This is a genomic window from Arthrobacter sp. lap29 (assembly GCF_032458965.1).
Taxonomy (GTDB): domain Bacteria; phylum Actinomycetota; class Actinomycetes; order Actinomycetales; family Micrococcaceae; genus Specibacter; species Specibacter psychrochitiniphilus.
Window position 1 is genome coordinate 345,372 of sequence record NZ_JAUCEK010000003.1, and the last position, 115,343, is coordinate 460,714.

A 115,343-nucleotide genomic window follows, 5' to 3' on the forward strand; every position below is an offset into this window, starting at 1 on the left:
CCCACCTCGGTGGCAGGGTTGTGAGGATCGCCCACCACAATGTTCCGGGCGCGGGCAGCAAACTTCTCACAGAACTCGTCATAAATGGGCCGCTCCACCAAGATCCGCGAACCTGCCGTGCAGCGCTCGCCGTTGAGGGAGAACACACCGAAAAGGGCGGAATCGATCGCGGCGTCCAGGTCTGCATCGGCAAAGACCACGCACGGGCTTTTGCCGCCCAATTCCATGGAGAGCCCCTTCAGATTTGTGGCTGCGTTGCGGAAGATGGTCTGACCCGTGGTGGTCTCGCCGGTGAAGGAGATCAGTGGCACGCCAGGGTGTTTCACCAGCGCGTCCCCAGCCTCCTCGCCCAGACCGTTGACCAGGTTGAACACGCTCTGAGGCAGGCCCGCCTCCTCGAAGATACCGGCCCACAACGACGCTGACAGAGGCGTGAATTCGGCGGGTTTGAGCACCACCGTGCAGCCAGCGGCAAGCGCGGGCGCCAGCTTCCAGGATTCCAGCATGAACGGCGTATTCCAGGGCGTGATGAGCCCGGCAACCCCCACCGGTTTACGGTTGACGTAGTTGAGTTGCGCACCGGGGACCTTCATGGCATCGTCCAACTGGGCCACCACCAGATCCGCGAAGAAGCGGAAGTTTTCCGCCGCGCGCCGGGCCTGGCCGCGAGCCTGGGTGATGGGCAGACCGGTGTCGAAGGTTTCCAGCTCGGCCAGCCGGTCCTCGCGGTCCTCGATGGCGTCTGCCACCTTGTTCAGGATCCGGGCCCGCTCCCGGGCCTTCATATGCGGCCACGGTCCCTCACGGAAGGCACGCGTTGCGGCTGTCACGGCCAGCGCAATATCAGCTTTCTGTCCGGCGGCGGCGGTGGCGTAGTTTGCGTTGGTCACCGGATCCAGCACATGGAATCTCTCCCCGCCCACCGAGTCCACGGATTGGCCGTCAATGTAGTGCCGGATGTGGGCGGGCAGGCCGTCCGGGATGAAATGGCCGCTCATCCTAGGCCGCCTTTCTGCTCGCTGTGGCTGGACTCCCACTCCGTGAACGTGGCCCGCCACGTGGCGTTCATGGGGAACAGGCCTTGAATGCCGTGGCCCTGAGCCACCATTTCGGCAATGAACTTCTCTTCATATTCCTGGGCGATGGCAGCGTCCGCTACCTCTTGCGCCAACGACGCCGGGATTACCAGCACGCCGGTGTCATCGCCTACAATGATGTCCCCCGGCTGGACGGTGGCCCCGCCGCAGGAGATGGTCAGGTCCGTGTCCCACGGGACGTGGCGGCGGCCCAGGACGGCCGGGTGGGTGCCGTGATGAAAGACGGGAATGTTCAGGGCGGCGATCTCGGTGAGGTCCCGGACTCCGCCATCGGTCACTATGGCCGCCGCGCCCCGGACCTGGGCGCGCAGGGCCAGAAGATCCCCCAGTGTCCCCGCGGTGGGGTCCCCGCGGGCCTCCATGACCAGGATCTCCCCGTCATTGAGCGAGTCAATGGCGCGTTTTTGGGCGTTGAAGCCGCCGCCGTGAGCTGCGAATAAGTCCTCGCGAAAGGGCACAAAGCGTAAGGTTCGGGCCGTTCCTGCGATCCTCAGCCCGGCTTTGGTGCAGGACAAGCCCTCAATATGGATGTTGTTAAAGCCGCGTTTGCGCAGTTGTGAGCTGAGGGTGGCTGTGCCAACACTTGTCAGTTTCTGCTGAAGTTCAGCACTGAGAGCTGTGGAAGGGGAAGTGGAAGCCAGCCCGGCGGCTTCAGCAGAACCCCACGCGTCCACCCTGTCAGCGTCGCTGATGCGTGGGACCGCGCCATAGCCGGCCCACTCCCCGGAGCCCTGCACCACTGACGTGCGCAGCCGGCCGGTAGATAAGCCGGTAGATGGACCCGTTCCGGGGGAGTCGAGCTGAACCTCAAGGACATCTCCGGGTACGGCCACAGAGGATCCGGCAGGGGTTCCTGTGAGGATGACATCCCCGGGTTCCAGGGTCATGAGCCGGGATAAATCGGCCACGATCTGGCTGAAAGAGAAGAGCAGGCCAGCGGTGGTGTCATCCTGGACCAGTTCCCCATTAAGCCACGTGCGCAGCCGCAGGGCATGGGGATCGAGCCCGGCGGCGGGAATGAGGCCCGGACCCAGCGGTGTGAAACCATCGCCGGACTTGGACCGGACGTTGGAGCCCTTGTCCGCATATTTGAGGTCATACACGCCAAGATCGTTCGCGGCGGTGACGTGCCCAATGTGGGACCAGGCTTCTGCGGGGCTGACCCGCCGTGCTGCCTTGGCGATGACGAGCGCGATTTCGCCCTCGAAGGCGAGTAATTCACAGCCCACCGGCCGCTCCACCACCGAACCGCTGAGGCTCAGTGAGGAAGGGGCCTTGAGGAAATACGACGGATGTGAGGGGATCCGCCCGCGCTGTTCTGCCCGGGACTTGTAGGCAAGGTGGACGGCGATAACCTTGCGGACCGTGCTGAGCAGCTCTGCCGAGACCTGTTCCACGAAACACCCCAATTACAAAAAAGCCGTTGACTGGTGCCTGATTTGTGCGCCCCGTACGGGCCGCGACTGTGCAACTTGGGCGGTGTCTGTCCACTGAGGCGCAGCAGGTGCCATCCACTCCCTAGCTTCCGCCGCAACAGGGGCTTTCGTCAACCATGGGGCACTGAACCTGCGGCTCTGGCCCTCGCCCTTGGCCATGGTCTCTGACCCTGCGGCTCTGGCCATGGTGCCCTTTCAGGGCTGGTGCACCGCGGCAACCGCTAGGCAAGTGCCAAGGCCCCAGTGCTAGGCTCCAAGCAGAAATGCGGCTGGAGGAATGATGCGCATACCCAAAATGACCGATTGGTGGGACAGGCTCTTCGTCATCGGCATCATCATCAAGGGCTTGGACGGTGTCCTGGAACTGCTCGGTGGCGTGCTCCTGCTCTTCATAGCCCCGGCCAAAATCCAGGAGATTGCCGTCCTGGTCACCCAGCCGGAACTGACAGAAGACCCGGATAATTTTATTGCCAACCACATCCTGCGGGGCGCCTCCGGGCTCAGCGACCATGTGGTCCTCTTTGCCGCTTTCTACCTGCTGGCTCATGGCATAGTAAAGGTGGTCCTTGTGGCCGCATTACTCATGGATAAGTTGTGGGCGTACCCCTGGATGATCGCCGTCCTTGGCCTGTTCATCCTCTACCAGCTCTATCAGCTGAGCGTGCAGCCCTCGGCCGGGCTCATCATCTTGACAGTGTTTGACGCACTCATTGTGCTGCTCACCTGGCATGAATACCGAAGGCACCGACGACGTGCCAGCAAGGAAATAGGCACATGAAAATACTCGTAGTAGGGGCCGGTGCAACTGGGGGATACTTCGGCGCTGCGTTGGCCCGTGCCGGCCGGGATGTGAGCTTTTTAGTCCGCGAAAAACGTGCACAATTCCTGCAGGAACGCGGCTTGCGCATTGTGGACGCGGAAGGTGAAACCCGTAGTGCGCCCCGTATCCTCACGGCAGGGACGCTTGATGAGATATTCGACGTGGTCCTGGTCACCGTTAAAGGTCCCGGCCTGGAACAAGCCATGGTGGACATGACCCCGGCCGTGGGGCCGGACACTCTCATTGTGCCGTTCCTAAACGGTATGGGGCACATGGAGGTGCTGGCCACCGCGTTTGGTGCCGACGCCGTGATCGGTTCCGTGGTGCATTTGGTCTCCACCATTAACGCCGACGGCGACATTGCGATCCTCAACCCGCTAGCGCGCTGGAGCATTGGTGACCAAGACGGTCCCCTGGAAGGCGCCGTGTCAGCACGGGTGCAGGCGCTGCTGGCCGAGATTTCCGTGCCTGGCTTCGAAGCCGTGGCTGTGCCGAATGGGCTGGCCATCATGTGGCACAAATGGGTTTTTATTGTGGCTGCCGGGGTCACCACTTGCCTCATGCGCGGACCGGTGGGGTCCATTGCCGCGGTGCCGGGAGGGCCGGAGTTTGTGGCGGCGGTACTGGCGCAGACCGCTGCGGTCTCTGCCGCAGCAGGCTACCCGGTGCCACAAGCGCAGCAGGCGGGTGACCTCGCGTTCCTTACCGAGCCTGGCTCAACGTTCACCTCGTCGCTGTACCGGGATGTGACGGCCGGGCTGGCGCATGAGGGCGAGCAGATAGTGGGCGACTTCGCTCGCCGGGCCGCCGGGTTGGGTGTGCCAGTGCCGCTGATCGATCTGGCGCTCCTGCAGTTGCGCGTCAACGAGGCCAGCCGCAGCTAAAGCACCTCGCCCGGCCGGTGCCCCGTCCGGGCGAGGTGCCGGCCGCCGTCGTACTCTGGGTCAGAGATCCTCTGCTCCCGGACCTACTGCCTGGATGGGGAAATCGTCCTTGAGCATGTCAAAAACGTCGGGACGCCAGGCCGGTGGCACCTCAATGAACTCGCCAACGGTGACAAGGCCCTCCTCAGCCCAGTGGGCGATGTTTTGGGCAATGGCCAACAAGTCCGGATGAACAGAATCCGGCTCCTCCAAGGCTTGGATGAGCAGGGCCGCTTCGGGAGGGGCGCCGGATGCGGCTTGGGTCAGCCAATCCGCCATTTCCAGATGCCAATCCTCATAAATGCCCTCCTCTGAACCTTCCAGGGTGGCCGTATAAATCAGATGGCCCATCAAATCCCGCATATGCAACACCATCTCGGGATCATTGCTGTGCAACAGCTGCGTGGAGGTGGGGGAGATACGGCTCTCACGCACGCTCACCAGCCCCGCCACATCCAGCAATTGCCAATAAAGTGCCAGCCGTGCGGCGCCGTGATCGGCCGGGGTGGTGAACGCGGCGGCCGCGGCGAGGGCGCCTACGCCTGTATGGATCAAGGTGGCAGCGGCGCCTTCCTGATCCAGCACGGTGCCGTGTTCCGTGAGGTCCTTGCCCTCGCCAATCCACTCAAGCAGGGCCAGAACATTCTTCCAGAGTGGGGAATTGGCAGCTGTTGTTGCAGCCGCCTCTTCACTGACCGTGGGGAGGTAGATTTCGGCGAACTCGTAGTCCTCAACGGGCAGGCTTTCATCATCCAACGCGTCATCGGGGTCAGCCCCGGGAACTGCCGTCTGCGCCAGCTCTTCAAAATTGGTCATCAGATCCTCATGCGTTCCCGTCCAAAGCTCGGCCTCGGCCAGGTAGGCGATGTAATCATGGACGCCGTTGCGCAGGGTCATCACACCCAGCGGGTTCGCGTGGCCGGTGACTTCCAGAACTTCCCGCAGCGCTGCGGGCACCAGATTGGTGGGATCCGGATGCGGTTCAAGGATGCGGTACATGTCAAAGAAATCATCCAGGATGGCAAGGCTGAGATCGATTGACTTATTGGGACGGCTCTCGGCTTCCAACCAGGCAACATAGCCCGACGACAGTGCCACCATGGCCCGATCCAGCCGGGCCTCGGCCGAGGGCCGTTGCGTTGACCGGGCAGCGGAGTCGGCCGAGGCCTTGGCCGGATTGCCGAAACGGGACTTCTTGGCGTTCTTGGACTTATTGGCCACAGGGTTCCTTGCAGACAGCGGGATGAGGTTCCTTAACCGTAGTCGCCTTGGCCTGGCTGCCGCACCCGTGCAGCCGCGCAAGCCCACTCCGCCCCGGCGCACACCCGCGCCCCACCCCCGTGCGCGGAAGAGGTCAGAGTGCCCCGAAACGCGGGACGAGCCGTGGAGGGCGCGGGGGCTAGTTACTGAACTCGGTCAGGACCACCTTGCCGCTGCCGTGCCCGGACATACTGGCTTCAAAGGCGCGGGCAGCTTCCTGCATGGGAAAAGTTTGCGCCACATCTACGCTCAGCGATCCGTCCTCAACCAGCAGGCTCAGGCGCACTAGTTCCTCCGTGCCGGGGCGGACCCAGACGTAGTGCCCGCCGTGGGAGCTCACGCTCGCATCTGCAATTGAGGCGTGCCGGCCGTTCTCCTTCAATAACGCCAAAGTATCCTCGAGGACGCCGCCAATAAAGTCAGCCACGGCGTCTACACCCTCCGGCGCTTCGGCGCGCACGCGCTCCACTAGCCCGGAACCGTATTCCACCGCGATGGCGCCAAGTTCACGGAGGCGGGCATGGTTTTTTACGGAGCCCGTGGCGATGACGCGCACGCCCTCCTGGGCTGCTAGCTGGATGGCGGTGCGCCCAACACTGCCGGAACCGTTGTGGATCAACAGCGTCTGGCCCGCAGTCACGCCTAGCGTATCTAGAGTCCGCTGAGCTGTCAGGCCGGTCAAGGGGAGGGCTGCGGCCTGTTCCCAAGAAAGGTTTGCAGGCTTGTGTGCCACGATCGCGGCTGGAAGTGCCACAAGTTCGGCGAAGGTCCCGCCCTGAATGGTATCCCGGCGGCCATAGGAAAATACCTCATCTCCCACTGAGAACTCCGGCGTATCGAAGCCCACTGCCTCCACAATTCCGGCAACGTCCCAGCCTGGAACCACGGGAAAATTCACATCCATCAGGGAATCGAGGTGGCCGCCCATAATTTTCCAGTCCACCGGATTCACCCCTGCCGCTTTGACACGGATCAGCACAGCCCCGGGGGACACTTTAGGAATGGGCAACGGCGCCTGTTGCAAAACCTCCGGGCCGCCGTATTGCTGGTAAGTCATGGCCTTCATAGATGAATTCATGGAAGCGTGTTCCTCTCCTTGAGACCCAAAGCGACTCGTGGTTTTATTCCTGCGCATTATTCAAACACATGCGCACTAGGAAATGCCGAGAAAGGAGCTCACACTTCGCCGCTCCCAGCGCTGCGATGTGGCTGCATTCAGGGCGGCTTCTACCCAGCGGCCCATGCCTGAGTACGCCTGATCCCGGATCTCGGTGGGGGATAAGAAAACGTCATGGAAGGCGCCTTGGATCCTGTGCAATGTGACGCTGGATCCCAAATCCAGGGCGCGTTTGGCCACCACATCCACATTCAAGACAACATCTGAGGACAACGCGCTGGAAGACCATTTGGGTTGCAAATAGCTCTTGTCTGAGAGCATGACCAGCACCGGGACCGTCAGGCCCAGCCCACGAGCTACCTGCGCCTGCCCTTGAAAGACAGCATTTAAGAACGATGCCGTCACAGGGAAGCCACGATCCGGGCGCCAGGCGGACTCGTACTCCCACTCACCGTCGTACTTCTTTGACACGGCCCGCGTATAGAAACCGGGGTCAATAGGCGGCAGCGGAACCATGGGCCGGAACCTGGTGCGCGCCTGGATGAGCGGTGCCACCATGGCGCGCCCCACCTCACTGGCCTGGAATTCCAGCCAAGGACTGTTAAGCACGAGGGCGGATGCCGCACCCGGGTGCCGCGCGGCCCACAAGCTCAGTGTGAGCCCGCCTGTTGAATGGCCCAGCAAAACCAGGGGGCGTTGGCCCGTGAATTCGGGGGCTTTTTCGACGCGTTCGCGCCCTGCAAGCGCGTCGAAGGCGGCGCTGAGACGGTGCCGGGTTTCCTCTAGGAAGTCCAGCTCGAAGGACTTCTCATCCGGGGCAGGCTCAGGGGAGGGGAAAGGAACCGCCGCTTCGGGGACCACGCTGCGTCCCATGGCCAACAGCGCGGCCGCAATGTCGGCGTCGTACTCGGTGAGGGAAGAGACCTGCCCCGGCGCCAGGCCCGGGCGCAGGCTGCGGCCGTAATGATGTAAGTCAAGGGCATAAAAATTGGCGCCGGCGCGGTGCCAGAACTCGGCCAGCTCGTGCTGAAAAAAGTAGTCCGACCAGCCGTGGACGTACAGGACATCGGCACCGGTCAGCGCGGACGGCTCCCACAGTGGTGCGGGGCCAACGTAGCGAACCAGTGTGGCGGGGGAACCTGCGGGAAGGTCCAGGGTGAGCTGTTCAAAGGTGGGGCCAAGGACGTCCTGCTGCCATGTGCTCATAGCTTGATGCTAGCCGTAGCGGCCGTGAAGAGGGGACGGGTGTGTGATGTTTATTGCGATGTTTTCCCGCGGTGAGTGTGCCTATGCTGGAGGTGCACGCGGGTGGCCCGGATGGAGCCGCCAGCACCTGAAATATTGTGGTTGGAAAGGGTGAAGACATGGGATCTTGGCAGGACACTTTTGCGGACTGGGCACAGGCGTGGGCTGCGAGCCAGGACCTGGCCGCCACAGTTGAGGGTTCCACAGTACTTTTCGGCAACCAGCACGTCATGGTGTGGCCCGGGCAGGATATTGAAGCTCAAATCACGGTGCTGACGCAGGGCTCGGAGCTGGTCTTGATCACCGAGGATGCCGCCGAAACCACTACCTATGCCCTGTCCAAAGGACTTGTGGCCACCTCGCGGGCGGTGCTGCTGCAGGCGCAGACGGACAACCTTGACTTGGCGCCGCACTTGCCTGCCGAAGCCAATCTTGCGGAGGCGCCCATGGAGAACTACGACCTTGTTGAGCTAGCGGTCTTTGACCACCCTGTGGGCCGTGGCCGGTTGAGCACGGCAGATGAACTTGCCGTGGTGGCTGAGCTCAGTGTTGATGCGGGCTATGAGGATCAGCTTCCCGTGTTTGAGAACGCCATTGTTGCGGGGCTGGGCGATGAAGCCTTCGCCCATGGGGCAGACACTCTGTATCTGGTGGCAGGTGAGGAACAAGCGCAACGATTTGCCGCCGTCGACGGGTGGAACCGTGTGGCGCAGATCCTGAGCTTCAGGAAGTAACGGCAGCCCGGGTGGGCAGGGGATTGCTGCCGTGGCAGAATAGGGGGTGGCCCGGGTGCAGACGGGCCCAGTGATAATACAGCCGGCCGCCCCTGACGGGTGTGGCATGAGCAAACCACTTAAACAAAAGAAATTTGAGACTCAACATGTCCCCGCTGCAAAGCAATGCTTCGGCAACCCCTGACTCGGCAACCCCGACCAAAAACTCCCCCAAAACCACGCCTACGTTCGCCGCCATCGGAAGCCCCTATTTTGGGATTCTCCTGGCGTGCATGGCCGTCATTGTGATCCTTTCCAATATTGGCGCCTCCAAGGGCGTGCAATTTGGCCCCATCATCACCGACGGCGGCTTCTTCCTGTTCCCCTTCGCCTACATTTTGGGTGATGTGATCAGCGAAATTTACGGTTTCAAGGTCAACCGCAAGGCCATCCTGACCACGTTTGCACTCTCCATTTTCGCGTCCCTTTCCTACTGGGTCATGATTGCGCTGCCCGGGTTCACTGACGACTTTGGACTGGCTAAGCAGCAGGCCCTGCAGGACGCGCTGGGGCCGGTGCCGCAAATTGTGCTGGCCAGCCTGCTCGCATTTTTGGCCGGGCAGAGTGTCAATTCCGCGATCATGGTCCGGCTCAAGGCCCACCACGGTGAACGCAAGCTGTGGGTGCGGCTCATGGGCTCCAGCGGTGCCGGGGAATTCCTGGACACCCTGATTTTCTGTGCCATTGCCGCCCCTGTGATTGGCGTTGTGGGTTTTGGCATGTTCGTCAACTACGTGCTGGTGGGCTTTGTGTACAAAGTGGGTGTGCAGTACGCGCTGATCCCCGTCACCGCGGTGGTGATCCGCTGGTTCAAACGCAACGAGCCCTCCTATGTGGAGGCCGCGCCGGCAACATAGTTACTGCCCGCAGCTTCGGCTGGAGCCCAGTGTGGATTCGGACGGCGCTTGCGGAAAAAGACGGCCGTCTACCACTGTCTTTTTCCGCGAACACCAGCCGAACCCGTTTTGAACATACGACGGCGGCACCTGGGTGAGTTTTTTGACTCTCCCGGGTGCCGCCGTCGTACTTTTTTGCGCCGCTATGCCTGCCGTTTGGGGTAATAGCGGCGCAGGGTTTCGGCCTTGAACGCGAAGAAGGTGCCATCCTCGATGGCGAGGCGGGCATCGTCCACCATTTTCACCACGAAGCGCTCGTTGTGGATGGAGACGAGCGTGGAGGAGACCATTTCCTTGGCCTTGAACAGGTGGTGGATGTAGGCGCGCGTGTAGTTTTCGCAGGTGTAGCAATCGCACTCATCGGAGAGAGGCGTGAAATCGCGTTTGTACTTGGCTCCGGAGAGGTTGAAGCGCCCGTCCGGGGTGTAGAACGCGGAGGTGCGGGCCACACGGGTGGGCGAGACGCAGTCAAAGGTGTCAGCCCCGTTCTCGATGGCGGTGAAAATGTCATCGGGTTCCGAGATCCCCAGCAGGTGGCGCGGCTTGTCCTCCGGCAGCTCCTCGGAGCACCAGCGCACAATGGTGCCCAGATTTTCCTTCTCCAACGCACCGCCAATTCCGAAACCGTCAAAGTTCATTTCTCCCAGATCGTGGGAGGCCTTGCGGCGCAGGTCCTCATACTGGGCGCCCTGGATTACGCCAAACAGGGCCTGGTACGGCTTGCCCGTGCGCTCCTCCGTGAGGCGGAAGTGCTCCTCGATACAGCGCAGCGCCCACAACCGGGTGCGTTCAAGGGACATCTCCTGGTAGCCGCGGGAGTTCAGTAAGGTGGTCAGCTCATCGAAGGCAAACATGATGTCTGCCCCGATCTGGTGCTGGACCTGCATGGAAACTTCGGGGGTGAAACGGTGCATGTCCCCGTTGAGGTGGGACTTGAACCAGACACCGTCATCGTCAATGTGCGCCAGACGTTCCTTGCCCACGGCCACGGAGTCGTCGGCGCCGGCGTGCGGGGAGGCCGCCACGGCATCCATGTTGATGACCTTCTTGAACCCAGAGCCTAGGGACATGACCTGGAATCCGCCGCTGTCGGTGAACGTGGGCCCAGACCAGTTCATGAATTTACCGAGGCCGCCGGCGGCATCTAGGATGTCCGCGCCGGGCTGCAGGTACAGGTGGTAGGCGTTGGAGAGCAACGCCTGCGCACCCAATTCCGCCATGGTTTCCGGCAGTACCGCCTTCACGGTGGCCTTGGTGCCCACAGCGATGAACGCCGGGGTCTTGATGGCGCCGTGCGGGGTGGTGATGACGCCGGTACGGCCCTGGAACGGCCCGCCGTTTTTCTCAATCGCCGCTGCGTTGGGTGCGCACGTCTCGTTCAGCCGGGTGGTGACGGTAAAACCGAATTCGCTTTGCGAGGCAGGTGCGCCGGGCGCCGGTGGTTCACAGGGCGCTTCGGAGGGTGCGTGTGCGGGCGCAAGCAGGTCAGTGAGTGTTTCAGGGGAAGGCATTTCTCCATTTTGCCAGTCTTTGCCGGCCAGCGGTCACGAAGGTGTCCAACGCAACCGCCCCACCCCTTTGAACGCTCACGCAGTTGCCGCAGAGAGTCGAGGAGGTGACGGGTGTTATTCGTCAGGGAAGTGGGTTTCCATGAAGGCGTCCCACTGGGTGCCGATAGCGTCGAAAGCTGCGGCGCCCAGGCCATAGGTGGAGGCGATGATCTGGGCGCCGGGGTGTTCGCGCAGACCTTCCAAGGGTTTCTGCTGGGCAAGAATAAGCAGCCCGTCTCCATGCTGTGCATAATTGGCCACCGTCAACCCCACTTGGGATTCACTGCGATACCAAACTTTGCCGGATAGTGAAGCCCCCGTGTTCAACGTCAACTCGTAGGGTTCCCCCGGATCGGGTAGCCACCCGGTATCGATGCCCAGGGCGTCCCACAAGTTGGTGTGCGCCGAACTGGTCCCATCAACATAGATGGTGCGCCTTGCAGTTTTTGGGTGACGTTCAAGAGCAAACTTCAATTGCTGGATAAACATGGTCCAACCAGAAGTAATATCCTCGTTGTACTTGGCCCATTCACCTGTGGCCACACCACGAGTCAGCGTCAATAAGGTGCCGTCTGGCCGCGGCTGCAAGGTGAAAAAATCGCCCATTTCCAAGTTCAAGCGCAGATGGTCAGCGCTTTCGCTCACATTGGCGTGATAGACCTGTTGGATTTCCGCATCCAGGCCGTCCATGTCCCAACCGTGCCATTGGGCAAGTTTGGCTGGTTCACGGAGCATGAGCCAAACCTGCTCGGCATCGGCGTTGATCAGGACGGAAAGCTGAGTGGTCACCATGGAAGGTAATCTACGCTCGATAGTTCAAACGGGCCAGAGCTGCCGGCGGCGGGTTGCCGAGCCTCGGCTTAGCGGCCCAAGCCGGCGTAGGAGATTGCTTGGCGCACCAACGCCCCGCGGCCGCCCACGAATTCAGCCTGGACACCGGGGCTGAGAACCTCCTCCGGTGTCATCCACGTCAGCTCGAGGGCGTCCTGGCGCGGCTCACAGTCGCCCGTCACCGGGATGACATAAACCATGGCAACCGCGTGCTGGCGCTCGTCCGTGAATCCCGTTTGGGAGGGAGAGGGCAGGTACTCGGCCACCGTGAACGGGACGGGACTGACAGGTAGCTGTGGCATTGCGAGTGGGCCCAGATCCTTCTCAATATGGCGGATGAGGGCGGCCCGGATGGTTTCGCGGTACAGCACCCTTCCCGAGACCAGGGTTCGCACCATGGAACCTTGCTCATCAGCTTGCAGCAGCAGCCCCACCTCGTTGACGTATCCCAGCGGGTCCAGCCTCACTGGAACCGCTTCGACATAGACCATGGGAAGCCGGTTGCGAGCCTCATAGAGGTCCTCGTTGGATAACCAGCCGGGATAAGGATCAGGGGTACGCACGCTCATATCTAAGTTCTACCTTATCCACGTCCTGCGCGCTTCTTTTCCGCACTGAAATCTAGGAAGAGTTCGCTGCCGGCACCAAAAGTGAGTATCCCGGAGCCGTGCTTTAGCTCAAGCTCGACGCCGGACACCTCACCCTGCGCCGTGGCCACAAAACCGCCGTTTTTGGCCCGGTACAGGGCACCGCCATCCGGGAGATCCCGGACAAACTTGGCGCCAATGTTGGCCAGAACCTTGTTGGCGGCAGCAGTGTCCGGGGTGCGCCAGATGGCGGTGACAGCCAGGGCCGTGTCCGGGTGGGGCAGGCGGAGGTCTTCGGATTCGGCCAGTGAAAAACTGAAACCGTCGGGCGCGGTGACCTTAGCCCCGGGGCCGTTGTCTGTGTCAGCAAGCTCCGCGTGCGAGCCATCGGCCAGAGTGCGCCGAACAAAAATAGTGGCGTCGCGCAGCTCAAAGGCAAGCTCCGTGCGGCTGGCCTGCGGAGACTCGCGAATCACCCGGATCTTGCCGTTGCCGGAATCAAAGTCGGCGCTGTCCCTGCCGATCTCCAGAGTGTCCAGGCCCAGCTCACGCAGTTGTGTGACGGTGGCATCGAAGTGGGGGGTCAAAATAAGGGGGCGCACGCGCAGCATGGTTTCTCCTGGTGGCGGGTGGATGGTTCCAATAATAGTGTTGAGTCATGGCCGAACTTCCTGAATTGCTGCTCCCCGACGCCATCTCATGGCGGGCCTGGTTGAGCGAGAACCACACCAACTCTCCCGGGGTTCGGCTGGTGCTGCATAAGAAGGGCGGCGCCGTCACTGAGCTCGATTATGCGGGTGCCCTTGATGAGGCGCTGTGTTTTGGCTGGATTGACGGGGTGGTGGGCAAACGTGACGAGCACTCCTTTGTTCGCCGTTTTACCCCGCGCACCAAGGCCAGTAAATGGTCCAAGATCAACGTGGGCCACTTTGAACGGCTCTGTGAGCAGGGGCGTATGTGCTCTGCAGGAGTTGCCGCCGCCAATGCTGCCAAGGCGGACGGCCGCTGGGAGGCTGCATACTCCGGGCAGGCCAGTGCCGAGGTTCCGCACGATTTTGCCGCCGCGATCGCAGCCAACCCGGCGGCCCAGGCCATGTTCGAGGTCCTGAGCGCTACCAACCGCTATGCCTTTCTCTACCGGCTGGCCAATGTGAAAACGCAAGCCGCCCGAGAGGCAAACATGCTTCGTTTTGTGGGGATGCTGGCAGCGGGGCAGACGCCGTACCCGCAAAAGCGCCGGCCGCTCTAGGCGTACGTGAAAGGTCAGTGGCGCCCCGACGTTTAGAGTGCGGCTGCGGCTGAAAAGATACTCCAGCGCTGGATGGCGGCTGAGAGTTGATCCGGCTCGTGATTCAGGAGTTGTTCCGCGGTCTGAACAATGAGGTTCGACGCCGTTTCCCGGGTTTGGGCACAAAGCCTTCCGTCCCGCGCGGCCACGGCCAGATAACGGCACAGGATGCCGGTGAACAGGCTTCCATCGCCGCCTGGTTCGAGGCGCAGCCCGTGCCCGGGGGTGCTGAGCTGGGCTTTGATGGCGGTGACGAGGCCGGCTGCTTGATCGAGCTGGCCCGGCCCTCCGAGCCTCAGAAGGGCGGCAAGGATAGGGCCCTGGTTGTACGTGTAGATGTTTCTTTCCACGCTGCGCCCGGTAGCGGTGGGGTGGACGCCGTCCATGTACAGTCCCGAGTCCAGGTCAAAGAGTTCGGTGCGCAGCCAAGCGGTCACCGCTGCGGCAGTGCGGAGCTCGCCAATCCGGGCAAAATGTAGAGCCGCCGGGCCGTTGACGGGAGTGTTTTTGTAGTCGCGTTTCCGCGACCAGTACAAGCCTCCGCCCAGCACCTGATCATGGGCGGCGTGCAACTGCCGGGTCAGCACCCGCGTGGCAAACCGAGCCAGCGCCACGGGTTTAGCGTTCAGCCGCAGGGATAATTCGTTGAGCCGGGAGGCTGCCAAGGCCAGCCACGCCATGTCGTCATAGAAATGGTTGGGGAAGCGGCCGAAGTTTCGGATGAGGATGCCGCGCAAGAGGGCCTGACCTTGCCGCAGCCAGCGCCGGGCTGCTGGGCGTGCGCCGTTGGACAGGGCCAGGAACCCGGCGTCCAGGATGGCGTCAAGGTAGTGGGCCTGCCACCAGTAATGCCATTCGGACCACGGCACCGTCGATGGTGGGCGGGCGTTGGGCCCTGCTGCAAGGGAACCGATCCAGGTCCCCGGCAGGCGCATCAGCGGATGGCCAAAACGGGCGTTGACGTTTTGTGCGGCAGTGGCGGCCAGCGCAGCCCAATCCCGGGAGGGGTGTGGTGACTTCGCCGTGTTCGGGAAAGGGCCTGTCATGGACCCAAGCGTACTGTCCTAGCCGTGGTGTGAAAGGCACGCCCCAGCATCCAGAAATTTTGGTTAGTATGCATTAACGCAAAGTCGTTGTGGCCTGGTGACGGGTGGCAGCACCTCAATGAGGAGGAATTATGGAAATCTCTGACAATGGCACGGTTGCGCTCATCACCGGTGGTGCCTCCGGGCTGGGTGCAGCAACGGCGAGGCGGCTGCACGCGGCCGGTGCCGCCGTCGTACTGGTTGATTTGCCAGGTTCGCACGGTGCCGAGCTTGCCGCGGAACTCGGGGAGCGGGCTGTCTTTGCCCCAGCTGATGTGTGCGATGAGGCCCAGGTGCGTGCCGCGGTCCAGGCTGCCGCCGAGCTGGGGACGCTGCGAATCGCTGTCAATTGTGCAGGCGTTGCCACTCCCGGGAAGGTGCTGGGGCGTGAGGGTGTGCTGCCGTTGGAGGCATTCAGCCGCGTGGTCCAGATCAATTTGGTGGGTACTTTCAATGTGGTCCGGCTGTGTGCCGAGGCCATGGCCGCTGCCGAGCCGCTCGCGGGGGAATTCGGTCCCGAGCGCGGGGTTATTGTGAACACAGCCTCCGTGGCTGCCTTTGACGGGCAGATCGGCCAGCCCGCTTATGCGGCCTCGAAGGGTGCCGTGGCGGCCATGACCTTGCCACTAGCCCGTGAACTGGCGCGTTCGCTGATCCGGGTAGTCACCATTGCGCCGGGCATCTTTGAAACGCCCATGCTGGCAGGTTTGCCGCAAGCGGCGCAAGATTCCCTGGGGGCGCAGGTTCCGCACCCCTCACGGCTGGGCAAGCCCGCTGAATATGCGGCGCTTGTGGAACACATTCTCGCGAATGCCATGATTAACGGCGAAACCATCAGACTCGACGGCGCCATCCGGATGGCACCCAAATGAGTTTGCCTGAGAGGGAGTTGCCGTCCGCGGACTTCTACGACTTCGAGGCGCTGCTCAGTGCACAGGAACAGGCCAAGCTGGCACAGTTGCGGGCCTTTCTGGCGCAGGAGGTGGCCCCGCACGCCGTCGGCTGGTGGAATGATGCGCAGTTCCCGGCCCACATCCTGCCCAAGATTGCTGCCCTGGATCTGGCCGCCCCGGACCGCCGCCGGTATAGCCACTTGTTCACGGGGCTGGTAGTGGCTGAAATGACGCGGGTAGATACGTCCCTAGCCACGTTTTTTCTGGTCCACCACGACCTTTTTGTGCAGGCTCTCATTGACTTTGGCTCGCAGGAGCAGCAGGAGCGGATGCTCGCCGATGCGGTGGCGCTGCGCAGCACGGGCGCCTTTGCCCTGACCGAACCTGATCACGGCAGCGATGTTGCCGGCGGGATGGTCACCACGGCCCGTCGTGTGATGGGCGACGACGGCGGAACCCACTGGGTGATCAACGGTGCCAAACGCTGGATTGGCAACGGGACGTTTTGCGAGCGGATGTTGCTGTGGGCGCGGGATGCCGAGACAGGGGAGGTACGGGGTTTCTTCCTGGATGCCACTCTTTCCGGGGTGCAGCGGAGCAAGATTGAAAACAAAATTGCGCTGCGGACAGTCCAAAACGCGCACATCACACTCATAGACGTGCAAGTCCCGGAGCGGGACCGGATTGCCCAGGTCAATTCCTTCGCGGACATCAACAAGTTGCTGCTCAGCTCGCGGATCTCCGTGGCATGGCAGGCAGTGGGGCAACAGCTCGCGGCCTTTGATATTGCCCGGGCCTATGCTCTTGAGCGCCAGCAATTTGGCCGTCCCCTTGCCGCGTTCCAGCTGATTCAATCGCAGTTGGTGACCATGCTGGGCAATGCCACCTCTTCGTTGGCCATGATGGTACGCATTGCGGGGTTGCAAGACGCGTCAGAGAGCGCCGGCTCTGGTGACTCCGGGGGTCCAACCATGGCCCAGGTGGCCCTGGCCAAGGCTCACACCACGTCTGCGATGCACGAAACCGTATCGCTGGGGCGGTCCATTCTGGGCGGCAACGGAATTGTCAGTGACTATTCAATGGCGAAGGTCTTTGCCGATGCCGAAGCCATTTATACCTATGAGGGATCCCACGAAATCAACACACTCATTGCCGGACGGGCCATTACGGGGATTTCGGCGATCGTTTAGGGCGGTGCCCTTGTTTAGCGCCCTTGTGTGGCGCAGTGCCCTCGTTTAGCGCAGGATTTCTATTTCCTCGGGTCGCGCTCGCCGGCTTCTATGGCCACGGCCAGCGTGTTGTTTGCAACGGGTTGCGGGCAGGTACCGAAGTCACTGAAGGCGCTGGGGTAGTTGATGGCGCGGTTGAAATCCAGCACAACGGAGCCGTCCGGGCGCGGCCTGGACAGTTCAATCTTGCGCCACGGCGCGGTGGAGATGTTGTTGCTGGCGTCATGGAATGTGATCACAAGAGAACCCAAGGCGCCTGCTTCAGCGTCCAACCGGTACTGCGTGCCCGCCAGTTCAAAGGACACTTCACCAACAAATTCGGCGGAGCCGGGCACCTCCGGGTTTGCCGTGGCGATGGCCTCCGCGCGCGGTGCAGCAAAGCGGGTAAACGCCCCCGTCACCACGAGATTCGGGTTGTAGTCAAAAACGGGCACCCCAGCAAAATGGGTGAAGGTGGGTGAGAGCGCGTCACGGGTACGGATCATGTAGCGGTTGGCCCGCATGCCCAGCTCAACCACCACCGAACCATAGGAAACCCAGAGCAGTGACTCTTCATCCACGAGCAAAGCGGTGACGGTGCCATTCACCGGTTCGCCGCTTTTCACCAGCGTCAGGTGATCCTCTGCAGCGGCGGTCAGTGACGCCGCAGTGCCGTCAGAACTCCACAGTCCGGGTATGCCGGGCAAAACGGACGCGGTGGTGGGGAGCCAGTGGAAGGAGGTCAGGGTCAGCCAGCCGTGGGCGTCGGCCAACGAGGTGTCCCGCCCGGAACGGAAGCGCTCCCAACGCTGGGTGAGACGGCTGAGCTCGGCGGTGGGGGTACTCATGATGCTCCTTTGAATGCGCTAAAAACCTCTACCCGTTGCAACGGCGGGGTGCATGCGCGTATTCCGGGCGCGGCGGGCACCCAGTGGTCCGGGCACCAGAGCCGCTGGCACCTAACGCCGTGGGTGCCCGGCGGTAGTGGAAGAATAGGTTCATGGCTTCAAACGCAGAATTCAATAAGGACATGGCACGGTTTCCGCTCGGCACCTGGGCCGTAGTGGATTCCGAGCGCACGGAACTTGTCTTCACCCGGCATTACGCAGCATCCCCGGACGCGGTGTGGGCCATGCTGACTGATCCCGAAAAAACCCAAATGTGGTGGGCCAAGGTGCGTGGTCACGCTAAGACGGGATCCTCCTTTGACCTGAAATGGCTCAACGTCAAAGATGTTGGACAAGGCATTGAAACTGACTGGTGGAACGGGCGCGTGGTGGAAGCCGAGGCGCCAGCGCTCCTTGAAATCTCCAACTCGATGCACGGCCGGATTCGTATTGAACTGGTCCCCGTGCCCGGCGGTACGGTGTTGACGTTCCGTAATGTTGTTGCGCTGCCGGAAGAGGTTGTGTTGATGTCGATGGCCGGTTGGCACGTGCATCTGGACCACCTCAATGAGGCCCTTGAGGGCAAAAGCGTTGACTGGCAGCACTGGTGGGACGACTTTTACCCTTGCTGGGAAAGCGCCCACGCCAGCTACGCCGCACGGTAGCCGAACGGTAGCCAGCCACGCCGGCTAGCCGGTGGCCAGCCGTAAAAATTCAGCCACAATTTGAGACTGATTGGCACCCGTCACACAAGGCCCAGTAGGATCCAAAAGGCCCTGCCTTGGGCCGCCACCGTATTCAGCGCCGCATACGAGCACCCCAGATTCATAGACCGTAAGGACGCTGACTCATGAGCTCAGACATGCACGCTAGCCCTCAGGGCACCTCCCAGAACCCGGAGCAGGACACTGATCTGCGCCGAGATGTACGCCGTGTCAGCACGCTCCTGGGTGAATCCCTGGTCCGTCAGCACGGGCCCGAGCTGCTCGCCATGGTGGAGCAAGTCCGTCTGCTCACCAAGGAGTCCAAGGAAGCCGCCCGCGGCGATTCCGGCACAGGGCCTTGGAGCGCGAATGACGTCGCAGAGCAGGTCCGCGAGGTCCTCGCCTCCCTGCCACTGGGGCAGGCAACCGATTTGGTTCGCGCCTTTGCGTTCTATTTTCACCTGGCCAATGCCGCCGAGCAAGTACACCGCGTGCGCAGCCTGCGAACACGTGCTGAAAAGGATGGCTGGCTGGCCAAGGCTGTCACCGAGATCGCTGAACAAGCCGGTACGGATGCTTTGCAGAAGGTGGTCAATGAACTCGATGTGAGGCCAATCTTCACCGCCCACCCCACTGAGGCGTCACGGCGTTCGGTGCTGGATAAGATCCGCAAACTCTCCGATATCCTGGCCACTCCCTCCGAGGAAGGCACGTCCGCGCGTACCCGCCAGGACCGCAAACTTGCCGAAATCATTGATCAGATGTGGCAGACCGATGAGCTGCGCAAGGTTCGCCCCACCCCCATGGATGAGGCACGCAACGCTATTTACTACCTGCGCAACATCCTCACCGACGCCATGCCGGAGGTGCTGACCGAGCTCAGCGACCTCCTCGGCGAGCACGGTGTTTCTTTACCTGCCGATGCGGCTCCGCTACGCTTTGGCTCCTGGATTGGTGGGGACCGCGATGGCAACCCCAACGTCACCTCGGAGGTCACCCGTGAGGTGCTGATCCTGCAGAACCAGAACGCCGTGAAGATTGCCACGGCGCTCATTGATGAACTGCTCAGCGTCCTCTCCAACTCCAGTGCCCTGTGCGGTGCGGATAAGGCGTTGACGGATTCCATCGCAGCCGATCTGGCGAACCTGCCCGGGTTCGATGCCCGCGTGCTGGAATTGAACGCGGATGAGCCGTACCGTCTGAAGCTGACGTGCATCAAGGCCAAGCTGTTCAACACCCAAAAGCGCGTGGCAGCGGACGCGTATCACGAGCCCGGCCGGGACTACAGCGCCACCTCCGAGCTCATCGCCGATCTTGAACTGCTGGAGACCTCACTGCGCAACAATTCGGCAGCGCTGGTTGCCGACGGCGCCCTCGCCTCGGTGCGCCGGGCCATCTCCTCTTTCGGCCTGCACCTGGCCACCTTGGACATCCGCGAGCACGCGGATTACCACCATGACGCCGTCGGCCAGCTCATTGACCGGGTTGGTGAGCTGGGCAAACCCTACGCAGAACTCGAGCGTGCCGAGCGGATGTCCGTGCTGAGCGCCGAATTGGCCAGCCACCGCCCGCTGTCCGGTCACCCCATTAAGCTCGACGGCGCAGCGAACGGCACGTACGACGTTTTCCGTGTGGTGCGGCGTGCCTTGCGCACCTACGGCCCGGATGTTGTGGAAACGTACATCATCTCCATGACTCGCGGCGCCGATGACGTTTTGGCAGCTGCCGTGCTGGCCCGCGAGGCCGGTCTGGTCCAGCTCACGGGTGAGAACCGCTACGCGAAGATCGGCTTTGCCCCGCTGCTGGAAACCGTGGACGAGCTGCGCGCCTCGGCGGAGATTGTGGACCAGTTGCTCTCGGATCCTGCCTACCGTGAATTGGTGCGGCTGCGCGGAGACGTGCAGGAAATCATGCTCGGATACTCGGACTCCAACAAGGAATCCGGTGTGCTCACCTCGCAGTGGGAAATCCACAAGACCCAGCGCAAGCTCCGCGATGTTGCCCTCAAGCATGGTGTCAACGTGCGCATGTTCCACGGCCGTGGCGGCTCCGTGGGCCGTGGCGGTGGCCCCACGTATGATGCCATCATGGCCCAGCCCAACGGTGTCTTGGAAGGCGCCATCAAGTTCACCGAACAGGGCGAGGTCATCTCGGATAAGTACTCCCTGCCGGAACTGGCCCGTGAAAACTTGGAGCTCTCGCTCGCCGCTGTCATGCAAGGATCTGCTCTGCATCAGGCCCCGCGCCACTCCGAGGACGATCTGGGCCGCTTTGGGGCGATCATGGAAATCATCTCTGATGCGGCCTTTGGCAGCTACCGGACACTGATCGAGCACCAGGATCTGCCGGCCTACTTCCTGGCCTCCACCCCCGTGGAACAGCTGGGCTCGTTGAACATTGGTTCACGCCCGTCCAAGCGCCCCGACTCGGGTTCTGGCCTGGGTGGGCTGCGCGCCATCCCGTGGGTGTTCGGCTGGACCCAGTCACGCCAGATCGTGCCCGGTTGGTTCGGTGTGGGCTCCGGCCTTCGCGCGGCACGTGAGGCCGGCCGCGGAGCCGAGCTCAAGGAAATGCTGGATCACTGGCACTTCTTCTCCTCCACCATTTCCAACGTGGAGATGACGTTGGCCAAGACGGATATGGATATTGCCGCGCACTATGTTCGCACCCTGGTCCCTGCCGAGTTGCAGCACCTGTTCGCCACAATTCGCGCCGAGTTTGACCTGACGGTTGCCGAAATTCAGCTGCTGACAGGAGAAAGCGAGCTGCTGGATAACCAGCCGCTGCTCAAGCGCTCCCTGGAAGTCCGGGATCAGTACTTGGACCCGATCTCCTACCTTCAGGTGGAGTTGCTGCGCCGCGTCCGGGAAGCGGACATCACGGCGAGCGAGGTGGATGAGCGCCTGCAACGAGCCATGCTGATCACCATCAATGGTGTTGCCGCCGGCTTGCGCAACACCGGATAAGCACCGGCTTCGGCTTCTCGTGCTGAAAATTGCGCCCGCCTCCCAAATATGCGCCCGCTTTACCTGGCGCATATTTGGGAGGCGGGCGCAATTTTGTGTGTGGCCCACCGCCGATAGGCTGGAGTAATGCCTTCCTTCCGCGCCACCCTTCAGATCAACGGGCTGCGTCCTGGCCACGCCCCCGAGGAAGTCATGGACATGGCCGTTGCCGCTGTCGGTGCCGCCCATGTAGTGGAGGCAAATCAGCTAGATATTGTGGCCGGAACCCCGCGCATCACCGTGCGTTTCATGGTGGAGGCCAGCGAGCACGACGCCGAGAACCAGTTTGCGCGCAATGCTGCGGTATCCATGGCGCACGGTGTGAATACCGTGGCCAGCTCGGGTGCGCTGCGCACCTACCGCCGCCAAACCGGGAAGTGGCTCGCAATCTGAGCAGCCCCATTTGACCGGTCATTGGAGCCGCCCCATACTTGTGATTAAGATCACATAAAATTCACCGTGAGGATGTAAGCGTTCGCTACGCCTTACTTGTAGGCGCCACGATGGCACCGAGCTTGAAAAATATGCTTGCAAAAATATCGACACGATGAATTTCGGGAGTGATTATTTTGACTACTGCGCCTCAAAGCAAGAACCAGCCTGCAGCCAACGCCGCTGCAAAGCCCGTAGCGTCAAGTACTTTTGATGCGGCACGGCAGACAGCAACAAGCCGCGGAACCACTACAGTGGCGGACGGTGTGGTGGCCAAGGTGGCAGGCATTGCAGCCCAGGATATCCCCGGTGTGTACGCACTCGGCGGCGGTGCGGCCCGCGCTTTGGGTAGTATTCGCGAAGCCGTCGGTCAGAAGGACCTCACTCAGGGTGTCAGCGTTGAAGTGGGTCAGACCCAGGTGGCAGTGGACGTCACGTTGGTGGTGGAGTACCCGCACCCTCTCCAGCAAGTGGCCGACGATGTCCGCAACGCCATTTACGCGGCCGTTGAAGATGTTGTTGGCATGGAGGTAACGGAGGTCAATGTCTCCATCACCGATATCCACATTGCCACCGAGGATGACGATGAGCGGCCCAGCAGGCGGGCTGACAATGACGAGCAGCGCGTTCGCACCGAGCAGAGCGGCCAGCGCGAAGCCCGCGTCTCATGAGTGCCACCGCTATCGGGGCAGTAGTCGGGGCTGTGCTGGCACTTACCGCCGTGGCCTTCGGATTCTGGGCCATGCTTCTGGTAGCCCTGTGCATGGCGGTTGGAGCGGTCATCGGGCTAAGCGTGGAGGGCCGGCTGGATTTCAGGGGAGTCATTGACGCCCTCAGAGGCAAGCGCACTTCCTCATGAATACCGGTCTCATGGATACCGGCCCGCTGGGGATTGAACAGCAGCCAAGTTTTCGAAGCCGGCCACCGATGTGCGCCGGGTACACCAACATTTCGTCCGGCACCTTGGATCAGCTGATAGCAGCCATTGCCGCCGATGCTTTCAAGGTGCCCTTGCAAGAGGTACGGGCCTCGCTCCATGATGAGCAAGGACAAGTAGGAGTTCGCCTGGTTGTGCCCCTCAGGGTCCGGGCGGCTAAGGAAAACTCTACTGCTGTTTTTTCCACGCTCGACGGCGGCACCGTCTTTGAGTGGGCGGCCGCGGCAAGGAAGGCGGTTGCTGCGCGTTTTGCGCTGTTAGCTGGATCAACAGTTGCGCGCGTAGATGTTCGCTTCACGGGAATTCATGAGGCCACGAGCAGGACCGCGGGGAGGGTCCAATGAGAGCCACAACAGCAAAGGGCCCCCAGCAGAGCAACTTGCCGAACAACCAGCAGCACAACCGGGCCATCAATCGCATGAATGTCCGTGAAACCCGCTCGAGCAGGGCTGCTCTATCCGTCACAGTGGCTGCCGTGTTGCTCGTGGTAACCCTGTGGCTGGGCGTGGAACTGGTGCTTGCGGCAACTGGCCAGTCACCCTTGCTGATAGCCCCAGCGAAACTGGCCCAGGGATCACTTTCACTGACAGCCGATGCTGCCCCTGGGGCGTTGATCGGAGCAGCGGCACTCCTGGCTCTTCTAGGGTTAACACTGTTGCTCGCGGCGATCCTTCCAGGGAACAAGTTGCGGCATATTGTGCAGAATCAGCGTTCCGCCGTGGTGGTTGACAGTGAAGTGCTGGCGGCCGCGGTCTCCAGAGCCGCACGGACAGCTGCGCGCCTGGCTCCTGAACAAGTCACCAGCCGCATTGGAAAAAAGCGCGTTCTGGTAGTCCTTCACCCCGGCTCAGGCAAAGCTGTGGACTTAGCACTTGTTCGCGAAGCCGTGGAAGGTGAAGTGGCCAGTTACAGTCTGCGTAAGACCCTGGCCTTGCATGTCACCACGGGAACGCAAACGGTGGCGTCATGAATAGCGCCCAGCGCAGGCTGAACCGCACAGTGCTGGCGCTGCTCGCCGTGGTAGTCCTCGGGCTAGCTGTCACAGCGGCGCTGGCCGGTACTGCCCAAACCGGCACCGCCCAAGTCAGCGCCACCCAGCTCTGGGCTCGCATTCAAGAAAACCTGGCGGCCGCCCCGATCCCCGGGACCAACACCAGCTGGTGGAGCGTGGCGGTGCTGGCTCTGCTCGTGCTGCTGGCAGTGTTACTCGTGTGGTGGATTATTGCCCAAGGGAGGGGCCGTAGCTCTTACGTGGCCCGCCAAGCCAGCGGCGCCGGAGACACCACTGTGGACACGGCGGTTGCCGGGCAGCTCATCAAGGATGCTTTAGCGAATAACACTGCGACGCTCTCCTGTTCCGTGACATCGTGGCGGGCACGGGGTGTGGTTGGCGGGGTGGCGCTCAAGATTAGTGTCCAGGCGCGAAGAGGTGCCTCACCCGCTGACTTAACGGCCGAAGTTGAACACCTGGTCCGTGGTCTAGATGCGCTTCTTGGCTCACAAATCCCTGTGCTGGTGCATATCCGCGCTGGTACACGCACAAAGTTTGGACGTGCCGGAAGGGTGCTGTGAGGTGGCAGGACGGGTATCGCCTACCATCAAGACGTGGCTGCTCTTTATGGGTGCCGTCACCACACCAAATATCCCTGATCCAGCCGCGAACCTCGAAAGGCCCTAGCAGGTGGAACAACAGCAGGATCTCCCGCACAAGCTCGCGGATGCCTCCGATGCCCTCTTGGCGGAGCGGGCCGGCGACGGTGATGTTGCCTCGTTTGACATGCTCGCACGCCGTTACGGTCCGCTCATGCGCGCCTATGCCCGGCGCTTGGTGCGCTCGTATGACGAGGCCGACGACGTTGTGCAGGATGCGCTGTTCACGGCCTGGAGGGACATTGCCGCTTTGCAGGACGGAAGCGCTGTGAAGTCCTGGCTCATGCGCATAGTCTCCCGCCGCGCAGTGGACACCGGCCGCCGTCGTAAGACGCACAGCAACTTAGAGGACCAGTCTGAAACCGCTGACCGGGAGCCAACGCCGGAGCAACTAGCTGTGGCCGGGTCCGCGCGGCGGGCATTGGAAAAAGCACTGACGCGGCTGCCTGAAGAGCAACGAAGATGCTGGGTACTGAAGGAATACGGAGGGCTTTCCTACACGGAGATCGCCGAGGAGCTGGGCATCAGCATTACCAGTGTGCGGGGCCGGCTAGCTAGGTCCCGGATAACGCTAGTTCAGGAAATGGAGGAATGGCGATGAACCCCACGAACGGTTGCAGCCTGCACATCGCGGACCTCAGTGACTACCTAGACACTGGCACCTCACCTGACGCGGCTCACATAGAGAACTGTCCGCAGTGCCACGCGCGTCTCGCCGGGCTGCGCAGCCTCAGCGCCGCAGCTCATGAACTCATGGACGACGACGTTGCTTCCGCCACATCCGATGCCAGCTGGCTGGACGGCATCTTGGCCAGTCTGCGCCTGGAAACCAGGGCTGGACGCCCCATCCCGTTACAAGGTGGTCCCGATGATGAACTCACGGAAACGGAAGGTGCTGTCATTGCGCTGGTCCGTTCAGTGGGGGATTCTTTGGGAGGAGTACTCATAGGCCGCTGCCGTTTGGAGGGGGAGGTCAGTGTCCCCGGGGCGCCCGTGGAGGTGCGGATCCATGTTTCCGCCCGCTATGGCTACCCGCTGCCAACACTGGCACAACAATTGCGGGAAGCAGTGTGGGCGCAATTGTTGGTGCACACGGAGCTGAACGTGATGGCTGTGCACGTGGCATTTACAGATTTGCGCCCGCCGTTGGATGAGGCTTTTGCCCAGGAGAGCGAAGACTTCGGAGAGAGCGAACGCTCCGGAGGCCCGGCCGGCTTGGGGGAGGATTCGGAATGAGCATGGAAGAGGAAATTCGCCAGTTGGTGCTGTCCATGGACGGGGTTGCCACCGTCTACGCGGCCGATCCGCTGTGGCTGACAACCGTGAAACGCCTGGGCTTACTGTTGGAGCAAGGCACTGCGGAGCTGGCTCACTTTGTGGTGTGCTCGGGCGGTATTGAAGAATTCCCCCTGGTTGACACAACTGCCACCGGGGACGGAGCTGGCGCCCTGACCATCAGAACACGGATTGGTACCGACGGTTCGCTGCCAGCACCTGCCACGGCGCGTGCGGTGGCGGATGCGATTCGTGTCTTTGCCACGGAAAATTATCCGTTCCTGAGCGTCAAGGCGATCGTAGAAGTTTCCACGATCGGCGTTTGAGCAGTTTCATTGGGCGCGGGCGTCCGGACCTGCCAGCGTGCTCTCCGTATGCGCAGCGGTGGCTGCCAACTAGGCGCCACAGTGACAGCTGCGTCTAGTTGTGGTCTGGGAACTGTGCCAGTTCCAGCTTCGAGAAGTACTTCACCGCTTCACGGGTCAGCGGGTCCTGGAATGAAATGCTGTGGGCCAGCAATTGCAACGGCTTGCTGTAGTCATCGGGGGCTTGTTCGTGAAGGACCGGATAAAACGGATCATTGAGAATTCCCAGGCCCTGCGAGGCAAGATGCACCCGCAATTGGTGGGTTTTACCCGTGTGTGGCGCCAGATCGTAGAGTCCTAGGGTCTGCCCGGACGCATCGACCCGGGTGTCCATGAGCTCAATCCGGGTCTCCGCATTCGGCTCGCCTTCGACCTCCTGGGCCAGCAAATACGTGCGCGATTTGATCATGCGGCTGCGTACTACCAGAGGAAACTTCAGGTCATCACGGACCGGTGCCACGGCCCTATAGGTCTTTTCGATGCGCCGTTTTTCAAAGAGTGTCTGATATTTGCCGCGAGTTTCCGGGTTCGCTGAGAACAGCAACACCCCGGCTGTCATGCGGTCCAAACGGTGAATAGGCACCAGCTCCGGTAGGTCCAGCAGCACGCGCAGCCGTACCAGGGCTGATTCCTGCACGTACATGCCGCCAGGCGTAGTGGGTAGGAAGTGCGGCTTGTCCACAACCACCAGATGCTCGTCCTGGTGGAGTATGGATAGTTCCACGGGCAGCCGCTTCTCCACGGGCAGCTCGCGGTAGTACCAAATGAACATGTGCTCGTTCAGCGCCGTGGTGGGTGTGACGATCTCCCCGTCGAGGGCCTTCACCTCGCCACGTTCAAAACGCTCCACAATTCCCGCCGGGTCCACATGACTAAACCTATCCAGCACATACTCCATGGCCGTTGCCCAGGGGCCTTCAACGGGGATGCGCATGCGGGTGGCATTGACGCCATTGCGCACGGGAAGGGGAGATTTCATCACCTTTCAAGGGTACCGAGGGTTACGCACTGACCCGACCATGCCCGTGGATGGATAGTTCTCACCATCCCGAATAGGCTGCTTTATTGGTAGCGTGAGCACCTCAGAGCACGGTGGGAGGAGCCCTATGTCGGGGAAGATGCTGGGAGCGGACCCCGAACAGTTGCGGCTGTTCGCCAAGGACATGACGGCTGCCGGAAACAATCTGCGGCATACCGCGATGACCTTGACGCACGTTATTTCCGCGGCCCAATGGTATGGACCGGATGCGGATAATTTTCGCAGGACTTGGTCAGGGCACAAAAGATCCATAGCCCAGATAGTCAACGGCATGAATGATGCTTCAGCCAGCTTGCAGCGCAATGCACAAGAGCAGGAAAACGCCAGTTCGGCCAATTCCTTGGGCACCCACGGTTCGGGCGGCCTTCCCAATACCGGCCCGCCCAATGCCGGTCCCACCGCGGCGGAGGTGAGCGCTGCAGCCCAGGAGCTCACTGACAAGCTCAACGCCATGACGGCGCAGGAACGGATCAGCTACCTCCAAGGCGATGATTTCAAACGGTGGGCCGCGGAAAACTCGGCGGCAGCCAAACAGGCCATGGATGACGCCGTTGCTCAGCGCCTGATTCTGGAAAAGTCACCGGAGTACAAGAGTTTCCTGAATGACTATTGGAACAATCTGGCGATGGAAAGGATGGGCATAGACCCATCGCAGTGGGACACGTCCAAGGGAACGGCACACAACTGGGAGACCATCAAGAAGGTCTACGACTTCTACGGTCAACAATTTCTGGCCAACCCAGATCTGCAGTGGGCAGGCATGGCGAACATGATTGGCCCCTCCTTCGCAGGAGGTTTCAAGGACATGGACATGGTGCGCACCATCGCCCAAGAGGTTCTCAAAGGCCCCATCGATAAGATTCCCTTTGACCAGTTGCAGTGGCTGCGAGACGTCGCGGCCATGCCGGATGACGAAGTTAAGTTCTATGAAGTTGCCATGCTGGATATGAACAAGGAAATCTTCCTCGATCAGGCCCGCCAGCACATGGCTTATGAGCATGGCGGGCTCACAGAAATTGATCGGCTCAACGCCTCCGGTGCCATCAGCAGGGAAACAGCCCAGGCCTGGCATGACATCGACTCCGGGGATCCGGAACGCATCAAGCACGGCAATACTGTGCTGTTGGATCGGGAACAGAACCAAATCATCAAGGACGACTACGACTTCATGCGTCAACGGCCAGTAACCGGGGAGGCCGTGACCTATCTGGTCACGCTCGTGGGCGAGCCTTCCATCCCTGGAGCCAAGAGCTTTCCGGAGGTTTTCCCCTATATTTTCAGCGTTGAATCGCCCGGCCCCAAGGACGTCCCTGGCACCCACTGGGATAACCCGCTTCAATTCCGCACTGAAGTAACCACGGGCCTGCCGGACGGTAACATTGCCAATCAAGAACAACGCTGGGCCTTGATCACCAAGGACACGCTGCCTCAGTATCAGGAGTTGTTGGCCAACGATCCTGCGAGAGCACGCGAGATCATCAGCACAGACTTTAACCAAAGGGTGGAACAATCCCGGCCGAGCCACAACATTGCACCGATCGTCAAAAGAATTTTGGACGGATTTCGGGTGGAGGTCCACCAACGATGACTCAACCAGCGATGACCCAACAAGCGATGACCCAACAAGGTGTGCCCAACCGTTCCAACACCACCCGTACCGCGCCCCGCTCCACCCTCTGGCTCCTCATGGCGGCGCTCGCATGCTTCGCCTTGACCGGATGCGGATTTACTCTGGGCGGCCCGTCCACCAACACACAGGAGGCTCCCATGCCGACCACCGAATTTTCTTTGCTGAATGAGCAGGGAGTTGCTCAGATCAAAGAAAGCAAGTCAATCCGCCTCGACTTCCGCACGGGCGCCTTGATCAAGCACGAGGTCGGCCTGCCGGACTCGGCGTATGGTCCCGAGTTGGTTGCCCCGCGGGGACAGAAATTTCTTCTGAGCATTGTAGGCAGTGAGGGTACGGTGACGGCGGAGACGGACCACGTCCGCTTCACCACCACCGACACCATGCCCACCTTGGACATCATTTACTACTTTTTGACCGCTGACACGGGCGAAGAGTACTTCGCGCTGGTTCGTGAGGGCGTGGAGAAATATGGGATTGACCGGGCAGATGCCGAGAACTGGATTGACAGTGTCAGGGCCCGCCCCGATGAAAAGCACGAGTATGTGCTCACGCCTGGGTTCTCTCCGGGGTTCGGTGTCACCTATGATCTTCGCTATGACGGCAGCAAAGCGACACAGGTCATTATTGTCTCGGTGTCCGCCAGCTAACCAGCTAAGTAGCCGCACCGCATCACCAAGGAAATGGGCGTGACATGGCGAAATCGCAGGACACCACTTTGTGGGCTTTGGTGCACGCGGAGAGGGCAGCGCTGGCAGAGGATTTAGCGCTCCTTTCGCCGGAGCAATGGCACCAGCCAAGCCTGTGTGAAACGTGGGATGTTCAGCATGTGCTGGCGCATCTGAGCGCTGCGGCCAGCACTGGCCAGTGGGCGTGGATTTCCAGCATGCTCGGCGCCCGGTTTCGGCCCGCTGTGCACAATCAGCGGCGGTTGGCGAAGCACCTAGGTGTCACTCCGTCGGAAACCCTGGAGAACTTTCGGGCCGTTATCAACAGCACCGTGGCGCCGAGCTCGGACACGGCCGCCTACCTCGGTGAGGTTGTGGTGCATGCCCAGGATATTCGCCGTCCGCTGGGACTGGCTCGGACTCCGTCATTAGCAGCGTTGACCCCGGTTGCGGAATTTTACGCGAGCCGTAATTTCGCCGTGCCTAGCCGCAGTAACGCCGCCGGGCTGCAACTGCGGGCGGAGGATGGGCCCTTCACTGCAGGGGCAGGAGCTCTTGTCACAGGCCCCACACTGGCTCTGGTGATGGTCATGGCCGGGCGCACCGCGTACCTGAGCGAGCTGAACGGCCCGGGCGTGGGCGTTCTTCGCGAACGCCTGGAACAAAAACGCAGCTAAGAATCAGCTCCGCGCCCTGGCAGGCTTGAAAAAGTCCAAACGGACGTCAATTCATTTTCAATCTGGCTGGCAGCGCGGGCACCAGTAAATGTCCCGGGCAGCACGCACCGGGAAGTCCGGATCTGCCAAGGTGGCGTACCGGATGGTGGCCCCGCACCTTTTGCACGGCTTTCCCGCCAAACCGTAGACCCACGCCGCTGCCTCACCGCGTGCCGGCCCGCCCGTGGTGGAACGGCCCGAGCGGTCCTTATTAGCTTCAAGCAGCCGCTTGGCAAGGTCCACCATGCGCGGCAAATTAGGCACTTCGCTCACAGGCCGCGCCGGATGAACGCCACCTAGAAAACACAGATCATTGCGGTAAACATTGCCAATCCCCGCAAGATTTCGCTGATCCAGCAACGCCAGCCCCACGGCCCTCTCCGGCCGGTCCAACAGGTTGTGCAAGGCCAATCCGGCATCCCAGTCAGCTCCTAGAAGGTCTGGACCGAGGTGTCCAACAGCCTCGCTGACCAATGCTTCCGGCAGCACTTCCAACGTGCCCAAGGAGAACCCCACCGCCGTGGCCTGCGCCGTGGTGAGGACAGCCCGGGCCGTGAAGGCTGGCCGCCGCCACCGCGCAGCCCGGCCAGTGGCGCTAACAGGGTAAATATCCCAGTGACCTTCCATGGATAGATGGGAATGGATCACTAGTCCGGCCACATACATGAGCAGGTGTTTGCCACGCGATTGCACAGAGGTGAGCGTTGACCCTGCGAGGTCCAAGGTTGCATACGCGGGCACCCTGAAGTCACTTGACGTAAGTACTTGTCCCTCCAGTACTTTCCGTAGATCCCGCGCCTGCCGCCAGACGGTATCTCCCTCAGGCACGGATCCGTACCCCCTTGGGCGAGCCGTACGCGCCGGAGGCCAATAGTGCCGCGGCCAGGGGGGTGCCCAGAACATCGAGCCCGTTGACCTTTTCAATGGCCATTTTATCGATGGCTCCTCGCCTGACCACCTGAACCAGTGCGGCCGCGGCGAGGGCAAGGCCTGGCTCCCTGTCACTGAAGCACAACAGCGTCCGCCCGCCGCGCTCCACATACAGAACCAAAACGCCGTCGACCATGACCACCAGAGCGCCAGCCTTGCGCCCCGGCCGGTGCCCGGAATCCAGCGGCGGCCACGGAAGTGCGGCACCATAGGGGTTTGCCGGATCGGTGGCTGCCAGGGCAAGAGCCTGCGGTGGACGCGGATTTGTGGTTGCGTCCTCGCTGAAGCTGCGCAGCCTATCCACCGTGGCAGAGACGGCGAATTGTGCTGCGCCCAAGTGCTCGATGAAGTAGCCGCGCCGGCACTTGCCGCCTTCCTCCAGCCGTGCCAACACCTTGTACATGAGCCCGAATCCGCCCGGGATTCCCTGGTTCACGACGGAGCCGCGCGTCACCACGCCGTACCTGTCCAGGAACAGCTCGGCGAGTGCGTGGCTGCGCAAGGTGGTCTGGGCACTGTCCATCTGGACGCTCGCCCCCACTTCAGTGCCAGTGCCAACGCCGGGTAAAAGGCTCCAACGCCCTGCAGATAAGGGCGGCGCCCCGCGCGGGGTGCCCCCGGCCAGGCCGGGCCGAGCATACCGTCCGGCCCGGCCTGGTCTTAGCCGGGATGGCGGTGGCTTCTGCTTATGCGCTGTGTGCCCGCCCGCGAGCAGGGCACGGACCGGGGCAAAGGTGTCATTGCTGATGCGTCCGGACCAGAACAAGTCCCACAGTGCGGCGGTCAGCTCGGAATCGGAGGCCACCAGATCCGGCCCGTTGGCGCTCATTTCCCGCAGCTGGTGGAAGAAGTAGGCGCCACCGTTGGACAACGCCGTCAAGAGCGCAGACTGGAAGTCCGTGGGCTCCAAATCGGCAGGTGGGGCCAGCGTCAGTTCAGCGGACTCGGCCACGTGAAGGCTCAGCCAGCCGTCATTGGAACCTATGGAACCGGCGCCGGAGACCAGAACTTCCCCGGTTGCGCTGAGCTGATCGAGCATCGCGGGGGAATAGTCGGCTACCCGGGCGGCCAGCACAAGGGGTTCCCATGCCGACGCCGGAATCGGTACCCCCGCCAACTGGTCCACTACCGTCAGAACCCCGTCTAAACCACGCAGGGCGGGGGTGCCGGAAGCTGCTGTGACATGCTGCCATGTAGGCAGGAACCTGGCAAATGCTGCAGCATTGACCGGCTCCACCTCGGCCCGCAATGCGGCGAGCGAGCGGCTGCGCAACTGCCGCAATACAGCAACGTCGCACCACTCAGTGCCACCCTCCGGATACGCGGTGCCACCCTCCGGATACGCAGTGCTGGACTCTGGACGGGTCAGTTCGGCAGGGCGGAACTCACCTTCCGTAACCCTCCTATCCGCTGCCAGCCGGGCCAGCCCGGAACGGACGATCGCAACACCTAATCCCAGCCTCGTTGCAGCTTCCGCCGTGGTGAACGGGCCGTGGGTGCGGGCATAACGGCCCAGCAGATCCCCCAGAGGATCCGCCACAGGTTCAATGAACGCCAGCGGAACGCCCATGGGCAGCGGGATGCCGAGGGCATCACGGAGCCGCGCAGCATCTTCAACGGCAGCGAAGCGCTCCTGCCCAGCCATGTTGATGCGCAGCGCCCGGGTTGCTACGACAAGCGCCTCCGCGTAACTGCTCGCCATGGCGGCATGGGCAGCAGCGGTTGCCAGCTCAGAAGTACCGGCTAGCCCAGAAGAACTGGCCAGCTCAGAAGTACTGGCCGGGGCAGGCGCACTGGGTGGGGCGGCGGCGGAGGGTGGGTTCCCGGCGTCGTGCAGGTCCTGGCTGGGCTCCAACACAGCTGGCGTTTCCGGAAGAAGCCGGGCAGCAATCTCGGCCACAGTGAGCGGGCCCAGCAGACGCAACAAATCCGCAACCCCCTCAAGGCCACGGACGCGGCGGTCTTGATCGGGGCCGGCGCCCGCGAGCCGCTGCAAGGCGGATTCAGTGCGGGTAATGACGGTGGGGTCCAGGAGCTCACGCAGTTCGGCTCGGCCCAGCAATTCATCGAGCAGGGCAGGGTCCAGGGAGAGGGCGGCGGCGCGGCGTTCGGCCAGCGGGGAATCGCCCTCGTACAGGAAACTGGCCACATAGCCGAACAGTAGGGACCGGGCAAAGGGCGAGGGCTGGCTTGTGGTGGTTTCCACGATCCGCAGTTCACGCCGTTCAATGGCCGCGGCAATGCCCTTCAGCGCGGGCAGGTCATAAACGTCCTGCAGGCATTCGCGCACTGTCTCCAGCACGATCGGGAACTGCGGGTACTTCCGGGCCACATCCAGCAGCTGGGCTGAACGCTGCCGCTGCTGCCACAGGGGCGAACGCTTACCGGGATTCTGCCGGGGCAACAGCAGTGCGCGGGCCGCACATTCACGGAAACGGCTGGCAAAAAGGGCGGAACCACCCACCTCGGCCGTCACAATGGCGTCTAATTCCTCGGGGTCAAAAAGGAACAGCTCCGCACCGGGCGGCTCATCATCCATAAGGGGAACGCGCAGCACAATGCCGTCATCGGAGGCCATGGCCGAGCCGTCCAAGCCGTAGCGTTCGTGCAGCCGGGCCGCCACTGCCAGAGCCCAGGGGGCATGGACGGGCATGCCGAAGGGGCTGTGCAGGACCACGCGCCAATCGCCCAGCTCATCATGGAAGCGCTCCACCATGAGCGTTTTGTCATCGGGCACCGCGGAGGTTGCCGCCTTTTGTTCCTCCAGATAGCCAAGCAGGTTGTTGGCCGCCCACTCATCCAGGCCCGTCGCTTCGCAACGTGCCAGCGCCTTTTTGCGTGGGGCGGCACTGACCTCGCGGATGAAGGCGCCTAGTGCCCGGCCCAGTTCCACAGGCCGGCCCAGCGAATCGCCCTTCCAGAAGGGCAGCTTGCCGGGCTGGCCAAAGGCGGGGGAGACAAGTACCCGGTCAAAGGTGATGTCTTCGATCTTCCAGCTCGTGGCACCGAGCGCGAACACATCACCCACCCGGGATTCGTAAACCATCTCTTCGTCGAGCTCGCCCACTCTCCGCCCACCCTTGTTGGCGGAGCCAGCGGCCCCCGGCTCCTCCGAACCGATAATGAACACGCCGAACAGGCCCCTGTCCGGGATGGTGCCGCCGGAAGTGACGGCCAGCCGCTGGGCGCCGGGGCGGCCAGTGATGGTGCCGGCGGTTCTGTCCCAAATGATGCGCGGGCGCAGCTCTGCAAATTCATCGGAGGGGTACCGCCCGGCCAGCAGGTCAAGTGTGGCGTCGAAGGCTGAACGGGGCAAGGCGGCAAAGGGCGCGCTGCGCCGCACCGTCTCAAACCAGATCTCAACATCCACCGACTCCAACGCCGTGGCCGCGACCGTTTGCTGCGCCAGGATATCCAGAGGGTTGGCGGGGATGGACAACGGTTCAATTTCCCCTGCAAGCATCCGCTCTACGGTGACGGCCGAATGCAGCAAGTCCGCTCGGTGCTTGGGGAACAGCAGTCCCTGCGAAATCTCGCCCACCTGATGCCCGGCGCGTCCTACCCGCTGCAGCCCGCTGGCTACCGACGGCGGGGATTCAACCTGGATGACCAAATCCACAGCCCCCATATCAATCCCCAACTCCAGGCTGGAGGTGGCCACCACTGCCCGCAGCCGCCCCGATTTCAGATCGTCCTCGATCAGGGCTCGTTGCTCTTTGGAGACCGAACCGTGGTGGGCTTTGGCGAGCACATTCGGTGCCCCTGCCACGGACCCGGCCTGTGCCATCATCTCGGCGGGCAGCCTGGCCGGGGACTCCGCAGTCCGCCAGGGGTCCGCGGGGGAAAGGCCGGCGGCAGACCCGTCACCACCCGGCGCGGCGCCACCTGACGCGGCGCCACCCAGCGTGGCAAGCTCGCAGCGCTCCACATAAATCTCATTGAGCCGGCCCGTCAGGCGCTCGGCTAGGCGGCGGGAATTGGCAAAGACGATGGTGGATTTCTTTGCCAGGACGGCGTCCACAATTTTCTCTTCCACATGCGGCCAAATGGAGGCGTTGGGTGCCAGACCGGAGGCGGGCCCGAGATCGTGGCCCGCGGTAAGCGCCGGCAACTCGGTCATATCGGCAACCGGGACCGTGACGGCCAAGTTCCAGGTCTTGGTGCTGGCCGGGGCAACGATGGTCACGGGGGCCTGACCTCCCAAGAAGCGGGCCACAGTGGAATGCGGCTCGACAGTGGCGGAGAGACCAATGCGCTGGGCGGGTTTTTGCAACAGAGCATCCAGGCGCTCCATGGACACTGCCAAGTGGGCTCCGCGCTTGCTGCCAGCCACGGCATGGACCTCATCGATGATGACGGTGTGGACATCACGGAGAGTTTCTCGCGCCTTCGAGGTCAGCATGAGATAGAGCGATTCCGGGGTGGTGATCAGGATGTCCGGCGGATGGCTGAGGAGGCGGCGGCGCTCGCTGGTGGGAGTGTCGCCGGAGCGCACGCCAACGCTGATGTGGGGCGCTTCCAGACCCAGCCGCGCGGCAGTTTGCGTAATGCCGATTAGCGGTGCACGCAAGTTTCTTTCCACGTCCACGCCCAAGGCCTTCAGGGGAGAAATATACAGGACGCTGGTGCCGCGGGGGCCCTGCGTATTGTCCGCGTCCCGGCCACCTGCAGCACCGGTGCCCGCACCCAGCTTGCCAGTGCTCAGAGAGTCCAGGGCCCACAAAAAGGCGGCCAGCGTCTTTCCGGAACCAGTGGGCGCCACCACGAGAGTGTGCGCTCCTCCGGATATCGCATCCCAGGCCCCGGCCTGTGCCGGAGTGGGTGAGCTGAACGCGCCCAAAAACCATTCGCGGGTTGGTTCTGCGAATTGATTCATGACCGGCTTTTGGCTTCTTACATCCACGGCTCCATCATGCCGCATGGCACCGACATATTGCGCCAAAGGATGAGGGAAAGGATATTCCTAGGCAAAATTTTGGCGGGGAGCGCACTTGTGGTGCGGCAGTGTCGGTGCCGCGCGGTAATCTATCGGTAGGAGCGGCAATGGGTGCCGATGCCGGTCCGTCATTACAAACGTGCCAGCTGATGCTCCACTTGAGAGAACCTAGGAGGTCAGGGACAATGAAGGTACGCCATATTGGCAACAATTGGTTCCCCTTGCTGGGTATGGCACTGCTCTTTTTGCTCTCCGGAGCCATCAGCATGGTCACCGATAAAGGCAACGGGGCCGACGCCGGATTCTTCGCCGTGGGAATGCTTGTTGTTGGCGCAGTGAGCGCTCTGTGGCTGTGGAAGCACCCGTCCTGGTGGATTGCTCCGCGCAACCACTATTTGTACTTGGCAGGTGGCACTGCACTAGCCGTTGCCGTAAGTATGTTGCTGCCATTTTTGAATGGCACAGGTCCCTGGCTGGTGCTAGGTGCCGCACTTGCCGTGTACGGCTACTTTGAACGGTTCAGGCTGCTCATGACAGTGGGCGCAGGGGTGGCTTTGGCGGGCTTGCTGACAGCGGTGATCCATGCAGAGATTATCGGTGGCGCGCTGCACCTGGTGAGCACCGCCATTTTGGCAGTCGGGGCCAACAGGCTGCACATCTTGCGCCATGGAAGACGCCGGGAATCGGCCGACAGCGAGCCCGACTTCATCGGGTCCTTCGAAGAATTCGACCCCAACGAGGCCCTGCGTCCGTAGCTGCGTGCTATTGCGTGAACGCGCCGATGCTCAGCAATTTGATGTCTTCATTGCTGCACGCCGTCAAAGTGCGGGAGATGGCAAGGCTGTCCGTGGCGCTGGGCGGATACACCAGAATTGACTCTGCCTGCACTCGCTGGCAGTTCTGATAATTGCCAGCCTGGGTGTAGCGCAGGGTGGCGCCGGCGCTGTCTCCCGGAGCCAGTGTGATGGGCCCCTTCGATGGCGCCTGCGGGTCACGTTCTGCTGGTGCCCCGATTGGGGTGGTACTGCCAGCTGCCACCATGGAAACTCCCGGGTAACCGTCCAAAATACATGGTGCCGCTGACGAGTTTGTGAGGACCAGGGTCATGTAAATGTGCCCAGCTGCGCCTCCGCCGCTGTCATCCAGGGCGCCACTCAAAGAGGACGCGGGACACAGCGGTACACCTTGGTCTGTGGGCGTGATGGGGGCAGCGCTTGTAGGCGATACCGCGGACGACGGCGCCTGCCCAGCTGTGGGGGATGGTGTACCTGCGCTGGGGCTGGCCGTGGTGGCTGTGGTGGCAGCGCTGCTGGGGCGCGGTGAGGCTGTGGAGTCCCCGGAACTCTGCGCTCCACACGCAGCCAGTGAACTGCCTAGAAGGATCATGGAAGCTGCCGTGAGCAGCTTTCCCCACGAGTACTGCTGGACGGGGGTGCGTTGTGGGGAAGTCATGCCCCTACTTTTCCGCGCGAAGGTTAATGAGTCAACTGGCCCCGCCGTGTGCGGTTTGATCGGGGCTGGCACATTTTCTCCATCCGGAGTGTCAGCGCAGCCGTGACAAAGCAAAAAATGCTTCTCACGGCTGCGCTCACTTACCTTGGCAGATGGTGATAGTTTGCGGCAGCCCGCCAGTCATCTGGGTGGGGTGGCCAGCGGGGTGCCAGGCGGAGTTATTTCGTTACGCCTTTTTGCTGGTGCGCAAAAATGCCAAGCCGCCCAGAACAAGTCCGGCCAGCCCCGCACCCAAGCCGAGCCAAGCGGGCCAGGCGGTACCGGCGTCGCTCTTCTGAACGGACGCGGCAGCCCCGGGGGCGGCGTCAGCGGCAGGGGCGCCGTGCCCGTCGCCCTCCGCCACAGCCGCGGTGACGGTCAGCTCGGGGGCAGGGGCGTCCACGGAGTCATGGTCCGCACCGGCGGCCGGAATTTCCTTCCAATCGGTTTGTCCCACCTCGCACTTTTGCAGTGTGGGGAAGTGCAGGGTGGTTCCCACCGCATCAGGCAACTGCACGGACAAGGTGAAGGTGTCCCGCTCATGGTCAACCAGCGGGGTTTTAGCTGTGTAGGTGATGGAAGCCATGCGTTCACTGATCTTGCTGCCATTGGCCAAGGTGCGCGGAGTGTCCAACTTCTCGCTGGTGGTGCTGATGGTCCAGTTCGGGTTGACAGTGGGGGTGGCGGAGTTCAACTCATCGGGCAAGGTGATGGTCAGCGCGGTGGTTGGCGAGCCATCGCAGCCATGGCCCACCGAAAAAGTGACCAGTGAATAGGATCCGGCCGCGGTTTCTGTGGGAGTGGCGCTCACGTGGGCAGACGCGCTGCCCAGGCCCAACAGCATCAAGGTGCTGGTGGCGCCAACGGCGAGGGTGATTTTGAGAGTGCGTGAAAAACGCATGATGAAAGCCTTTCGAATGGGCGGGTGCGCAAAAAATTACGGGGTAATGGCACCCCGCGACGAGTTCGAAGGGTGCTAGGCGAAAATTGCTACTCCGGCAGGTGGACCACGGCGGGTGTTGGCACGCAGATTGCGCCACGGCAGGCGGGGCAACGGGCGTGGCATGATGGCTGGCCGGCTTGGTTTTGCCGGAATTTTAAGCACAACAGCGGCGCTGCGGTACAGTGGGCGCAGCCAGCCCGCGAGTGCCCAGAGAGCGTTCTCACCATAGGCGAGCAGGCCGGCCGCGGCGAGCGTGGCAGCGATGTGGGCCGCCCACATCCACGGTGACATTTGCACTGTGTGGCTAAGGTTCTCAATCCCAGAGCTTGCCAGCGGGACGGAAGAGGCCATCATGGCGGAGGCGTGTTCCTCAGCGGACATGCCGTGGTGGCTCATGGCCGGCGCTCCGGGGACAACACCTGCACGGGCGCCATGGGAGAGCGTTTCAAAGCTCTGATGCAGAACCAGTTGGCTGCTCGCCAGCAAGGCCACCATGGTGGCGGGCGAGATTTGGAATTTGGTGGCGATCGTGGAGCACAAAATATGTAGTGCCATGATGGCGACCATGATCGCTGGAGCGGGGAGTGTGCCGCCGCCCAAGAGGTGCGCCCCTGCTGCCAAACCGAGGATGGTGGTAGCTACCGCCGTGGTTCGGAGCAGTCTGAAGGGAGCGTGAGGCACCTTGCTCCTTTCCATCGGTTGACCACTGAAGTTTAGCGAGGGGAAGTGATCAGGGTAAAGTCGGGCCGCAAACGTGTACGCCATCTGACGTTGCCACGCCGGGGCGGGACAGTTCAGGGCGGGAATTTTCCGCCCGCGAGGCTGTTGCTTCGGGGGCCGTGGAAGGGGGAACCATCGGAAAGGGCGGAACAGGGGGAACAGTGGGTACTGGAGGAATAGGGGAGGAGCCGGGCAGGCGGACGGTGAACGTGGTGCGCCCAGGGGTGCTGGCCATGGATACGGTGCCGTCATGGGCGAGCGCCATTGCCCGCACAATACTCAGCCCCAAACCGGTACTGCCAGATGTTGCGGTGCGGGCCTGATCGGCGCGGGAAAACCTGTCAAAAATGATTTTTTGGAACTCGGGGTCAATACCGGGACCATTGTCAGAAACTTCCAAAAGGGCCGAGCCGTCGGTAGCTTGGGACAAGGCGATATGCACCTCTGTTCCTGCGGGTGTGTGCTTGGCAGCATTGGAGAGAAGGTTCAGAAGTATCTGGCGCATAGTGGTGGCCTCGCAGGCCACGTTCACCGGTTGGTCCGGAACAGAAAAGCTCCAGTGGTGCCCAGGAGTGGCCACCTGAATATCGCGGACGGTCTCCAGAGTCAGCGGCCCTAAATCTACGGACACTGCAGGTATTTGTTGTCCGGGGTTCCTTGGCCCGCCCGCTGAGCGGGCCTCGTCCAGCCGGGCAAGTGTCAGTAAATCTTCCACAAGCCGGCTCATTCGCACTGACTGAACCTGCACGCGGTCCAAGGAGATTTGTCCGTCGGGGCTCAGTTGCTCGGTCATGGACAGCAGTTCGGCGTAGCCGCGGATCGCTGTCAGGGGCGTGCGTAATTCATGGCTGGCGTCGGCCACAAAACGGCGCAACTTAGTCTCACTGTGTTGACGTGCCTGTAAGGCGTGGGACACGTTGTCCAACATGGCATTGAAGGCGTACCCCACATTGCCTACTTCTGTCCCAGGACTAGCCGCCGCGGCCGGGACCCGGGCACTTAGGGCGACCTCTCCGGCGTCGAGCCTGAGCGTAGAGACTTGGGTTGCGGTGTCCGAAAGCTGCGCCAGGGGGCGCATGTTGCGCCGGATGATGGTTGTCCCGGCCCACCCCAGCGCCAGCAGCCCTGCCAAAGAGACCAGCACAATGGAGAGCACCAGGGCGGAGAGGGTTTGTTCGGTGGCGGCGAGTGGCAACCCGGTAATGAGGACGTCGCCATTGGGAACAGCTTCAGCTTGCAAAAGGTATCCGCCGATGGAGAGTTTCTTGGTGCGCTGCTCGCCGTTGGGGGAGAGCTGGGCCAGAATGTCAGCATCTGCGGTGGTTAATTGTTGTCGGCTGCCCGTGCCGGAGAGGATACCCGCATAATGCACTACGCCGCTGCTCAGGACCGCGCTCAACTGGCCAGCGCTGGTTGCCCGTGCGTTGAGGGGATCGGGAGGGTTGGCGCCGTTTTGGCTTGTATAAAAGGCAACTGTGCGCACTGACGCTTGTTGCAGGGAAGAATCGAGCTGGTTCCGCACCGTCATGCTCAGGGTTGAATAGCTCACCATGCCCACCAGCGCACAAATGACCGTCAGGAGAGCCAGCATGACGGCAACGAGCCGGGTGCTTAGATGCCAGGTGGAGGGGCGCAGGGCCTGCCACGGCTTGGTGCCTGTGATCAACATGGCTTGATCACGTAGCCTGAGCCCCTGACTGTGTGAATCATGGGCGGGTTCTGGGCGTCAATCTTTTTGCGCAGGTAGGAGATGTAGAGCTCCACAATGTTGCTTTGGCCGCCGAAATCGTAGTTCCAGACGCGGTCTAAAATACGGGCTTTGCTCACCACATGGCGGGGGGTTTCCATCAGAATTTTCAGTAGCTCGAACTCCGTTGCGGTCAGGTTGATCTCGCTCCCTGCGCGGTGGACTGCCTTAGTGTCCTTATTCAAGGAAAGATCTCCCACGGTTAGAACCCCAAAGTTCGCAGCCGTGATGCCAGAACGGGCAACAATTCGGTGCAGCCGCAGCAGTACTTCCTTCATGCTGAAAGGTTTGCTGACATAGTCATCACCGCCGGACTGCAAACCGGCCACTTTATCTGCCACGGCATCTTTGGCGGTCAAAAACAAGGCGGGGACCTCCGGGTAGATGGTGCGCATCCGCTGCAATAATTCCACCCCATCCATGCCCGGCATCATGATGTCCAAAACCAGCACGTCCGGGGCAAAGTCGCGGGCGATCTTCAGCGCCGCAAAGCCGTCATTGGCCGTGGCCACGTCCCAGCCAGAGATTTCCAGGCCACGGCGCATCAGATCCGCTAATTCTGGTTCGTCATCCACCACGAGTGCGCGGATGGGTTCGCCGTCGGCGCGGGTGAGCGTGGGCAGGGCGGCCGGTGGTGTGGGCGTCTCTGATGAAGGGTTGGCCATGCCTTCATTCTCGGGCATCGAACCAGACGGTAGCTGGATGTTTACTGGGATTTCTATGTGTCAGCGGGGTGGTATTTATTCGTGGTGACGGGAACTTCCGGTCTATCCGGGGCGTTTAGTGGAACGTTAGTTGCACACAGAACGCACAAGAGCCCCCAGCCGGTGCCGGGGGCTCTTGTGGAAATCTTTTAGGGTTAGAGACCGAACCAGATCAGCCCGAAGAAGCCGGCGATGCCGATGAAGACGGTGACGGCTCCGATCACAGCTCCGGACCGGCTGCCGTTGTCCTGTTCCTGCGCGCTTGCTGAGGACTTGTTTTGCGTTTGGGTGCTCAATGACATTCCTTTGTTTGAAGGCCCAAGGGGCGTAGACCGGGATCGGCGGCTGTGTTGCCGCAGGTGCTTTGCAGGCAACTAAAAATATTCCACCGGCAATAGCGGTGACCCTTCCAATCTACCAACGGCCGCCTGAAAGGCCCAAACGCCGCCCAGTTCCCTGTGCGGCGCCTAGCCAGTGCGCCGACAGCATCGAGTGCGCCGAGGATCTCCGGCGCCTGCTAGATGCGGTTGGCGGAGCAGGTACTGCTTGATCCGGTGCACCGAGGAGTCGCTTAGGGCGATGACCTGATGGTCCCAACGGGCAACTGCCGCCTGGATGTCATCGACCAGCTGGCGGCCGTTCTGTGCTGCAGCAAAGGACGTCTTAGCCACGGCTGTGATGATGGCATTTGTGTTCCCAGCCCGGTACTCGGTCAGCGCGCGGAAATAGGCGTCAGCGCGCTGGGCGAAGGCGAGAACGTCCGCCATAAGGCTGGGGATCCGAGTGTGGTGATGCGGCACAAATGTCGCAGCGTGGCGGGAGATGCTGCCGCTGCCAACCCAAACCTGTTCATTGCGCCAATGGCCTGTGTATTCAGGAGTAGTGTCCCGCAGCAGTGCATCGTACATCGCGATGATCGAGTCCTAATCTAACTGGTATGAGCGCGAGATGGTCGCGGTTATGACACGAACGTTTGCGACCACGAGCCGTGCGTTGTCGGACTTTGACCGGCTTATCTCCGCGAGAGCCACTTTGCTGGCGCTGGGGGTGAGGCTCTCCACCTCCGCACTGGAGACAGACTCCCTGCGCAGCAAGATAGGCGCGAACGGGGCGGTAATCATTCCGGCTTCAGCGTCGAACCTGGCGAGAAGAGGAGCGCAGTCACAGCTTGCGGGGACCTTGCGTGAGATTCGATGGCAGGCAAGCGCAATCTGCACCGAAAACGCACCTGATAATCCCTAAAAATGACGAAAACCCCCGGTTTCCCGGGGGTTTTCATTGGCGGTGACGGTGGGATTTGAACCCACGTTAGGCTCTCACCTAAACAACATTTCGAGTGTTGCACCTTCGGCCGCTCGGACACGTCACCAACGGCTCAACCTTACCGGGTCAAAGCGCTACAACAAAAATCATGGGCCCAGGGTGCACAATGGTGCCATGGACAGCGCAACGCGACGTGCTTGGAGCTGGCACAAACAAGGCCTTGACGGGTCACTGGCCGGCAGCGACGCCGCCACGGTGTTGAGCCTGGCGGGCTGGGCCCGCTCCGTGGGCGGCGCCAACCCTTACCTGACCTTGTTCGCCCGTGCTGGCATTCGCCGGGAACAAGCTGATGCCGACGTTGCGGCCCTGCGCATCCATGAACTTCCGACGGCGCGCGGCTGCACCTATGTGCTGGGCGAGGACGATTTTCCGTGGGCGTTGTCGCTTGGCCGGGGCGCCGCTGAGGCAACGGTGAAAGTGTTGGACAAGCTCGGCGTCGAACGTGGAGAAGTGGCCGCGCTGGAGGCGCAGACCCTGGAAATACTAAGAGACGCCAACGGCCCGCTTGATCCGAAACAGCTCAAGGAACAGTTGGGTGAGGCGGTGCGCAGCCTCGGCGATGCCGGTAAGAAGAAGGGTGTAGCGACCACGCTGCCCACAGTGCTCGGGCTGCTGCAAGCTGATGGCCGCATTCGCTGCGTACCCGTCAACGGCAGGCTCGATCAGCAGCGCTACGCCTACACTGCATGGGATCTGAGCCCTGTCCATGAATCGGGAGAGGATGCGCGCGCCATGCTCATGGAGAAGTACTTGGGGTGGACCGGCGGGGCAACGCTGAAGCAAACCCAGTGGTTCACAGCCTTCACCGTGGCGCAAACAAAGGCGGCGCTGGAAGCTGTGGACGCAGTAGAACATGAGGGGCTGTGGATGCTGCCACGGGATGTTCAGGCAGCCGAAGATTTCACCCTCCCGCCAGAGGAGCAAATCCAGTTGCTGGCTGGCTCTGATTCCCTCTTCCTGCTGCGCCGGAACGCAGTGGAGCACTTTGCCGGTGATGACGGGGACCGTGCGCTCCTGAAAACAAAAGTTGCCCTGCAGGCCGATCTGCCGGATCACCCCATCGTGGACCGCGGGCGGATCATAGGGCTGTGGCAGTACGATCCAGGCGGGCAGAGAATTGCCCACTGGCTCTTCGAACCACCGAGCGCCCCCGTGAGCCAACGCATAGCCGAGGTGGAGGAATTCATCCGCGAAGACCTGGGAGATTTCCGCTCCTTCAGCCTGGACTCGCCCGCGAGCCGGCAAAAACGCATCGACGCACTCAACGCGGCGGCCGGGCAACGGTAAGGCGGCCGTGATGCGAAAAGCAGCAGGAATTGTGGCGGCAGTGCTGCTCCTGTCAGGAACGGGCTGCGGCCAGCCGGTCGGAACCTTTGGGGGCGACGGCTGCATGCCGCCCTCGTTCTCGCTCAGCGCCGATGCTGCCCGCCCCGGAGAGTCTTTCACCATCAGTGCCGATGATGCCACATGCAACCCTCGCTATGGTGACACCGCGCAAATCCAGCTCGAAGTCATGGATGGCTCCGGTGTAAAGATTGTGGACACCCTGGCTCCCATGAACGACGCCGGCGGGTTCAGTACCGCCGTGACCCTCCCCGAATCTGCCGTCCCCGGCACAGGATCTGTGGCTGCCTTCCCTTATAACCTGGACTGGTGCGATGACACGGGGCGGAACAATAGGGTGGGCCATGGCGCAGCAGAAATCCACAGGGCTTCCTGTGTGCTGCCCTCGCAGACGCTTACCATCGAGCCCTAAGAGCAGCCACTGAACCATTTTCTGGGGGTTGCCACTGAGGCCGCAGGCTACTAGCGGTGGCTACTAAAGAAGTCCCTTAACAGTGCCGCGCATTCGTCCGCGCGCACACCGGGGAATACCTCCACCCAGTGGTTGAGCCGGCGCTCACGCAGCACATCAAAGACCGACCCTGCAGCGCCGGCCTTCTCATCCCACGCGCCAAAAACCACGCGTGGAATCCGGGCCAGAACTATGGCACCGGCGCACATGGTGCAGGGCTCCAACGTGACTACCAGGGTGCAGCCGGCCAGCCGCCACTCACCCAACTTTGCGGCGGCCGCCCGGATCGCCACTACCTCCGCATGCGCCGTGGGATCGCCGTGGGCTTCACGCTCATTGCGGCCCACGCCAAGGATTTCCCCGTCCGGTCCAAGCACTACGGCGCCAATGGGCACATCCGCCGTGGCAAGGGCCAACTGTGCTTGGTCAAGGGCAAGACCCATCCAACCATCATGCAAAGCCGTGGTGGTTGTCTCTATTGGGTAGAAATCAGAGGTGTTGGGCACGGCTCAATGGTAGCTTTTATTCATGCGCGTATTCGTTGCGGACCATCCGCTTATTGCCCACAAGTTGACGGTCCTGCGGGACAAGACCACACCGTCACCTGTTTTCCGCCAGCTCACCGAGGAATTGGTGACTTTGTTGGCTTACGAGGCGACCCGCGGAGTGCGGGTGGAGCCGGTCAATATTCAGACACCGGTGACCTCCGCCGTGGGCACTGGACTGGTCAAGCCCACACCACTGGTTGTCCCGATTTTGCGCGCCGGGTTGGGGATGCTTGAAGGCATGACCCGCCTGCTGCCCACCGCCGAAGTAGGCTTCCTGGGCATGGCACGCAATGAGGAAACCCTCGAGGCCATTACCTACGCAGAACGCCTGCCCGAGGACCTGACCGGCCGTCAGGTGTACGTGCTGGATCCCATGCTGGCCACCGGCGGCACCTTGATTGAGGCGTTCAAGTTCCTCTTTGACCGCGGCGCCGCGGACATCACCTGCATCTGCCTGCTCGCAGCGCCGGAAGGTCTGGCGAAGCTGGAAGCCGCTCATGGCGGGCGTGACAACGTCCACGTTGTGCTTGCATCCATTGATGAGGGTCTCGATGAGAACTCCTACATTGTGCCGGGCTTGGGCGACGCCGGCGACCGCCTCTACGGCGTGGTGGACTAACTCTCGCCGTTAGCATGCGGCTCACGGCTGTGTGAGAGGACGGGCTGGAGGGACACTAGCGGGATTTTAGCGGTGTCCAGCCCACAGGGCGCGGGCCAGTGATGGCCGCACGTTCTTTGTCTGCGGCTGCGGACCAGCCCTGCGCTAGACATGAGCCCGGTGCGCCCACGGGCCCGCGCGCTACCCGGAATCCCACATCCTCAAGGACCGCATCCGGGGCGCTGCCCCGGCGGACCGAGGCCCGGGCACTCCACGGCGGATCATCCCAACCGGCGCCGCGCAGGCTCCTGTACTCGCCGTAGCGGGCCGTGTCCGCGTAGTCCCAGCACCACTCCCAAGCGTTGCCGATCATGTCAAACAGGCCGTAGTTATTGGGTTTTTTGCCGGCGACTGGTTGCGGCCCCTCAACCGCGTCCAGGGCAGTCCACGCAATCTGGGCCAACTCGCCGTACACCGCGGAGAGCGTCCCGCCACGCGCGGCCCACTCCCATTCCGCCTCGGTGGGCAGGCGGTATCCTTGTGCTGCCACGTCCCACTCGACGCTGCGCCCGCAGATTTCATAGGCCGGGGTGAAGCCGTCTTGCACCGAGGCTGCATTGCAAAAGTCCACGGCCTGAAACCAGGTGAGCCCATGCTGTGGAAGCCCGACGGCGGTTGACGGGGTCCCGCTATGCTCCATCACCTTGTGCCACTGGGCTTGGGTGATCTGCGTGCGGCCCAGAGTGAAGGGCGCCAGGGCCACCTCGCGGTGTGTCCCGGAGCGGGCATTACGTAAGGTGATGGTGCCGCCAGGAATCTCCAGCGTGTGCAGGATTAGTACCAGCCCACGGATTCGGAGTGGCCCCAAGCGCCGCAGGGTGAACCGTACCGGTCCTGGATGTAGCCCATTCCCCAGCGAATCTGAGTTTCATAATTTGTGGACCAATCACTTCCTGCGCTGTCCATCTTGTTGGCAGGCAGCGACTGCGCGATCCCAAAGGCACCGCTGGAGGCGTTTTCGGCGGAGGTGAGCCATTCGGACTCGCGCTGCCACAACTGGCTCAGGCAGCTCATCTGATCTGCTCCCCAGCCGAAGGATGCCAGCTGGGTTGAGGCGAAGGCCCGAGCTGCAGCGGGGTCATCCACGGCGCCGGCACGGGCTGGCGGGGCGGGTGTCTCTTTCGCCACCGGCTTGACCGCTTCCGCTTCGGCTTTGACAGCGGCGGCGATAGGGCCGGACGTGGGGGAGGGCTTTGAGCTGACAGTGATTCCGGAGAAGCTGATAGCTGCGTCGGTAGGAGCGGAGATGGCAGGGGCGCCCTGATCTACGGTTGACGCCAAGCTGCCAATGGAGCTCGCCGCGGCATCATCACTAGATGAATGCGAGGCCACCGAGCCTGCCGCAACAAGTACACCTACGAGCGATGCGGCTGCCACGCACTTGGTGGCAGTGGCGAAGGCCGAGGTGCGCAGGACCGAGGGGCGGCGGCGGCTGGCAGGCTCGGCGCGGCGACGGCCGCGCTGGGGGGTTGAAGACATGGAGGAGCCTCTCTACGCCTGCGAGGTGAGCTGTCGGGAACGGACTAGAGAATCCGGCCGTGCAATGGTCCGTGGCAGCTTTCACTGCTCATAATCGGCTGTTATTGCACTGGCTTAACCCCAAGGGCTTCCAAGTGAGGAAGGCCCGCAAATAATGGGTCCCCCGTCTCTGCCATGGAGAAGTTGGGAAATGGGCGGGGGCAGAGCTCGGCGATCCGTCCATTGATGCCAAGAGCCGATGGTGGCTCAGCGGGCACTTCTGCCAGCGTAACCGAACCGGAACCCTATGTCACATTATGGTAACGACCTTTGTAGCGGGTGAGCCACGTAATATTTACTTAGCAATGCTAAGGATCTAGAGTTGCAAGGAGGATATATGAAACTAGTTTCTAACTAGGCAGATTTGCAATGAGGTAGATGAGCACTGATGGCTAAGACTTCCCAGCACAATACCGCCCCTGACGGCACCATTTTGGACCACACCCCTGATACTGGCCCCTTAGCCGCGGAACTGCGCGTGGCAGTAATGCGTACTTCGAGGCGGATCCGGGCTGAGGCAGCCACCGGGGAACTTAGCCCCGGGCGCTATTCGGTACTTGCCGGACTCATGGGTGCGCCCCGCACTGTGGGAGAACTGGCCGCCCGGGAACAGATTGCGGCCCCGTCCATGACAAGGATCGTCAACGATCTGGTGGTGGCCGGTTTTGTGAGCCGTGGGGAAAACCCGCTGGACAAACGTCAGGTACGTATTAGTATCACCAGCCTTGGAAGTGCGGCCCTGCTGCAGGCACGGTCCATGCGGACTGCGTGGCTGGCGCAGCGGCTAGCGGCGCTTACTCCCGCACAGCAGGCCACGCTCCATGAGGCCTCAATGATTCTGCAAGCTATGAGCGCACCAGAGATGGGCATGCAAGAGGTGAAAGCCTAGATGAACTCCATGTTCCGCGCCCTGAAAGTGCATAACTATAGGCTCTGGGTAACAGGGGCTTTGGTGTCCAATATTGGTACGTGGATGCAGCGTGTTGCCCAAGACTGGTTGGTTCTGACCGTTTTGACCCACAATTCCGGAACGGCTGCCGGCATCACTACGGGCCTACAGTTCCTGCCCATTGTCTTCCTTGGTCCCTACGCCGGGCTGCTCGGTGACCGGGTGAACAAGCGCAAGTTGCTGCTCATCACACAGACAGCCATGGGACTTTGTGCGTTTTTGTTGGGAATGTTGGTTGTTACGGGGGCTGTACAACTGTGGCATGTATATGTACTGGCACTTCTTCTGGGTGTGGCCAGTGCCTTTGACGCACCGTCACGTCAGGCCTTCGTCTCTGAGGTAGTTGGAAAGGACGACATACCCAACGCAGTTGCGCTGAACAGTGCCTCCTTCAACTTAGCTCGGCTGGCAGGCCCCGGCGTTGCCGGTCTGGTCATTGCCCTGGTGGGCACGGGCCCCGCCTTTCTTATCAATGCCGCCAGCTTTGCCGCCGTCATCTTTTCCTTGTGGCGGATGCGTACCGCAGAACTTGTCCCCGCGGTACATGTGCCCCGAGCCAAGGGGCAGATCCGCGAAGGACTGGTCTATATTCGGCAGCGGCCAGATCTTCTGATGATCATGGTCCTAGTATTTTTGGTGGGCACCTTTGGCATGAATTTCCAGATCACCAACGCACTCATGGCCACCACCGTGTTCCACTTGGGACCAGGGGAGTACGGGTTGCTCGGCTCCGTCATGGCGATTGGCACGCTGGGTGCGGCCTTACTGGCGGCCCGGCGAAAGAACATGCGCATGATGTACATAGTTGGCGGTGCTTTGGCCTTCGGTGTCACAGTGGGCATAGCTGCCCTGATGCCGAGCTACGTCCTGTACGCGCTGGCTCTAATCCTCGTGGGGCTGGCCTCATTAACATTCATGAACGCTTGCAACACCACCGTGCAATTGACCACCGATTCTGCCATGCGGGGCCGGGTGCTTGCTGTGTACATGGTGGTCCTTCAAGGTGGGACACCCATTGGGGCACCACTTGTTGGTTGGATTGCCACCGAGTTTGGGGCCCGGTGGTCACTGGGGATGGGGGCCGTTGTGGCGTTCGTGGCGGGCCTGGCCGCACTGTTCTTGATGAACAGGCGCAATAATGTGCGGCTGCGGGATCAATTCAAGAGTTTGCGGCCTGCGTGGATGGTGCGGGGACTGCGCCACACGGCGGGATAGCCAGAGCAATCGGCAATCAGCAATCAGCCGGAGCAATCAGCGAGCAGCAAAAGTAAACAGTGAGCGCCCGGGGTCCTCTAAGTAAACATCTGTTTACCTAGCGTGAAAATCTGGGAGAAAGCTGGGCGGACCGGCCAACTTGCCGAGGGCATCTTAGCCATGCTTTTGAACGCGCTGAATAAATTTATACGAATGAGCATATTGTTCGAACTTATTGATCTCAAAGCACTCAATAATGTTATTTTCTTTGACGCAAAGCGTCATATGGCCACAAAGTGAGAGCAAAGCAACAGTATCGGCTTGATCACAAATTAGAGCACAATCTCACATCGTGGACACTTTGGGGCTATGTTACTTGCAAGTTCCCTTTGTTACGTAGGACACTGGCAAGTGTGAACACCCACTCAGTAAATTCTGCAGCCGCAGCAACTGCCCGCCTCGGATCGACCGGACGGTTTACGCGTGGTTGTCGAATGCAGTCCTAGCTCACATTCCTGGCAGCCATCCCAGCGCACCACGCGTTAGGTACGTGCAGCTAGCCTTGCCCTTGGGTCGGCTCTGGAGACAGGGCTTTTCGGTTCTGTAGGGGCAGAACCACAGGAAGCATTCGCGCCGTCCTCACACGGCCATACACCTAGGTAGTTCAATGTCAGTAGCATCCGGATACGTCCACATCTCTGTCCGCAACGCCGCCAAGGCCGTTGCCCGCAACACCAGCCAAGGTGCTGGATACCGCAGCTCACACCAAGAGCACGCCGGCTACCGCGCCGATACTCCCAGCGCCGCTGCCCGCTTGCGCGCCGTCCCGGCCGCTGACAGCAACCCCATGACGGCGCCCACGCCCGTTATTGCCGGCGGCGAGGCAGATGTGCTCCGCGGCGTCAGCCCCGATAACGTTGCCCGCGGCTTTGTGCTGTACGTGGGCGTGGACGAGGACACGGCCGCCGCTGCGGGAACGTCCTTGGCCAAGCTTGCACAGGACATTCGTGCTTACGCACAAACCCTTGTCCCGCAGGCCCAAAGCTATGCAGCGGTGGCGATTGCGCCGTCGGACGCGGTGGGAACCCCGCTGGACGTGGTCCGTTCCACCTTCGGCGATCCCACAGTGGCCAGCCGCCAGCGTCAGGAACCCGTGCGCACCCCCGCCGCGGAACAGCGCCCCACTGGCGTGTTGATTGACCTGGCCCGCCGGGAAGTACACCTGGACGGCGATACCCTGAACCTCACCTTCAAGGAGTTCGAGCTGCTGAACTACCTTGTGGAAAACGGCACGCGTACCGTAGGCCGCGACGAACTCTTGAGCGGGCTCTGGTCCAACGCCGATGAGGTCCCCAACGAGCGCACCATCGACGTGCACATCCGCCGCCTGCGCTCCAAACTGGGCCGCCTGGCCAACACCGTGCGCACCGTCCGCGGCGAAGGCTACCGCTTCTACGAGCACCCCGAAGTGGTTGTTTGGGCTGCGCCGGAATACTCCATCTAACGCCCATAACTGAAGGCTCTAGTAGCGCTCCTGAACATGCACGACGGCGGATTCCCCACCTGGGCGGGGAATCCGCCGTTGTGCACTTCTAACACTCACTAAACTAGAAGAATGAGCGAACACCACATTAAGCGGCTGATCCTAATGCGCCACGCCAAGGCGGCATTTCCGCTGGGCGTAGAAGACCATGACAGGCCACTGGCCCAACGTGGCCATACCGAGGCGCCCCTGGCTGGCAGATGGCTGATGGAAAACTCGGTGGTCCCGGACTTTATCCTGTGCTCATCAGCGCTGCGCACCCGTCAGACGTGTACCTGGGTGTGCCAGCAGCTCGGCGAGAAGGCACCCACCCCCAAGCTGGAATCGGGCCTCTATGCGGCCGGAGCCACCTCGATGCTTTCGGTCATCAATCACGTGCCAGAAACCGTGGGTACCCTGATGGTGATCAGCCACATGCCAGGTATCCAGTCGCTGGCGCTGCGGTTGGCGTCGCGGGAATCAGACCAGGACGCCTACATGGATCTGGCCTCAGGGTTTCCCACGAGTGCGTTTGCCGTGTTTGAGCACAGTGGCGACTGGGCCACCCTTGACGGTCAGGACGCCACGCTGGTGAACTTTGTGGTGCCGCGTTAGCCACTCTGCCGGGTGGCTCAGGCCTCCATCTCGGGCATGAGGGTTTTCAGTGTCCAGGTCTTCTTCTGGTGGACGGCTGCCCAGGCCATCACGAAACCGAGGACCATGTAGCCCAGTAGGCCCAGGACTATTGGCACCAGCGCTGCAATCTCAGAGCCGTAAATCAAGTGGCGCATGCCCTCCACAACATGGCCCATGGGCAGTACTTGGTGCATGATGTGCAGGGGTTCTGGGGTTGTCTGCCAGGGGAAGGTGCCGCCGGAGGAGACCAGCTGGAGCACCAGCAGGATCAGCACCACGAACTTCCCAGGTGTCCCCAACAGGGCCACGATCCCCTGGATCAGCGCCGTGAAGGCCAGCGAGGCCAGCATGAGCAGGCCCAGGGTGAGCCACGGGTGGCTTGGTTCCAGCCCCAGCCCAAAGTGCACCACGGCGTAGAGCAGCAGCGCCTGTGCGGTGGCCACCGCGGCAAAGGGCAGCCAGCCGCCAATGGCAATCTTCCAGGACGGGGCGTTGGAGGCCAAGGCCCGCACCGTCAGCGGACGCATCACCTGCACCAGCATGAAGGCGCCAATCCACAAGGCAAGCACCAGGAAGAACGGTGCCAGACCTGAGCCGTAGTTGGCCGCCTGGGCCTGGGATACGGAGTCAATGCGGATGGGATCGGCAATGACACCCGCCGCGTTCTCCTTGTCCTTGTCATTGGGGTTAGGAACCGAGCCTGAGCCACTGCGCAATTGCTTGGCCAGTTCGTTGGCCCCTGAGGAGAGTTTGCTGGATCCTGACTTCAGATCACCCGCGCCGGTATCCAGCTTCTTGGCGCCCGCTGCCAGCGCTTCTGCGCCATCTAGGGCCGTGAGCTGACCATCAGCAAGAGTGCCGGCGCCTGTTGAGAGTTCCCCGGCCCCTGCGTGGGCTTGCTCAATAGCCGTGGTGAGCGCCGGCGTAGCGCCTGCCAATTTTTTGGCCCCGTCGGCAACCGCAGCGGCCCCGGTAGCGAGCTTTTGCACATCTTCAGCGCTGGCGGAGAGCTGGTTTTTCAAGTCAGAGATGGCGGGGCTTGTGGCGGCTGTCTCCAGCCGGGTACGGATCGTGCTTGCTTGTTCCTGAGTCAGAGTGCCGTCCGTGACCAGCGAATCGAGCTTGTTGTTGATGGCGGTGTTGACGGCGTCGTCAAGCTTCTCGGCCGATCCAATGGCGCCCTGAACCTTAGAGTTCAAGGCGGCGTTGCCTCCTGAAACTGCTGCCGCACCATCAGAGAGTTGCTGCGTATCATCGGGTAGGGTGGCCGTTTTCGTCTCCAACTGGCCCAGCCCGGTGTTCAGTGCAGAGGCCCCGGCCTGCAGCTGCTTGGTCCCGGCCACCAGGTCCTTTTGTCCAGCTGCCAGCTGCTCGGCTCCCGTGAGGAGATCCGAGGTACCTCCCTTGAGCGTGCCCACCCCGGTGTCCAATGTGGCGGCTCCGTCCGCCAATTGTTGCGCCCCGTCAGCAGCCTTCACAAGCTGCGCATGGATGGTGCCATAGCCGGTGAGAAGGGAGTTGGCGGTCTGTTCGCCTACCTGCTGGGCAACGGAGGCATGAACCTGGGTGGCTACTTTATCCACAATGGAGGTCAGCAAATAGTTGTTGGCGTCATTAGTGGTCACGCTCATCATGGCCTGCGTGGCGGAATCGAAGTTTTCTGGAGACGCCAGATTCGTTGAGAAGTCCTTGGGGATGATCAGGGCAAAAGCGAATTCACCGTCTTTGACCCCATTGTTTGCCTCCTCGGGGGTGGCCACGAGTTGCCAATCGAACTTGTGGTCTTTGATGAGGGTTTGGGCAACTTCTTCGCCTACCCGCAGTTCCTTGCCGTCCTTAGTCACGGCGCCTTCGTCTTGGACCACTACCGCGGCCTGGAGCTGGTCAAGGTTGCCGTACGGATCCCAATTGGCGTACAAATACACGGCCCCATAGAGCAGCGGGACCATCACCATGGCCACAATTGTCAGCTTGGGCAGGATCCCGCCCGTCATGCGCTTGAGTTCGGATAAGGCCAATCGCAGGATGGTCATTTGCTTTCCTCTGGATCGCTAGTGCGCTCAAGCACGACGCCGGACCCTGCCGTGGGCTCAACATCGTCACCCATGCCGGTGGTGGGGAGTGAAACGGTCTCTTCCGAAACGGTGTCTTCCGAAACGGTGTCAGGGAGGCCGGAGGCCGCTTGCGGGCCAGGATCGGAAGGCCGCGAAGACGATTCCAGCCCAACCCCGCCTGTATCCTGCCCGGCCTGATCGTCGGCGTCCTCGCTACCATCCCCATCGGCTTCCCCGTCAGCGACACCGCCGGCAATATCCTCACCGGCAACAGCCGTGGGGCCGTTCCAGTCCGAGGGGATGCTGCCCACCACGGCTACCACGATGAGTGGCCGCAGCGGGGTCTCGGAGCTGGCGTCAGCGCCGCGTCCCAGTTCGCCGGTGGCGAGCCGGGTGAGGAGGGGGAGCCAGGCGTCGGTGTTGGCTGTGTGGCGGTCGGGGGAGTCGATGACCACCAGATCCACGCAGCTGTCCGCAAGGGCGAGCTCGAGTTGGAGGTGCAGGAGCCGTCCGGAGTCAACTTCTTCCACCCATTTATCCAGGATGTCCCGGAAACCGTGTCTAACCAGCCACTCGGTGGGGCGGGTTCGGTCACGGAATTTCAGCGGGACTAGGGCCAGATCTTCCGAGGCGAGGGAGCGGACCGTGAGGTGGTGTTCTGGCGCGTTGACCTCGGGGGCATCGATGATGGCGCTGCGGCGCCGCAGCGTGGCCATGGAGCCCTCATGTCCCATGGCGACGGTGCCGGTGGAGGGTTTTATCCGCCCTGTCAGAGCCAGGGCAAGGGCTGTGCGGCGTGATTGGCCGTCTGCCTGAACCAGGAGCAAATCGCCCCGAAGTGCTTCCAAGGTGGTGGCTGGCAGCAGAGTGTGATGCCGGCCGTCAATATGCAGCTGGTGGGTGGTGAGCATGTGGGGCGCTCCTTTGACAGGGGGGTGAGCTGGATAAAAATATCAGAACCGACTAGTCAGTGCAAAATTTTGTGGGATGCTCACATGTCACTGTTCCATATGAAGCGCTTCTCAGGTTCCCTCTGACGGGTCAAGATGGCAGGCGCCGATGCGCTCCGGCACGCCACGCAGAAGGCCCCCTCCGCCGTCGTAAATGACGGGCAGAAGGGGCCTGCGGCGGGAAACCCTAGGCGTCCAGTGCTGCCTTGAACCATCCGGTGATGGAGGATGGGTGCGTAATGGCCGTGCCCACCACTACGGCAAAGGCGCCGGCATCCATGGCTGCGCGGGCCTGGGCGGGGGAGTGGATGCGGCCTTCAGCGATGAGCGGGGCCCCCAAGTTGGCGGCGGCAATCTGGGCGATCAGCTCCAGGTCCGGGCCGTCAGTTTTGGGCCGATCATCGGTGTATCCGGCCAAAGTGGTGCCGATCAAATCCGCCCCAGCCTCGGCCGCGGCAACGGCATCTTCGAAGGAACCACAATCTGCCATGACCAGGGAGTTCGAGTTCGAGTGCACGCCCGCAATTGTCTCTTCAAGGCTCAGGCCGTCAGGACGGGGCCGGCGGGTTCCGTCAATGGCCACAATGTGCGCACCGGCGCTGGCACAGGCGAGAGCATGGCGCAGCGTGGGGGTGATGAAGACGCCGTCGTGCCCGTCTTTCCAGAGCCCAATCACGGGAACTTCCACGGCGGCCCGGGTGAACTGGATGTCCGCAATGCCCTGGACCCGGATGGCCGCAGCGCCTCCGGTCACGGCTGACGCCGCCACCTGGGCCATGGTGCGAGGATCGCGCATGGGTTCGCCCGGGTACGCCTGGGCGGACACTACAAGCTGCCCGGCAAGGGCATCAAAGTTGGTCAATTTCAGTGTCATCGTGACTCCTAGAAAAGCTGAAAAAAATAATTTAGTGGTCAAGGACCAAGGATGCTGCGCCCACAATGGCGGCCGTGTTTCCAAGGCTCGCACGCACCACGGGCACCTGGGACAGCGGCGCCAGAAGTTCAGCACGCAAAGCCGTTTCCATACCAGCCCACCACAGCTCGCCGGCGTCCGCCAGTCCTCCGGAGACAACAACCACTGCTGGATCCAAAATGTTGATCAATCCACCCACTGCTTGCCCTGCTGCCGTGGCAGCTTTGGCGATGACACTCAATGCCAGATGGTCCCCTGCTCGGGCTGACTCAAATACGGCCCGGGTGTCCGCCAGTGTGGCACTTCCGCCATCGCGGCGGTAGGCGGCGTGGATGGCCGGGCCTGAAGCAATGGCTTCCACGTGGCCCACGTGGCCGCAGGAACACGGTAACGGGGTGCCGCGGTGGACCGCCAATGGTGAGGCGAAGTGCCCCATGTGGCCACCCACAAAGTGTTCGCCAAGAACGGGCTGGCCGTTAATGACAAAGCTGCCGCCTACGCCCGTTCCAAAAGCGACCATGAGTGCGGTGGCCGCGCCTGCGCCGGCCCCGTGGCCGGCCTCGCCCAGTGCGTGGGCATGCACATCATTGACCACGGCGCAGGGCAGTCCCAGCCGCTGCGTCAGCCCCGCCGCGATAGCGGTTCCACTCCACCCCAGAATGGCGTCGGTGGCCGAGATGACGGTGCCTTCGGCGGCGTTGATGACACCGGCAGAACCCACACCCACGGCCTCGACAACAGCGCCTTTGGCGGCTGCGCTGGTCACGAGGGAACGGACCAGCGCGGCGGTGGCATCCAAGATGGCCTCGCCACCATCGCGGTTCAGGGTGGGAATTTGCTCCGTGAGCAGGACCGAGCCGTCACTTGCCACAACGCCGGCAGCTGTTTTGGTTCCGCCTAGGTCAACGCCAACTACGTACCGCATGTAAATTCCTTCAAAGTAAAAAACCTAGCAACTAACCCGCAGTAGTGGTTGAAAAGCGACGAAATCGGCGCTTTTTCAACCACTACTGCGGGTCAATTGCAAATAAAGTACCTCGTTCCTGGGCCCACGCCCGCGAGGGGCCCCGGCCGAGGAACGAGGTTGGGGAGCGGGTGGGGACTAGATCAGGCCCGTGCGCTCCAGGATGACCTTGATCGCTGCGGTTTCATCCGCATCCAGGGGCAGCATGGGAGCGGACATGACGTTGGTCTTGATGACGCCCATGAGCATCAGTGCGGTCTTGAACGCGCCCAAGCCGGCGGCGTTGCCGGATACGCGGCCAGCCTTCGGGGTGTAGACGATGTTGAAGACGTCGGCAATGCGGTCCTGCTCTGCAGCAGCACCGGCCCAGTCGCCTGCGACAGTGAGGTCGTACAGGCGGCGGTAGGCGGCCGGGTCAACGTTACCCAGGCCGGGAACTATGCCCTGGGCACCGCCCAGCATAGCGCCGTCAACAACTACTTCGTGGCCGGTGAAGATGTCAAAGTTGGGGATGTCGCGTGCGGCGATCAGCAGCTGGCGGAAGGAGACGTCATCGCCTGAGGAGTCCTTGACGCCGGCAATGATGCCTTCGCGACCCAGCTCCACGAGCAGGTCTGTGGGCATCTTGAAGTGGGTGCGCACGGGAACGTCATAGGCGAAGACGGGGACGTCCACGGACGCGGCGATGGCACGGAAGTGGCGGCCGTTTTCCTCGGCGTTGCTGATGGCGTAGTACTGGCTGGTGGCGACGATTGCGTTGGCGCCGAGGGACACCATGCGAGCGGCTTCTTCGATCACGCGGTTGGTGGTCTGCTCAACGGCGCCCACCAGCAGCGGGACCTGTCCGGCGTTGACGCCGGCAATGGTGGTCAGCACGGTATCGCGCTCAGCGTTGGTCAGGTGGGTGACCTCGCCTGAGGAGCCGTTGACAAATAGGCCGCTCACGCCGCCGTCCAGCAGGTGGCGGGTCAGGTTTTCCAGCGAGGGGACGTCAATGGCGCCTTCAGCTGTGCGGGGGGTGCAGACGGGCGGGATGACGCCCTGGAAACGGGATGCGACGGTAGTCACGTGAATTGCTCCAAAATTGTATTGATTGAGTGGAAAATTTGGGGGGGACCGCGCCCAATCGGGCGTGGGTGGGGTTAGAGGTGCAGCAGCGACGGCGCGGCGCCGAGGAGCTTCTTCGTGTAGTCGTTGCTCGGGTTGTCAAAGATTTGCTCCGCGGAGCCCTCTTCAACAATCTGGCCGTAGTACATGACGGCAATGCGGTCTGAAACGTAGCGCACTGTCTGGATGTCATGGCTGATAAAAACCATGCCCAGGTTCAGTTCCTTCTTCAGGTCAGAGAGCAAGTTCAGTACCTGTGCACGGACGGAAACATCCAGTGCGGAGGTGGGCTCGTCCGCCACCATGATGTCCGGGCCAAGCGCCAGTGCGCGGGCAATGGCCACACGCTGGCGTTGTCCACCGGAAACCTGCGACGGCGTGACCTCGGCTGCCGATTGCGGCAAGCCAACCAGGGCCAGCAGCTCGTGGACCTTGGCCAAACGGGAAGCGCCATTACCGATCCCGTGAATCACCAAGGGATCGAGCAGGATGTCCTGGATGGTCATACGGGGGTTCAACGCTGTTGACGGGTCCTGGAAGACCACGGAAACAGAACGGCCAAACTCCTTGCGCATGGCGGCGTTGCGCTTGATGGCGGGCTTTCCGTGGAACAGCACCTCACCGGAGGTGGGGGTCTGTAGCCCAACAAGAACCGAGGCCAGAGTGGACTTGCCACAACCGGACTCACCCACAATGCCCACGGTTTCACCACGGCTGATGGAGAAGTTCACACCATTGACAGCCTTGACGTAGCTCGGCTTGAACAGGCCACCGGAACGCGTCCGGTGGTGGACGTGCAAGTCCTTCAGTTCAATGACAGGGGTAGCGCCGCTGACGGTATTCGATGCTGCTTGCTTGCTCATGAGGCACCTTCCGTATCTGCCCCAGCGGAAACGCTCTGGGCATCTTCGAGCTTGTGGCTGGCCCAGAAGTGATCGCTTCTCTCACCGGCACGGGTGAGGGAGACAAAGGAGAGCTTCTGTGCCGGATCAGCGTCGGGACGCTGGGAACGGCTGGCAAACCGGTCACCGTTGGCAAACTCGCGGGGCGAGGGAACCGTACCGGGGATCTGGTGCAGCCGGACGGCGTCGGACTCAATGGAGAGAACTGCACCCAGCAGGCCACGGGTGTATTCGTGGGTGGGATGTGCCAGCAGCTCGGAAGCCTGCGCGGATTCCACTACCTGGCCGGCGTACATGACGGTGATCTTGTGAGCCAGTGAGGCCACCAGGGCAAGGTCATGGCTGACGAACACCATGGCGAAACCAAGCTGCTCACGCAGTTCGTTCAACAGGTCAACAACCTGCTTCTGAACCGTGACGTCCAAGGCGGTGGTGGGCTCATCTGCCACCACAATCTTGGGCGAGCGGGACAACGCCATGGCGATCAGTACGCGCTGGCGCTGGCCGCCGGAAAGCTCGTGCGGGTAGCTCTTGAGAGTACGTACGGGATCCAGCTTGACCAGTTCCAGCAGTTCCGCCGGGGTTTTGCGACCGTTGCGGCGGGTCAGCTGCAGCATCTGGTCCTTGATCAGCATGGACGGGTTCAAGGAGCTCAACGCGTCCTGGTAGACCATGGCGATCTGCTCGCCGCGCAGGCCGTCATAGGCCTTGGCTGAGCTGTGCTTGGTGACGGGATCCAGCAGTTCCTTCCCATCAAATTTGATGGAGCCGGTGACTTCGGCAGTCTTGGGAAGCAATCCCATGATGGCCAGTGAGGTGATGGACTTGCCACAACCTGATTCGCCCACCAGGCCCATGGTTTCGCCTTCACGGACAGTGAAGGAAACATTATCCACAATGGCTGTTCTATCGAAGCGGCCGGGGAAGCGGATGGAAAGGTTGGTGACTTCAAGGATCACCCGGGCGTCCGGGGCAACCTGGGGAAGGCGATCCCCACGGGTCAATTCCACGGCTTGGAGCCGCAGGAGCTCTACATCCAGGGCGGCGAAGGGGTCCTCGATGGCGGCGCGTGCAGCAGCATCAGCCTTGGCTAGCTCAAGAGCGGCAGCACCGGAACCGTCGTCGTCCTTGACCGGGGCGGCCTTCTTGAAGCGCGGGTTGACCATGGCGTCGGTGAGGCCTTCGGCCAAGATGTTCAAGGAAAGCACAGTCAACAAGATGACAAGACCGGCGAAGGTGGTTGCCCACCAGCCACCCGAGAGCACCAAGTTGCGGCCGTAGGAGATCACGTTGCCCCAGCTGGGATCGGGATCTTGGATACCAGCACCCAGGAAGGACAAGGAGGCTTCCAAGATGATGGCGTCGGCAACCATGATTGTTGCGAACACCAGCACCGGGGCGGCAGTGTTACGCACAATGTGCTTGAGCAGAATATATGCACGGCCTGCGCCAATGACGCGCTCGGCACGGACGTAGTCCTCACCGTATTGGGACAAGACGTTGGCACGCACCACACGGGCAATCTGCGGTGTGTAGATGATGGCGATGGCAATGATGATGGTGGGCACGGAGTTACCGAACGCGGTCAGCAAAACGGCGGCCAGGGCAATGCCGGGGAATGCCATGAGGATGTCCATGACGCGCATGATGACCTCATTGACAGCCTTGGAGGACGTTGCTGCCAAGGAACCAAGCGTTGCGCCAACAATGACAGCCAACGCCACAGAGCCAAGGCCAATCATCAAGGATGCCTGGGCGCCGTACATCAGGCGGGACAGGACGTCGCGGCCAATACGGTCGGTACCAAACCAGTGGATGGCGTTGGGTGCCTGGGCCGGATCACCGGTCTCGAGCGGATCATGCGGGGCGATCCACGGCGCGAAGATGGCCACAAGGGCAATAAAAATCAGGAACAGCAAGGCCAATTTGGAGCCCAGTGTCAGGGCCTTGAAGCGCAGACCTGGCGCGCTTAACCGTTCGGCAAGTTTGCTACGCATGGCTTAGACCGTCCTGATTCGGGGGTTGATGAGCAGGTAAAGGAGATCCACCAGGATGTTCACAATCACGAAGGTCACCGCAATGACCAGGACCACGCCCTGGACCAGGTTCGTGTCGGAGTTGGTGATGCCGTTGAGGATCTGCTGACCCATACCCGGCAGGGAGAAGATCATTTCAATCACGACGGCGCCGCCGAGAAGGTAGCCAATGCGCAGGCCCAACACGGTCACCGGGGTGACAAGGGCGTTGCGCAGGACGTTCTTGGAAACGACCGTGGTGTACGGGACGCCGTTGCCAATAGCCGTCCGGACGTAGTCACGGTCCAGCTCCTCAACCATGGAGGTGCGGACAACACGGATCAACGATGCCGAAACGGGGATTGCCAGGGCAAGTGCAGGAAGGGTCATGGAGCTGAGCCAGCCCATGAAGCCTTCGCTCGGATCTGCGAGCCCGCCGGAGGGGAACCAGGAGTTATCGCCAAGGGCAAACCACTGGATGAGCAAGATGCCCAACCAGAAAGACGGGGTGGCGATGGCTGCCACGGAGAAGACGCGGATAACTTGGTCCACCCACTTGTCGCGGTACAGGGCCGCGAGAACACCGAAGACAAGGGAGATGACGATGGCGATCAGGACGCCAAGGAACGTCAGCTGCAAGGTCACGGGGAAGGCGCTGGCAATGACCTCAGTGATCGGCTTTGCCGGCGGCAGGGTGTCACCGAAGTTGCCCGTAAGGAGCTTGCCTAGGTAATTAAAGTATTGGATGAAAAGGGGATCGTTGAATCCGTTGACTTCGCGGTATTGCTCCAGGGCCTCAAGAGAGGCTCCTTCACCCAGCGCGGCAACGGCGCGGTCACCGGGAGTGAACTGCAGTACTACGAAGACGAGCAGGGTTACGCCCAGGATCATCAACGGTAGGGCTGCGAGCCGGCGTCCCAGCAGGCGCAAAAAGTTTGCCAATGTACTTACTCCGGTTCTATTTGCAACAGCGCAGAAGGGAGGACTGTGTGCTGCATCATAGGAAAGATTATTTCAGGCCGGAGGGGCCGTGGCCTGTGGTAGGCCACAGCCCCTCCGGTCTGGGTGAAACGCTAATGCTATGCCGTGCGGCCAACTCCAATGAAGGAGATGCCCGTGGTGGGCAGCGGTGCGAAGCCGTCGAGCTTCTTAGCGTCCCACGCTGTGGGCAGCTTGCGGTGGAAGATCGGGTACAGAGGAACTTCTTCAGCGATGATGTCTACAATTTCCTTGTAGAGAGCCTTGGCATCGGCTTCGGGAGCGGCCAACGCTGCATCGAGCTTGGTCTGGACTTCCTTGTACTCTGCGGATTCGTTCCAGGCGAAGCGGTTCTTGGCCCAGGTATCGCCACGGAACCACCAGCTCAGCAGGATGTCTGCGTCGTTGCCGAACACGGACGGATCGCCGGGGGCTGCGACAACGTCGTACTTCAAGCCGCCCACCTTCTCCGGTGCGTAGACGGCGGCGGAAGCCAGGGGCTCAAGTGTGGTTGCAACGCCAATGGCATCCCAGTTTTTCTTGATGAGCGGGATAACGTCCTTGACCCAGGCGGTGTCGGTGCTGGTCAGGGTCAGCTTCAAGTCCTTGACGCCTGCACCAGCCAGCAGTGACTTGGCCTTCTCGGCGTCGTAACCGTAAACGGTGGAAGCCAACTGGTAGTTGGGGCTGCCTTCCTGGAAGAAGGAGGTGGCAGCGGTTCCGTTGCCCAGGAGGGCGGTCTTGATGATTGCTTCCTTGTCCAAGGCGTAGTGCAGTGCCTGGCGTACTTCCTTCTTATCAAAGGGTGCGCGGGAGAGGTTGAACATCAAGAACATCAGGCCGAAGGACTGTACGGACTCTACGTCAACCTTGTTCTTGAGCGCATCAACGTCCAGGTAGGGGACGTCCTCGATGGCCTGGACGCGGCCGGACTGCATGGCGGTGACGCGAGCCGAGGCATCCGAGAGCAGGAACCAGGTCATGTCCTTGGCCAGTGCCGGCTTCGGGCCGTTGTAGGCATCGTTGCGAGCGAAGACGATCTTGTCATCCTTGGCTGCGGAAACGAACTTGTACGGGCCGGTGCCGACGGGCTTGGCGTCGAAAGCCACCTGATCGGCGGAGGCGAGGGCCTTGGGAACAACCTTGACCACGGAAATTCGCGGGCCGAAGCCGGCGAATGCGGTGTTCAGCTTGAACTCAACGGTCTTCTCATCAATGGCCTTGACGGAGTCAATGAAGAAGATGAACTGCGCGAACAGGGCCTTGTTGGCCGGGTCCAGTACGCGCTCGAAGGAGTAGGCAACATCTTCGGTGGTGACCGGGGTGCCGTCATGGAACATGGCACCGTCGCGAATGGTGACCTGGTAGGTGGTCTCATCCACCTTCTTGGGATCTTCCTTGGCGAGAGCGTTGTAGGGCTCGCGGGTGGCCGGGTGGAGCTCTACAAGGCCTTCAAAGATGTGCAGGTTGGCGGCCAGCGGGGTTGCGCCCGAGGAACTCATGGGGTCAAAGCCGGTGGACAACGAGTAGGAGATGCCAGCTTCAATGCTGAGGTCCTTGTTAACCGTTCCGGTGTTGGCATTGTCTTTGCTGGTGTCAGTGGAGGAGCCGCAAGCTGCCAGTGTTGCTGTGAAGGCGGTAGCTGCACCAAGGACGCCAGCGGCCTTGAGGAACGTGCGCCGCGACGCCGGGGTCGCAGGCAGGTTCTGAAGAGTATTGCTCATACTGTTGACTCACCATTTCATGTAAGAGTTATCGGATGTAGGACGTCCGATGCTTATAATGAAACTGTAATAGCCATCACACGGTTGGTCAAATGCTTTGAGGTTTCATTTTGGCCTCAGATTTATCCGCCACGGCGTTGAGCTCGTTTCGGCCCAAAAATCCACTTGCACGGCTGTGCGGGTGGGATTTATAGGAGCATGGTCGGACATCCGATATTCTATGGTCTGGATCACGTGGTCATGCAGCAGGCGTGTTGGCCCCCAAGCGGCAGGATTGCAAGGCTCGTGGCAGGGGGCAGGAGGCAGGGGAAAGTCTTTTTCCCGTAAGTTTCGCCAGCGAAGTGATAATTGCAGTTAGTGCAGCGTTAGTTTCTGAGGAGTTTTTGTTGTCCATTTCGATGATTGTGCCCAAGGCCAGGTTCAGTGCACAGGCGCGTCTGCGTGCCTTACAGGCGGACATCATGGAACTTATCCTGGACCGGGACCTAGATTCCGGTGATCCCATGCCCACGGAGAATGAGCTGTGTGAAGTCCTCGGCGTGGGGCGCAATACCTTGCGGGAATCCCTGAAGGTGCTCCAGGCGTTGGGTGTCATCGAGATTAGGCACGGATTTGGCATGTTTGTGGCTCCCAGCAATTTTGATGCCTTGGCTGACGGGATGACCTTCCGTGGCCGCTTGTCACTGCGCCACGAAGGTTTGGAGGCCTTGCAGCTGGTGGATATTCGCCAAGCGTTGGAGGCGGGGCTAATTAGCGAATCAATCTCCTTGGTCAGCCCGGAGCACTTGCTGCGCATTGAAGCCACAGTGGTGAAGATGGAAGAGCTTGCAGAACGCAAGGAACCTTTCACCGAAACTGACGCTGAGTTTCACCGGCTGCTGTTCGAGCCCCTCGGCAACGAGCTGCTGATGAACCTGATGAGTGTCTTCTGGAAGGTCTACCACAAGATCCACGTGGAAATTGGTACTGGCGGGCAGGATCTTCTCAGCACAGCCGCAGAGCACCGGGCCATTTACCGTGCCGTGGCTGCCAAGGATGGGCCTGGTGCTGCTCAGCTGCTCAGCTGCCACTTCAATGGAATCCGGGCCAAAATCCGCAAGTTTGTAGAAGCTGATTAATTCGTAACGGAAAGTGCTCTGCCGCATCTCCCCGAGTCCGGACGCTGGCCGGGGAGGCGGGTGACTTTTGCCGCCGCCACCGCAGTGCGGTGGCGGCGGCATTATTTGGATCCGGCTAAACCGCAAGCCGCGAAGAATCACTACGCCGCGAAGCACTGGTTGAACGGGCCGGCGCATTGGTTAAACGAAAGAGTCCCAAGCACAAGCTTGGGACTCTTTCTTGAAAGTGCGCGCGAAGGGATTCGAACCCCCAACCTTCTGATCCGTAGTCAGATGCTCTATCCGTTGAGCTACGCACGCATATTTTGTTTCTTTGTTTCTTTGTTGACCCTCGGGCCGTGAATAACTCTAACCCACCTTGGGCGGAGAGTACAAATCGGATAGTCGCAAAATCGCGGTGTTCCCCAACACTAGACCGGTCTAGGTGACGTGAGTCACAAATGATACGGATAACAAAAATTGTGAACCCCGGAAAGACGCGGAAGTTGCTACGGTATCCAGCTACTCATCCCATATCCAACCCCCAGAGGCTCCAAAAAACGCGCCATAGCATTTAGACACCACCTACCGACCCAATGAAGGGACACACAATGGGCAACGCGCCAGTGCAGGAATCCGTTGAGCAGGCTACCACTACCCATGAGGGCCTCGCCGCCTGGGTGGCTGAAGTTGCTGCGCTAACCTTGCCGGAGAGTATCCGCTGGGTAGACGGGTCTGTGCAGGAATATGCCCTGTTGACGGATCACCTGGTGAATGAAGGCACACTGACCCGTCTGAACCCGGAACTGTTCCCGAATTCCTTCGCTGCCTTCTCGGACCCCAAGGACGTGGCCCGAGTAGAAGGACGCACCTTCATTTGCTCCGAAAAGGAGCGCGACGCCGGATTCACCAACAACTGGATGGACCCGGCGGCCATGAAGGAAATCCTGGACGAGAAGTTTGCCGGCAGTATGCGCGGGCGCACCATGTTCGTCATCCCGTTCGTCATGGGCCCCCTTGACGCGCAGGATCCCAAGTTCGGCGTGGAGATCACCGATTCCGCCTACGTAGTTGCCTCCATGCGCATCATGGCCCAGATCGGTTCCGAGGTCCTGCGCAAGATCGAGGAAACCAACGCCTTCTTCGTCCCAGCACTGCACTCGGTGGGTGCCCCGCTTGCCCCAGGTGAAAAAGATGTTCCCTGGCCGTGCAACGAGGAGAAGTGGATTGTGCACTTCCCCGAAGAACGAGCCATCTTCTCCTACGGTTCCGGCTACGGCGGAAATGCGCTGCTCGGCAAGAAGTGCTTTGCCCTGCGGATAGCCTCCGTCATGGCCCGTGATGAGGGCTGGCTGGCCGAACACATGCTGATCCTGAAACTCATTAGCCCCGAAAACAAGGCGTACCACGTTGCTGCAGCGTTCCCGTCTGCCTGCGGGAAAACCAACCTGGCGCTGCTCCAACCCACCATCCCCGGCTGGAAGGCCGAGACGCTAGGCGATGACATCAACTGGATGCGCTTCGGTAAGGAAGGTGAGCTGCGTGCTGTTAACCCGGAAGCCGGCTTATTCGGAGTGGCCCCCGGCACTGGCTGGTCCACCAACCCGAATGCCATGGCCGCCATTGTCAAGGGAAATTCCATCTTCACCAATGTTGCTTTGACGGACGATGGCGGTGTCTGGTGGGAGGGTATGACCAACGAGGTGCCCGCTCACCTCACGGATTGGCGCGGCCAGGACTGGACCCCCGAGACTGGGCGGCCCGCAGCTCACCCGAACTCCCGTTTCTGCACACCCATCGATCAGGTGGACATGCTCTCGCCGGACTACTACAGCCCGGAAGGCGTTGAAATTGACGCGATTCTGTTCGGTGGCAGGCGCAAAACCACCATTCCTTTGGTGACCCAGGCCCGCGATTGGACCCACGGGATCTTCATGGGCTCCACCCTCTCATCCGAGACAACGGCTGCTGCCACCGGAGCCGTAGGTGTGGTGCGCCGCGACCCCATGGCCATGCTCCCCTTCATCGGATACGACGCCGGTGACTACCTCAAGCACTGGATCGATCTCTCCGCCGGTGGTAACCAAGAGCGCCTACCCAAGATCTTCTTGGTGAACTGGTTCCGCCGCAACGCAGAGGGTGGCTTCGCTTGGCCCGGCTTCAGTGAAAACAGCCGCGTGCTCAAGTGGATCATCGAACGGATCGAAGGCAAGGCTGCAGCCGTGGAGACCCCTATCGGCTTTGTCCCGGCCGAAGGGGCACTGGACCTGGCAGGTTTGGAGGTCTCGGATGCGGACATAGCAGATGCGCTCAAGGTGGTTGCGGCTGAATGGAAAGAGGAGCTTGCCGGCATCGATGAATGGTACGCCCGCTTCGGCGATTCCCTCCCGGCGGAAATGGCTGCCGAACTCGAAGGCCTCAAGCAGCGCTTCGCCGCCTGACGCCCCAGCATTAAACGCAGGAGCCGAGGCTCCCTCGCGGGCAGTAAGATTTTTTTCGGTCGCTGGGCGACCTTGAAAATCCATCCCCGCTCCGGGAACCTCGGCTCCTGCTTTGATTTTTGCGGTTATGCGGCGGTCCCGGCTAGCCACAAGTCCGGGCCGAACACTTCGTAGTGAATCTTTGTGGACGGGATGCCAGCGTCAATTGCCTGGTTGCGGATGGCCTTCATGAATGGCAGTGGACCGCACACATACATGGAGGCGTTCTCCGGAATGTCCAGGCCCTCCAGGGACATGAAACCCTTGTTGAAGCCCTCCGTGGGTTCTTCAAGCCACAACTGCAGGTTGGCGCTGTCAATGGCGTCAACATCGTTGGTCATCTGATCACGCAGGGCCCAGGCTGCCAGGTTCTTCTCTGCATGGAGCACCATGATTTCGCGGTCTGCGCCGTTCGCGGCAAGGGCGCGCAGTGCCGAGGCGGAGGGGGTGCAACCGATTCCGGCCGTGGCCATGATGATGGGACCTTCGCCGTCCAGGGTCAGGTCACCGGCGGGGTTGGACAGTTCCACGATGTCACCGACCTGGACGTTGTTGTGCAGTACGGGGGAGACCTCGCCGCCGTCGTCGCGCTTGGTGGTGAACACGCGGCGGCTGGTGGAATCCACATCGGCGGAGAGCGAGTACTGGCGGCACTGGAGCAGGCCATCCGGGAGGGCCAGTTTCACGGAAACGAACTGTCCGGGGCGGGCCACCGTGACGGGGGTGTCATCAGCTGGCTCAAGGACGAAAGTCATGGAATCGGTGCCGGCGGCGTTCTTCTCGATGACGCGCCAAGGCATCCACATCTTGTCATTGGCCTGCTGGGAGTAGAGGCCCTTCTCGATCTTGATGAGGGCGTTGGCCATGAGCCAGTAGACCTCGGTCCAGGCTTCGGCGATCTCGGCGGTGATGACATCGGAGAGCTCTTCGGCGATGGCTTCGAATAGGTACTTGTACACAATTTCGTACTGGTCCTCGGTGATGCCAAGCGTGGTGTGCTTGTGGGCAATGCGGCTCAGCATGGTCTCGGGAATTATGTCAGGGTTAGCCACGAGTGCTGAGGCGAAGCCTGCGATGGAACCGGCCAGGGCCTTTTGCTGCTCACCATTGTTCTGGTTGGCGCGGCTGAAAAGTCCGTCAAGGAGTTCGGGTCGGGCAGCGAACATGCGGCTGTAAAAGTTCGGGGTGATGGCGCCCAGACGCGAGCCAACAAGCGGCAGCGTGGCTTCGATGAGGGGGCGCGATTTTTCCGAAAGCATCTTTACTCCTTGGGTTGTGTCTTTGTGACAAATCCAAAGTAGCATTTTAAATGCGAGTTTAAATTCCACTTTTCTACGCGCTGTAGAAAAAGCCTGATTTGGCGGGGGTTAATCCGGACGTGATGTGCTTAACATCACGGGCACCGGGCCGGTGGTGGTGGTCCTGGCAAGGCTGTAGATGGTCACCTCGTCTAGTGACACGTAAAATGCTTCGCGTGCGTGATTGAGCACGCCGCGCAGGCCGCAACTATGCGCCATGGGGCAATCGCCCATGTCCGTTTGGCATTGTGCAACGTCGCCATGATCGTCAAGGATGCGCAGCACCTTACCTACCGTGGCTTGTTTGCCTTCAGATGAAATGCGTACGCCGCCGCTGCGCCCACGAAGGGCTTCCACCAAGCCCATTTGGCGCAATTTCAGGACAGCCTTGCTGACATGGTTGTAGGGCGTGCCCACGGACTCAGCGAGTTCGCGCGTGGTGGGAAGCTCATCCTCTGGCAGAGAGCACAGCACCATCAACAGGCGCAGGCTCACGTCAGAAAAGCTATTAATACGCATGGATTATGCCCATATGGTGACTTCACCAGCTTCTAAGAAGGGATTGCCGAACTCCCACCCGGTGGGGGCTTGACGGTAGGGCCTGACTGCGGAAACGCTCACACCGGTGCTGTGCTCGGCCATGACGTGGATGGCGTCGGTGGCGTCATCGGGCAAGTGAATATCGCAGACCACGGCGGCAGCTCGGTTCGCTTCCTTCTGCTGGGATAGCGCTTCGAAAAGATCCGCCACCATTTGATCGGCGTCCAACTCTTCCTCTTCCCCACCTTCGGTGGTTATCGGTGAGACGGCCACCAGACTCAGATCGCCCTCGTGCGTGAGAACAAGGCCCACCGGCAGGAAGGCGCCATGCTCTTCAAGCTGGTCGCCCGCCACACCCAAGGCGGTGCCAATGAGCTTGTTGAGGTCATCTTGAACCAAGAGGTCGGTTTCAGATTGCGGGTTGGTGTTCGGCTCCATCAGGGCTCCTGTAATAAGTGTTGGGTGTTTGGGGCTGTGCCGTGGTGGCTGTGGTGCTGGCCTCTGGCGGGCTAGCGGCGGACCAGCTCAAGGACGGCGTCGCGCAGATCAGCCATGGTCACGGCATCAACAGCTTCGGCATTCAGACGCAGGAAAGGCTCGGTGTTGGAGGCGCGCAGGTTAAACCACCAGGAACCGTCCTTGGCGGTAAAGGTGACGCCGTCCAGTTCATCAACCACTACGTCTTCACGGGTGTAGGCCTGACGTACCCGGGCTACTGCGGCGGGGACATCGGCCAGCTGGGAGTTGATTTCACCGCTGGATGCGTAAGGTTCGTATTCGCGGCCCAGATCCGATAGCGGACCATCCTGCTCGCCTAGGGCAGCCAGGACGTGCATGGCTGCGAGCATGCCGGTGTCTGCATTGAAGAAATCGCGGAAGTAGTAGTGAGCGGAGTGCTCCCCACCAAACACTGCGCCTTCTGCAGCCATGGTTGCCTTGATGAAGGAATGGCCCACGCGCGTGCGGACGGCTCGGCCGCCGTCGTGCTCGATCAGTTCCGGTACCGCACGGGAGGTGATGAGGTTGTGGATGACTGTGGGGTGTTCCTCTCCGCCCTTCTTGGCTCGCGCAATCTCGCGGCGGGCCACCAAAGCCGTCACGGCCGACGGCGAAACGGGCGCCCCCAGCTCGTCAATTACAAAGCAACGGTCGGCGTCGCCGTCGAACGCCAAACCAATGTCCGCACCATGCTTGACTACGGCCGCCTGCAGATCCACCAGGTTGGCCGGCTCCAAGGGGTTGGCCGGGTGATTGGGGAAGGTGCCATCGAGCTCAAAGTACAGCGGCACAATCTCAAAGGGCAGGCCGGGCAACAGTGCACTGCCCAGCACGGCCGGAGTGGTCATACCAGCCATGCCGTTACCGGCGTCAACCACTATCTTTAGCGGGCGTGAGGCAGAGAGATCCACCAGAGAACGCAGGTACTGTGAGTAGTCCTTCAGGACATCCGCGGTGCCAATGCTGCCTACGGTTTTATCGGCCGGAATGCCATTGGCCAGATAAGACTGGGCGAGGTCCCGGATCTCGGTCAAACCAGTTTCCGAGGAAAGCGGCACGGCGCCGGGCTTGGTCATCTTCATGCCGTTATATTCAGCCGGGTTATGACTGGCAGTGAAAACCACGCCGGCAGCCTTGAGCGCACCCGAAGCGAAGTACAGCTCATCGGTGGAGATCAGCCCCAGCAGCTGAACATTGGCACCCCTGCCGGATGCGCCCTCGGCAAAGGCTGCCGAGAACTCGGGGGAGGAGGGGCGCATATCGCCACCAACCAAGACGTTTTGGCCCTCAAGGCCCAGCACATCGACAAAAGCAGCACCCACGGCCTTGACGGAGGAGGCAGTAATGGACTGGCCCACAATGCCACGGACGTCATACGCTTTGAAGGAAGTGGAGAGGTCAACCGGGAAATTCTCTTCAGTAGTCACCCCATCATCTTAGCGTTGAGGAGCAAACCGTGAAGTTATCCACAGTTTCCCCGGGGTGGGCGCCCATTGTCGGTGGCCGCTGGAATACTGGGGATATGACGACGCAACCAACCCCCGGTACTTCCACAACATCCCACAGCGCCTCCGCTACCAGGGCTCAGGCGCTGGAAGTGCTACGGGCCTTGGTAGGCCGGGAGGATGCAGACTTTCATGATGGCCAGTATGAAGCCATTGAAGCGCTGGTGGACGCCGGACGCCGGGCCTTGGTGGTCCAGCGCACCGGCTGGGGAAAATCGGCCGTGTACTTTGTTGCCTCGCTGCTGCTGCGGGCCCGGGGCGCCGGCCCAACCCTGATTGTCTCGCCCCTGCTGGCACTCATGCGTGATCAAGTTGCCGCAGCGGAGCGGGCGGGAGTGCGGGCCATGGCCATCAATTCCGCCAATGCCACGGAATGGGGTGAAGTCTCGGCCGCCCTGGCCGCCGATCAGGTGGACGTGCTGTTGGTGTCCCCTGAACGGCTGACGAACCCGTCCTTCCGGGAAAATCAGCTGCCCATGCTCATTGCGCGTACTGGCCTGTTGGTTGTTGACGAGGCCCATTGCATCTCCGACTGGGGCCACGATTTCCGCCCCGATTACCGCCGTATTGCGGATTTGATTGCCCAGCTTCCGGCATCCGTGCCCGTACTGGCCACCACCGCCACCGCCAACTCGCGGGTAGTGGCTGATATTGAGGAACAGCTCGGGGCCGGGGTGTTCACCATCCGAGGCCCGCTGGCGCGAAAATCCTTACGGCTGGGGGTGCTGCGGCTGCCCGATTCTCGTGATCGGCTCGGCTGGTTGCTGACGCATTTGGCACAACTGCCGGGCAGCGGCATCATCTACACCCTCACGGTTTCCGCGGCCGAGGACACCGCACGGCTGCTCTCTGAAGCCGGGCATGTGGTCAAGGCCTATACGGGACGTACCGACACCATGGAACGCGAGAACCTGGAAGAGGCGCTCAAGAACAACCAGGTCAAGGCGCTCGTGGCCACCAGCGCCTTGGGTATGGGGTTCGACAAGCCGGACCTGGGCTTCGTGGTGCACTTGGGGGCGCCCTCATCCCCTGTGGCCTACTACCAGCAAGTAGGGCGTGCCGGCCGTGGCAGCGCCAACGCGGACGTGCTCCTCTTGCCCGGCAGTGAGGACGCCGAAATTTGGCGCTACTTTGCCACGGCCTCCATGCCGGCCCAGGACAAGGCCATGGCAGTCTTGCAAACGCTGGGCGAATCACCCAAGGCCATGTCCACCCCGGCACTGGAAGCCAGAGTTGACCTGCGGCGGACCCCGCTGGAGCTGCTGTTGAAGGTGCTGGCTGTTGACGGGGCCGTCCGGAGGGTCACGGGAGGCTGGGAATCCACGGGCCAGCCCTGGGTCTATGACGAACAACGGTACCGCCGGATTGCCGCAGCCCGTGTGGATGAGCAGCAATCCATGGTGGAATACGAGCGCATGTCAGGGTGCCGGATGGAATACCTAGCCGCCGCGCTGGACGATGAAACCGCGTCTCCGTGCGGGCGGTGCGATAACTGTACGGGCCGCTGGTTTGCCGCAGACGTTGGCCAAGGAGCTGCCGAACGTGCCGGGGAATCGCTGCGTCATGCCGGACTGCCGCTTGATCCACGCGCCATGTGGCCTACCGGCATGGACAAGCTGGGGGTTCCGGTCAAGGGCAAACTGAAAGCCAACGAGCTGCTCTCAACCGGACGAGTTCTGGCCAGACTCAGCGATCTGGGATGGGGCAATGCCCTACGGGCCATGTTTGCATCCGGCGCCCGGGATGCTCCTATGGACCCGGCCATGGCCCAAGCCGTAGTAGCGGTGCTGCGCGAATGGGGTCAGCACGGTTGGGAAGGTGCCGGACGTCCCGTGGCAGTGGTCTCGATGCCGTCCCGGAAGAAGCCATTGTTGTTGCAGTCCTTCGCCCAAGCCATCTGTGAGATTGGCCAGCTGCCGTACCTGGGTGAATTATCGCTGCAATTCGGTGGGCCCACGGGGGAGCGCGGAGGCAATAGCGCCTACCGCCTGGCCGGTGTCTGGGATCGCTTTGTGGTGGGGCCAGAGCTGGCATCCGCGCTCGCGGATGGCCCGGATGGGCCGGTTTTACTCCTTGATGATCTGGTGGATAGCCGCTGGTCTCTCACTGTTGCCGGACGTGCGCTGCGTGCCGCAGGGGCGGAACAGGTCCTGCCACTGGTGCTGGCCCAAGCCGGCTAAAGCTTCCCCGTCCCGCCCAACACGCTGGGTCATCTTTCGGCATTAACCCAAAACGGCATTAACCCAAAACGCTATCGCAGCAATGGTTGGAGACTCGGGAACGCTAGTGCACACAGTGGTATAGCGTTCCCAAAAATCGCGCCATTGCTGCGATAGCGTCTGGGAAACGGGGCCCGAAGGTAACCGAGCGTCCGCGAGGTGGTGGTTACTGACCGGCGGGGCGTAGACGCAGGGCCTGCATGCCACCATCCACGGCAATGGAAATACCTGTGGTGGAGCCGGAAAGCGGGCTCGCCAAGTACGCCACGGCGCCCGCAACCTCATCGGCGGCAACCAGACGGCCATGCGGTTGACGGGCGTTCAAAGCAGCACGCTCCGCTACCGGATCCGGTGCCGAATCCATGAGCCGGCTGATCCACGGTGTGTCAGCCGTGCCGGGGTTCACGGCGTTGACGCGTACCCCTTCACGCAGGTGATCTGCCGCCATGGCCTGCGTCAAGGACAAAACCGCGCCCTTGGTGGCCGAGTACAGTGCGCGTTGCGGTAATCCTGCGGTGGCCGCAATGGAGCAAGTGTTCACAATAGCCGCGGCAGATGACTTGCGCAGATGCGGCAGGGCAGCGCGGGAAACGCGGACCATGCCGACAACGTTGATGTCCCAGACGCGAGCCCATTCGGCGTCGTCATTGTCCTCCACAGTGCCTTGGGCGCCAATGCCGGCGTTATTGATGAGAATGTCAACCCCGCCAAAGACTGCCACGGTGCCCTCGATCGCGGCCTTGACGGATGCGTCGTCAACTACGTTGCAGATAAACCCAAGCTGGCCCTCGGGCAGATCCGCCGGATTCAGGTCAAGGACGGAGATATTCGCGCCCATGGACTGCAGCTTGGCCGCGATGGCTGCGCCAATTCCGGAGGCACCGCCGGTAACAACCGCTGTCAGGGCTGAAAGCTCGGGGCTCATCTAGGCTTCCTGTGCTGCGGGTGCGAACCGGAAGAATTCCTGGCGCTGGCGCCCCAAACCGGCGATCTCCACTTCCACGACGTCGCCGTCCTGGATGTAGGGGAAACGGCCGGACAGGGCAACGCCTTCCGGGGTCCCAGTCAGAATGACATCGCCGGCTTCCAGCACCATGTACTGGCTCAGATGGTGAATGATGGTGGGAACATCGAAGATCAAATCCGCGGTGTTGGAGTTCTGGCGTGGCTCGCCATTGACCCAGGTCTGGAGCTGAAGGTTGCTGGCGTCTATTGCATCAGCAGGAACAAACCACGGCCCCAGCGGCGTGGACTTGGGAAGCGACTTACCCTTGGTCCACTGCCCGGCGGCACCCGGGAGCTGGTATTCGCGCTCCGAGAGGTCGTTGGCAATGAGATAACCGGCGACGGCGGATGCGGCCTCGGAGACATCGGACAGGTAGCTGACCTCACGGCCCACAACGATTCCTAGTTCCACCTCCCAGTCATACTTGGCCGAGTTCGGCGGGATGGGGGCGGCATCGAACGGGCCGGACACCGTGTTGTTCGGCTTGAGGAAGACCACCGGACTGGTGGGTGGCTCGGCACCTGACTCTGCCGCGTGAGCTGCGTAGTTCATGCCGACGCAGACCACATTGTTGGGTCGTGAGATGGGGGAACCGATGCGCAGCCCATCAGCGTTGTCCAAGACCGGCAAGGATTCATTGGCCAACGCGGTTCGCAGGGCGGCGATGCCGTCATTGGACAGGAAGGCCCCATCGATGGCGGAGGTTACGGGGCGAGCGTCATAGACGCGTTCAACACCTGCGGAATCGAGCGCGATGACAACGGGAATTTCTTGTCCTTGATCACCAAGACGTGCAATCTTCATTGATTTCCTATCCTTACTGCGGCCGCACCGTTGCGGCCCTTGTGGCTCAGAAACCTCCGTAACAGAGGTCAGTAACGTCTGAGCTTTAAGGTAACTTTACCTACTCATTGCAATTATTTCAGCATTTTGAGACATATTGACATGCGAAACATCGGATGTTTAGCTTGAGTCAACTTCTATTATCTCTAATTCTCTCCTAGGGAGCACCTGTGAGTACCATCATTGCCGTTGAGACCAGCGACGTCCGTTTCCCTACCTCACGTGATCTGGATGGCTCCGATGCCATGAACCCGGATCCGGACTATTCGGCAGCGTACTTGCGTGTTGTTACAGACCACGGCGACGGTCATGAAGGTCACGGGTTCGTGTTCACTATTGGGCGGGGAAATGACGTGGAAACGGCCGCTATCAAGGCGCTGACGCCATATCTCATGGGCCGGAATGTGGAGAATTTGCTTGCGGATATGGGTGCCACCTACAAGGAGTTCATCAACGATTCCCAGTTGCGCTGGCTCGGTCCTGAGAAAGGTGTCATGCACATGGCAATTGGTGCTGTGGTCAATGCGCTGTGGGATTTGAAAGCCAAACGTGCAGGCCTGCCGTTGTGGCAGTTACTGGGGACCATGAGTCCCGAGGAGCTCGTGAACCTGGTTGACTTCCGCTACCTCAGCGATGCCCTCACCCCCGAGGACGCCTTGGAGATTCTGCGTGCCGCAGAGCCTGGCCGTGATGAGCGCATGGCTACCTTGCTGGCGGAGGGCTACCCGGGCTACACCACCACACCAGGCTGGTTGGGGTATTCGGATGAGAAGCTGACACGGCTGGCGCACGAGGCCGTTGCCGAAGGTTTCTTGCAGATCAAGCTCAAGGTAGGTGCCGACCTCGCGGATGACGTGCGCCGTCTGCGTACCGCACGTGCCGCCGTGGGACCAGACATCAAGATTGCCGTGGATGCCAACCAGCGTTGGGATGTGGATCAGGCCATCGAATGGATGTCCCATCTGGCCGAGTTTGATATTGCCTGGATCGAGGAACCCACCAGCCCTGACGACATTTTGGGGCACGCAGCCATTGCCCGCGGCGTGGCACCGATCCCGGTGGCCACCGGCGAGCATGTGCAGAACCGTATTGTGTTCAAGCAGATGCTACAGGCGGGCGCGCTGCAGGTTTTGCAGATTGATGCAGCCCGTGTGGCTGGAGTCAACGAAAACGTGGCCATCTTGTTGCTGGCCGCCAAGTTCGGTGTCCGGGTCTGCCCGCACGCCGGCGGTGTAGGCCTATGCGAGGCCGTGCAGCACCTGTCCATGTTTGACTTTCTCGCCGTCTCCGGCAAAAAGGATGACCGCATGATCGAGTTCGTGGACCACCTCCACGAGCACTTCCTCACCCCGATTGATGTTCATGACGGCCGCTACTGGCCGCCCGTTGCTCCCGGTGGCGGCAGCGAAATGCATGCTGCATCCGTAGCGGAGTACAGCTTCCCGGACGGGGCCTTCTGGGCTGCGGACGCGGCGAGTGCCGTGGAAAAGGACATGGTTTAGTCATGTCAGACCTAGCCATCCCCAATCAGCCTGCCCCCAACAAAACCATCCCCCAGTCCACCCCAGCACAAGCTGTTTCAGCCCGAGCCGATTCAGCCCAAGCCACCATCCCCCATGCTCCCTGGTTCACCGAGGACAGGCTCGGCATGTTTGTGCACTGGGGTTTGTACTCCCTCGCTGCACGCCATGAGTGGGTCATGTACCGGGAGAACATGAGTGTTGGGGAGTACCGCAAGTACTTTGATCACTTTGAGCCGGACCTCTATGACCCCCGTGAATGGGCCGCCGCGGCCAAAAATGCGGGGATGAAGTACGTGGTCCTGACCACCAAACACCACGACGGTTTCGCGTTGTGGGATTCTGCCCTCACGGAGTACAAATCCACCAACACCCCCTGCGGAAAGGATCTGCTGACACCTTATGTGGCGGCACTGCGGGAGGTGGGGCTCAAAGTTGGCTTCTACCATTCGGTCATCGACTGGCATCACGGGGATTTCACCATTGACGGCAACCACGCTGACCGGAACAACCCGGATTGGCAGGAGTTGAACAAGGGGCGCGATGGGGACCGGTACCGTAAATATTTGCACGGCCAGGTCCGTGAACTACTCAGCAATTATGGGCAGATTGACTACTTGTTCTTTGATTTCTCCTATCCGGATGTTGCAACTGCCAACCCCGACGGCGGTGGGAGGTTCCCCGGTAAGGGAGCCGCTGACTGGGGCTCAGCCGAGCTGATGAAGATGATCCGGGAACTGCAGCCGGGCATTGTGGTCAATGACCGGCTCAATGTGCCCGGGGACTTTCTCACGCCGGAGCAATATCAGCCGGCAGGGCCCATGATCAGCGGGAACAAGGAAGTGCCTTGGGAAGCGTGCCAAACACTGAACGGAAGCTGGGGCTATGACAGGGACAATCTGGATTACAAATCTGCCGAACAACTTATCCGCATGCTCATTGACGGTGTGTCCAAGGGAGGGAACTTGCTGCTGAATGTGGGTCCCACGGCTCGTGGCGAAATTGATCCCCGCGCACACGAGCTACTGGCTGCCATGGGCGAATGGATGCATCTGCACGGGCGCTCCATTTACGGTGCCGGGGCCTCGGGCCTGCAAGCGCCAGCGGATGCCCGCTACACCCTGCGTGTCAACAGGCTGTACTTGCATCTTTTTGCCTGGCCGTTCCAGTTCATCCATCTGCCCGGCCTGGCCGGAAAGGTGCGGTACGCGCAGTTGCTTAACGATGCCTCAGAAGTTGCCATGCAAGTCCTTGATCCGGGGCAGTCCGCTGGCCACATGACCCCTGCCGGCCAAGCACCCGGTACCTTGACCTTGAAATTACCCGTCAAACGCCCCGGCGTGAGCGTGCCTGTCATTGAACTGTTCCTGAATCCAGAACCCTGAATCCTGACCCGAATGAGCACCGAAGGAGCCCCGCGCATGAGCCAGAAGATCGCCCTACACACCCGGCTAAAGCCCGGCAAAGAGGCTGAATATGACGCCGTCCATGCCCACATCAGTGACGAGCTTGACGCTGCACTTCGCACCGCCGGGGTCACAGCATGGAACATTTGGCGCAGTGGCCGGGAGCTTTTTCATGTGGTGGAAGTGGCCGATTACCAAGCCATGCGCAAGGAATTGGCCACGGATCCTGTCAACATTGAATGGCAGGCCGTCATGAGTGAACTGCTGGAAGTTGAGGACGACTACTCGGGCGATGACATGGGCCTGGCACAAGTGTGGGAACTGCCATGAGCGTGCCAGAACTGGGCCGTTTGGGATTTGGTGCCGCAGGAATCGGCAATCTCTACCGTGCCATGGACAGCGACGTTGCCGCCGCCACCCTCGCCGCCGGGTGGGACGCGGGCATCAGATACTTTGACACAGCACCCCATTACGGACTGGGCCTATCCGAACGACGTGTGGGCGCTTTCCTAGCCGGCAAACCGCGAGAGGACTTTGTCATTTCCACTAAGGTAGGCCGCGTTCTGGAATCGGTGGAGAACCCCTCGGATGCTCGCGATGAGCAGGGCTTTGACGTTCCTGCAGACACCGTTCGCCGCTGGGACCCGTCCGAGGCCGGTATTCGGCGCAGCATTGAGGACTCATTGGTCCGCACAGGGTTGGACGCGGTAGACATTGCCTATCTGCACGATCCGGACGTGTACGACCTCGAGGCCGGAATTAGGGAGGCCCTTCCCGCCTTGGTAAAGCTGCGCGAGGAGGGCCTGGTGTCTGCCATTGGCGTCGGCGCCAACTCGGCGAAGGCCCTGCGTGAGTGTGTCCTCGCCGCGGACCTGGACATCATTATGCTCGCCGGGCGCTACTCACTGCTGGAACAGCCGGGCGCCGCAGACCTCATGCCCCTGTGCCTGGCGCGCGGTGTGGGTATTGCCAACGTTGGCGTGTACAACTCCGGTCTGCTGGCCCGCCCCGTGGTTGCTGAGGGCGCGTTTTACAACTATGAACCGGCCCCGGCGGACATCTTGGCCCGCGCCAAGGCCCTCGCGGCCTGCTGCGACGAATTCGGTGTTGAGTTGCCAGCCGCTGCGCTGCAATTTGCTGCCGCCCACCCGGCTGTGAGCACCGTAGTGGTTGGTGCGTCCAACCCGGATCAAATCACTCAAACAGCGGCACGGATGGCGGCCCAGATTCCGCCCGAGCTTTGGACCGCACTGGTGTCCCGCGGTCTCCTAACGGAAGATCTCGTCTTTGCCTAGCGCGGACGCGGTGGCTCGGGTTGATTCTCACCTGCACCTGTGGGAACTGGGGGAGGGGCGGTATTCCTGGCTGCAACCTGGCCACGGCGTACTGTACAACTCCTTCACCGCGGAGCAGGCGTGGGAAGCACTGTCCGGGGCTGGCGTTCAGCAGGCCATCCTGGTCCAGGCTGACGATGCCGCCAGTGACACTGAAGCCATGCTTGCCGCGGCAGATGCCAACGACTGGATCATCGGCGTCGTGGGGTGGTTGCCGCTGGAAGATCCGTCTGGCGCTGCCGCACTCCTGGAACAATGGAGCGCCAACCCCAAATTCTGCGGTGTCCGGACACTGATCCACGACGACCCCCGCCCCAAGGTGCTGGAGCTTCCGGCAGTCCGCGAAACCCTGGCGTTGCTGGAGCGGGCAGGGATTGCCTTTGATGTTCCGGACGCCTTCCCGCGCCATCTGGGGCAAGTGGCTCAGCTGGCACGGGATTTTCCGCAGCTGCGGGTGGTGGTTGACCATCTGGGTAAGCCGCCGCGCGGAGGCGTAGAAGCCATGGCCGTATGGGAGGCGCAGTTGCGCGCCGTGGCGGCGTTTCCCAACACGGTGGCTAAAGTTTCGGGGCTGCATATGGACGGTGCACAATTTTCCGCAGCAGCGTTGCAGCAGGTGTGGGGCGTTGCTCTGGAAGCTTTCGGTCCCCATCGGCTGATATTTGGTGGTGACTGGCCGGTGAGTTTGCTTGGTGCCAGTTATGCGCAGACCATAGCGGTGGCGGGTGACCTTATTGAAACGTTGAGCCCCGCGGAATCCCAGGCCATCTGGTCCGGGACGGCGCTGCGTACCTATCGTCGCTAGTCGCCCCCGGGAGAGCCATGGCAGAGGCAAGGCTGCCTGCGGAGTGCGGGCGCCCCTAGAGTGCCTGACGGAGCCAGTGCTCCACTGCGCTAATGTGAACAGTTAGGAGTGACTTTGCCAGGTCCGCGTCACCGCGTTCCAGGGCTTCAATGATGGCGGTGTGTTCTGCCAACGTGCGGTCCACTGCCTTTTCCTGGGTCAGGCCCCGCCAGATGCGGGCGCGCACGGTGCTGCTGGAGAGGGCATCCAGGACACTGGCCAGATAGCTGTTATCTGCCGCAGAGGTGATGAGCTGGTGGAAGATGAGATCGTGTTCCACGAGTGCTTCCACACTGGTCGCATCGTCAATGGTCTCCATGGTGGCGCGCAGTGAGGCAATTTGTTCGGGTGTGATGCGCGTGGCGGCAATGGCTGCTGCGGCCGGTTCCAGGATTCGACGCACTTCGAAGATGTCCAAAATGGACTCATCCTGGTGAAGGTCCACAATGAACGTCATGGCCTCCGTCAGTAGCTTGGGTTCCAGGCTTGTCACATAGGTGCCGTCGCCGCGGCGTACATCCAGGACGCGGATAATCTCCAGGGCTTTGACCGCTTCGCGCAAGGAGCTGCGGGACAGGCCCAGTTTTTCGCTGAGTTCCTTTTCCGGAGGCAGCCTGTCCCCGGCACAAAGTTCCCCGGAGATGATCATGTCCTTGATCTTGGTAATTGCTTCATCTGTCACAGCCATGCTGCCAGTGTAATGGTCTGATGTTTGTTTAGTGACCAGGATCGCTGTCTTGAGAACAGAATGTACACGTTAGTCACTGGATTTTATCGATAAAACAAAAATGCGCTCCTCGACGAATCGAGGAGCGCATTTTTTGGCGGAGACGGGGAGATTTGAACTCCCGGTGGAGTTTAACCCCCACACTTCATTAGCAGTGAAGCCCATTCGGCCGCTCTGGCACGTCTCCAGCACTGGCTAAGGTAGAAGCCCCTAACCAGCATCCCAAACTTTACCCAGAAACAGGCCTGCAAAGCAAAACGAGGGCCGGGTGCGCCAAAATTACAGGCTTCCGGTGAGTGCCCGCCACAGGAATTCGTGCGATGCGCTGTGCAGCCGGGCGGCCTGTTCATTGTTGCCAGCACCGGCATGTCCACCCTCCAGCGCCTCGTGAAAGAGCGCCGGAATGCCCATGGCTTCCATCCGTGCCGCCATCTTCCGCGCCTGCACCGGTCCCACCCGATCATCCGAGGTGGCCGTCCAAAAGAATGCCGCCGGGTACTTCACCTCGGCGAGTAGCAAATGGTAGGGCGAGAACGTTTTGATGTATTCCCACTGCTCCGGCACATCCGGGTCGCCGTACTCGGCAATCCAGGAGGCTCCGGCGGAGAGTTTCGTGTACCGGCGCATATCCAGCAACGGCACGCCGCAGGAGATGGCACCGAACAAGGACGGATACTGCGTGAGCATGTTTCCCACCAGCAGCCCCCCATTGCTTCCGCCAGCACATCCCAACTTGGCTGCTGTAGCCACCCCGCGCGCTGCCAGATCCAGGGCCACCGCAGCAAAGTCCTCATACGCCCGGTGCCGGTTTTCGCCCAGCGCGGCCGTGTGCCAGCTGGGCCCATACTCGCCGCCGCCGCGAATATTCGCCACCACGTACACGCCCCCACGCTCTAGCCAGGTACGCCCCACCGCACCGCTGTACGCTGGCGTCCGCGACACCTCAAACCCGCCGTAGCCACTGAGCAAGGTGGGGTTGGCGCCGTCGAGCGTTAAATCCTTGGGTCCCACCTGGAAATATGGCACACGAGTGCCGTCAGCGGAGGTGGCAAAGTGCTGCTCCACGCTGTACTTTTCCGCGGTGAAGAACGCCGGAGCTTCCCGCACCAGCGCTGCCGGTGCACTTTCGCGGGGCTCAAGGGTGCCGCGGTACACGGTGGACGGGGTGAGCAAACCAGTGGCAATGAGCCAGTAGTCGTTGCCGGCCTCTGGATCCTCGTTGTCCACGGCGTACGCGTCCACGCAGTGCAGCGGCGGGCAGGCATCTAATTCCGTGGCGGCCCAGTCCGCGGCGGGATCAAGGATCAGGATTTTGGAGGAAACATCAGATAACAAGTTCAGCAGCAGGTAGTCCCGGGTCCAGCTCCAGGACTGCAGGGATTCCGCGGCGGTCGGGGCAAAAATGGTTGCCAGGTCACGGCTCCCGGCCAGGAACGCGGATAGCTCAATGGCCAGCAAGGTCCCGGCGGCGTACACGGTCCCGGCAACGTCCCAGTCCGTACGTGGGCGCAGCAGCAGCCATTGGTGGTGGAGGGAAACATTCACATCGTCAGGGACCTCGATGTGGACCCAGTCATCGCCTACGCGCAAGTAACTGCGGCTGTTGTAGAAATCCAGCACGTCATAAGCCACATCGCGTTCAAAACCGGGAGTGCTGCTGTGGGAGACGCCGCCGCTCAAATGATCCAGCGGAACCGAGAACAGCGGCTCCTTTGCGCCCATCTCCGCCAGGGATTCCCCGCGGCGCAGCACCCGGGCGGCGGCAGGGTAGGAGGAAGCCGTCATGGAACCTTCCCCAGTGTCGGTGCCCACGTACAGCGTGTCCGCATCCAACCACGAAAGCCGGGTCTTCGCTGCCGGAAGGTCAAAGCCGCCCGGCACAAAACTGCGCGTTGTCAGATCAAACTCCCGGTAGGAGACCGCATCGCCGCCGTCGGGGGAGAGCGCCAGCATGGCCAAGCGGTAGTCCGCTCCGGGGGCTGGACGCAGGAATGAGGCCCCCGCCCACAGCCACTGTGCATCCTCCGCAGCGCACAGCGCGTCTACATCCAGCAGCACATCCCACTCCGGTGCGGCACTGAGGTAGCTCTCCCATGAGGTACGGCGCCAGAGCCCGCGCGGGTTCACCTCATCCCGCCAGAAGTTGTAGTACCAGGCGCCGCGCTTGGACACCATGGGGATCCTGTCTTTGGAGTCCAGCACCTCCAGGACCCGGGCTTCCATGGCGGTGTACGCGGGGTTCACGAGGGTGGCGTCGGTGCGGGCGTTGTGCTCGCGTACCCACTCCATGGGCGCCTCGCCGTGGATGTCCTCGAGCCACAAGAACTCGTCGGCGGGCTGGTTGGCTATCTGTTGGGGGGTGGCAGTCACGGCTTCAGTCATGGCACCATCCTAGGCAACGCCAACAGCAGCCGCACGGTACCGGGACCTCACCGCAGCATCCCACGCAACTTTGGGGTGCCCCATCCGTTAAGCTCAGAGGGTGGAATTAACAAGTGTGCAGACGGTGGCAATTGTGGGTGCGGGGCCCCGCGGGACTTCCGTCATGGAGCGGCTGCTGGCCCACCACGCCGCAGGGCACCGCACACGGGCACTGCACATCCACCTGATCGATCCCTTCCCGCCCGGTGCGGGCCACGTCTGGCGCACGGAGCAGTCACGCCTGTACTTGATGAATACGCAAAGTTTTTTCCCCACACTGATCCCGGACCAAGGGGTCAGTGCGCCTGCGCTGGCAGCTTGCAGCTTCAACCAATGGCGTGAAATTCAACAGCACACACCGTGGGAACGCCTCAGCGGCGGGGACAAGGCTGAACTGGCCGTCCTCGGTGCCGCAAATTTTCCCAGCCGCGCTCTCTACGGCAGGTACCTGAGCTGGTGCTTTGAACAGCTCACAGCCACCCTGCCCGACGGCGTGAGCCTCACCGTCCATCCCGCTGAAGCCAAGCGCGTGGTGCGCGATCACAGCAGTGGCGGATTCACCGTAGTCCTGGTGAGCGGGGAAAGCCTGGCCGTGGACCAAGTGGTCCTGGCGCTGGGCCATGTGGAATCAAAGTTGAGCCTGGCGCAGCAACAGCTACGGGCCGAGGCGCGTGAGCATGGCCTGACATACCTGCCCCCGGCGGTGCCCAATGACGTTGACTGGGACCAGTTGCCGGCCCGTGAAACCGTTCTGGTGCGCGGCATGGGATTGAACTTTTTTGACGTTCTGGGCCAGCTGACACAGGGGCGCGGCGGCACGTTTGAGGCCACCGGGAAACCGGCGGGGGAGGCGTTGCGGTATGTGGCGTCCGGGCGTGAACCGGTCATTGTGGGGGCGTCACGGCGGGGGACTCCTTACCGTGCGAAGGCGGAGCTGGCCAGCTACTACCCTGCAAGTGTGAGCCTGCGTTTCCTGTGCGAGGACGCCGTGGCTTCGATCCGGGCCATGGGAGCCACCGCCGGGTTTGACCACGATATTTGGCCGTTGCTGTACCGGGACACGCTCTGGGCGTACTACACCACCTTGGCCAGGACCCGCCCGGACACGGTGAGTGCCCCTTTGCTGCCGGCATTGGATGCGCTGCTGCATGTTGGGCTCGACGGCGGGGACCCGGGGTGGCAGAGCCGACTCACGGAGTTGCTGGGCAAGGGTGTGCAAGACGGGCTGGTGCTCGATCTGGAAGGGTTGGCCAGGCCGTTAGCTGCGCACCGGCTGCGGGCCGGGGCTGGGCATCGCTTCGCCACGCATGCGGACATGGATACGGCGGTTCTGGAGTACCTTTGCGCCGATGCGGCCGGGTCGGCACTGGGGGAGGATGATCCTACCAAAATGGCTATCGGGGCGTTAAATGCCGGGCGGGCTGTGATTAAATCGCTCGTGGCCGATCGCGGCATCACTCAAAGTTCTTGGCTGGGGGAGTTGCGCGGCTGGTTTGAAGGCTTCGTGGAGGGTCTGGCCAGCGGTCCGCCCGCGATCCGTGTTGAGCAACTGGCCGCGCTGGTGCGTGCCGGGGTGGTCCATTTTGTTGGCCCTGACCCAGTATTTCGCGTCCAGCACGGGGTGTTCACAGCCGTTTCTCCGTGGGTGGCTGATGCGCCGTGGGAAGCCAAGCATTTGGTAGAGGCGCTTGCCCCGGCCAACAACGTACAAGGCAGTGCGTCCACGCTGTTGGCGAACCTGCTGGCCGAGGGCGCCGTCCGTCCCCGCATGATGATGGCCTCCGACGGCGGGCCCGTGGTCACCAGCGGGCTGGACGTAAGCGCCCCGCCGTACCGCCCGTTGGATGGGACAGGTGCGCCTGTCCAGGGCATGTATGTGCTGGGCCTGCAGCTTTCCTCCACGCAGTGGGGTACCGCCATCGCGGCGGAGGCGTCGGCGCAGTACCGCAGCGGCTATAGCACGCTGCTGGATGCGGATGCTATCGCCGTGGACATCCTCGCCTGAACGCTATCCCACCATTGGCGCGATTTTCGCGAACGTTATCTCTCCTTTGGCGTGTTTTTGGCGGACGCTCTCGCAGCAAGGGAATGCTCCGGTTAAAGTGCCGCGCCCGTCCCCTCGAGACGAGGGAACGGGCGCGGTGGCTTGATTCAGTGACGGTTAGTGGCGTGCCTCCTTGCGTCGGCTTGCCATGGCCACGGCAACTCCGGCCCCCACCAGGACCAAGGCACCCAGTCCCAGCGGAAGCGCGGTGGCTCCCGTGTTAGCCAGGTTGCCCGAGCCGTTGCCGGTGCCGTTACCAGCGCCACCGCCTGCTGTACTCGTCGCAGAAGGCGAGGTGCCCGGAGCCGTGGTGGAGCCGGTGGGGCTCGGTGACGCCGTATCCGTGGGTGTTCCCGCATCTGCCGTCACCGAGATGATGGGGAGCCCGGCGGACGTTCCGCCGTCGGTGGTGATGGTGAGACGGCCGCCGTTGAGCGTTTCCGGCATGTCGAACACCAAGTCCGCAATGCCATTATTGACGATAAAGGTATTCTTTTTGGGTTGCTGAACCGCCGCTCCGCCGGCCGAGTTTTCGTACCGAACAGTGACCTTCGTGGAGACAGGGGTTCCGAGTGAGGTCAGATCCAGCTTGTTCAGCGTGAGCGTAACCATCTGGCCTTCCTTGACCGTGGACGGTGCGCCCACAACGTCCACGCCGCGGCGGGCAAAGTCAGGTGCAATGGGAGCTTCGGCAGACTTCGCGCTGAGGTACGCAATCCAGGCGTCGCGGTCAATGAGGCCGGAATCCTTGGTGTTGGTGCCTTCGGTGAAGACGCGGAAGTTATCCCCGCCCGTTGCCAGGAAGCTGAACGTACCCACACGGTAGGAGCGTGCCATATCCAGCGGCGCGCCATTGATGACCACGGAGGTGATGTGATCGCCCAGCGCACGGGAGGAATCGTAGGTGTAGTCCACGTTGGAGGACAGTCCCAGATTCAGGAACGGGCGGCTGGGGATGCTGCCGTCCGCGTTGGTCTGCCACTGCTGCTCCAGCATGGTTTTCACCTGCGCTCCCGTCAGGGAGGTGGTCCACAGGTTATTGACGAACGGCAGCACCGCGTTGGCGTTGGCGTAGGTGACCACCCCGTCCTCGAGGCCTGCGTTCTTGTACAGCAGGTCCGCACGGAGTCCGCCGGGATTGACCACGCCAATCTCGGCTCCACCGGTCTGCTCACTCTTGAGCGCATCCAAGAGGGAGTTGCCCACCAGGTTGCCCAAGGTGGACTCGCTGGAACGGTCGTCACGGATGTACTTGCCGGTGTCCGTATCGAAGGTCTGCGCCGTGGTGATGTCGGCAGAGATCTTGCCTACTGGAACACTGCCGGCAATCTTTGCGGCCTCCAAAGCCGCATCCGTGATGGCCTTGACCTCGGCAACACGCGGGAAAGCGGCCACCAAGAGTGAGTCATCAACCTTGCTGCGTGCCACATTGGACTGCGTGTAGGAGAGAACCTTGTTGTTGGCATCAACTTGCAGCTTGACCTGACCAATGAACTCGCCGTAGCTTCCGGTCTGGAGTATGGGGCGGGTCTTCAATACGGCATCGCTGGCAACGCCGGGGATGGGGGCATCCCAGGCGTACTGCTTGTGAGTGTGGCCCGTGAAGATGGCGTTGACCGAGGCGCTGGTCTTCGTCACAATTTCAGCGAACGCGCCTCCTGCGGCCAGTTCCTGCTCAAAGGTTGCCCCGTCCGGGGTCCCTGCACCGGCACCTTCGTGGTATTCAGCCACGATGACGTCCGCGAGTTTTCCGTCGGTGATCTTTTTGGCAACCCGGTTGACAGCTTCAACAGGGTCACCGAATTCCAGCATGGAGATGCCGGACGGGGTCACCAGTGTGGGGGTTTCCTCGGTGATGGCACCAATGATGGCAACCTTCACACCGTTGACGGTGATGATCTTGTATTCATCAAGCACCGGGGTGCTGGTTCCCTTGGCGTAAACGTTGGCGCCTAGGTAGCTCCAGTTGGCTGCGTCTTGGACGCGCCCTTCCAAATCAGCCCAGCCCTTGTCAAACTCATGGTTTCCAACAGCGGAAGCACTCAGGTCCAGGGCGTTCAGGACATCGATGGTCGGCTTATCATCCTGCGAGGCAGAAGCGAACAAGCTGGCACCAATGTTATCTCCCGCCGAGAGGAACGCCGTGTTGGCGTCGCCCGAGGCGGCCCGTAGCTGTTCCACTGTGCCAGCGAACTTGACCGTGTTGGAGTCAATACGGCCGTGGAAATCATTGATGTTCAGGAGGTTGATTTCCTTGGGTGCGCTCGCCGCAGCAGCAAGGTTCAAGCCAACCACAACGGGGTCGTGGTCGGAGGCGGCAAAAGCCGAGGTGTCATAGAAGTCCGTGACGTTGGAGTTGTAGCGGCTGTATCCCATGGCGATGGACTCGGTGGAGTTGATGTTCCAAATGTCCGCACCCGTGACGAATGCGTCCAGTGCCGGGGTAGCCACAATGTGATCCAGTGAGCCCACCAGTCCGCCGAAGGCGTAGGAGTGCTTGCCCGTCTTGGCGCCCTGGTCCACGTATCCTGCCGCAGCCATGAGCAGCATGGGATCTTCAAAGGTGTATGAGTTGAAGTCACCCATGAGCAGGACCTTGTCGGTGCCTTGAGCGCTCTGCTGGGCATTGGAGAACTTCACTAGGGCTGTAGCTTGTGCCGTGCGGGCAAGGTTGGAGTTGCCCTGGCCCTTGTCAATGTCATCCGGTGTTGCGGGGGAACCCTTGGACTTGAAGTGGTTGGCAATCAGAATGACCTTCGCGCCCTCGCCGTTCCCTGCAAGGGTGAAGGCCTGAGCCAACGGCTGGCGGGCAATGCCGGTGAAGGCAGGGTCATCCAGGATGACTGAGGCACCTACCGGTTTAGCAACTGCCACCTTGTAGATGAAGGCAGTGCGGATCACGTCCTCGATCTCCACTGAGGGGCGCTGGTCCACGCCGGGTGAGCGGACGTAGTCCCACACTCCGGGGCTCTGAACGTTCAGTGCCGCCACCAGGGTGGCCAGGGCGAAATCGCGGTCCTCGCCGAACTTGGCGGAGTTCTCAATTTCCTCCAGTGAGAGCACATCGGCCCCTGACTGGTGGATGCCGGCAACAATTTTCGCCTGCTGGCGTGTGAGGTTTGCGGCATTGGCAGCACCACGTTGGAGGCAGCCTGTCCGCACTGTAATGGGGTTACCTGCACGGTCATTGTAGAACTGGCAGGAGGCGTTCTTATCGCCGGTCTGCGTGAAGTAGTTCTGGACGTTGAACGTGGCAACCTTGAGGTCCCCGCCGACAGCGGAGGGTGCCTGGACCCGGTTGTTACCGAAGGCGATGGGCTGAACGGCTTCTGCGTTGGCAGGTGTCAGTGCCTCCAACGGCTGGAACTTGTAGGCGTTATTGCGGTTGTCAAAGATCACGTTCGTTGCGAACTCGGCGGTGGAGCCCACCCGCATCGGTGTTGCTGCGCTCAACCACGGCAGTGGAACCGACTGGCCGGCGGCGTTGAGGAAGTTGGTGCTGGCGCCGTCATCGAGCCTGATGGCCTTGGCGGCGTTGGTGGCAATCGTGGCGGTGTGTGCAGCGGAGCCAACCGGACCCACGGCGGTGGGCTGGAGCAGCACCTTGGTGCCTACTGCCAGGCCAACTTCGCCGTAGTTATTCAGCGTGTAGTTGTCGGTGATGGTGAATTCGCCCTGGGGTGCCACGAGCATGCCCTCAAGGGTTTCGCGGGCATCCGTGGTTTCCGGGACATTGACGACGGCGGCCTTGACCTCTGTCGCTGCCTCGTCCAGTACCGTCATACCATCGGCCGGGACGTCAATTTCGGTGGTGGTGGTGGTGCCCGTGGCACCACCAAATTCCTTCACGAGTCCGGTCACCTGGACGTAGTCGCCAATCTTGACCTTGGCTACGGTGCCGGGTGAGTAGACGAACACGCCGTTGGAGGCTTTGTGGGTGGCCATGTCCAGATCGCCACCAGTGCCGGGAGTCTGGATGAAGTAGCCGTCGAAACCTCCGGTGGGGTAGGCCGCCGTGACCTTGCCCTTGGTGGTGACAGTGGAGCCTTCAAAGGCGCTCTTGGCGCCTTCACCCTGGATCTCGGCGATGGTCTTGTTGCCGGCATCCTCCGGCGGCTTTGGCGGTTCTACCCCGCCAGCCGTGCCGGTGGGCGTAGGAGCTGCGGTGGTGAAATCAGCGAAGTTGTTATCTGAGTCAACTGCGTCGCTTCGGTTCAGTGAGAGCGCCACAGTTTGGCCGCCAGCAGGTGCGGCTTCAAAAGTATTGGATGTGCCGTACCCGAGCAGGTCGACAATGTCGGCAGTGCCCACCAGTGAGCCGGTTGCCAAGTCCGCAGGAAGCCGCTCGGCCTTGTTGGAGAGGAACAGGGTCCCGGCGCTTCCGGAGAACGCGAGACTGCCGGTATCGGCATCGGCGGGAGGCAGGTCAAGGCCCTTATCCCCGTTGGAGTTGCCCTTGATCAGGTAGTAGTCATTGGCTTTGATGGTGCCCGCAAGCCCGGTCAGCCCGGATGGTGCCACTGAGCCTGTTGCGGAGCGGTACTGAAGCGACCATCCGCTCAGGTTGATGTCTGCATTTGTGGGGTTGTACAACTCCACAAATTTATTTTTGAAGCTGGCGTTCGCGCTGCCACCGTTGAGGTACGCCTCGTTGATGATGACGTTGGGTACCGCTGGTAGAGCCGCGAGTGGAGCGGCAGGGGCGCGATTTCCTTCCGTTCCCAGTTCCGCCGCGGATTCGGTTGGTTCGGGGGCATCGTTGGCAAGTGCTGGCGAGATCGCCAACGGTGCCACGGCCAGACCAAAGGCCAAGGCGGCCCCCAATCCTGCCTTGTAGAAGTTACTGCTCGTCATGTCTCCAACTCTCGAAAGGGTGGCACACCGTTGTGCCGTGAGTGATGATGAACCGCAGCTTTGGCTCAGTGAACGGCAAAGAGCAATCCCAGAGAGCGAACTGCGGAAGCGTTAATGAGCCAAGCACATAGATGTGAATCATTCATGAACTAGTGGCTTCGGTCAAGCAAATACAAGGGTTTTGTGCGGAAGTGGGCATATGTGGGAGTAAAAGTAACATCGGTCGGGGTATGCCCGCATAGGGGAGCTGGAATCCGAAGAAAAAAATATTTTGAAACTTGATTCCAGAAAAGTGTTGCCCAAGTCACAAACTTAAACTAGAGTCTAGTTTCAGTTAACAAATGTCCCGCTCGTCGGACCGCTTCCCTTCAGGAACGGTTCGGCCGTGATTTTGGAGTGATTCTCTTGCCTTTGTCCCTCACAGAAGAGCACGCCGATCTGGCTGCCGCAGTTTCAGACTTCGCGGACCGGTTCGCCGACGTCCTGCAGACCCGTGAACTGTTAGAGGCCTACGGCGCCGGCGGCCGCCCGGCGCACTGGGGCGAGCTGGTGGACAACGGACTCCACGCCCTGCACATCAGCGAAGAGCGCGGGGGACAAGGCGGAACTGTCGCCGACACCGCAATTGTGGTCGAGGAGTTCGGCCGCCGACTGGTGCCCGGCCCCTACGTTTCCACCGTCCTGGCAAGTGCTGCTGTCGCGGCCGCCGCCGAATGCAAGGCCTCCACACACGGCCTGGACGTGTTCGCGGAGGGTGCCACAGGTGCCTTGGCCATGCCCGCCGCCACGCTCACAGCCCTTGCCACAAGTACAGGGTGGATCATGAACGGGCGCACGGCTGTGGCGTCACTGCTCTCGGCCGAACAGCTAGTGGTTGGATTCACCGACGGCACACACACCCGCTTCGCCCTTATTGAGGCCGAGCGGGCCGGGGTGGCCAAGGTGTCCGCAAGCTGCACCGACCTGACTCGCGACGCCGGCACTCTGGTGATGGAGAGCGTGGTCATCGGCGCCGACGACATCCTGACCGGGCTGGGCCTGGGCCACGTTGAAACCCTGCAGGCGGGCCTGCTCGCCGCAGAGGCTTCGGGAATCATGCGGTGGGCCGTGGAGGTTTCCACGGACTACGCCAAGATCCGCGAACAGTTCGGCAAGCCCATCGGCTCCTTCCAAGCCGTCAAGCACAAGTGCGCCAACCTGCTCATCGCCGCCGAACTGGCAACCGCCGCAGCGTGGTCGGCCCTGGTGGCCCTGGACCAGGACGCGGACCAGCAGGCGTTGGCCGCCGGGTCCGCACGGGAGGCCGCCATTGCCCAGGCCGTGGACGCAGTCACCGAGGCTGTCACCATCTTGGGCGGGATCGGCTACACCTGGGAGCACGACGCCCACCTGTACCTGCGCCGCGCCATGACCCTGGCCGCACAGGTGGCACCGGCCAGGGCCGGGATAGCCTCCGTTGGCCGTGTTGCGCTGGAGCTGGACCGCCGCATCGATATTGAACTCCCCGATGAGGATCCCGCCTTCCGCCAGCGCATCGCCGGGCTCCTGGACCAAGCCGCCGCCATGAAGAATGAGCACGACGGCGGACGCTGGAACTCGCGCGGTACGCAGCGGACATTCCTGGCTGAGAACGGCCTCGCGGCCCCGCACTGGCCCGCCCCCTATGGCTTGGCAGCCTCCCCAGGGGAGCAGGTGATCATCTCCCAGGAATACGCCCGGCGGAATCTCATCCAGCCGTCGTCGGTCATTGGCGAATGGGCCATGCCCACCGTCCTGGCCTTCGGCAGCGAGGAGATCAAGGAAAAGTTCGCACTCCCCACACTGCGCGGCGAGCTCATCTGGTGCCAGCTCTTCTCGGAGCCCGGCGCCGGTTCAGACCTGGCCGGGCTGTCCACACGTGCCAATAAGGTGGAGGGCGGCTGGGAGCTCAAGGGACAAAAGGTGTGGACCTCCGGGGCGCACGAAGCCGATTGGGGCATTTGCCTGGCCCGCACCGACGCCGACGTGCCCAAGCACAAGGGGCTCAGCTACTTCCTGATGGACATGCGCAGCACCGGCGTGGACATCCGGCCTCTGAAGCAGTCCACGGGCGATGCGGAATTCAACGAAGTCTTCCTGGACTCCGTGTTCGTGCCCGACGCCTACCTGCTCGGCGAACCTGGCCAGGGCTGGCGCATCACGGCCACCACCTTGCAAAACGAGCGCACCCAAATCTCCTCCGGAGTATCCGCCGGCGCCGAGGAATCCCTGCGTGAGCTCATCCGGGAGCAGGGGTACTGCGCAACGGAGGAGGAGGCCTTCACCGAGCTGGCCCGCATCGTGGCTCTCAGCAGCGCCATCGGTGCCCTGAACCTGCGTGAAACCCTCCGCCAGGTCAACGGCCTCCAGCCCGGGGTCGGCTCGTCCCTGGCCAAGGTTGCCCACGCCAGGCTGTCCCGCGAAGCAGCCACCCGTGTGTTGCAGTTGGCCGGTCAGGGCGCCCTGTTTGCCCAGGCCCCGGGCGACGCGGTCACCGGGATGCTGGGTGTCCCGCAGGTCCTCATTGGCGGGGGGACCGTTGAAATCCAGCTCAACGTCATTGCCGAACGCATTCTCGGCCTGCCGCGCGGCTAGGCCGGAAACACAGCCAGGCCGGCTGTGGGAATAGAACGTCAACACTCCATGCTTCACCGAAAGGAAACCTTTTCGCATGACAACGATGACAGGCGAGGCCACTCCCTTGCAGAACATTCACACGGCAGGCGCCGCAGGCGCTGCGGACTCCACAGTGCAGGGCGCGGCCGTGCAGAATACGGCCGTGCAGAACCTTGACACGGCCCGGCTGCGCGAGCTCGTTGAGCCTCGGAGCATTGTGATCATTGGCGCCAACACGAAGTCCAGCTGGTCCCACTTCACGCACAGCAACCTGATGGAAGGCGGCTTTGCCGGGGAACTGTTCATGGTCAACCGCCGCGGTGAGGAGTGCCACGGGCAGCGCTCCTACACTTCCATTGCGGAGCTGCCTGCGGTTCCCGATCTGGCCATTGTGCTCACGGGTACCAACTCGTTGGAGACCGTGCTGGAAGAGGCCCGGGTCAAGGGCATCCGGAACCTTATCCTGCTGGCCTCGGGCCTCGGCGAGGCGGGGCCGGAGGGTGCGGCGCTGCAGGAGCGGCTGGTGGAGCGCGCCCGCAATGCCGGACAGCTGATCCTGGGCCCCAATAACCTTGGTTTCATCAACTCCCACGCGAAGGTCGCCGCGTTCAGCCACATGACGCAGATGCCCATGATCGCCGGAGGGGTCGGTGTCGCCAGTCAGTCCGGTGCCCTGGCCATCTACCTGTTGCCGTACATGGCCTCACGCGGGGTGGGATGCTCGACGGCGGTCACGGTAGGCAACGAGGCCATGGTCTCGGCCATTGACGTCATGGACATGCTGGTGGAGGACGAAAATACACGGGTCATCGCCGCTTACCTGGAACAAATTTCCAACCCGGAACGGTTCCTCGCCGTGGCCGAAAGGGCCCGCCTGGCCGGCAAACCGATCGTAGTATTCAAGGCCGGCCGGGGCGAAGCCTCAGCCCGCGTGGCCGCCGCCCACACCGGTTCGCTGGTGGGCGACGACAAGGTTATTGACGCAGCCTGCAAGCAGTTCGGTGTTGTGCGGGTGGACAACATTGAAGACCTGGTGGCCACCGCCGGCATCATGGAATCCTATGGCGCCCTGTCCGGAAACCGGGTGGGTGTGGTCACCGGATCCGGTGCTATGTGTGCCTTGATCGCGGAGAAAGCCGAACTGGCTGGCCTGGAACTGCCGACACCCGCGGACGCCACCGTCCGTGCCCTGTACGACGCCGGGCTCCCCTCTTTCTCCACGATCAACAACCCGATGGACACCACCGGCTATATTTCGGTGGATCCGACCATCATCACCAAGGCCAACCAGTGCTTCATCGACGACGAGAACTTCGACTTCATCGTGGTCAACAGCTCCTGGCCGGAGAACCAGCTGATGGCAGACATGGGCCGGTTGAACCAGGACGAGTTGCACCGCCAGCTCACGTCATCGACAAAGCCGGTCATCGGCATGAGCTTTTTGCCCACCACCGTCACAGAATTCGGGCGCGCTTTCGCCAACGAGCATGGCCTGCCGCACTCCTCGGACTCCTTTGACCGCGGCATCCCGGCCGTGGCCCGCAGCGCCTGGTGGAGTAAGCGCTCGGATGAACTCACCACAGACCCGGCCGTGGCGCCGGCGGAAGTGATCGAGAAGCCCGCAGGGGCTCAGACGTGGAGCGAAATTGAGGCTGGCGCGTTCCTGCGCAAACACGGGGTGCCCTACGTCCCCGCTGCGATCGCAACCTCCGAAGAGGAGGCCGTGGCCGCAGCCGGGGACATGGGCTACCCCGTGGTCCTGAAGATCGCCTCCGAAGACATTGCGCACAAGACCGAAGTGGGCGGAGTCCGGCTCATGCTCCGTGACGCCGCGGCCGTCGCCGAGGCGTACAACTTCATCATGACATCCGTGGCAGACCTGGCCCCGGGTGCACACATCCAAGGTGTTGCCGTCTCTCCCATGCGGCCCGCCGGCAATGAGCTACTCGTAGGCGTTGTCCGGGACCCGCAATGGGGACTGGTGCTCGCCGTCGGATTTGGCGGGGTCATGGTGGAGATCCTCAAGGACTCCGCACTGCGCCTGTTGCCCGTGGGGCCGGCCGAGATCCGCCGCATGCTCGAATCCCTCAAGGGCATCGAATTGCTGACCGGTTTTCGTGGCGGCGCAGCCACAGACCTGGACAAGCTGGCCGAGACCATCTTCCGGATTTCCCAGGTGGCAGTGGGCCTCGGCGACGAGCTTGAAGAGCTGGAAATCAACCCGCTGCGCGTTGCCGGCGACGAGATTGAAGCCCTCGACGCCCTGATCCGCTGGAAGCAGCAGTCATGAAAGGCCCCGAACACGGCCGCACTAAGGCCCGGTGGTACCGTTGATGGTCAACCGGATATTCACGCAGGAGGCGAGTCATGACCGGAGTGCTATCTGGGGAAAGGACCGAGCTTCCCGCTTATCAAAAGCTGCGGCGGCAACGGATCCTGGACGCCGCCAAATCGCTGCTGCGCGACCACGACTACGAATCGATCCAGATCCGCGATGTGGCCGCAGAGGCCAACGTGGCCCTGGGCACGCTGTACCGGTACTTCACCTCGAAGGAACACCTGTACGCGAATGTTGTGTACGACTGGAGCGTGCCGTTCAACTCGATGGACCAGTCATGGGCGGAGCACGAAGGCACCACGGAGCGGATCAGTCAGCGGCTTCGCATGGCCCTGGCCGCGTTCGAGAAGCAGCCGAACTTCTACAAGGCGATCCTGATGCTGCGCGCCACGAACGATCCGGAGGTTTCCGAGCTCATGCACCGGCTTGGAACAGTGCTCGAGCAACCGATCCACTCGGACCTCTCCATGTTCTTGGACGACGAGGCGGCGGACATCACCGCCATGGTCTGGTGCGTGTTGATGGATCTGGTGGCCAGGCTGCTGTCGGGGGACAAGACGCTCACCGAGGCGCACCGGATCTTGGACAGGTTTGTCCAGATGATCGGCCTGCGGCTGGCACAGTTCGAGGCCGGGGCGCACTAGCCGGTCAGACCGGGGGGCTCCTATGAGCGCCCACGAACTGGACCACCTGGCCATTGCGGTGCCTGCCTGGGAACCGGCGGGGGCGATGCTGAACCGCCAGTTGGGAGCGCGCTGGGCCAGCGGTTTCAAGATGGAAGCGTTCAGCCCCTGCCAGCTGGCCGTTGCCGATGACATGCGCTTGGAACTTCTCGAACCTGGCAGCGGGGAACACTCGTTCATTCAGCGTTTCCTCACCGAGATTGACGGTCAGGGCGGCCCCCACCACATCACCTTCAAGGTCCATGACATCCGGGCCGCCATTGCGGGAGCACAGGAGGCCGGGATCGAGCCGATCCTAGTGAACCTGGCACATCCGCAATGGCAGGAAGCATTTCTGCACCCCCGGGATACTGGCCTCGGGTTCCTGGTCCAAATGGTCCAGGCGCCGCTGAGTGTGGAGGAGCTCACCGCTACCTCCGACGGCGGAACCCTCGCCTGCCCGTGGGAACAGACGGACACGGCGGCCCTGCGCATTCCACTCATTTACGGATACGTCGCGGACTTGTCCCGGGCACGGACGGTCCTGTGCGGGGTGCTCGGCGCCAAGCAGTACGGCGCCGGCACTGCAACCGCCGGCTTCCAGTGGGACGCTGGCGCGGACCTGTTGCTGACGGAAACCGGAGCAGACGGTGAAAGCTTCGGCATTGCGGGCCTGCTGGCCTTGGACGCGGCAGCGGACTGGTCCCGCAGGGATGTCCCGGAACAGCTGGATGCACTGCTGGCCAGCGGTACGGTTCACCCGGGCATCGGCCTGAAAATCTCCATCCTGCAGGGCGCCATCCTGCAGGGCCGCCCGGCCGGAACAGGGACCTAATTCCAGCAGCACCGCCAGGTGGCATTTCCCGGCAGTACGCTAGCCAACTACACCCAACAAACCACCACACCATCATCGAGTGCACCCGAAAACAGGGGCAGAGGATGAAAACGAACAATTATTTGAGGAGATCACCATGGGACTTCGAGGAGAAGCCGCAATCCTTGGTTTTTACGAATTGCCGCCGCAGCGCAAGCTGGCCCGCGAAAAAACCTTCAACCTGGAACAGTGGGCCAGATTGTCCAAGGCCGCGCTGGACGATGCCGGGTTGGACGCCACGGACGTGAACGGTATTGTCACACCGTTGATTGGTGAAGCGAGCATGTTTGTGCCCTCCACCATCACCGAATACCTGGGCATCGACGCCAACTTTGCCGAGATCGTGGACCTGGGCGGGGCCGGCTCTGCCGCCGCCGTCTGGCGGGCCGCGGCCGCCGTCGAACTCGGTTTGTGCGACGCCGTCCTGGTCACCTTCCCGGGGACGCACGAGGTACCCACCCACGAACGTCACCCCTTTGTCATGGAGGATTCCATGTACTTTGGCGCCTCCTCCAACAAGTACGGTTCCCCGCAGGCCGAATTTGAGATCCCCTACGCCAACCTTGGTCAGAACGGCCCCTACGCCCAGATCGCCAAACGCTACGGGCACGAGTTCGGTTACGACGAGCTGGCCATGGCGAAGATTGCCGTGGACCAGCGCACCAACGCCTGCGCCACCCCCGGCGCCGTCTTCCATGGGAAACCCATCACGGCCCAGGACGTCCTGGACTCGCCCATGGTCGCGGACCCGCTGCACATGCTCGAAATTGTGATGCCCTGTCAGGGAGGCGCCGCCGTCGTCATTGGTAACAAGAACATGGCGGCCAAGTCCAAAAACCGTCCCGTCTGGATCAAGGGATTCGGTGAACGGGTGCCCTACAAGACACCTACCTATGCGCGGGACCTCATGTATTCGCCCATGGTCCATGCCGCGGATCAGGCGTTCACCATGGCCGGGATTGGCCGGGATGAGGTGGACATGGTCTCCATTTACGACTGCTACTCCATCACCGTGCTCATGAGCCTGGAAGACGCCGGTTTTGCTGAAAAGGGCAAGGGCATGCAGTTCGTCAACGAGCACGACCTCACGTTCCGGGGCGACTTCCCGGTTAACACGGCCGGTGGCCAGTTGTCGTTCGGCCAGGCGGGCATTGCCGGCGGCATGCACCACGTGATCGACGGCGCCCGCCAGATCATGGGACGCGCCGGAGAAGCACAGGTCGCGGACTGCAACCGCGCCTTTGTCACCGGCAACGGCGGCATCATGAGCGAGCAAACAGCACTGATTTTTGAAGGGGAATAGGAACACACCATGAGCACCACCTACACACAGCCCGTCTTGACACCGCCGCTTCCGGTCCCCACCCCGATCACCAAGCCTTTCTGGGATGCCCTGGCCGAGCACAAGGTGCGCATCCAGTACTCCCCGTCCCTGGGCGAGTACATCTTCTACCCCCGCCCGCTTGCGCCGCGCACCTTGGCTGACGATCTGCAATGGCGTGAGATCTCCGGGGCCGGAACCCTCTACACGTACACGATCACTACTCGTCCGGTGGCGCCGCACTTCGCGGCATCGGGGCCCATGGTCCTGGCCGTGGTGCAGTGGGATGAAGGCCCCAAATTCTCCACAGAGTTGGTCAACGTGGCCCACGAGGACATCCAGATCGGCATGCGGGTTAAGCCCGTGTTCTGCGACTACCCCGAAGCGGACGTCACCATGCTCCGCTACGAGCCGGAGGCCTGAGATGGGTATCGCAACGGAAGAGCAGCGCCCCGCAATTGTGCTGCCGGAGGTGACACTGCCGGAGGTGACGCTACGTATTGGCTCCACCACGCGCAGCACAGGTGCCGGCACCTACCACCACATCAACCCTGCCACGGGAGTTCCCGACGCTGTTGTGCCGCTGGCCGGCGCCGCCGATGTTGACGAAGCCGTTCAAAGCGCACACGAGGCATTTGCGGTGTGGAAGGCAACACCAGCCGGGACACGTGCCCGCGCACTGCTTACACTCGCCCGGCTGGTAGAGGAGCACACCGCGGAATTTGCCGCACTCGCCACCGCCGATAACGGCACACCACAGGCCACCGCGGCGGCGATGGTGGGTGCCGCGGCAGAATGGATCCGCTACTACGGCGGCTGGGCGGACAAGCTGCCCCTGGGCCGCGTCACCTCCGTGGCCGGTGCCGGCGGTTCCTTCGGGCACACCCTGCGCCAGCCCTACGGCGTGATTGGGGTGGTCATTACCTGGAACGCACCACTGATGTCCTTGGCCATGAAGGTCCCGGCCGCGTTGGCGGCAGGGAATACCGTGGTGGTCAAGCCGAGTGAATTGACGCCGTTCAGCGCCATGCTCTTTGCCGATCTGGTCCGCGAGGCCGGCATTCCCGACGGCGTGTTCAACGTACTCACCGGCGGCGCCGAGGCCGGTGCTGCGCTTGTCTCGCACCCCCTGGTCAAGAAGGTGACGTTCACGGGCGGCCCTGACACTGCACGGAAGATCACCGCGGCCTGCGCCCAGACGTTCAAGCCCGTCGTGTTGGAACTGGGCGGCAAGTCGGCGAACCTGGTGTTTGCCGACGCCGACCTGGACGCAGCGGCCCTGCATGCGGCCTTCATGGCGTTTGGCATCATGACCGGCCAGGCCTGTGCCCTGCCCACGCGGCTGCTGGTGCAGGATTCCATCCACGATGAGTTCGTGGCCAAGGTGGCGGCCATCGCCGGATCCTTCAAGGTGGGCAGCCCACTGGAACTGGACACCATCTGCGGACCTGTCATCAACCAGGGTGCCATCGATCGCATTGAGGCCATGGTGGCCCAGGCCCGGAACGACGGCGCCCGCATCCTCACCGGCGGCACCCGCCTAGGCGGTGAGCTGGCAGATGGCTACTACTATCCGCCAACGGTGGTGGCGGACGTGGACCGGGACAGTGAGCTGGCCCGGCAGGAAGTCTTTGGCCCCGTCCTGGCCGTCATGCGCTTTAGCGACGAAGCCGACGCCGTGGCCCTGGCCAACAGCACCGACTACGGACTCTCAGGCTATGTATGGACCTCGGATGCCAAGTGCGCCATGAGGGTCGTGGAGCAGCTGGAAACTGGCGAAGTGGTGGTCAATGGCGCACCCAACGCGGTGGCTGAGCGCCCCTTCGGCGGTATTGGCCACTCGGGCACCGGCAACGAAGGCGGGTTGGAGGGGCTAGAGGAGTTCTTCTGGACGAAGTCCGTCGCCTACGGCACCAACTAGGCGCCCTGCCTGGCGCTCCTGTTCCACCCTGCATGTGCCCTTTCTGCATGTGCCTCGCTACATGTCCCCTTTGCCCTGCGGCGCACCCCTGACGGTGTGCCGCAGGCAAGCGTGTCAAAAACCGTCGTCACCGCCGCATGAGGTGGTGTGGGCCGGGAATGGCCGGCACGTCATCTTCGTGTTCGTCCGCCGTTCCAAGGAATGTTCGTTACATTGCCCCCCAATTCCTTCAGGGCACAACCACTTTCTTTTCAGCACACCCACGAAAGGCTGGACGAAGATGTCCTTCGCTAATCTCCGGAAACCCGGAACCCTGAACAACCTCAAACGGCCCGGATTCGCCGCCGTCGTGACAGTTCTCATCCTGGCCGAAGTTGTCTCGGCCTTTGAATTATCCATGATGTACGTAACACTGCCCACGCTGATCAAAGAATTCAATGTGGATGCCAGCACGGTTGCCTGGGTTGTCACGGCCTACCTGCTGGTCTCCGCCTCAGCCGGTGTCATGGGCGGACGCTTCGGTGACATGTACGGCCGGCGTAAGGTCATGATCATCGTGTTGATGATCGCCTTTGCCGGCTCGCTGATCTCCCTGATTGGAGGCAGCCTGGGCATGATCATCCTGGGCCGTGCCATTCAGGGCACGGCCGGTGCCTTGATGGGGCTCGCCTTTGGCCTGGCACGTGAACACATGGCCAAAGAACGGATCCCCGTGGGTGTCTCCATGATCGGAGCCTCGGCCTTGATTGCAGGTGCAGGAGGTGCGCTCATTGCCGGCATCATGATCCAGGTCTTCTCCTGGCACCTGATCTTCATCTTCTCCGCGATACTTGCCGTGGTTGCCGCCGTCGCCATCCTGGCCGTCATTCCCCGCGACACCCTGATTCCCAGCAAGGAAAAGCCCGACTACCTAGGTGCCGTGCTGCTGCCGATCGCAGTCAGCGCCATCCTGCTAGCACTTTCCGGGGCCTCGAAGACGGGGTTTGGTTCAGTGCAGTTCCTAGGCCTGATCACCGCAGGCATCGTCGTTACGGCCATCTGGGTGTGGTGGGAGCTGCGCGTTGAGTCTCCCATTGTGAATTTGAGGATGTTCAAGAACCGCCAGGTCGCGCTCGTCATGACGGCCACCATGCTCGCTGCCCTCGGACCCATCGGCGGCATGTCCGTCCCCACCCAAATGGTCCTCCAATACCCGACGACGTTGGGCTTTGGCCTCGGTTTCGCCCCTGCACTCGCCGGCATTTTCAGTGCGCTGACGGCCGTTGTCGGCTACCTGTTCTCTCCGCTGGGTGGCAAGCTGGCCTTCCGCTTCGGTGCACGCTCCGTTTTCATTGGTGGACTGTGCCTCATGGCGGCGGCCATTCCCATCATCCTGCTCACCTATGGCAACGTGGTGGCATTCTGCCTGGCCATGGCATTGAACGGCATTGGCGTCTCCCTGACCTTCGGCGCCCTGCCGAACGTTCTCATTGAGGCGATCCCAGAAACCCACACCTCGGAAACTGCCGGCACCAACACGATGGTCCGCAACATTGGCCAGTCCGCCGCCACTGCCATCGGGGCCATGATCCTTGCCAGCTACCAGAACCCGGAAACCACCATCGTGGCCCAGGGCGGCATCAGCGCAAGCTTTGTCTTTGTGCTGGTGTTCGCCATCCTGGCCGTGCTCGTTGCCCTGTTCCTGAAACGCCGTCCGGTGCAGTGGGTCCCGGAAACCACCCAAGAACGTTCCACGCGGCGCGGAACTCTGGCCAAGGATCCCGTGCCGGCTGCCAACTGAGTTGGGCCGCGCAGCCTAGAAGGTGCCCTAAACGCCGCACCATTAACAACCACTGCACACAATCGGGCGCCCTGCGCATCCCTATCTGGGAAGCGGCAGGGCCCCTTGTTGTATGTGCCGGGGCCCAGCCCGGGGAGCGGGGTGGACAAATGATACCGGCACAACCATAGACAAGAACTAGAATCTCGTTATAGTATTTCATATAGAGTGATCCACGCCACCTTTGGGTGGCCGTCTGAATCGTTGGGGAGAATCCCCATGAAAGGAGCAGGACTGTGGCGATCCACATGCACAACATTGGGAAGATGAGTGAGGGTGAACCCTTCTCCTGGACGTCGAAGGATGCGCTGTTGTATGCGCTAAGCGTGGGGGCCGGGGCCGGGGGTCCGGCGAAGAATCTCGCCTTCACCACCGAAAATTCACGCGGCGTGGACCAAAAGGTCCTGCCCACATTCGCGGTTGTGCTTGGCTCAACGTCCGGATCCATGGACGGGCTGGGCGACTTCAAACTATCGCAGATCCTGCACGGCGGCCAGCAGATCACTCTGCACCGGGAGCTGGCTACCAGCGGCACCGTGATACCCGTCAGCGGCATGAGCGCCGCCTATGACAAGGGCAAAAATGCGGTCATCGAGCTGAGCACGGAACTGCTGGACGCGGCGACCCGCGAACTCGTAGCGACGAGCGTGACCACTATGATCATCCGCGGCGAGGGTGGCTTTGGCGGGCCCGCGGGACCCTCCGAGCAGTGGAAAGTTCCGGACCGTCCCGCCGACGTGATCGTTGTGGAGAAGACCTCCCTTGACCAGGCCCTTATCTACCGGCTCAATGGCGACAGGAACCCGCTGCACTCGGACCCGCAACTGGCAAAGATGGTCGGCTTCGACCAGCCGATCCTCCACGGCCTGTGCACCATGGGCTTCGCCGGACGGGCGGTCCTGGAGCAGGTCTGCGGTTCCGACGTGGAGACCTTCGGCACCCTCAGTGTCCGCTTCGCCGCACCCGTGGTTCCCGGCGACGAACTAGCTACCAGCATCTGGAAGACCGAGACCGGTGCTGTGTTCCAGGTCCGGGTAGGGGAGACCGTAGTGCTGGACCGCGGAAGCTACGCACACCGCCGCGCGGTCGCGGGAGAAAGCACTGACCACCTAGCAGCGGCCACGGCCTAATGCCGTCCGGACGGGAAGAAAAAATCATGAAAATTGCAGTTCTCATCAAGCAGGTCCCCGACACCGCCGACGACAGGAAGCTCACTTCCTCCGGCGCCGTCGACAGGTCCGCCAGTGACCGGGTTGCCGACGAAATCACCGAACGCGCCCTGGAAATCGCGCTGCGGGAAAAGGACGCTGACAAATCAGTGGAGATTGTGGCCGTCACGATGGGCCCTGGCACGGCCCTGGAAGCGCTGCGCAAGGCACTCTCAATGGGTGCGGACTCGGCCATCCAAGTGGTTGACGACGCGCTGGCAGGCGCAGACGCACTCACCACGGCCAGGGAATTGGCCGGTGCCATGCAGGGCGCAGGCTTTGATCTGATCGTGGCCGGCAACGAATCCACCGACGGCCGCGGCGGCGTTGTGCCGGCCATGGTGGCCGAACTTCTGGGACGGCCCTTCCTTGGCTCGTTGGACACCGTGGTGATCAAGTTAGGTACTGTGTCCGGGCAGCGGCAGGACGCCGAAAGCGTCCAGCAACTGACCGGCGCACTCCCTGCCGTCATCTCGATCACGGAAAGTTCCGCCGAGGCGCGTTTCCCCAAGTTCAAGGGCATCATGACAGCCAAGCGCAAGCCCGTGGCTGTGGTTGGCGCTGCTGTGGTTGGCGCTGCTGTGGTTGGCGCTGCCGTGGTTGGCGCTGCCGTGGCTGGCGCTGCTGGGTTTGGCACTGCCGTCACCCACGCCAACGGCAACGTGGTCCTGTCCACGACCCTGCGCCCGGCCCGGACGGCGGGTCTGAAGCTCGTGGACGACGGAACCGCCGCCACACAGCTCGCTGACTTCCTCAGCGCCGAAAACCTGATCTGAAAGGGCTGCCCATCATGAGCAACATTCTCGTCAATATTGAACTTGCAGCTAACGGAACACTGCGTTCTTGCACGGCCCACCTACTGGGTCTGGCCGCACGCCTGGGCACGCCGGTCGCCGTCGTAGCCACCCCTTCGGGTGCTTCGGAGGAACTCGCTAAGGAACTGGGCGGACTGGGTGCGGCGGTGGTCGTTGACGGTCAGTGCCCGGCGTCGAGTGGCCTGGTTGCCGCCGGAGCCGTGGCTGCGCTGGCCGATGCCATCACCCGCCACAAACCGGCTGCGGTGCTGGCCTCTACAAGCCCTACGGCACGCGAGGTCATTGGCCGTCTGGCTGCCCGCACCGGCAACGCCGTCATGGTCGACGCCGTGGACGTTACCAATGACGGCGGCCGGATCGTGGCAAGCCATTCGATCTTCGGCGGAAGCTACACGAATGAATCCGGAGTTGGCGCGGGTGTTGCGCTGGTCACCGTCTCCTCTAGCAGTTCCGAACCAGCCCCGGCCGTTGCTTCACCCGTGGTGGAGGTGCGCCAACTGGATGTTTCCACGCAGGCCGCCACCATCACGGCCGCCGAGACGGCTTCGGCAGGCTTTGGCCGGCCCGAGCTCCGCTCGGCCCGCATCGTCGTCTCGGGCGGCCGCGGACTGGGCTCGAAGGAGAACTTTGTGCTGGTTGAGGAACTGGCCGACATGCTCGGGGCGGGGTTGGGGGCGTCCCGGGCAGCAGTCGACGCCGGGTATGTTCCGCAGAGCTGCCAGGTGGGCCAGACTGGTGTCAGCGTTTCCCCCGAACTGTACCTGGCCGTGGGCATTTCCGGTGCCATCCAGCACCGGGCCGGTATGCAGACGGCCAAGCGTATTGTGGCCATCAATGAGGACGCCGACGCCCCCATCTTCGATGTTGCCGACTTTGGCATTGTCGGGGACCTCTTTACCGTCCTGCCCCAGTTGCGGGAGGCCATTGCAGCACGCAGCGGCGTTCCCGCGGGCGTCTAGAGAGGTTGCCGGATGTCGCTGCAAACTAAATCGAAACAACAAGCCTCGGACGGGGGCAGCCGTTGGGTCCGTCCGGCCGTGTGGGCTGCCGCCGCCGTGGTGGCCCTGGCGGCCGTCGTAATTTTGGCCCGTTGGGCCCGCGAGCTGGCTCCGGTCCAGGACTTCCTGCTCCAGTTCCCCGGCCACAGCGAACTGCCGGACAATGCGCCCGTCGGGATTCCCGCGTGGCTTGGCTGGCAGCACTTCCTCAACGCCTTTTTCCTGGTGCTGATCATCCGTTCCGGCTGGCAGGTGCGCACCACCGCCAGGCCCAAGGCGTATTGGACACGCAAGAACACGGGGCTGCTGAAAACAAAAGGCAAGCCGGCCAAGATCAGCCTGGAACTGTGGTTCCACCTGAGCGTGGACGTGCTGTGGCTGCTCAACGGCGCCGTGTTTGTGGTGCTGCTGTTTGTCACCGGCGCCTGGATGCGCATTGTGCCCACAAGCTGGGACATTTTTCCCAACGCGCTCAGCGCCGGGCTGCAATATGCGTCGCTGAGCTGGCCAGTAGAAAATGGCTGGGTCAACTACAACGCCCTGCAGGTCCTGGCCTACTTTGCCGTCGTCTTCATTGCTGCCCCGTTGGCCGCCATCACGGGCGTCCGCATGAGCCCGGCCTGGCCCAAGGACAAGGCGGCGCTCTCGAAGGCCTTCCCCATTGAAGCGGCCCGCAAAATCCACTTCCCCGTCATGTTGTTCTTCACCGGCTTCGTCATCATGCACGTGGCGCTGGTGCTGTGCACGGGAGCGCTGGGGAACCTGAACCACATGTTCGCCGCGCGCCAGGACGCCGGGTGGCTCGGCTTTGGCATCTTCGCAGCCTCACTGGTGCTCATGGTCGGGGCGGTGTACCTGGCCCGGCCCCTCTTCCTGCGGCCCATTGCAGGCGTGATGGGCAAGATTTCCAAGTAGCAAGGCCTGGAAGTCCATAACCACAAAAAAGCGGCCCCAGTGACGGGGCCGCTTCTTTTGTTTATGCGCGGAAGGTAAGAGATTCGAACTCTTGGTACGGGGTTACCGCACACTGGTTTTCAAGACCAGCTCCATCGGCCGCTCGGACAACCTTCCTTACCCTAGTAGTGTTTCATAAGCAGGGCCGTGCCACCAAAATGAGTACGGGGCCTGTGAAGGTTTAAAGGAATGAAACGGCAATGGAGAACGTCATGAAGGCAGTTATAGCAACAGGTGCGGGTGGCCCAGAGGTTTTGGCAGTAAGTGAGGCCTGCGCCCCGGTAACGGGCCCCGGAGAGGTCCTTATTGACGTTGTTGCCGCCGGAATCAACCGGGCGGACGCGCAGCAGCGCCGTGGTTTCTACCCGCCGCCAGCCGGAGCGTCAGAGATTTTAGGCCTTGAGGTCTCGGGTCGAATTGCCGGTTTTGGCGCAAATGTGACGAAGCCGTTTAGCCTGGGCCAGAAAGTTGTGGCATTGCTCACAGGTGGTGGATATGCCGCGCAAGTGGCGGTTCCAGCGGGTCAGGTGCTGCCTTTGCCGGATGGTATTGATGTGATCTCTGCTGCGGGATTGCCAGAGGTTGCCGCCACTGTTTATTCAAATCTGTTCATGACGGCACAATTGCAGGCGGGCGAGACCGTCCTCATCCACGGCGGTGCCGGCGGAATTGGTGCCATGGCCATCCAGCTCGCCAAGGCGGCTGGCGCTCACGTGGTTGCCACGGCTGGAAGCGATGAAAAAGTTGCCATGCTCACCAGTTATCTCGGCGCGGACCTGGCCGTCAATTACCGCAGCGAGGACTTCGTGGAGCGGCTCAATGAGTTCACCAGCGGGCAGGGAGCGAACGTGATTCTCGACGTCGTGGGGGCCAAATACCTGGCCCGCAACGTCGCCGCACTGGCCACCTACGGCCGGCTGGTGGTCATTGGCTTGCAAGGAGGTGCGAGTGCGGAACTGAACTTGGGTGCCCTGCTCACCAAGCGTGCGGCCATTATTGGCACCACACTGCGCGGCCGGCCAATCGAGGAAAAGACCACCATCATGGACGGAGTGCGCGAGCATGTTTGGCCGCTGGTGGCCAGTGGTGCCGTCAAGCCCATGGTGGATAAGACCTTCCCGTTAGAACAAGTTGGTGCTGCGCACGAGTACTTCGATTCGGGTACGCATGTGGGCAAGGTGCTGTTGACGCTTTAGCCTGGTCGGCCGGCGCAGGCTGGCTCATAATATCGGGCTGGCAGCTAGTCCTTGAGCCGGTATTTTCTCTTCAGGATGGCCAGTGCGTTTCTATTCTCTTGGATGTCTTGCAGCAGGAGGTCCTGCTCCGGCCCGGCTGGCAATGCCTCTGCCGCACGGATCTCAGTATCTAAGTAGGGCAGGGCAAGGCCGCGGCGACCGCGGGCCCGCCAGTGCCGGGACGAGCGCGGTCCTAGAAATGATGTCCACCAAAATCCAGCCATCCAGAATGGACCCTAAAAGTGCGTAAGTGGACGCGCTTTCTCTGGCTTGGCTCGCTGAGATTCCCTGGGCCTGCGTCACTTTCACCGCAACAACGAGGAAAAAATGGCGGACGCTGTTGCCCGCAAGGGAAGGTTGAGCTGGGGGCCTAATGTGTTCGTGCTCCCACTGAAGTAGTACGTGACTCTCCACGCGCGCCGGTCACCGCGCAGACCACGCCACGCGATGTAGACCAGGCAGAGAGCGGCCAGCGCAAGCACGATGATGCAAAGTTGCATGCCCGGCTCGAGGTAGAAGAACCTCTTGATCGTGGCAGAAGGGCCTTACCAGTAAATTGCTACGTATTTAGACGTCTTTTATCCGAGCTGAATCAGCCTGCTTAAATGCCCAGAGGGCGTGCTGGGATTTGTCGATGTCCGCCATGTGACGCTGCTTTTGGGTCCGGGGGCCAGGATGGTCCGTGTACTTGAAGGTGGTTTCGGCCCCCAGGATCAGAGTAAAAAGACCTCCCGCGGCGGACCGCAGTGGCCAATTGCTCATGGCAGAAAAATCGGGAATCACGTGCAGAACTGTCCTTTCCAAGGGCTTAACCGTAGCAAAAGCAGAACGTCACAGTTGCACCCACCATACTCAGTAGCTATGTTTGCTATACGCGGTATGCATACCGTTGCGGCGAGGGTTCATTGGGGGCTTTCGCGCCAACTCAGGGAGCACCAGTGTCCATCAAGCATTCTTTATTGGCCTTGTTACAGGAAAGCCCGCGCTACGGCTACCAGCTGCGCGGCGAGTTCGAGGAGCGCACCGGCTCCACCTGGCCACTGAATATTGGTCAGGTCTACACCACCCTTGACCGGCTGGAACGGGATGAGCTGGTGGCGAAAGATGGGGACGACGGCGAAGGTCACGTCATCTACAGCATCACTGCCGCCGGACGCACCGAGGTGATGGATTGGTTCGCCCAACCCGTGGCTCAGGCCAACCCGCCGCGCAATGAGCTGGCCATCAAGCTGGCGTTGGCCCTGACCCTGGAGGACGTTGACGTTTCCGCCGTGGTTCAGGCCCAACGCACGGCCTCGATGAGGTTGCTGCAGGACTACACGCGGCAGCGCCGCACCGCCGCTACGACTGCCGGCGTTCAGCTGTCCAGCGAAGAAGCCGGTGATCCCAACGACGCCGCGTGGCTGCTGGTCCTTGACTCCCTGATCTTCAGTACAGAGGCCGAAGTGCGCTGGCTGGATCACTGTGAAGGTTGGATGGCCAAACGCGCAGCCTCAGCCGGCAAATCTGCAGCCACCAGGCGGGCCGAGCGTGCAATACCGGCGGACGTCAGCACCCCAACACTCACATCCACCACGAAGGCGGCCAGCAAATGAGCAATGAAATTCTGCAGCTTGAGTCCGTCAGCCGGACGTATGGCGAAGGCGCCACCTCTGTTGCCGCGTTGCGCAACGTGAATCTGACCATTCATGCTGGCGAATTTGTGGCTGTTATGGGCCCCTCGGGCTCGGGCAAATCGTCCCTGCTGACCCTCGCTGGGGGACTGGACAAGGCCACCAGCGGTGAGGTTTACGTTGAAGGCACGCCGCTGGGTGGGCTGAGCATCAACGAGCTCGCCTGGCTGCGCCGCCGCGCCGTGGGCTACGTTTTCCAGGACTTCAACCTGGTGCCTACCCTGACGGCGTCCGAAAACGTGGCCCTGCCGCGTGAGCTTGACGGCACCCCCGCACGCAAGGCCCGCCGTCAAGCCAAGGACGCCCTGCGCCTGGTGGGCATTGAAGATCTCGCAGACAGGTTCATGGACCAGATGTCCGGCGGCCAGCAGCAGCGCGTGGCCATTGCCCGTGCCATTGTGGGCCAGCGCCGTTTGATCCTGGCTGATGAGCCCACCGGCGCCCTCGACTCCGCCACCGGCGACGGCATCCTGGAAGTGTTGCGCAACCGCGCAGAAGCCGGGGCCGCCGTCGTCATGGTCACGCACGAGGCCCGCCACGCAGGCTGGGCAGACCGTGTGGTGTTCCTGAAGGACGGGCGCATTGTGGATGAGGCAGCCTCGCAGCACGATCCTTCCGTACTGCTCTCCGGTTTAGCACACTGAGGTGGCGCTTGACCTGAAACCTGTCAAGGGCGGCGGCCAGCACCGGCTCAAAGTTGCCCTGAAAATGGCGTGGCGGGACATCCGCCGCCACAGGGGGCGTTCCGCACTGATCGTTGCGCTGATTGCGCTGCCCATCTTCGCCATGTCCTTCGCCGCAACGGCGGGCATGAGCACCATGCCCACGAATGCTGAGACTGTTACCACGCAACTGGGCCAAACCCAGGGCCGACTTGGCACCCTGGGCGCGCAGAATGCGAAGGCCATCCAGTCCATCGGCGGCGACACTGGCTACGGGGGTTGGCATGGCGGCGGGGAACCCGACCCTAACTTTGTGCCCACCGCACCCATGGACGCTGTCCCGGCCGGTTTCACCGTGCTCCCCTGGCATTCCACCACGGTCCACACCGCGGTGGGTAAGGCGCAGGTGGAAGTGAACACCACCGTGACGGACGTGCTGAACCCGGCGTTCAAGGGCAAGTACACACTGCTGGACGGCGCCGCCCCGGCCACTGCCTCCCAGGCTCTTGCCACCCGAGGCTTGCTGGAACGTTTTGATCTGGCCCTCGGCGATGAATTGACGACGTCGGCCGGCACCTTCGCCATTGTCGGCACCATCCGTCCGGAGGGCCAGGGGGACGGCGAGTCGTACCTGTTCCTCACTCCGGAACAGCTGTCAGCCGCGCTGACGCAGAACCTTGGCCCGGCCACCGCGTATTTGGTGGGGGAGCGGGCCCTGCGCTGGGATGATGCGAAGGAACTCAACGCCCAAGGTGTGGTGCTGTCCTCCCGCAGCTTGATCTTGGACCCGCCCAGCAAGGCCGAACTCGGGGCGGATGCAGAGATCCTGCAGAACGGCTGGCGCAGTTCTGCAATGGTCCAAATGTTCCTCATGGGCGGGCTCATCGGTGTGCTGGCCCTGCTGGAAGTGGGGCTGCTGGCAGGAGCCGCCTTTGCCGTAGGCGCACGCAAGCAGCAACGCGATCTCGCCCTGCTGGCAGCATCCGGAGCTGAAAGTTCCATGGTGCGCACCACCGTCACGGCCAGCGGGTTGTGGCTCGGTCTGGCCGGCGGCGTCATTGGTGCCGTGCTCGGCACCATTGCCGCCGTCATCACCGTGCTGGTGGTCCGGAACCAAGGGTTGACCATCTTCACGGGGCTGCACCTGATGTGGCTTCCCGCCCTGGGGCTGATCCTGGTGGGCGTGGTGGCAGGGCTTGTGGCTGCCATGGTGCCGGCCCGGGCGGTGGCCAAACAAGCCACGTTGTCCGCGCTGAAGTCCGGCCGCACTGCCGACGCCCCGTCTAAATGGGGTACGCGCATCGGGGGAGGGTTGCTGCTGCTTTCAGCAACTCTTATGGCCGCCTCTAGCATTGCCACGATTTCCCTGCGGGGGAATAAAGACCAATACCTCTGGGCGCCATGGCTGGCAGGCGCCGTGGTGGTGGGTGCTGTACTGCTCGTATTCGCGCTGATCTTCATGACGGGGCGGCTCATTGAACTGTTAACCACCAGGACTTCCTGGCTGCCGTTGCCGTTGCGGTTGGCGGCCCGCGATGCTGCCCGCAACAGGGGGCGGACAGTGCCGGCCGTGGCGGCAGTCCTGGCCGCAGCAACGCTCTCGGGCGCGCTGATGGTAGGCACAGCTAGCACCATGGCTGACGCCAGCGACAAGTACACCTGGCAGGCCAACCTGAATCAGAGCGTGCTGTTGCTCAATTACGTTGACTACAACTATGTGGACGTTGGTGGCGGTGCCATGAGCAGCAATGCGGCCACGATGGTCACGGTGGACGCCGAGGATGCCAACACACTGCTCAAGGAAGCGCTGGGCGCCGGTGTCAGAACCCAGCTGTTGCGCGGAGTGCCGGACACCAGCAAGTGTGAGATCGACCAGCAAAACGAACAAATGAAAAGTACGGGTCAGGAACTGAGACCTACCGTGGCGTGTCCGCGCTGGTTGTTGGCAGAACCAGTGGGGAACAGTTGCGAGCTAGGCAAGGACTGGAAACCAGTGAACCTGGACGACTGGCGCTGCACCGGAGCCTTGGCTGATAGTGGACTTACCAGGAACCTGCCCACCTTCGTGGTGGGTGGGGAAGCTGAACTGGCTGCGCTGCTGGGCCGTGCGCCCAGTGCGGAGGCGAGGAAAACCCTCGCCACCGGTGGCATGGTCCTCGCCAACAAGGTGTACCTGCAACCCGATGACACGGCCACGGTCATCAGCTACGACCCGTCCGACGAGGAGAACTTCCAGGGCTACGATCCAACCAGCCCGGACACGAACTACATGCGCCACCAGTGGAAGGCGCTCACCTCACACAGCATCCCGGCCGTAGTGGATGCACCGGAGAAGCCGTTACCCTACTTCGGCATCATGTCCCCGGACGCTGCAGCCGCCGCAGGGATGCCCGTGAGCGATCAGGCTCTGCTGGCCACCATCCCGGAGCCGCTGGCGCCAGCTGAACGGGACCAACTGCAATCGGCCATGACACCCGTGCTTGGTCAGAACGGCTACACGAACTTTGAGACGGGACCGGCCACCAACATGGCCATCATTTTGTGGGTCATCGTCATTGGCGGGGCGCTCATCACACTCAGTGCCGCTGGCATCACGGCAGGCTTGGCGCTCGCCGACGGCCGCAACGACCACGCCACCTTGGCCAGTGTTGGTGCGGACACCAAGCTGCGCAAGGCCATCTCCGGCTCGCAGATGCTCATGACGGCGCTGCTAGGCACTGTGTTGGGCGTGATTGCCGGGGCCATTCCCACCGTGGTGGTGCTCTCGCAACAGCGCGGCGCAGCGATTGTGGTGCCGTGGCTGCAGCTTGGCGCGCTGGCTGTGTTGGTTCCGCTCTTCGGTGCGGGTGCTGCCTGGGTGCTGACCAAGGGGAAACTGCCCCTGACACGGCGGCAGACCCTGGCCTAAATACCTTGAAAGCACCAGGCCGGGAGCCGCCCAACGCTGGTAGGGGCCTCCCGGCGTCGTACTTTAATTCCTGTACTTCAATGCCTGCGGGACGAACTATTGGATCACGCAGAAACGCGCTGTGGCGTCCGTTCACCGCTGCACAGCCACCGTTCGTCGATAAAAGGTGGTGTTTTCCCTCACAGGAGGGTAAGGACCGCAGGCTCTTGGTAGCTTATTAAGGTTTTAGACAGACTCAAAGGAGAGCAGCATGCCAGTATCGCCAAACGCACCAGCCGATCCAGGGGATCTTTTAGTCCAAGATCCACAGCTTCCACCCGTGGCGGTGGATTTGGTCAAGGATGCGCAAGCCCACAAGTGGACGCCGCTGAAGATCGCCATCTGGTCCGCGATTGCGCTGCTGGGTGGTGTGGCTTGGGTGGTTCTGGCCGTGGTGCGCGGGGAAACTGTCAACGCCATCTGGTTCGTGTTCGCCGCAGTGTCCACCTACCTGATCGCGTACCGCTTCTACTCCAAGGTCATTGAGAAGTATCTGCTGCGGCCCAATGACAAGCGGGCAACCCCGGCCGAATACAAGGCCGATGGCAAGGACTACGTTGCTACCGACCGTAACGTTCTGTTCGGCCACCACTTTGCCGCGATCGCCGGAGCAGGGCCTCTGGTGGGACCCATTCTGGCCGCCCAAATGGGGTACCTGCCGGGCACCATCTGGATCATCCTCGGCGTGGTTTTTGCCGGCGCCGTCCAGGACTATGTTGTCTTGTTCTTCTCCATGCGCCGTGGCGGACGCTCCTTGGGCCAGATGGCTCGGGAAGAGCTGGGTCTCATTGGCGGCACGGCCGCACTGATCGCCACCTTGTTGATCATGATCATCATTGTCGCGATTCTGGCATTGGTGGTTGTCAACGCCCTAGGCGAATCCCCGTGGGGCGTGTTCTCAGTCTCCATGACCATCCCGATCGCCCTGTTCATGGGTGTTTACCTGCGCTACCTGCGCCCGGGGAAAATCATGGAAGTTTCCCTGATCGGCTTCGTTTTGTTGATGGCCGCCATTATTGGCGGCGGCATGGTGGCAGCCACTGAATGGGGTGCCGAGACCTTCAGTCTGGACCGCACCACCTTGGCCTGGGCTATCATCATTTACGGTTTCATCGCTGCCATCCTGCCGGTCTGGCTGTTGCTGGCTCCTCGCGACTACCTCTCCACGTTCATGAAGATCGGCACCATTGTGATGCTGGCCGGCTCCATTGTGCTGGTCCGTCCCACCATCAACGTCCCTGCCTTTAGCGAATTTGCTTCCCGCTCCGACGGCCCGGTGTTCTCAGGCTCGCTGTTCCCGTTCCTGTTTGTCACCATCGCCTGTGGTGCCCTCTCCGGTTTCCATGCACTGATCGCCTCCGGCACCACCCCGAAGCTGATCGAGAAGGAACGCCAGGCCCGCTTCATCGGTTACGGCGGCATGCTCATGGAATCCTTCGTGGCCATCATGGCCCTTGTGGCCGCACTGTCCATTGACCGCGGTATTTACTTCGCCATGAACGCCTCCGCAGGTGCCACCGGTGGCACCATTGAGGGCGCGGCAGCTTTTGTGAACTCGCTGGGCCTGACAGGTGTGAGCCTTGACCCGGCCCTGCTTGCACAAACCGCGGCCGACGTCGGTGAAGAGTCGATCGTTTCGCGCACCGGCGGTGCACCCACCTTGGCTGTGGGCTTGGCGCACATCATGCAGCAGGTGGCCGGCGGGCAGGCCATGATGAGCTTCTGGTACCACTTCGCCATCATGTTTGAGGCTTTGTTCATCCTTACCGCAGTGGACGCCGGAACCCGCGTGGCCCGCTTCATGCTGCAGGACTCCATTGGCAACTTTGCCCCGAAGTTCAAGGACAACTCGTGGCGTCCGGGTATCTGGATCACCACCGCCATCATGGTGGCAGGCTGGGGAGCCATCTTGATCATGGGCGTCTCCGACCCACTCGGCGGCATCAACACCTTGTTCCCGCTATTCGGCATCGCCAACCAGTTGCTGGCAGCCATAGCCCTGGCTGTCTGTTTGACCATTGTCGCCAAGAACACCCGCATGAAGTACCTGTGGATTATCATCGCCCCCTTGGCATTTGTGACCGTTGTGACAGTTGTGGCGTCCTACCAAAAGATCTTCTCCACTGTTCCGGGCGTAGGCTACTGGGCTCAGCACCAGGCGTACAAGGAAGCACTGGCAGCTGGCAAGACGAGCCTAGGAAATGCGAAAACTGTGGAAGCCATGGAAGCCGTGGTCCGCAACACCGCGGTCCAGGGCACGCTGTCCATCATTTTTGTGTTGCTTTCCATCATCGTTATCACCACAGCCGTCCTGATCACCGTCCGTTCCGTCCGTGCCGGTGGCGGTCCCAGCATGGAGGACCCAGCCATTGCTTCAAAGATCTTCGCACCGGCGGGCATGGTGCCCACCGCGGCAGAGAAGGCACTGCTCAAGGAGTGGTCTGAGTCCGGTAAGCAGCCGGCACGGCAGGGACACTAGGCATGGAAACCCTGCGCCGGGCGGCGGAAATGTTGGCAGCCGTGAACAAGTACTTCACGGGAGTTCTCGGGGCGGACGCCTACGAGCGCTACCTTGAGCACCACAGCGCCACCCGCTGCGAGGCCCCGGCCCTGAGCGTGAAGGAATTCTGGCGAGATAAGAACCAGCGCCAGGACACCAACCCGGAGGGCCGCTGCTGCTAAGCGCTCTGTGAGAGTGCGCCAACGTGCCGAGGGCGGGTGAAATTTCACCCGCCCTCGCCACGTTGGCACGCCCTCGCCGGTGGGTGGCTCTGACTTTGGCACGCCCTCCACGGGTGAGGCCCTTGTGCGGCCGTGAGAGACTGGCACTATGAGTGAAAAGGCGCAGATCCCGGCCCCTGACGACGCGGCCGAAGGCACAGTTTTGGTGAACACCGCGGATGCCGGTGGCAGCCAGGGAGCAAATGGCCCTGGAGTGGACAGCCCTGCGGAGCAGGAATCCAAGGCAGCCAAGAATCAGAGCAATATAGCGGAGCTGGTGGACCAGCCAGCCAAGGTCATGCGTATTGGCACCATGGTCAAACAGCTCCTGGATGAAGTCAAGAGTGCCCCGCTTGATGACGCCGCGCGGGTCCGTCTGGCAGAAATTCA

Annotated in this window: 101 protein-coding genes, 4 tRNA genes and 1 riboswitch (2 of these 106 cut by a window edge); of the genes, 57 read left to right on the plus strand and 48 right to left on the minus strand. The window is 61.9% G+C overall.

Annotated features, from left to right (window positions below):
• Together hpaE and RY113_RS07095 are read right to left on the minus strand one after the other, a co-directional pair.
• Positions 1-998 carry the 5' portion of a 5-carboxymethyl-2-hydroxymuconate semialdehyde dehydrogenase gene (gene hpaE, locus RY113_RS07090; protein WP_315914019.1) on the minus strand. The gene continues 502 nt to the left of window position 1, outside the view, so only the first 998 of its 1,500 coding nucleotides appear in the window; it begins with the start codon at positions 996-998; the stop codon falls past the left edge of the window.
• Positions 995-2,494 (minus strand): fumarylacetoacetate hydrolase family protein, encoded by a 1,500-nt coding sequence (locus tag RY113_RS07095; RefSeq protein ID WP_315914020.1) that lies wholly within the window; start codon positions 2,492-2,494, stop codon positions 995-997. Before RY113_RS07095 ends, hpaE begins: the two co-directional genes overlap by 4 nt.
• 334 nt (positions 2,495-2,828) lie before the next feature.
• Here RY113_RS07095 and RY113_RS07100 point away from each other — a divergent pair, with 334 nt between their 5' ends.
• Both RY113_RS07100 and RY113_RS07105 read left to right on the plus strand, forming a co-directional pair.
• Positions 2,829-3,311 carry a DUF2127 domain-containing protein gene (locus RY113_RS07100; protein WP_315914021.1) on the plus strand — a complete coding sequence of 161 codons (483 nt, stop codon included), beginning with the start codon at positions 2,829-2,831 and terminating at the stop codon, positions 3,309-3,311.
• The gene (locus RY113_RS07105) at positions 3,308-4,237 is read left to right on the plus strand and encodes a 2-dehydropantoate 2-reductase (protein WP_315914022.1); all 930 of its coding nucleotides are present in this window, start codon (positions 3,308-3,310) and stop codon (positions 4,235-4,237) included. Before RY113_RS07100 ends, RY113_RS07105 begins: the two co-directional genes overlap by 4 nt.
• Positions 4,238-4,297: 60 nt before the next feature.
• Here the strand turns inward: RY113_RS07105 and RY113_RS07110 are convergent, their stop codons facing one another.
• The 3 genes from RY113_RS07110 to RY113_RS07120 form a co-directional block, all read right to left on the minus strand.
• On the minus strand, positions 4,298-5,497 hold the full coding sequence (locus tag RY113_RS07110; RefSeq protein WP_315914023.1) for a hypothetical protein: 1,200 nt from the start codon (positions 5,495-5,497) through the stop codon (positions 4,298-4,300).
• 178 nt (positions 5,498-5,675) lie between these two features.
• The gene (locus RY113_RS07115) at positions 5,676-6,602 is read right to left on the minus strand and encodes an NADP-dependent oxidoreductase (protein WP_396334222.1); all 927 of its coding nucleotides are present in this window, start codon (positions 6,600-6,602) and stop codon (positions 5,676-5,678) included.
• Between the two features lie 87 nt (positions 6,603-6,689).
• Positions 6,690-7,859, minus strand: a complete 1,170-nt coding sequence (locus RY113_RS07120; RefSeq protein ID WP_110105067.1) for an alpha/beta hydrolase — start codon at positions 7,857-7,859, stop codon at positions 6,690-6,692.
• 158 nt (positions 7,860-8,017) lie between these two features.
• Here RY113_RS07120 and RY113_RS07125 point away from each other — a divergent pair, with 158 nt between their 5' ends.
• The gene (locus tag RY113_RS07125; RefSeq protein WP_315914025.1) at positions 8,018-8,632 is read left to right on the plus strand and encodes a hypothetical protein; all 615 of its coding nucleotides are present in this window, start codon (positions 8,018-8,020) and stop codon (positions 8,630-8,632) included.
• 146 nt (positions 8,633-8,778) lie between these two features.
• The gene (locus RY113_RS07130; RefSeq protein WP_315914026.1) at positions 8,779-9,528 is read left to right on the plus strand and encodes a queuosine precursor transporter; all 750 of its coding nucleotides are present in this window, start codon (positions 8,779-8,781) and stop codon (positions 9,526-9,528) included.
• Positions 9,529-9,710: 182 nt separating this feature from the next.
• Here RY113_RS07130 and tgt read toward each other — a convergent pair whose 3' ends face one another.
• From tgt to RY113_RS07150, 4 genes are all read right to left on the minus strand, one after another.
• Positions 9,711-11,078, minus strand: a complete 1,368-nt coding sequence (tgt, locus tag RY113_RS07135; RefSeq protein ID WP_315914027.1) for a tRNA guanosine(34) transglycosylase Tgt — start codon at positions 11,076-11,078, stop codon at positions 9,711-9,713.
• 114 nt (positions 11,079-11,192) lie between these two features.
• Positions 11,193-11,909, minus strand: a complete 717-nt coding sequence (locus tag RY113_RS07140) for an SRPBCC domain-containing protein (RefSeq protein ID WP_218867975.1) — start codon at positions 11,907-11,909, stop codon at positions 11,193-11,195.
• A gap of 68 nt (positions 11,910-11,977) precedes the next feature.
• The gene (locus tag RY113_RS07145; protein ID WP_110105063.1) at positions 11,978-12,517 is read right to left on the minus strand and encodes an NUDIX hydrolase family protein; all 540 of its coding nucleotides are present in this window, start codon (positions 12,515-12,517) and stop codon (positions 11,978-11,980) included.
• A 14-nt stretch (positions 12,518-12,531) separates the two neighbouring features.
• Positions 12,532-13,146, minus strand: a complete 615-nt coding sequence (locus tag RY113_RS07150) for a hypothetical protein (RefSeq protein ID WP_110105062.1) — start codon at positions 13,144-13,146, stop codon at positions 12,532-12,534.
• Between the two features lie 47 nt (positions 13,147-13,193).
• On the opposite strand from RY113_RS07150, the gene RY113_RS07155 reads away from it, so the two are divergent.
• Positions 13,194-13,784, plus strand: a complete 591-nt coding sequence (locus tag RY113_RS07155) for a YdeI family protein (RefSeq protein WP_110105061.1) — start codon at positions 13,194-13,196, stop codon at positions 13,782-13,784.
• 32 nt (positions 13,785-13,816) lie between these two features.
• Here RY113_RS07155 and RY113_RS07160 read toward each other — a convergent pair whose 3' ends face one another.
• A complete protein-coding gene (locus RY113_RS07160) occupies positions 13,817-14,869 on the minus strand; it encodes a glycoside hydrolase family 76 protein (RefSeq protein ID WP_315914028.1) in 1,053 nt (350 codons plus the stop codon).
• A gap of 131 nt (positions 14,870-15,000) precedes the next feature.
• Here RY113_RS07160 and RY113_RS07165 point away from each other — a divergent pair, with 131 nt between their 5' ends.
• Both RY113_RS07165 and RY113_RS07170 read left to right on the plus strand, forming a co-directional pair.
• The gene (locus tag RY113_RS07165) at positions 15,001-15,780 is read left to right on the plus strand and encodes an SDR family NAD(P)-dependent oxidoreductase (protein WP_315914029.1); all 780 of its coding nucleotides are present in this window, start codon (positions 15,001-15,003) and stop codon (positions 15,778-15,780) included.
• Complete coding sequence (locus RY113_RS07170) at positions 15,777-16,991, plus strand: acyl-CoA dehydrogenase family protein (protein ID WP_315914030.1); 1,215 nt, start codon at positions 15,777-15,779, stop codon at positions 16,989-16,991. Before RY113_RS07165 ends, RY113_RS07170 begins: the two co-directional genes overlap by 4 nt.
• Positions 16,992-17,050: 59 nt before the next feature.
• On the opposite strand, the gene RY113_RS07175 is transcribed toward RY113_RS07170, so the two are convergent.
• Positions 17,051-17,857 carry a DUF1684 domain-containing protein gene (locus RY113_RS07175; RefSeq protein ID WP_315914031.1) on the minus strand — a complete coding sequence of 269 codons (807 nt, stop codon included), beginning with the start codon at positions 17,855-17,857 and terminating at the stop codon, positions 17,051-17,053.
• A 152-nt stretch (positions 17,858-18,009) separates the two neighbouring features.
• Here RY113_RS07175 and RY113_RS07180 point away from each other — a divergent pair, with 152 nt between their 5' ends.
• The 11 genes from RY113_RS07180 (at position 18,010) to RY113_RS07230 (ending at position 26,225) form a co-directional block, all read left to right on the plus strand.
• A complete protein-coding gene (locus RY113_RS07180) occupies positions 18,010-18,561 on the plus strand; it encodes an SRPBCC domain-containing protein (RefSeq protein WP_315914032.1) in 552 nt (183 codons plus the stop codon).
• Between the two features lie 185 nt (positions 18,562-18,746).
• Complete coding sequence (gene ppc / locus RY113_RS07185) at positions 18,747-21,566, plus strand: phosphoenolpyruvate carboxylase (RefSeq protein WP_315914033.1); 2,820 nt, start codon at positions 18,747-18,749, stop codon at positions 21,564-21,566.
• A gap of 126 nt (positions 21,567-21,692) precedes the next feature.
• Entirely contained in the window at positions 21,693-21,998 is a 306-nt protein-coding gene (locus RY113_RS07190) for a hypothetical protein (RefSeq protein ID WP_315914034.1), read from the plus strand.
• Positions 21,999-22,174: 176 nt separating this feature from the next.
• Positions 22,175-22,708, plus strand: a complete 534-nt coding sequence (locus RY113_RS07195; protein WP_218867976.1) for an Asp23/Gls24 family envelope stress response protein — start codon at positions 22,175-22,177, stop codon at positions 22,706-22,708.
• On the plus strand, positions 22,705-22,896 hold the full coding sequence (locus RY113_RS07200; protein ID WP_315914035.1) for a DUF2273 domain-containing protein: 192 nt from the start codon (positions 22,705-22,707) through the stop codon (positions 22,894-22,896). Before RY113_RS07195 ends, RY113_RS07200 begins: the two co-directional genes overlap by 4 nt.
• Positions 22,893-23,318: a hypothetical protein gene (locus tag RY113_RS07205; RefSeq protein ID WP_315914036.1), complete on the plus strand. Its 426-nt coding sequence runs from the start codon at positions 22,893-22,895 to the stop codon at positions 23,316-23,318. Before RY113_RS07200 ends, RY113_RS07205 begins: the two co-directional genes overlap by 4 nt.
• On the plus strand, positions 23,315-23,944 hold the full coding sequence (locus RY113_RS07210) for a hypothetical protein (protein ID WP_315914037.1): 630 nt from the start codon (positions 23,315-23,317) through the stop codon (positions 23,942-23,944). The genes RY113_RS07205 and RY113_RS07210 overlap by 4 nt, the downstream gene beginning before the upstream one ends.
• Complete coding sequence (locus tag RY113_RS07215; RefSeq protein ID WP_315914038.1) at positions 23,941-24,546, plus strand: hypothetical protein; 606 nt, start codon at positions 23,941-23,943, stop codon at positions 24,544-24,546. The genes RY113_RS07210 and RY113_RS07215 overlap by 4 nt, the downstream gene beginning before the upstream one ends.
• 109 nt (positions 24,547-24,655) lie before the next feature.
• Positions 24,656-25,225 (plus strand): RNA polymerase sigma factor, encoded by a 570-nt coding sequence (locus RY113_RS07220; RefSeq protein ID WP_245932056.1) that lies wholly within the window; start codon positions 24,656-24,658, stop codon positions 25,223-25,225.
• Positions 25,222-25,860, plus strand: coding sequence for an Asp23/Gls24 family envelope stress response protein (locus RY113_RS07225; RefSeq protein ID WP_315914039.1), 639 nt, complete (start codon positions 25,222-25,224; stop codon positions 25,858-25,860). Before RY113_RS07220 ends, RY113_RS07225 begins: the two co-directional genes overlap by 4 nt.
• Entirely contained in the window at positions 25,857-26,225 is a 369-nt protein-coding gene (locus RY113_RS07230) for a hypothetical protein (RefSeq protein ID WP_315914040.1), read from the plus strand. The genes RY113_RS07225 and RY113_RS07230 overlap by 4 nt, the downstream gene beginning before the upstream one ends.
• A 94-nt stretch (positions 26,226-26,319) precedes the next feature.
• Here the strand turns inward: RY113_RS07230 and RY113_RS07235 are convergent, their stop codons facing one another.
• Positions 26,320-27,243, minus strand: coding sequence for a pseudouridine synthase (locus RY113_RS07235; RefSeq protein WP_110105048.1), 924 nt, complete (start codon positions 27,241-27,243; stop codon positions 26,320-26,322).
• Positions 27,244-27,370: 127 nt separating this feature from the next.
• On the opposite strand from RY113_RS07235, the gene RY113_RS07240 reads away from it, so the two are divergent.
• The 3 genes from RY113_RS07240 to RY113_RS07250 are packed head-to-tail and all read left to right on the plus strand — an operon-like array spanning position 27,371 to position 30,275.
• On the plus strand, positions 27,371-28,891 hold the full coding sequence (locus tag RY113_RS07240) for a WXG100 family type VII secretion target (RefSeq protein WP_315914041.1): 1,521 nt from the start codon (positions 27,371-27,373) through the stop codon (positions 28,889-28,891).
• Positions 28,888-29,580: a hypothetical protein gene (locus RY113_RS07245; protein WP_315914042.1), complete on the plus strand. Its 693-nt coding sequence runs from the start codon at positions 28,888-28,890 to the stop codon at positions 29,578-29,580. Before RY113_RS07240 ends, RY113_RS07245 begins: the two co-directional genes overlap by 4 nt.
• Positions 29,581-29,624: 44 nt before the next feature.
• Positions 29,625-30,275 (plus strand): maleylpyruvate isomerase family mycothiol-dependent enzyme, encoded by a 651-nt coding sequence (locus RY113_RS07250; RefSeq protein WP_110105045.1) that lies wholly within the window; start codon positions 29,625-29,627, stop codon positions 30,273-30,275.
• Between the two features lie 57 nt (positions 30,276-30,332).
• On the opposite strand, the gene RY113_RS07255 is transcribed toward RY113_RS07250, so the two are convergent.
• The gene (locus tag RY113_RS07255; protein WP_315914043.1) at positions 30,333-31,142 is read right to left on the minus strand and encodes a DNA-formamidopyrimidine glycosylase family protein; all 810 of its coding nucleotides are present in this window, start codon (positions 31,140-31,142) and stop codon (positions 30,333-30,335) included.
• Entirely contained in the window at positions 31,135-36,120 is a 4,986-nt protein-coding gene (locus tag RY113_RS07260; RefSeq protein WP_315914044.1) for a DNA glycosylase AlkZ-like family protein, read from the minus strand. Before RY113_RS07260 ends, RY113_RS07255 begins: the two co-directional genes overlap by 8 nt.
• A gap of 245 nt (positions 36,121-36,365) precedes the next feature.
• On the opposite strand from RY113_RS07260, the gene RY113_RS07265 reads away from it, so the two are divergent.
• Entirely contained in the window at positions 36,366-36,935 is a 570-nt protein-coding gene (locus tag RY113_RS07265) for a hypothetical protein (RefSeq protein WP_110105042.1), read from the plus strand.
• Between the two features lie 7 nt (positions 36,936-36,942).
• Here the strand turns inward: RY113_RS07265 and RY113_RS07270 are convergent, their stop codons facing one another.
• The 8 genes from RY113_RS07270 to RY113_RS07305 all read right to left on the minus strand — a co-directional run bounded on the left by RY113_RS07270 (position 36,943) and on the right by RY113_RS07305 (position 43,154).
• On the minus strand, positions 36,943-37,632 hold the full coding sequence (locus RY113_RS07270; protein ID WP_315914045.1) for a DUF4232 domain-containing protein: 690 nt from the start codon (positions 37,630-37,632) through the stop codon (positions 36,943-36,945).
• 226 nt (positions 37,633-37,858) lie between these two features.
• Positions 37,859-38,572 carry a YcnI family protein gene (locus RY113_RS07275; protein ID WP_315914046.1) on the minus strand — a complete coding sequence of 238 codons (714 nt, stop codon included), beginning with the start codon at positions 38,570-38,572 and terminating at the stop codon, positions 37,859-37,861.
• Positions 38,573-38,647: 75 nt separating this feature from the next.
• Positions 38,648-39,295 (minus strand): hypothetical protein, encoded by a 648-nt coding sequence (locus RY113_RS07280; protein ID WP_315914047.1) that lies wholly within the window; start codon positions 39,293-39,295, stop codon positions 38,648-38,650.
• Positions 39,296-39,344: 49 nt separating this feature from the next.
• Positions 39,345-41,003: a HAMP domain-containing sensor histidine kinase gene (locus RY113_RS07285; RefSeq protein WP_315914048.1), complete on the minus strand. Its 1,659-nt coding sequence runs from the start codon at positions 41,001-41,003 to the stop codon at positions 39,345-39,347.
• A complete protein-coding gene (locus RY113_RS07290; protein ID WP_315914049.1) occupies positions 40,997-41,746 on the minus strand; it encodes a response regulator transcription factor in 750 nt (249 codons plus the stop codon). The genes RY113_RS07285 and RY113_RS07290 overlap by 7 nt, the downstream gene beginning before the upstream one ends.
• Before the next feature lie 194 nt (positions 41,747-41,940).
• Entirely contained in the window at positions 41,941-42,081 is a 141-nt protein-coding gene (locus RY113_RS07295; protein WP_170120888.1) for a hypothetical protein, read from the minus strand.
• Between the two features lie 171 nt (positions 42,082-42,252).
• Complete coding sequence (locus tag RY113_RS07300; RefSeq protein ID WP_315914050.1) at positions 42,253-42,693, minus strand: hypothetical protein; 441 nt, start codon at positions 42,691-42,693, stop codon at positions 42,253-42,255.
• 371 nt (positions 42,694-43,064) lie between these two features.
• Positions 43,065-43,154: transfer RNA gene (locus RY113_RS07305), tRNA-Ser, on the minus strand.
• Between the two features lie 68 nt (positions 43,155-43,222).
• Between RY113_RS07305 and RY113_RS07310 the strand changes: the two genes are divergently transcribed.
• Entirely contained in the window at positions 43,223-44,395 is a 1,173-nt protein-coding gene (locus RY113_RS07310; RefSeq protein ID WP_315914051.1) for a DNA glycosylase AlkZ-like family protein, read from the plus strand.
• A gap of 10 nt (positions 44,396-44,405) precedes the next feature.
• Positions 44,406-44,864, plus strand: a complete 459-nt coding sequence (locus RY113_RS07315) for a hypothetical protein (RefSeq protein WP_245932055.1) — start codon at positions 44,406-44,408, stop codon at positions 44,862-44,864.
• 50 nt (positions 44,865-44,914) lie between these two features.
• On the opposite strand, the gene tadA is transcribed toward RY113_RS07315, so the two are convergent.
• On the minus strand, positions 44,915-45,409 hold the full coding sequence (gene tadA, locus RY113_RS07320; protein WP_315914052.1) for a tRNA adenosine(34) deaminase TadA: 495 nt from the start codon (positions 45,407-45,409) through the stop codon (positions 44,915-44,917).
• 22 nt (positions 45,410-45,431) lie between these two features.
• Between tadA and upp the strand changes: the two genes are divergently transcribed.
• Positions 45,432-46,070: a uracil phosphoribosyltransferase gene (gene upp / locus RY113_RS07325; protein WP_315914053.1), complete on the plus strand. Its 639-nt coding sequence runs from the start codon at positions 45,432-45,434 to the stop codon at positions 46,068-46,070.
• Between the two features lie 55 nt (positions 46,071-46,125).
• On the opposite strand, the gene RY113_RS07330 is transcribed toward upp, so the two are convergent.
• Positions 46,126-46,917, minus strand: coding sequence for an SUMF1/EgtB/PvdO family nonheme iron enzyme (locus RY113_RS07330; RefSeq protein ID WP_315914054.1), 792 nt, complete (start codon positions 46,915-46,917; stop codon positions 46,126-46,128).
• Positions 46,884-47,588: a transglycosylase gene (locus RY113_RS07335; RefSeq protein WP_315914055.1), complete on the minus strand. Its 705-nt coding sequence runs from the start codon at positions 47,586-47,588 to the stop codon at positions 46,884-46,886. The genes RY113_RS07330 and RY113_RS07335 overlap by 34 nt, the downstream gene beginning before the upstream one ends.
• Before the next feature lie 3 nt (positions 47,589-47,591).
• A riboswitch (cyclic di-AMP (ydaO/yuaA leader) is annotated at positions 47,592-47,795 on the minus strand.
• Positions 47,796-48,015: 220 nt separating this feature from the next.
• Here RY113_RS07335 and RY113_RS07340 point away from each other — a divergent pair.
• The 4 genes from RY113_RS07340 (at position 48,016) to RY113_RS07355 (ending at position 51,907) form a co-directional block, all read left to right on the plus strand.
• Positions 48,016-48,516 carry a MarR family winged helix-turn-helix transcriptional regulator gene (locus RY113_RS07340; RefSeq protein ID WP_110105034.1) on the plus strand — a complete coding sequence of 167 codons (501 nt, stop codon included), beginning with the start codon at positions 48,016-48,018 and terminating at the stop codon, positions 48,514-48,516.
• Positions 48,517-49,791: an MFS transporter gene (locus RY113_RS07345; RefSeq protein WP_315914056.1), complete on the plus strand. Its 1,275-nt coding sequence runs from the start codon at positions 48,517-48,519 to the stop codon at positions 49,789-49,791. It abuts the gene before it with no gap.
• Between the two features lie 646 nt (positions 49,792-50,437).
• A complete protein-coding gene (locus tag RY113_RS07350) occupies positions 50,438-51,274 on the plus strand; it encodes a winged helix-turn-helix domain-containing protein (RefSeq protein WP_110105033.1) in 837 nt (278 codons plus the stop codon).
• 111 nt (positions 51,275-51,385) lie between these two features.
• Positions 51,386-51,907, plus strand: coding sequence for a histidine phosphatase family protein (locus tag RY113_RS07355; RefSeq protein WP_315914057.1), 522 nt, complete (start codon positions 51,386-51,388; stop codon positions 51,905-51,907).
• 17 nt (positions 51,908-51,924) lie between these two features.
• Here the strand turns inward: RY113_RS07355 and RY113_RS07360 are convergent, their stop codons facing one another.
• The 9 genes from RY113_RS07360 to RY113_RS07400 form a co-directional block, all read right to left on the minus strand.
• Positions 51,925-53,961 (minus strand): YhgE/Pip domain-containing protein, encoded by a 2,037-nt coding sequence (locus RY113_RS07360; protein ID WP_315914058.1) that lies wholly within the window; start codon positions 53,959-53,961, stop codon positions 51,925-51,927.
• Positions 53,958-54,893, minus strand: coding sequence for an ABC transporter ATP-binding protein (locus tag RY113_RS07365; protein ID WP_315914059.1), 936 nt, complete (start codon positions 54,891-54,893; stop codon positions 53,958-53,960). The genes RY113_RS07360 and RY113_RS07365 overlap by 4 nt, the downstream gene beginning before the upstream one ends.
• A gap of 226 nt (positions 54,894-55,119) precedes the next feature.
• The gene (locus tag RY113_RS07370; RefSeq protein WP_110105029.1) at positions 55,120-55,806 is read right to left on the minus strand and encodes an N-acetylmannosamine-6-phosphate 2-epimerase; all 687 of its coding nucleotides are present in this window, start codon (positions 55,804-55,806) and stop codon (positions 55,120-55,122) included.
• Between the two features lie 31 nt (positions 55,807-55,837).
• Positions 55,838-56,770, minus strand: a complete 933-nt coding sequence (locus tag RY113_RS07375; protein WP_110105028.1) for an ROK family protein — start codon at positions 56,768-56,770, stop codon at positions 55,838-55,840.
• A gap of 177 nt (positions 56,771-56,947) precedes the next feature.
• On the minus strand, positions 56,948-57,877 hold the full coding sequence (locus RY113_RS07380; protein ID WP_110105027.1) for a dihydrodipicolinate synthase family protein: 930 nt from the start codon (positions 57,875-57,877) through the stop codon (positions 56,948-56,950).
• Between the two features lie 74 nt (positions 57,878-57,951).
• The gene (locus RY113_RS07385; RefSeq protein WP_315914060.1) at positions 57,952-58,779 is read right to left on the minus strand and encodes an ATP-binding cassette domain-containing protein; all 828 of its coding nucleotides are present in this window, start codon (positions 58,777-58,779) and stop codon (positions 57,952-57,954) included.
• Positions 58,776-60,815, minus strand: a complete 2,040-nt coding sequence (locus tag RY113_RS07390; RefSeq protein ID WP_315914061.1) for a dipeptide/oligopeptide/nickel ABC transporter permease/ATP-binding protein — start codon at positions 60,813-60,815, stop codon at positions 58,776-58,778. The genes RY113_RS07385 and RY113_RS07390 overlap by 4 nt, the downstream gene beginning before the upstream one ends.
• Positions 60,816-60,818: 3 nt before the next feature.
• A complete protein-coding gene (locus tag RY113_RS07395; RefSeq protein ID WP_315914062.1) occupies positions 60,819-61,775 on the minus strand; it encodes an ABC transporter permease in 957 nt (318 codons plus the stop codon).
• 137 nt (positions 61,776-61,912) lie between these two features.
• Entirely contained in the window at positions 61,913-63,535 is a 1,623-nt protein-coding gene (locus tag RY113_RS07400) for an ABC transporter substrate-binding protein (RefSeq protein WP_110105024.1), read from the minus strand.
• A 398-nt stretch (positions 63,536-63,933) separates the two neighbouring features.
• Here RY113_RS07400 and RY113_RS07405 point away from each other — a divergent pair, with 398 nt between their 5' ends.
• Complete coding sequence (locus tag RY113_RS07405) at positions 63,934-64,653, plus strand: FadR/GntR family transcriptional regulator (protein ID WP_396334223.1); 720 nt, start codon at positions 63,934-63,936, stop codon at positions 64,651-64,653.
• A gap of 227 nt (positions 64,654-64,880) precedes the next feature.
• Here the strand turns inward: RY113_RS07405 and RY113_RS07410 are convergent.
• Positions 64,881-64,953 (minus strand) — tRNA-Arg (locus RY113_RS07410).
• A gap of 290 nt (positions 64,954-65,243) precedes the next feature.
• On the opposite strand from RY113_RS07410, the gene RY113_RS07415 reads away from it, so the two are divergent.
• Positions 65,244-67,073: a phosphoenolpyruvate carboxykinase (GTP) gene (locus RY113_RS07415; protein ID WP_315914064.1), complete on the plus strand. Its 1,830-nt coding sequence runs from the start codon at positions 65,244-65,246 to the stop codon at positions 67,071-67,073.
• 125 nt (positions 67,074-67,198) lie between these two features.
• Here the strand turns inward: RY113_RS07415 and RY113_RS07420 are convergent, their stop codons facing one another.
• The 4 genes from RY113_RS07420 to RY113_RS07435 form a co-directional block, all read right to left on the minus strand.
• Complete coding sequence (locus RY113_RS07420; RefSeq protein ID WP_110105021.1) at positions 67,199-68,371, minus strand: globin domain-containing protein; 1,173 nt, start codon at positions 68,369-68,371, stop codon at positions 67,199-67,201.
• A gap of 108 nt (positions 68,372-68,479) precedes the next feature.
• The gene (locus tag RY113_RS07425) at positions 68,480-68,929 is read right to left on the minus strand and encodes an Rrf2 family transcriptional regulator (RefSeq protein ID WP_315914065.1); all 450 of its coding nucleotides are present in this window, start codon (positions 68,927-68,929) and stop codon (positions 68,480-68,482) included.
• A 3-nt stretch (positions 68,930-68,932) separates the two neighbouring features.
• Complete coding sequence (locus tag RY113_RS07430) at positions 68,933-69,388, minus strand: hypothetical protein (RefSeq protein ID WP_315914066.1); 456 nt, start codon at positions 69,386-69,388, stop codon at positions 68,933-68,935.
• A 71-nt stretch (positions 69,389-69,459) separates the two neighbouring features.
• Entirely contained in the window at positions 69,460-70,875 is a 1,416-nt protein-coding gene (locus RY113_RS07435) for a phosphomannomutase/phosphoglucomutase (protein ID WP_315914067.1), read from the minus strand.
• Positions 70,876-70,970: 95 nt separating this feature from the next.
• On the opposite strand from RY113_RS07435, the gene RY113_RS07440 reads away from it, so the two are divergent.
• Positions 70,971-73,133, plus strand: coding sequence for a RecQ family ATP-dependent DNA helicase (locus RY113_RS07440; protein WP_315914068.1), 2,163 nt, complete (start codon positions 70,971-70,973; stop codon positions 73,131-73,133).
• 205 nt (positions 73,134-73,338) lie between these two features.
• Here the strand turns inward: RY113_RS07440 and RY113_RS07445 are convergent, their stop codons facing one another.
• Complete coding sequence (locus RY113_RS07445) at positions 73,339-74,097, minus strand: SDR family oxidoreductase (RefSeq protein ID WP_315914069.1); 759 nt, start codon at positions 74,095-74,097, stop codon at positions 73,339-73,341.
• A complete protein-coding gene (locus tag RY113_RS07450; RefSeq protein WP_315914070.1) occupies positions 74,098-74,982 on the minus strand; it encodes a fumarylacetoacetate hydrolase family protein in 885 nt (294 codons plus the stop codon). It lies immediately after the preceding gene.
• A gap of 209 nt (positions 74,983-75,191) precedes the next feature.
• Between RY113_RS07450 and RY113_RS07455 the strand changes: the two genes are divergently transcribed.
• From RY113_RS07455 to RY113_RS07475, 5 genes are read left to right on the plus strand one after another with little or no spacing between them, the layout of a single operon-like run.
• Complete coding sequence (locus RY113_RS07455; RefSeq protein ID WP_315914071.1) at positions 75,192-76,523, plus strand: L-fuconate dehydratase; 1,332 nt, start codon at positions 75,192-75,194, stop codon at positions 76,521-76,523.
• A gap of 2 nt (positions 76,524-76,525) precedes the next feature.
• On the plus strand, positions 76,526-77,926 hold the full coding sequence (locus RY113_RS07460; RefSeq protein WP_315914072.1) for an alpha-L-fucosidase: 1,401 nt from the start codon (positions 76,526-76,528) through the stop codon (positions 77,924-77,926).
• 36 nt (positions 77,927-77,962) lie between these two features.
• Positions 77,963-78,277: an L-rhamnose mutarotase gene (locus RY113_RS07465; RefSeq protein WP_110105012.1), complete on the plus strand. Its 315-nt coding sequence runs from the start codon at positions 77,963-77,965 to the stop codon at positions 78,275-78,277.
• Positions 78,274-79,242, plus strand: a complete 969-nt coding sequence (locus tag RY113_RS07470) for an aldo/keto reductase (RefSeq protein ID WP_315914073.1) — start codon at positions 78,274-78,276, stop codon at positions 79,240-79,242. The genes RY113_RS07465 and RY113_RS07470 overlap by 4 nt, the downstream gene beginning before the upstream one ends.
• The gene (locus RY113_RS07475; protein ID WP_218867978.1) at positions 79,235-80,086 is read left to right on the plus strand and encodes an amidohydrolase; all 852 of its coding nucleotides are present in this window, start codon (positions 79,235-79,237) and stop codon (positions 80,084-80,086) included. Before RY113_RS07470 ends, RY113_RS07475 begins: the two co-directional genes overlap by 8 nt.
• Before the next feature lie 55 nt (positions 80,087-80,141).
• Here the strand turns inward: RY113_RS07475 and RY113_RS07480 are convergent, their stop codons facing one another.
• The 3 genes from RY113_RS07480 to RY113_RS07490 form a co-directional block, all read right to left on the minus strand.
• Positions 80,142-80,813, minus strand: a complete 672-nt coding sequence (locus tag RY113_RS07480) for a FadR/GntR family transcriptional regulator (protein ID WP_315914074.1) — start codon at positions 80,811-80,813, stop codon at positions 80,142-80,144.
• A gap of 134 nt (positions 80,814-80,947) precedes the next feature.
• Positions 80,948-81,039: transfer RNA gene (locus RY113_RS07485), tRNA-Ser, on the minus strand.
• A 92-nt stretch (positions 81,040-81,131) separates the two neighbouring features.
• The gene (locus tag RY113_RS07490; RefSeq protein ID WP_315914075.1) at positions 81,132-83,234 is read right to left on the minus strand and encodes a prolyl oligopeptidase family serine peptidase; all 2,103 of its coding nucleotides are present in this window, start codon (positions 83,232-83,234) and stop codon (positions 81,132-81,134) included.
• A gap of 100 nt (positions 83,235-83,334) precedes the next feature.
• On the opposite strand from RY113_RS07490, the gene RY113_RS07495 reads away from it, so the two are divergent.
• On the plus strand, positions 83,335-85,278 hold the full coding sequence (locus tag RY113_RS07495) for an FAD/NAD(P)-binding protein (RefSeq protein ID WP_315914076.1): 1,944 nt from the start codon (positions 83,335-83,337) through the stop codon (positions 85,276-85,278).
• Between the two features lie 156 nt (positions 85,279-85,434).
• Here RY113_RS07495 and RY113_RS07500 read toward each other — a convergent pair whose 3' ends face one another.
• A complete protein-coding gene (locus tag RY113_RS07500) occupies positions 85,435-90,171 on the minus strand; it encodes an ExeM/NucH family extracellular endonuclease (protein WP_315914077.1) in 4,737 nt (1,578 codons plus the stop codon).
• 405 nt (positions 90,172-90,576) lie between these two features.
• On the opposite strand from RY113_RS07500, the gene RY113_RS07505 reads away from it, so the two are divergent.
• From RY113_RS07505 to RY113_RS07560, 12 genes are all read left to right on the plus strand, one after another.
• Entirely contained in the window at positions 90,577-92,784 is a 2,208-nt protein-coding gene (locus RY113_RS07505) for an acyl-CoA dehydrogenase (protein ID WP_315914078.1), read from the plus strand.
• Between the two features lie 76 nt (positions 92,785-92,860).
• Entirely contained in the window at positions 92,861-95,095 is a 2,235-nt protein-coding gene (locus RY113_RS07510) for an acetate--CoA ligase family protein (protein WP_315914079.1), read from the plus strand.
• A gap of 77 nt (positions 95,096-95,172) precedes the next feature.
• On the plus strand, positions 95,173-95,787 hold the full coding sequence (locus RY113_RS07515) for a helix-turn-helix domain-containing protein (protein ID WP_315914080.1): 615 nt from the start codon (positions 95,173-95,175) through the stop codon (positions 95,785-95,787).
• 22 nt (positions 95,788-95,809) lie between these two features.
• The gene (locus RY113_RS07520) at positions 95,810-96,640 is read left to right on the plus strand and encodes a VOC family protein (RefSeq protein ID WP_315914081.1); all 831 of its coding nucleotides are present in this window, start codon (positions 95,810-95,812) and stop codon (positions 96,638-96,640) included.
• Between the two features lie 79 nt (positions 96,641-96,719).
• On the plus strand, positions 96,720-97,982 hold the full coding sequence (locus RY113_RS07525; protein ID WP_218867979.1) for a thiolase family protein: 1,263 nt from the start codon (positions 96,720-96,722) through the stop codon (positions 97,980-97,982).
• 9 nt (positions 97,983-97,991) lie between these two features.
• Positions 97,992-98,423, plus strand: coding sequence for a Zn-ribbon domain-containing OB-fold protein (locus tag RY113_RS07530; protein ID WP_110105001.1), 432 nt, complete (start codon positions 97,992-97,994; stop codon positions 98,421-98,423).
• Between the two features lies 1 nt (position 98,424).
• Positions 98,425-99,921: an aldehyde dehydrogenase gene (locus RY113_RS07535; RefSeq protein ID WP_110105000.1), complete on the plus strand. Its 1,497-nt coding sequence runs from the start codon at positions 98,425-98,427 to the stop codon at positions 99,919-99,921.
• Between the two features lie 280 nt (positions 99,922-100,201).
• Positions 100,202-101,701 carry an MFS transporter gene (locus RY113_RS07540; protein WP_315914082.1) on the plus strand — a complete coding sequence of 500 codons (1,500 nt, stop codon included), beginning with the start codon at positions 100,202-100,204 and terminating at the stop codon, positions 101,699-101,701.
• Positions 101,702-101,976: 275 nt separating this feature from the next.
• Positions 101,977-102,870, plus strand: a complete 894-nt coding sequence (locus RY113_RS07545; protein ID WP_110104998.1) for a MaoC family dehydratase — start codon at positions 101,977-101,979, stop codon at positions 102,868-102,870.
• A 26-nt stretch (positions 102,871-102,896) separates the two neighbouring features.
• Positions 102,897-103,724 (plus strand): electron transfer flavoprotein subunit beta/FixA family protein, encoded by an 828-nt coding sequence (locus tag RY113_RS07550; protein WP_315914083.1) that lies wholly within the window; start codon positions 102,897-102,899, stop codon positions 103,722-103,724.
• A gap of 14 nt (positions 103,725-103,738) precedes the next feature.
• A complete protein-coding gene (locus tag RY113_RS07555) occupies positions 103,739-104,722 on the plus strand; it encodes an electron transfer flavoprotein subunit alpha/FixB family protein (RefSeq protein ID WP_315914084.1) in 984 nt (327 codons plus the stop codon).
• Between the two features lie 12 nt (positions 104,723-104,734).
• Positions 104,735-105,676 carry a cytochrome b/b6 domain-containing protein gene (locus tag RY113_RS07560; protein WP_315914085.1) on the plus strand — a complete coding sequence of 314 codons (942 nt, stop codon included), beginning with the start codon at positions 104,735-104,737 and terminating at the stop codon, positions 105,674-105,676.
• Between the two features lie 68 nt (positions 105,677-105,744).
• Here the strand turns inward: RY113_RS07560 and RY113_RS07565 are convergent.
• Positions 105,745-105,832: transfer RNA gene (locus tag RY113_RS07565), tRNA-Ser, on the minus strand.
• Positions 105,833-105,927: 95 nt separating this feature from the next.
• Here RY113_RS07565 and RY113_RS07570 point away from each other — a divergent pair.
• Entirely contained in the window at positions 105,928-106,911 is a 984-nt protein-coding gene (locus RY113_RS07570) for an NAD(P)H-quinone oxidoreductase (RefSeq protein WP_315914086.1), read from the plus strand.
• A 44-nt stretch (positions 106,912-106,955) separates the two neighbouring features.
• Here the strand turns inward: RY113_RS07570 and RY113_RS07575 are convergent, their stop codons facing one another.
• Both RY113_RS07575 and RY113_RS07580 read right to left on the minus strand, forming a co-directional pair.
• On the minus strand, positions 106,956-107,174 hold the full coding sequence (locus RY113_RS07575) for a hypothetical protein (RefSeq protein ID WP_315914087.1): 219 nt from the start codon (positions 107,172-107,174) through the stop codon (positions 106,956-106,958).
• Between the two features lie 343 nt (positions 107,175-107,517).
• The gene (locus RY113_RS07580; protein WP_146212988.1) at positions 107,518-107,712 is read right to left on the minus strand and encodes a hypothetical protein; all 195 of its coding nucleotides are present in this window, start codon (positions 107,710-107,712) and stop codon (positions 107,518-107,520) included.
• Positions 107,713-107,888: 176 nt separating this feature from the next.
• Between RY113_RS07580 and RY113_RS07585 the strand changes: the two genes are divergently transcribed.
• The 6 genes from RY113_RS07585 to RY113_RS07610 form a co-directional block, all read left to right on the plus strand.
• Entirely contained in the window at positions 107,889-108,545 is a 657-nt protein-coding gene (locus RY113_RS07585; protein WP_110104993.1) for a PadR family transcriptional regulator, read from the plus strand.
• Positions 108,542-109,267: an ABC transporter ATP-binding protein gene (locus RY113_RS07590; protein WP_315914088.1), complete on the plus strand. Its 726-nt coding sequence runs from the start codon at positions 108,542-108,544 to the stop codon at positions 109,265-109,267. Before RY113_RS07585 ends, RY113_RS07590 begins: the two co-directional genes overlap by 4 nt.
• A gap of 1 nt (position 109,268) precedes the next feature.
• The gene (locus RY113_RS07595; protein ID WP_315914089.1) at positions 109,269-112,193 is read left to right on the plus strand and encodes an ABC transporter permease; all 2,925 of its coding nucleotides are present in this window, start codon (positions 109,269-109,271) and stop codon (positions 112,191-112,193) included.
• A 250-nt stretch (positions 112,194-112,443) separates the two neighbouring features.
• Positions 112,444-114,711, plus strand: coding sequence for a carbon starvation CstA family protein (locus tag RY113_RS07600; protein WP_110104990.1), 2,268 nt, complete (start codon positions 112,444-112,446; stop codon positions 114,709-114,711).
• 2 nt (positions 114,712-114,713) lie between these two features.
• Entirely contained in the window at positions 114,714-114,914 is a 201-nt protein-coding gene (locus RY113_RS07605; RefSeq protein WP_315914090.1) for a YbdD/YjiX family protein, read from the plus strand.
• Positions 114,915-115,062: 148 nt separating this feature from the next.
• Positions 115,063-115,343, plus strand: the beginning of a protein-coding gene (locus RY113_RS07610; RefSeq protein ID WP_110104988.1) for a bacterial proteasome activator family protein. Its footprint extends 388 nt past the window's final position; 281 of the gene's 669 nt are visible here — the first part of the coding sequence; the start codon lies at positions 115,063-115,065; its stop codon lies off the right edge, out of view.

What these genes read in the sequence shown, in the direction of transcription:
- RY113_RS07100 (WP_315914021.1), top strand. Translation starts at nt 2,829, where the DNA reads ATGACCGATTGGTGGGACAGGCTCTTCGTCATCGGCATCATCATCAAG.
- RY113_RS07105 (WP_315914022.1), top strand. Translation starts at nt 3,308, where the DNA reads ATGAAAATACTCGTAGTAGGGGCCGGTGCAACTGGGGGATACTTCGGC.
- RY113_RS07115 (WP_396334222.1), bottom strand. Translation starts at nt 6,602, where the DNA reads ATGAAGGCCATGACTTACCAGCAATACGGCGGCCCGGAGGTTTTGCAA.
- RY113_RS07120 (WP_110105067.1), bottom strand. Translation starts at nt 7,859, where the DNA reads ATGAGCACATGGCAGCAGGACGTCCTTGGCCCCACCTTTGAACAGCTC.
- RY113_RS07125 (WP_315914025.1), top strand. Translation starts at nt 8,018, where the DNA reads ATGGGATCTTGGCAGGACACTTTTGCGGACTGGGCACAGGCGTGGGCT.
- RY113_RS07130 (WP_315914026.1), top strand. Translation starts at nt 8,779, where the DNA reads ATGTCCCCGCTGCAAAGCAATGCTTCGGCAACCCCTGACTCGGCAACC.
- tgt (WP_315914027.1), bottom strand. Translation starts at nt 11,078, where the DNA reads ATGCCTTCCCCTGAAACACTCACTGACCTGCTTGCGCCCGCACACGCA.
- RY113_RS07140 (WP_218867975.1), bottom strand. Translation starts at nt 11,909, where the DNA reads ATGGTGACCACTCAGCTTTCCGTCCTGATCAACGCCGATGCCGAGCAG.
- RY113_RS07145 (WP_110105063.1), bottom strand. Translation starts at nt 12,517, where the DNA reads ATGAGCGTGCGTACCCCTGATCCTTATCCCGGCTGGTTATCCAACGAG.
- RY113_RS07150 (WP_110105062.1), bottom strand. Translation starts at nt 13,146, where the DNA reads ATGCTGCGCGTGCGCCCCCTTATTTTGACCCCCCACTTCGATGCCACC.
- RY113_RS07155 (WP_110105061.1), top strand. Translation starts at nt 13,194, where the DNA reads ATGGCCGAACTTCCTGAATTGCTGCTCCCCGACGCCATCTCATGGCGG.
- RY113_RS07160 (WP_315914028.1), bottom strand. Translation starts at nt 14,869, where the DNA reads ATGACAGGCCCTTTCCCGAACACGGCGAAGTCACCACACCCCTCCCGG.
- RY113_RS07165 (WP_315914029.1), top strand. Translation starts at nt 15,001, where the DNA reads ATGGAAATCTCTGACAATGGCACGGTTGCGCTCATCACCGGTGGTGCC.
- RY113_RS07170 (WP_315914030.1), top strand. Translation starts at nt 15,777, where the DNA reads ATGAGTTTGCCTGAGAGGGAGTTGCCGTCCGCGGACTTCTACGACTTC.
- RY113_RS07175 (WP_315914031.1), bottom strand. Translation starts at nt 17,857, where the DNA reads ATGAGTACCCCCACCGCCGAGCTCAGCCGTCTCACCCAGCGTTGGGAG.
- RY113_RS07180 (WP_315914032.1), top strand. Translation starts at nt 18,010, where the DNA reads ATGGCTTCAAACGCAGAATTCAATAAGGACATGGCACGGTTTCCGCTC.
- ppc (WP_315914033.1), top strand. Translation starts at nt 18,747, where the DNA reads ATGAGCTCAGACATGCACGCTAGCCCTCAGGGCACCTCCCAGAACCCG.
- RY113_RS07190 (WP_315914034.1), top strand. Translation starts at nt 21,693, where the DNA reads ATGCCTTCCTTCCGCGCCACCCTTCAGATCAACGGGCTGCGTCCTGGC.
- RY113_RS07200 (WP_315914035.1), top strand. Translation starts at nt 22,705, where the DNA reads ATGAGTGCCACCGCTATCGGGGCAGTAGTCGGGGCTGTGCTGGCACTT.
- RY113_RS07205 (WP_315914036.1), top strand. Translation starts at nt 22,893, where the DNA reads ATGAATACCGGTCTCATGGATACCGGCCCGCTGGGGATTGAACAGCAG.
- RY113_RS07210 (WP_315914037.1), top strand. Translation starts at nt 23,315, where the DNA reads ATGAGAGCCACAACAGCAAAGGGCCCCCAGCAGAGCAACTTGCCGAAC.
- RY113_RS07215 (WP_315914038.1), top strand. Translation starts at nt 23,941, where the DNA reads ATGAATAGCGCCCAGCGCAGGCTGAACCGCACAGTGCTGGCGCTGCTC.
- RY113_RS07225 (WP_315914039.1), top strand. Translation starts at nt 25,222, where the DNA reads ATGAACCCCACGAACGGTTGCAGCCTGCACATCGCGGACCTCAGTGAC.
- RY113_RS07230 (WP_315914040.1), top strand. Translation starts at nt 25,857, where the DNA reads ATGAGCATGGAAGAGGAAATTCGCCAGTTGGTGCTGTCCATGGACGGG.
- RY113_RS07235 (WP_110105048.1), bottom strand. Translation starts at nt 27,243, where the DNA reads ATGAAATCTCCCCTTCCCGTGCGCAATGGCGTCAATGCCACCCGCATG.
- RY113_RS07240 (WP_315914041.1), top strand. Translation starts at nt 27,371, where the DNA reads ATGTCGGGGAAGATGCTGGGAGCGGACCCCGAACAGTTGCGGCTGTTC.
- RY113_RS07245 (WP_315914042.1), top strand. Translation starts at nt 28,888, where the DNA reads ATGACTCAACCAGCGATGACCCAACAAGCGATGACCCAACAAGGTGTG.
- RY113_RS07250 (WP_110105045.1), top strand. Translation starts at nt 29,625, where the DNA reads ATGGCGAAATCGCAGGACACCACTTTGTGGGCTTTGGTGCACGCGGAG.
- RY113_RS07260 (WP_315914044.1), bottom strand. Translation starts at nt 36,120, where the DNA reads ATGAATCAATTCGCAGAACCAACCCGCGAATGGTTTTTGGGCGCGTTC.
- RY113_RS07265 (WP_110105042.1), top strand. Translation starts at nt 36,366, where the DNA reads ATGAAGGTACGCCATATTGGCAACAATTGGTTCCCCTTGCTGGGTATG.
- RY113_RS07270 (WP_315914045.1), bottom strand. Translation starts at nt 37,632, where the DNA reads ATGACTTCCCCACAACGCACCCCCGTCCAGCAGTACTCGTGGGGAAAG.
- RY113_RS07275 (WP_315914046.1), bottom strand. Translation starts at nt 38,572, where the DNA reads ATGCGTTTTTCACGCACTCTCAAAATCACCCTCGCCGTTGGCGCCACC.
- RY113_RS07285 (WP_315914048.1), bottom strand. Translation starts at nt 41,003, where the DNA reads ATGTTGATCACAGGCACCAAGCCGTGGCAGGCCCTGCGCCCCTCCACC.
- RY113_RS07290 (WP_315914049.1), bottom strand. Translation starts at nt 41,746, where the DNA reads ATGGCCAACCCTTCATCAGAGACGCCCACACCACCGGCCGCCCTGCCC.
- RY113_RS07300 (WP_315914050.1), bottom strand. Translation starts at nt 42,693, where the DNA reads ATGTACGATGCACTGCTGCGGGACACTACTCCTGAATACACAGGCCAT.
- RY113_RS07310 (WP_315914051.1), top strand. Translation starts at nt 43,223, where the DNA reads ATGGACAGCGCAACGCGACGTGCTTGGAGCTGGCACAAACAAGGCCTT.
- RY113_RS07315 (WP_245932055.1), top strand. Translation starts at nt 44,406, where the DNA reads ATGCGAAAAGCAGCAGGAATTGTGGCGGCAGTGCTGCTCCTGTCAGGA.
- upp (WP_315914053.1), top strand. Translation starts at nt 45,432, where the DNA reads ATGCGCGTATTCGTTGCGGACCATCCGCTTATTGCCCACAAGTTGACG.
- RY113_RS07335 (WP_315914055.1), bottom strand. Translation starts at nt 47,588, where the DNA reads ATGTCTTCAACCCCCCAGCGCGGCCGTCGCCGCGCCGAGCCTGCCAGC.
- RY113_RS07340 (WP_110105034.1), top strand. Translation starts at nt 48,016, where the DNA reads ATGGCTAAGACTTCCCAGCACAATACCGCCCCTGACGGCACCATTTTG.
- RY113_RS07345 (WP_315914056.1), top strand. Translation starts at nt 48,517, where the DNA reads ATGAACTCCATGTTCCGCGCCCTGAAAGTGCATAACTATAGGCTCTGG.
- RY113_RS07350 (WP_110105033.1), top strand. Translation starts at nt 50,438, where the DNA reads ATGTCAGTAGCATCCGGATACGTCCACATCTCTGTCCGCAACGCCGCC.
- RY113_RS07355 (WP_315914057.1), top strand. Translation starts at nt 51,386, where the DNA reads ATGAGCGAACACCACATTAAGCGGCTGATCCTAATGCGCCACGCCAAG.
- RY113_RS07360 (WP_315914058.1), bottom strand. Translation starts at nt 53,961, where the DNA reads ATGACCATCCTGCGATTGGCCTTATCCGAACTCAAGCGCATGACGGGC.
- RY113_RS07365 (WP_315914059.1), bottom strand. Translation starts at nt 54,893, where the DNA reads ATGCTCACCACCCACCAGCTGCATATTGACGGCCGGCATCACACTCTG.
- RY113_RS07370 (WP_110105029.1), bottom strand. Translation starts at nt 55,806, where the DNA reads ATGACACTGAAATTGACCAACTTTGATGCCCTTGCCGGGCAGCTTGTA.
- RY113_RS07375 (WP_110105028.1), bottom strand. Translation starts at nt 56,770, where the DNA reads ATGCGGTACGTAGTTGGCGTTGACCTAGGCGGAACCAAAACAGCTGCC.
- RY113_RS07385 (WP_315914060.1), bottom strand. Translation starts at nt 58,779, where the DNA reads ATGAGCAAGCAAGCAGCATCGAATACCGTCAGCGGCGCTACCCCTGTC.
- RY113_RS07390 (WP_315914061.1), bottom strand. Translation starts at nt 60,815, where the DNA reads ATGCGTAGCAAACTTGCCGAACGGTTAAGCGCGCCAGGTCTGCGCTTC.
- RY113_RS07400 (WP_110105024.1), bottom strand. Translation starts at nt 63,535, where the DNA reads ATGAGCAATACTCTTCAGAACCTGCCTGCGACCCCGGCGTCGCGGCGC.
- RY113_RS07405 (WP_396334223.1), top strand. Translation starts at nt 63,934, where the DNA reads ATGATTGTGCCCAAGGCCAGGTTCAGTGCACAGGCGCGTCTGCGTGCC.
- RY113_RS07415 (WP_315914064.1), top strand. Translation starts at nt 65,244, where the DNA reads ATGGGCAACGCGCCAGTGCAGGAATCCGTTGAGCAGGCTACCACTACC.
- RY113_RS07420 (WP_110105021.1), bottom strand. Translation starts at nt 68,371, where the DNA reads ATGCTTTCGGAAAAATCGCGCCCCCTCATCGAAGCCACGCTGCCGCTT.
- RY113_RS07425 (WP_315914065.1), bottom strand. Translation starts at nt 68,929, where the DNA reads ATGCGTATTAATAGCTTTTCTGACGTGAGCCTGCGCCTGTTGATGGTG.
- RY113_RS07430 (WP_315914066.1), bottom strand. Translation starts at nt 69,388, where the DNA reads ATGGAGCCGAACACCAACCCGCAATCTGAAACCGACCTCTTGGTTCAA.
- RY113_RS07440 (WP_315914068.1), top strand. Translation starts at nt 70,971, where the DNA reads ATGACGACGCAACCAACCCCCGGTACTTCCACAACATCCCACAGCGCC.
- RY113_RS07445 (WP_315914069.1), bottom strand. Translation starts at nt 74,097, where the DNA reads ATGAGCCCCGAGCTTTCAGCCCTGACAGCGGTTGTTACCGGCGGTGCC.
- RY113_RS07450 (WP_315914070.1), bottom strand. Translation starts at nt 74,982, where the DNA reads ATGAAGATTGCACGTCTTGGTGATCAAGGACAAGAAATTCCCGTTGTC.
- RY113_RS07460 (WP_315914072.1), top strand. Translation starts at nt 76,526, where the DNA reads ATGTCAGACCTAGCCATCCCCAATCAGCCTGCCCCCAACAAAACCATC.
- RY113_RS07465 (WP_110105012.1), top strand. Translation starts at nt 77,963, where the DNA reads ATGAGCCAGAAGATCGCCCTACACACCCGGCTAAAGCCCGGCAAAGAG.
- RY113_RS07470 (WP_315914073.1), top strand. Translation starts at nt 78,274, where the DNA reads ATGAGCGTGCCAGAACTGGGCCGTTTGGGATTTGGTGCCGCAGGAATC.
- RY113_RS07480 (WP_315914074.1), bottom strand. Translation starts at nt 80,813, where the DNA reads ATGGCTGTGACAGATGAAGCAATTACCAAGATCAAGGACATGATCATC.
- RY113_RS07490 (WP_315914075.1), bottom strand. Translation starts at nt 83,234, where the DNA reads ATGACTGAAGCCGTGACTGCCACCCCCCAACAGATAGCCAACCAGCCC.
- RY113_RS07500 (WP_315914077.1), bottom strand. Translation starts at nt 90,171, where the DNA reads ATGACGAGCAGTAACTTCTACAAGGCAGGATTGGGGGCCGCCTTGGCC.
- RY113_RS07510 (WP_315914079.1), top strand. Translation starts at nt 92,861, where the DNA reads ATGACAACGATGACAGGCGAGGCCACTCCCTTGCAGAACATTCACACG.
- RY113_RS07515 (WP_315914080.1), top strand. Translation starts at nt 95,173, where the DNA reads ATGACCGGAGTGCTATCTGGGGAAAGGACCGAGCTTCCCGCTTATCAA.
- RY113_RS07520 (WP_315914081.1), top strand. Translation starts at nt 95,810, where the DNA reads ATGAGCGCCCACGAACTGGACCACCTGGCCATTGCGGTGCCTGCCTGG.
- RY113_RS07530 (WP_110105001.1), top strand. Translation starts at nt 97,992, where the DNA reads ATGAGCACCACCTACACACAGCCCGTCTTGACACCGCCGCTTCCGGTC.
- RY113_RS07535 (WP_110105000.1), top strand. Translation starts at nt 98,425, where the DNA reads ATGGGTATCGCAACGGAAGAGCAGCGCCCCGCAATTGTGCTGCCGGAG.
- RY113_RS07540 (WP_315914082.1), top strand. Translation starts at nt 100,202, where the DNA reads ATGTCCTTCGCTAATCTCCGGAAACCCGGAACCCTGAACAACCTCAAA.
- RY113_RS07550 (WP_315914083.1), top strand. Translation starts at nt 102,897, where the DNA reads ATGAAAATTGCAGTTCTCATCAAGCAGGTCCCCGACACCGCCGACGAC.
- RY113_RS07555 (WP_315914084.1), top strand. Translation starts at nt 103,739, where the DNA reads ATGAGCAACATTCTCGTCAATATTGAACTTGCAGCTAACGGAACACTG.
- RY113_RS07560 (WP_315914085.1), top strand. Translation starts at nt 104,735, where the DNA reads ATGTCGCTGCAAACTAAATCGAAACAACAAGCCTCGGACGGGGGCAGC.
- RY113_RS07570 (WP_315914086.1), top strand. Translation starts at nt 105,928, where the DNA reads ATGAAGGCAGTTATAGCAACAGGTGCGGGTGGCCCAGAGGTTTTGGCA.
- RY113_RS07575 (WP_315914087.1), bottom strand. Translation starts at nt 107,174, where the DNA reads ATGGCTGGATTTTGGTGGACATCATTTCTAGGACCGCGCTCGTCCCGG.
- RY113_RS07580 (WP_146212988.1), bottom strand. Translation starts at nt 107,712, where the DNA reads ATGAGCAATTGGCCACTGCGGTCCGCCGCGGGAGGTCTTTTTACTCTG.
- RY113_RS07590 (WP_315914088.1), top strand. Translation starts at nt 108,542, where the DNA reads ATGAGCAATGAAATTCTGCAGCTTGAGTCCGTCAGCCGGACGTATGGC.
- RY113_RS07600 (WP_110104990.1), top strand. Translation starts at nt 112,444, where the DNA reads ATGCCAGTATCGCCAAACGCACCAGCCGATCCAGGGGATCTTTTAGTC.
- RY113_RS07605 (WP_315914090.1), top strand. Translation starts at nt 114,714, where the DNA reads ATGGAAACCCTGCGCCGGGCGGCGGAAATGTTGGCAGCCGTGAACAAG.